The following is a 114,349-nucleotide window of genomic DNA, read 5'->3' as shown; positions in this document are numbered from 1 at the left end:
TTATGCTGCCATCGGCTGGCACCCAGTTGATGCCATTGACATGACAGAGGAAGATTTGGCTTGGATTAAAGAGCTTTCTGCTCATGAAAAAGTGGTAGCGATAGGAGAAATGGGCCTGGATTATCATTGGGATAAATCTCCTAAAGATGTTCAAAAAGAAGTATTCAGAAAACAAATTGCCTTGGCGAAAGAGGTCGATCTTCCTATTATTATTCACAACCGTGATGCGACAGAGGATGTTGTTGCCATTTTGAAAGAGGAAGGCGCAGACGAAGTCGGCGGCATCATGCATTGCTTTACGGGCAGTATCGAAGTTGCAAGAGAATGTATGAAGATGAATTTTTATTTGTCATTTGGCGGTCCTGTCACCTTCAAAAATGCGAAGAAACCGAAGGAAGTTGTAAAGGAAATTCCGAATGATAGGCTGCTGATTGAAACTGACTGTCCGTTTCTTACACCAACTCCTTTTCGAGGGAAAAGAAATGAGCCAAGCTATGTAAAATATGTGGCGGAGCAGATTGCTGAATTAAGAGGAACAACCTTTGAAGAAATTGCATCAATCACGACTGAAAATGCAAAAAGACTTTTCCGTATAAACTGACAAAAAACGCTAGCAGGTTTTGTAAGAGCTTGTCCGTTCCGGCGTTTTTCCATAAAAGTTCTACATGCTTTCTTCTCCTCATAGGATAGGTTTGTCGACAAGTCTTTCTTCCGTTTCTCGGTGTGTTTCAGGATAATGAAGAAGACACTGAGCTTTTAGGAGAAGGAGAAGGGAGGGTTGACAGCCTTTTAGATACTCTATATAATCTCTCCGAGGAGAAGGAGGCGTTTTTCATCACACAAAAAATGAAAAAGCTGTTTTCCGTAAAGCTTAGCAAAAGCAAAGTCATTCTGGTTGCTGCTTGTTTGCTGCTGGCGGGAAGCGGGACTGCGTACGCAGCTCATGAGCTGACGAAACAATCAGTCTCAGTTTCTATCAACGGCAAAAAGAAAAATATACGCACACATGCAAAAACAGTCGGTGATCTTTTAGAAACACTCGATATAAAGACAAGAGACGAAGATAAGATCACACCTGCTAAAAAGACACAGATAACAGCAGATATGAATGTTGTGTATGAGGCTGCAAAACCTGTGAAGCTTACTTTAAACGGGGAAGAAAAGACATTATGGTCAACAGCAAAAACGGTCGGTGCATTACTGGACGAACAAGATGTTGATGTGAAAGAACACGATCAAATTGATCCTGCAATAGATACAGAAGTTTCGAAAGACATGAAAATTAACATAGAACCTGCGTTCCAAGTCACTGTGAACGATGCGGGGAAAGAAAAGAAGATCTGGACGACTTCGACTACGGTCGCTGACTTTTTAAAACAGCAAAAGATGAACATAAAAGACGAAGATAAAATCAAGCCTGCGTTAGACGAAAAGCTAACGAAAGGAAAGGCTGATATTACAATAACTCGTATCGAAAAGGTCACCGATGTAGTTGAAGAGAAAATAGCGTTTGATGTGAAAAAACAAGAAGACGCATCTCTTGAAAAAGGGCAAGAAAAGGTCGTTCAAAAAGGAAAAGAAGGCAAGCTCAAAAAACATTATGAAGTCGTAAAGGAAAACGGCGAAGAAGTTTCCAGAGAGCTTGTAAAAGAAGAAACAGCCGAGCAAAGCAAAGATAAAGTGGTTGCGATCGGCACGAAGCAAAGCAGTCCGAAGATTGAAAAGGTCAGTGCTTCTGGCGATTCAACACCAGTTGTGTCTCGGAGCAATGAATCAACCGGCAAAGTCATGACAGTATCATCTACGGCTTATACTGCAAGCTGCAGCGGATGTTCAGGACATACGGCTACAGGTGTTAATCTGAAAAATAATCCTAATGCAAAAGTCATCGCAGTAGATCCAAATGTCATTCCGCTAGGCTCAAAAGTCCACGTTGAAGGATATGGATACGCTGTTGCTGCTGATACGGGCTCAGCGATTAAAGGGAATAAAATAGATGTCTTTTTCCCTGAGAAATCATCGGCTTACCGATGGGGAAATAAAACAGTTAAAATTAAAATCTTGAATTAATATATGCTTATCTATACAGAGGGTTTTGCGCCCTCTGTTTTTTTCGTTATAATAGACGAAGTGTATTTTCTGCTTATTAGACGCTCGAAATATGAAAAAGTTTCATCAATATACAAAAGTTTTTATTTTGTCTTGGAGGAAATAATGAAAATTAAAGAGATCATTGTGGTCGAGGGGCGTGACGATACGGCCCGCATCAAATTGGCTGTTGATGCAGACACAATTGAAACAAATGGTTCAGCCATCGGTGATCATGTGATTGAACAAATCCGTTTGGCTCAGGAAACCAGAGGAGTCATTATCTTAACGGATCCGGATTTCCCGGGAGAAAAAATACGAAAAACCATTTCCGAGGCTGTACCTGGCTGTAAGCATGCATTTTTGCCAAAGCATCTTGCGAAACCTAAGAACAAACGGGGAATTGGCGTAGAACACGCATCGATTGAAAGCATCAGGGCATGTTTAGAAAACGTGCACGAAGAAATGGAAGCACAGCCGAGTGAAATTTCTGCTGAAGACCTGATTCACGCCGGGCTGATTGGCGGATCTGAAGCAAAGCGCCGCCGTGAACGTCTTGGTGATTTGCTGAAAATCGGATATACAAATGGCAAACAGCTTCAAAAACGGCTGCAAATGTTTCAAATTAAAAAAAGTGATTTTATGAGTGCGCTCGATACCGTCATGCGGGAGGAACAGAATGAATAAAGATATTGCGACACCGAATAGAACGAAAGAGATACTGAAGAAATACGGTTTTTCTTTTAAAAAGAGTTTGGGACAGAATTTCTTAATCGATACGAACATTTTAGACAGAATTGTCGACCACGCCGAAGTGACAGAGAAAACCGGTGTCATTGAAATCGGCCCGGGAATCGGGGCTTTGACTGAACAGCTTGCCAAGCGGGCGAAAAAGGTCGTGGCATTTGAAATTGATCAGCGTTTATTGCCGATCCTTAAAGACACGCTCTCCCCTTATGACAATGTCACTGTCATTCATCAAGATGTGCTTAAGGCTGACGTCAAATCGGTCATTGAAGAGCAATTTAAGGACTGTGATGAGGTGATGGTTGTAGCCAACCTTCCTTATTATGTGACAACGCCGATTATCATGAAGCTGCTTGAAGAAAACCTTCCGCTGAAGGGGATTGTCGTTATGCTGCAAAAGGAAGTGGCCGAACGTATGGCAGCTGATCCTTCATCTAAGGAATACGGTTCACTTTCTATTGCTGTGCAATTTTATACAGAGGCCAAAACGGTGATGATCGTTCCGAAAACGGTATTTGTTCCTCAGCCTAATGTAGATTCTGCAGTCATTCGGCTGATTCGCCGTGACGGCCCGGCAGTGGATGTAGAAAACGAAGCCTTTTTCTTTCAGTTAATTAAGGCGAGTTTTGCTCAGCGCCGTAAAACATTGCTTAATAACTTAGTGAACAATCTGCCTGATGGAAAAGCAAAAAAACCAACGATCGAGCAAGTGCTGGAAGAAACGAATATTGACGGCAAGCGCCGAGGTGAATCCTTGTCTATTGAGGAGTTCGCTGCGCTGTCTAACGGATTGTACAAAGCCCTTTTTTAAAAGGGCTTTTTGTTTTCGCACCACATGGACTGCCGCTACATAGGCTAGAAAAGGACCTTAAAATTCAATGATAAGAAAAACTTGCACTCAGCGAAAAAAGGCGCTTTTCTCAAGGCTCTTTCTTTCATGATGAGGCTTAGTCTATGTGTGGAGTGAGGAACGTGCAATTTCAAATAGGGGATATGGTAGCCAGAAAATCCTATCAAATGGATGTTTTGTTTCGCATTATAGGGATAGAGCAAACAAGTACAGGGAATTCAATCGCCATTTTGCATGGTGACGAAGTCAGGCTGATTGCTGATGCGTATTTTTCTGATTTGGTGGCCGTGCAAAAAGATGAGCAGCTGATGCGAAAAAAGAAAGATGAAAGCAGAATGAATGAATCACTTGAGTTGCTCCGTCAGGATTATAAACTGCTGAGAGAGAAACAGGAGTACTATGCAACAAGCCAGTATCAGCATCAGGAGCACTATTTTCATATGCCGGGCAAGGTGCTTCATATGGATGGTGATGAGGCGTATTTAAAAAAATGCCTGAGTGTCTATAAAAAAATCGGTGTGCCGGTTTACGGCATTCATTGCCACGAAAAGAAAATGTCTGCTTCTATAGAAGAATTGCTCGACAAATATCGACCTGACATCTTGGTGATTACCGGGCATGATGCATACTCCAAGCAAAAGGGCGGCATTGATGATTTGAGCGCATACAGACATTCAAAACACTTTGTCGAAACAGTTCATAAAGCCCGAAAAAAAATCCCTCACTTAGATCAGCTTGTTATTTTTGCGGGGGCTTGCCAATCCCACTTTGAATCACTAATAAGAGCGGGGGCGAATTTCGCGAGTTCTCCTTCAAGAGTAAACATTCACGCTCTTGATCCTGTATATATCGTAGCGAAAATCAGCTTTACGCCTTTTATGGAACGAATCAATGTATGGGAAGTGCTTCGGAATACACTGACAAGAGAGAAAGGACTTGGAGGCATTGAAACAAGAGGAGTACTGAGGGTCGGAATGCCTTATAAGTCCAATTAACCCCGGATAGATGATTTATTCGGGGTTTTTATTTTGCATAATGATACATAATTTACCGAAACTTGCGGAAAATATTTGAGGAATCATAGAATTTTGTCAAAATAATTTTGTTGACAACGTCTTATTAACGTTGATATAATTTAAATTTTATTTGACAAAAATGGGCTCGTGTTGTACAATAAATGTAGTGAGGTGGATGCAATGGCGAAGACGTTGTCCGATATTAAAAGGTCGCTTGATGGAAATTTAGGTAAAAGGCTGACGTTAAAAGCAAACGGTGGCCGCCGAAAAACGATTGAGCGCTCGGGCATTTTAGCTGAGACGTACCCTGCTGTTTTTGTGATACAACTAGATCAAGACGAGAACTCGTTTGAAAGAGTTTCATACAGTTATGCTGATATTTTGACTGAGACTGTTGAGCTGACATTTAATGATGACGCGGCAAGTTCAGTAGCATTTTAACGGGCAGTGAACTTTTTGTTTACTGCTTTTTGTTTTGCCTTTTTTTGGTTTCCATTAATTCTCTCGATATTTTCACTGTCATTAAACAAAAGATAAAAACGGTCACATTTTATCGTGACGTGCACGAATCGTTATCATCTCTAAAAAAAGGGGTTGTTTCGTTTGGGCAGACGTCGTGGAGTTATGTCAGATGAGTTTAAATATGAGCTGGCTAAGGACCTTGGTTTTTACGACACTGTAAAAAATGAAGGTTGGGGCGGCATTCGTGCCCGCGATGCCGGTAACATGGTAAAACGGGCAATTGAAATCGCCGAACAGCAAATGGCTCAGAACCAGAATAACCGATAAGGAATGTGACCCGGGGGACGTATGGTTCCCCGGTTTTTGATTTTGGATGTAAATACATAATAGCTCCAATATGGATATGTTCATCCCGTACTTCAAATGTGATACAATGTTCATACTTATGTTTAGATGGAGAAGTAGGTGAAAGCTATGCGTATTTTAGAAAAAGCGCCAGCCAAGATCAATCTGTCACTCGACGTTACCCGAAAACGCCCGGATGGTTATCATGAAGTCGAAATGATTATGACGACAATTGATTTAGCGGATCGGATTGAATTGACGGAGCTGGCAGAAGATGTAGTGAGGGTTTCATCCCACAACCGCTTTGTGCCCGATGATCAAAGAAACTTAGCTTATCAGGCTGCCAAGCTCGTCAAAGACAGATACAACGTGAAAAAGGGAGTTTCCATTATGATCACTAAGGTGATCCCGGTGGCTGCAGGCCTTGCTGGCGGAAGCAGTGATGCGGCGGCAACACTCAGAGGACTGAACAGACTGTGGAATTTAAATCTTTCTGCAGAAACGCTGGCGGAGCTGGGCGCGGAAATTGGCTCAGACGTCTCGTTTTGCGTCTATGGCGGAACTGCGCTTGCCACCGGACGCGGTGAAAAGATTAAACACATCAGCCCGCCTCCGCATTGCTGGGTCATTTTGGCGAAGCCGACAATCGGCGTTTCCACGGCCGAGGTCTACAGACAGCTGAAGCTTGATGAGGTGGAACACCCGGATGTAAACGGTATGATTGACGCGATTGAGGAAAAGAGCTTTCAAAAGATGTGCAGCCGTTTAGGCAATGTGCTTGAGTCTGTAACGCTTGATATGCATCCTGAAGTTGCGATGATCAAAAACCAGATGAAACGCTTTGGTGCAGATGCTGTGTTAATGAGCGGAAGCGGCCCGACTGTGTTTGGACTGGTTCAGTATGAGTCTAAGGTACAGAGGATTTATAACGGGTTAAGAGGCTTCTGCGATCAGGTATATGCGGTGAGAATGATCGGCGAACAGAACGCTCTTGATTAAATCCGTATGTTAAGTTATATTGATCTTAAAATATTCGGATTTTGGGGGTAAGTTCATGAAGTTTCGTCGCAGCGGCAGATTGGTGGACTTAACAAATTATTTGTTAACCCATCCGCACGAGTTAATACCGTTAACCTTTTTTTCTGAGCGGTATGAATCTGCAAAATCATCGATCAGTGAAGATTTAACAATTATAAAGCAAACCTTTGAGCAGCAGGGGATTGGTACCTTGCTTACTGTTCCCGGTGCAGCCGGAGGTGTCAAATATATTCCGAAGATGAAGCAGGCTGAAGCTGAAGAGTTCGTTCAGACACTTGGACGGTCATTGGCAAATCCTGAGCGTATCCTTCCGGGCGGTTATGTGTATTTAACGGATATCTTAGGAAAGCCATCTGTTCTCTCCAAGGTTGGAAAGCTGTTTGCTTCTGTATTTGCGGACCGCGAAATTGACGTTGTTATGACCGTTGCCACGAAAGGCATCCCTCTTGCGTATGCAGCTGCAAGTTATCTGAATGTGCCTGTCGTCATTGTGCGCAAGGATAACAAGGTAACGGAGGGCTCCACGGTGAGCATTAATTACGTGTCAGGCTCCTCAAACCGCATTCAAACGATGTCACTTGCAAAAAGAAGCATGAAAACGGGTTCAAACGTACTCATTATTGATGACTTTATGAAAGCAGGCGGCACAATTAATGGTATGATTAACCTGTTGGATGAGTTTAATGCGAATGTCGCGGGGATCGGCGTCTTGGTCGAAGCCGAAGGAGTAGATGAACGTCTTGTTGATGAATATATGTCACTTCTAACTCTTTCAACGATCAACATGAAAGATAAGTCCATTGAAATTCAGAATGGCAATTTTCTGCGTTTTTTTAAAGACAATCTTTTGAAGAATGGAGAGACAGAATCATGACAAAAGCAGTCCACACAAAACATGCCCCAGCGGCAATTGGACCTTACTCACAAGGGATCATCGTCAATAATATGTTTTACAGCTCAGGCCAAATTCCTTTGACGCCTTCAGGCGAGATGGTAAACGGTGATATTAAGGAGCAGACGCATCAAGTATTCAGCAACTTAAAAGCGGTGTTGGAAGAAGCGGGTGCTTCTTTTGAAACAGTTGTAAAGGCAACTGTATTTATCGCGGACATGGAACAGTTTGCGGAAGTGAACGAAGTGTACGGACAATATTTTGACACGCACAAACCGGCGAGATCTTGCGTTGAAGTTGCGAGACTTCCAAAGGATGCATTAGTCGAAATTGAAGTTATTGCGTTAGTAAAATAATAAGAAAAGTGATTCTGGGTAAACTCGGAATCACTTTTTTATTTACCTTATGTCCGAAATAAAAGCGTTATGACCTAATTGTGTATGTATATCCTATTTTTTCAAAAAATATTTTAAAAAACAGCAGGAATTCAGAAAAAATCGTGGAATTGATACACTAATGCTTTTATATAGGGAAAAGGTGGTGAACTACTGTGGAAGTTACTGACGTAAGATTACGCCGCGTGAATACCGATGGTCGCATGAGAGCGATTGCATCCATCACGCTGGATCACGAATTTGTTGTTCATGATATTCGTGTGATTGATGGAAACAATGGTCTTTTCGTTGCGATGCCGAGTAAACGCACCCCTGATGGAGAGTTCCGCGATATTGCTCATCCTATTAATTCAAGCACGCGAGGAAAGATTCAAGATGCCGTGTTAAATGAGTATCATCGTCTGGGTGACACTGAAGCATTAGAATTCGAAGAAGCTGGAGCTTCTTAAAAAATAACCAAAAAGCAAGGACTGCTGATAGGGCTGAGACAAGCCTTTTTCCGGCAGTCCTTTTTTAATTCTGATTTTTCAAACTAAAATGCACCCATAGAAAATTCTTGCACTTCATGAAGTCTCCTTGAAATCAACTGATATTTAGGATATATTTTTCTATGGATAAAAGGGATATTGGAGGCCATTAAATGGATAAGCGGTTTGCAGTTGTTTTAGCGGCTGGACAAGGAACAAGAATGAAATCAAAGCTTTACAAAGTCCTTCATCCAGTTTGCGGTAAGCCTATGGTAGAGCACGTCGTAGACGAAGCCTTAAAGTTATCTTTAACGAAGCTTGTCACGATTGTCGGACATGGTGCGGAAGAAGTGAAAAAGCAGCTTGGTGATAAAAGCGAGTATGCGCTTCAAGCAGAACAGCTTGGCACTGCTCATGCTGTAAAACAGGCACAGCCATTTCTTGCTGACGAAAAAGGTGTAACGATTGTCATTTGCGGAGATACGCCGCTTTTAACAGCGGAGACAATGGAAGCGATGCTGAAAGAACATACACAAAAAGAAGCAAAAGCTACGATCTTGACTGCAGTTGCAGAAGATCCGACTGGATACGGCCGAATCATTCGCGGTGAGAGCGGAGCGGTTCAAAAAATCGTGGAGCACAAGGACGCTTCAGAGGAAGAACGTCTTGTGACTGAAATCAATACTGGAACGTATTGTTTTGATAATGAAGCTCTATTCCGGGCCATTGACCAAGTATCGAACGATAATGTTCAAGGCGAGTATTATTTGCCGGATGTGATAGAGATCCTCAAAAATGAAGGCGAAACTGTTGCCGCTTACCAGACTGGTAACTTCCAAGAAACGCTCGGAGTTAATGATAGAGTTGCTCTTTCTCAGGCTGAATTGTTTATGAAAGAGCGGATTAATAAACGGCATATGCAAAATGGCGTTACGCTGATTGACCCGATGAATACGTATATTTCTCCTGAAGCTGTCATCGGAAGCGATACTGTGATTTATCCTGGAACTGTGATTAAAGGTGAGGTGCAAATCGGAGAAGATACGATTATCGGCCCTCATACTGAGATTATGAATAGTTCAATTGGCAGCCGTACTGTGATTAAACAATCGGTAGTCAATAACAGTAAAGTGGGGAATGATGTAAACATAGGACCTTTTGCTCACATCAGGCCTGATTCTGTCATCGGGAATGAAGTGAAGATCGGGAATTTTGTTGAAATCAAAAAGACGCAATTCGGAGACCGAAGCAAGGCTTCTCATTTAAGCTATGTCGGGGATGCTGAAGTAGGCACAGACGTCAACTTGGGCTGCGGTTCAATTACTGTCAATTATGATGGAAAGAATAAATATTTGACGAAAATTGAAGACGGCGCATTTATCGGCTGCAACTCCAATTTGGTTGCCCCTGTCACAGTCGGAGAAGGCGCTTATGTAGCGGCAGGCTCAACTGTTACGGAAGATGTACCTGGAAAAGCACTTGCTATTGCCAGAGCGAGACAAGTAAATAAAGACGATTATGTGAAAAATATTCATAAAAAATAATCCTAAATTCGGAGGTTTATCCATGTCTAATCAATACGGAGATAAGAATTTAAAGATTTTTTCTTTGAATTCTAATCCAGAGCTTGCAAAAGAAATCGCAGATATAGTTGGAGTTCAATTAGGGAAGTGTTCTGTCACAAGATTTAGTGACGGGGAAGTCCAAATTAATATCGAAGAAAGTATTCGCGGATGTGACTGTTACATCATCCAGTCTACAAGTGACCCCGTTAACGAGCATATTATGGAACTGTTGATTATGGTAGATGCGTTGAAACGCGCTTCTGCAAAAACCATTAACATTGTTATTCCTTATTACGGTTATGCGCGTCAAGACAGAAAAGCTAGATCCCGTGAGCCAATCACAGCAAAGCTTTTCGCAAACCTGCTTGAAACTGCCGGTGCGACTCGTGTCATTGCGCTTGATCTGCATGCACCGCAAATTCAAGGATTCTTTGATATACCGATTGACCACTTAATGGGTGTTCCGATTTTAGGAGAATATTTTGAAGGCAAAAACCTTGAAGATATCGTCATTGTTTCACCAGACCACGGCGGTGTGACACGTGCCCGCAAACTGGCTGACAGACTAAAAGCGCCGATTGCGATCATTGATAAGCGCCGTCCGAGACCGAATGTGGCAGAAGTCATGAATATTGTAGGTAATATCGAAGGGAAGACCGCTATCCTTATCGATGATATCATTGATACTGCCGGCACCATTACACTTGCAGCTAATGCGCTCGTTGAAAACGGAGCAAAAGAAGTTTATGCATGCTGTACACATCCGGTACTATCAGGACCTGCTGTTGAACGGATTAATAACTCAACAATTAAAGAGCTTGTTGTGACAAACAGCATCAAGCTTCCTGAAGAAAAGAAAATTGAACGGTTTAAGCAGCTTTCAGTCGGACCGCTTCTGGCTGAAGCGATTATTCGCGTTCATGAGCAGCAATCTGTCAGCTACCTTTTCAGCTAAACCGATTTTGAAAGGTTTAAACCTTTATCGTTATGGGTATTGTTTCTAATAGGACAATAAAACGATAATAGGATGGTGCTGAATATGGCAACGTTAACGGCAAAAGAAAGAACAGGTTTCACCCGTTCGTCTCTTCGGGATATCCGTACTTCAGGACATGTTCCAGGTATCATTTATGGAAAAGACACGGCAAACAAACCGGTATCCTTAGACAGTGTGGAACTTATCAAAACACTGAGGGATGAAGGCAAGAATACAGTCATTACACTCGACGTCAACGGAGAGAAGCACGCTGTCATGGTAACAGAGCTGCAAACGGACCCGCTGAAAAATGAGGTCACTCATGCTGACTTCCAAGTAGTCAATATGAGTGAAGAAATTGAAGTGGAAGTGCCGATTCATCTGACCGGAGAAGCAATTGGAGTGAAAAATGGAGGCGTATTGCAACAGCCGCTTTACGCTCTTACCGTGAAGGCGAAGCCAAAAGCAATTCCGCAATCGATCGAGGCAGACATTTCTGGTCTTGATGTAAATGATGTACTCACGATTGAGGACTTGCCTGCCGGCGGTGACTACTCCTATAATCACGAATCAGATGAAGTTGTGGCTTCTATTCTTCCTCCGCAGCAGCAGGATGCTGCAGAAACAGACGCTGAGGAAACTGCCGATGCTCAGCCTGAAGGTGAAAACGAAGATCAATAATAGCTTAAGGCGTAACCCTCCCGCGGTTACGTCTTTTGTGCTAGAATGAGAAGAATTATAGCCCGTGTTAGAGCGGGAGCTTATGTGACTAAGGGAGGATTTGCCATGCTTGTAATTGCTGGCCTCGGAAACCCGGGAAAGAACTATGAAAATACAAGGCATAATGTCGGATTTATGGCAATAGACCAGCTTTCGAAGGAATGGAACATTGAGCTGAACCAGAGCAAATTTAACGGATTATACGGAACCGGATTTGTTTCCGGCAAAAAGGTTCTACTTGTTAAACCGCTTACATATATGAATTTATCAGGAGAATGTTTGCGGCCTTTAATGGATTATTATGATGTAGACAACGAAGATTTAAAAGTCATTTACGATGACCTTGATCTTCCGACTGGCAAGATCCGTCTAAGAACGAAAGGCAGTGCCGGCGGGCATAATGGCATCAAATCACTGATCCAGCATCTCGGAACGCCTGAGTTTGATCGCATCCGCATCGGAATCGGGCGGCCAGTGAACGGGATGAAGGTGGTTGATTATGTTTTAGGCGCTTTTACAAAGGATGAAACACCAGCAATTGATGAAGCGATTGGAAAGTCCGTTAAGGCTTGTGAGGCTTCTCTCAGCAAACCATTTTTAGAGGTTATGAACGAATTCAACGCGAAGGTATAAAATACATAATCAAAGTCCATACTACACCAAAATGACTTTTTCATCAGGAGGGTCCCTTGTATGGCTTTGCATTATTATTGTCGTCATTGCGGAGTAAAAGTTGGAAGTCTGGAATCTTCCATGGTATCGACAAACTCACTTGGATTTGAGCACTTAACAAACGAGGAAAGAAACGATATGATTTCATATAAAGACAATGGAGATGTCCATGTTCTTACAATATGTGAAGATTGCCAAGAGGCGCTTGAACGAAATCCGCATTACCACGAACATCACACATTTATTCAATAAAAAGCTTTGGTGTAGACACTAGACCAAAGCGTTTTTCTGTTCTTACAGAAAACAGAGAGGAGGGGCCATATGGACAACATTCAAACCTTTATTAAAGAAAGCGATGACTTCAAATCCATCGTCAACGGTTTAAACGAGGGGCTGAAGGAACAACTGCTCGCGGGTCTTTCAGGTTCCGCGCGTTCTGTTTTTACTTCTGCTCTGGCTAATGAAACGAATAAGCCTATCTTTCTAATCACCCATAATTTATACCAAGCTCAGAAAGTAACGGATGATCTGACTTCACTTCTTGGAGATCGGTCTGTCCTTCTGTACCCCGTCAATGAACTCATATCATCAGAAATCGCGGTGGCTAGCCCTGAACTGCGGGCGCAGCGCTTAGATGTCATTAATAGATTAACAAACGGAGAAACGCCTATAGTTGTTGCTCCGGTGGCGGCTGTCAGAAGAATGCTGCCGCCGGTAGAGGTGTGGAAAAACAGCCAAATGCTCATTCAGGTGGGTCATGATATCGAACCGGATCAGCTGGCATCCCGACTGGTAGAGGTGGGATACGAGCGGTCTGATATGGTTTCTGCACCCGGTGAATTCAGTATTCGCGGCGGAATTATCGACATTTATCCGCTGACCTCTGAGCATCCGGTCAGAATCGAATTATTCGACACCGAGGTTGATTCCATCCGCAGCTTTAACTCCGACGATCAGCGGTCAATTGAAACCTTGACCTCCATCAGTATCGGTCCGGCAAAGGAACTGATTATCAGAGCTGAAGAAAAAGCACGTGCAATAGAGAAGATGGATAAAGGCCTTGCCGACAGCTTGAAAAAATTAAAGCTCGACAAGCAAAAAGAAATCCTGCATATGAATATTTCTCATGATAAAGAGCGTTTATCTGAAGGCCAGACAGATCAAGAACTGGTGAAGTACCTTTCATATTTTTATGAAAAACCTGCTAGTTTGCTAGATTATACACCTGATAACACGCTTCTTATTTTGGACGAAGTCAGCCGGATTCATGAAATGGAAGAGCAGCTTCAAAAGGAAGAAGCGGAGTTTGTCACAAATCTGCTGGAGGAAGGGAAGATTTTGCATGACATCAGTCTGTCATTCAGCTTCCAAAAAATAGCTGCTGAACAAAGACGGCCTTTGCTGTACTATTCTTTGTTTTTACGCCATGTTCAGCATACGAGCCCGCAAAATATCGTAAATGTATCCAGCAGACAAATGCAGAGCTTCCACGGGCAAATGAATGTTCTTGCCGGTGAAATGGAGCGGTTTAAAAAATCAAACTTCACCGTTGTGTTTTTGGGAGCAAATAAGGAACGTACACAAAGACTGTCTTCTGTTTTGGCCGATTATGAAATCGAAGCGGCGATGACTGACAGCAAAAAGGCGCTTGTTCAGGGACAGGTTTATATCATGGAAGGCGAGCTTCAATCAGGATTTGAGCTGCCGTTAATGAAGCTTGCTGTCATTACTGAAGAAGAATTGTTTAAAAACCGCGTGAAAAAGAAACCTCGAAAACAGAAGCTTACGAATGCAGAGCGCATCAAGAGCTATTCCGAGCTTCAAATTGGTGATTATGTCGTTCATATTAATCACGGGATCGGAAAGTATTTAGGGATCGAAACCCTTGAGATCAATGGAATTCATAAAGACTATTTAAACATTCACTATCAGGGAAGCGACAAGCTTTATGTGCCGGTTGAACAAATTGACCAGGTACAGAAGTATGTCGGATCAGAAGGAAAAGAACCGAAGCTGTATAAGTTAGGCGGCAGCGAATGGAAGCGGGTTAAGAAAAAAGTAGAAACATCCGTTCAAGACATCGCTGATGACTTAATTAAACTGTATGCCGAAAGGGAAGCGAGCAAGGGCTACGCATTTTCTCCTGATCATGAAATGCAGCGTGAATTTGAATCGGCGTTCCCTTATCAAGAGACAGAAGATCAGCTCCGCTCTATTCACGAAATCAAAAAAGACATGGAAAGAGAGCGGCCGATGGATCGACTGCTTTGCGGAGACGTAGGCTACGGGAAAACAGAGGTTGCCATCCGGGCGGCGTTTAAAGCAATCGCTGATGGAAAACAGGTCGCACTGCTTGTCCCGACAACCATTTTGGCTCAGCAGCACTATGAGACCATTACAGAGCGCTTTCAGGACTACCCGATGAATATCGGCCTGCTTAGCCGATTCAGAACAAGAAAAGAAGCAAACGAAACGATCAAAGGATTGAAAAACGGAACGGTTGATATCGTCATTGGGACACACCGACTGTTATCAAAAGATGTTGTTTATAAAGACTTAGGGCTGCTCATCATTGATGAGGAGCAGCGTTTTGGTGTCACCCATAAAGAAAAGATCAAACAGATTAAAGCCAATGTGGATGTATTAACATTAACAGCAACGCCGATTCCGCGTACGCTGCATATGTCTATGCTTGGCGTAAGGGATCTCTCGGTGATCGAGACGCCGCCGGAAAACCGCTTCCCTGTACAGACATATGTTGTGGAATACAATGGTGCCCTTGTCAGAGAGGCGATTGAGCGCGAGCTTGCGCGCGGTGGCCAAGTCTATTTCTTATACAACAGGGTAGAGGATATCGAACGGAAAGCAGATGAGATTTCAATGCTTGTCCCTGACGCGAAGGTTGCGTATGCCCACGGGAAAATGACAGAAAATGAATTAGAAGCTGTCATGCTGAGTTTCCTGGAAGGGGAATCAGACGTTCTCGTCAGCACAACAATCATTGAAACGGGTGTAGATATTCCAAACGTGAATACGCTGATCGTGTTTGACGCCGACAAGATGGGTCTTTCCCAGCTTTATCAGCTGCGTGGACGTGTCGGCCGTTCTAACCGTGTAGCGTATGCGTATTTCACGTATCGCCGGGATAAAGTGCTTACTGAAGTAGCTGAAAAAAGACTGCAGGCGATTAAAGAATTTACGGAGCTGGGATCTGGTTTTAAAATCGCCATGCGCGACTTAACGATTCGCGGAGCCGGAAACCTCCTTGGCGCTCAGCAGCACGGCTTTATCGATTCGGTCGGATTTGACCTCTATTCGCAAATGCTAAAAGAGGCCATAGAAGAGCGGAAAGGCGATACAGCGAAAACGGAGCATTTTGAAACAGAAATTGATCTTGAGCTTGATGCGTACATTCCGGAAACTTACATTCAAGACGGCAAACAGAAAATTGATATGTATAAACGCTTCAGATCTGTGGCTTCAATTGAAGAGAAAAATGAACTTCAAGATGAGATGATTGACAGGTTTGGAAATTATCCAAAAGAAGTTGAATACTTGTTTACCGTAGCTGAAATGAAGGTTTATGCGAAAAATGAACGGGTCGAATTGATTAAGCAAGATAAAGATGCAGTCAGGCTGACCATTTCTGAAGAGGCTAGTGCTGATATTGACGGCCAGAAACTGTTTGAGCTTGGCAACAAATACGGCAGACAAATCGGACTGGGAATGGAAGGAAAAAAACTCAAAATTTCCGTTCAAACGAAAGGCAAGACTGCGGATGAATGGCTCGAAACCGTGCTGGGCATGCTGAAGGGCCTTAAAGATGTGAAAAAACAAACCATTTCATCAACGTAAATTTTGTTACTCTCTGGTGTATATTACATTTGATGTGACGGATACTAATTTCAAGCGAGGCGGAAGGTACATAAAGTAACTGCTTTAGGTCTTTCCCACATTGTATAACCATCAAATGAAAGAGAGGCACCAGAGATGAAAGCAACCGGTATCGTACGTCGTATTGATGACTTAGGACGGGTCGTGATTCCTAAAGAAATTCGCAGAACGCTGAGAATCAGGGAAGGCGATCCGCTTGAGATTTTTGTAGATCGTGACGGAGAAGTCATTTTGAAAAAATACTCTCCGATAAGTGAGCTTGGAGACTTTGCAAAGGAGTATGCAGACGCGCTTTATGACAGTCTTGGCCATTCAGTGCTTATCTGTGACCGTGATGTCTACATTGCCGTCTCCGGAAGTTCCAAAAAAGACTACTTAAACAAGCCGATCAGCGAAATGCTGGAAAAAACAATGGATCAGAGAAGTTCCGTGCTTGAGAGCGATGCAAAATCCGTGCAGCTTGTGAATGGAATTGATGAAGATATGAGTTCTTATACTGTCGGCCCAATTGTGGCGAATGGCGACCCAATAGGTGCTGTCGTGATTTTTTCAAAGGATCAGACGATGGGCGAAGTAGAGCATAAAGCCGTTGAAACAGCAGCTGGGTTTTTGGCTCGTCAAATGGAACAGTAGGTCTTATTACAATTATCAAAATAGGTATAGAAAGAACAGCTCTCCTTGGGACGCTGTTCTTTTTTGTGCAGGCTGAAAAAGGATTCCAAGGGTTGGGATATGGTATAATAACCTCGTTTTTATTTGTACCAAGGTCATTGCGAACTCTGCATGGCCCCTGACGTTGGGAAGGAGCTTTTGGATGGATGATTCAATACGCGTCAAACGGCATTGGATGTGGCAGGGGGCTTTTGTTTTAATTCTGGCAGGCGTTATTTCAAAAATATTAAGCGCCGTTTACAGAGTCCCATTTCAAAACATTGTCGGCGATGTTGGATTTTATATATATCAGCAGGTATACCCTTTTCTTGGTATTGCCGTCATGCTTTCAACATCAGGATTTCCGGTGATTATTTCTAAACTTATGAATGATTATAGTGAAAAAAACCATAACACCATAATGAAAATTTCAGCGCTGGTTTTATCGGTAATAGGTGTTTTTTTATTTCTGTGTTTATATATGGGAGCTGTTCCGATCGCTCTGTTTATGGGTGATTCGCATCTCGCCCAGTTAATTCAAGTAACAGCATATGCGTTTCTTCTGTTTCCATTTGTCGCGCTGCTCAGAGGCGTTTTTCAAGGGAGGCACAATATGCTGCCATCCGCTTTATCGCAAATCATGGAACAGTTTTTGCGGGTAGCGGTGCTTTTAGGGTTATCTTTTTGGCTCATCAAAAAGGGTGCCTCGCTTTATACTGCGGGAGCGGCAGCTGCTTCTGGTTCTCTTGCCGGAAGTTTGATTGCGCTTATCATCCTTGTCTTTTTTTGGTTCAAAACGAAAAAGCCTGAAAAAGCGGAAATAGAAAAAGAAAGTCACATTACAACAAATCAATTAATTAAGAAACTGCTTTTATATTCGGTAACGATCTGTGTCAGCAGCCTGCTGCTTTTGTTTATTCAGCTTGTCGATGCGCTGAATTTATATTCTTTGCTGTCTGGCGGTGAGGTGAGTGAAGAAGCAAAGCGGCTGAAAGGAATTTATGACCGGGGGCAGCCTCTTTTGCAGCTCGGTTCTGTTTTCGCAATGAGCATCGGGACCTCACTCGTACCGTTGATTTCAAAGGCGGTAAAGGACAATCAAGTGCTGGTGATGAAACAAAGAGTGACGTCTTCCTTAAAGCTGTGTCTTGCGATTGGCGTTGCGGCGTCTGCTGGTCTCATCTGCATCCTCAAGCCGGTCAACATTATGCTGTTTCAAAATAGTGAAGGAACAGCTGCGTTACAGATATTTAGCTGCTCCATTTTGTTTGCGTCCTTGGCGGTCACGGCTGCTGCTGTCTTACAGGGAACGGGAAACACGGTATTTCCTGCAATAGCGGTAGGCGCAGGCGTGGCTGTGAAATGGGTGTTAAATACCTTTTTGGTTCCGCGTTATGGAATTGAAGGGGCTTCATTTGCGACAGCGGCTACCTTTGCGGCTGTCGCCGGCCTTAATTTATATCGCCTGCGGCAAAAAGAATGGCTGGACAAGCTGAGAGGCGTTATGCTTCCGATTATTGGGTCCGCTTTATTGATGTCAGCTGTCTTGCTTGCTTATTTACGCCTTTGGTCTTTTCTGTTTGATGCGGAAGGAAGAGGATATGCGGCGGTTGAAAGTGTTTCTGCTGTCGCCATTGGAGGCGCGGTGTTTATTTATTGTATGATGAAATTGGGAATATTTACGGATGAAGAGCTCAACAGTGTGCCTTTTGGCAGCAAGTTAAGCAAACTCACACGAAGGAGAGAACAAAATGGCAGGTAACATTACAGTCGTCGGGCTTGGCGCCGGAGACATGGACCAGTTGACAATTGGCATACATAAGCTGCTGACAAAGGCGGACACTCTGTTTGTCAGAACAAAAGACCATCCTTTAATTCAGGAGCTAGAAAGCGAAACGAAGAACATTCGTTATTTTGATGATATATATGAGAAGCACGACCAGTTTGATGCGGTATACGAAGAAATTGCTGACATTCTCTTTGGAGAAGCGAAGCATCAGGACGTTGTTTATGCGGTTCCGGGGCATCCATTTGTAGCAGAAAAAACAGTACAGCTGCTGACGGAGCGGCAGGAAGAAAAAAACATTCAGGTGAAAGTCGCGGGAGGACAAAGTTTTCTTGATGCTACTTTTAATGCCTTGCAAATTGATCCCATTGAAGGCTTTCAATTTGTGGATGCCGGCACATTGAGCGCGGATGAGCTTGAGCTCAGACATCACCTGATCATTTGTCAGGTTTACGACCAAATGACTGCATCCGAAGTGAAGCTGACATTAATGGAGAAGCTGCCGGATGATTATGAAGTTGTGATTGTAACGGCCGCCGGAAGCCGCGATGAGGATATTCGGAGAGTGCCTTTATTTGAATTGGACCGTAATGTCGCCATGAATAACTTAACAAGTGTTTATATTCCGCCGATTAAAGAAGAGAAGCTGCTGTACCGGGAGTTCTCCGCGTTTCGGCGCATCATCAGAGAGCTTCGCGGGCCTAACGGCTGTCCGTGGGATAAAAAGCAGACTCATCAGTCATTAAAACAATACATGATTGAAGAGTGTTATGAACTTCTCGAAGCAATTGACGAAGAAGACACAGACCATATGATCGAAGAGCTTGGCGACGTTTTGCTTCAGGTCCTGCTTCACGCGCAAATCGGTGAAGATGAAGGTTATTTCACAATAGATGATGTGATTAAAGGGATCAGTGAAAAAATGGTCCGAAGACATCCCCATGTGTTTAAAGATGTTAAGGTTCAGGATGAAAACGATGTTTTGGCAAATTGGGAAGATATTAAAAAAGCCGAAAAACATACATCTGAAGAATCCTTGTTAGACAACGTCCCGAAAACCCTTCCTGCTCTTTCTAAAGCTGCTAAACTTCAGAAAAAAGCGGCAAAAGTCGGTTTTGACTGGGAAGATGTGAGTGATATTTGGGAAAAGGTGAATGAGGAGATGGAGGAATTTTCTTCGGAGGTTTCTGAAGACCCTCATGAACACAATCTCAAGGCCGAATTTGGCGACGTTCTCTTCGCCTTGGTAAATGTAGCCCGCTTCTACAAAATAGAACCGGAGGAAGCATTGGCGATGACAAACGATAAATTCCGGAGACGTTTCTCTTATATTGAGCAAACAGCGAAGGAAAAGGGAATCGAGCTGGCTAATATGTCTCTTGAGGACATGGACAACCTGTGGAATGAAGCAAAAGAAACTGAGAGGAGATCATAATATGAGATTAGATAAATTTTTAAAAGTATCACGGCTGATTAAACGACGTACACTAGCGAAGGAAGTAGCTGATCAAGGCAGAATCTCCATTAACGGAAATCAGGCTAAAGCAAGCTCAGACGTAAAACCTGGAGATGAATTAACGGTCCGCTTCGGCCAAAAGCTTGTAACGGTACAAGTGAATGAGCTCAAAGACACGACGAAAAAAGAAGAAGCCGCAAATATGTATACGGTGCTAAAGGAAGAAAAACTCGGCGAATAGGCTTGTTCTAAAAGAATCCCCCGCCTCATACAATGCAGTAATAATGCTAAAAGTATCGAGGATATGGGGGCTGAATAGATGAATTCATATTATGAACAAAAAGGTTCTTCTTCTGTTCCGGAACAGCACGATGTGACAATGAAAGGCCGGAAACATTTAGATATTTCTGGGGTTAAGCAAGTTGAAAGCTTTGATAACGAAGAATTCCTGCTGGAAACAGTGATGGGAATGCTCTCAGTCAGAGGCGAAAACCTTCAAATGAAAAATCTTGATGTAGAAAAAGGGATTGTTTCGATCAAAGGCAGGGTATTTGATTTAGTGTATTTAGACGAGCAACAAGGGGATAAAGCTAAAGGGTTTTTTAGCAAGTTGTTTAAATGACGCTGACGACACAATTCTATACAATGCTGGCGATGTCCGGTATGGGCCTCTGGCTTGGCGCGTCGCTTGATACGTACAGGCTCTTTGTCATTCGTGCCAGAACAGCCAGGTGGCTTTTATTTATTCATGATATTCTTTTCTGGATTTTGCAGGGGCTGCTCTTCTTTTATGTCTTGCTTCATGTAAATGAGGGAGAATTCAGGCTGTACATTTTTTTGGCGGTTCTGCTGGGCGTTGCGACGTATCAAAGCCTTTGCAAACGAATCTATATAAAAATACTGAAATTCGTCATTTATCTTGTTGTTTCTGTTTATCAATTCTTAAAAAAGCTCATTCAGCACGTGTTATTTCGTCCTATTGTGTGGACATGCGGAGTCATCATCTGGCTGGTCACGTTTCTTTTTCAGAGAACATACCGCCTGATCGGTTTTCTCATGTTATGTCTTTATAAAATAGTCATGGTTCTGTGTTTTCCGATCCGCTTTATCGTGAAACAATGTATGAAACTTCTTCCTGAAAAACTGCGTCTAACTTTCAGACGATATTTTCAAAAAGGTGCAGGATTTCTAAAAAAGAAGAAGAAACTATTGGTAACCATAAGAACGACCATTACACGTTTTTTGAAGAGATGAAAGGAGGACCGTCTGATTTGAATTTTTCCAGGGAACGAACGATAACTGAAATACAAAACGACTATAAAGAAAAAGTAGAGCGGCAAAATCAGCTGAAGAAAAGAAGAAGAAAAGGGCTGTACAGACGGTTGACTGTATTCGGCGCCCTCGTATTTCTGACGGCAATTGTACTGGCAAGCTCTGTATGGAGCCAAACATCTTCCCTTAGCGCAAAAGAAGAAAAGAAAGAACAGCTTGAAAAAGAACTGAAGAATTTAAAGACAAAGCAAACGGATTTAAAAGAAGAAATATCCAAATTAAAAGATGAAGATTACGTCACAGAGCTTGCCAGAAGAGACTTATTCATGTCTGGAGACGGTGAAATAATCTTTAATGTGGAGAAGAAGAACAAGTAGCCTTGTTGACACTTAAATTTTTATTTAGGTATAATTAAGCAAACGATCTTTTTATAAGCCTAAGGAGGAGCACTTTTTTTATGTCGATTGAAGTGGGCAGCAAGTTGCAAGGGAAAATTACAGGTATTACAAATTTTGGAGCATTTGTTGAATTGCCTGGAGGCTCAACCGGTCTCGTTCATATCAGTGAGGTAGCCGATAATTATGTTAAAGACATTAATGATCACTTAAAAGTCGGCGACCAAGTTGAAGTGAAAGTCATCAACGTTGAAAAAGACGGGAAAATTGGTTTATCTATTAAAAAAGCTAAAGACCGTCCGCAAGCCAGACCTAGAAATGATTTCCGTCCGAAAGAATCTTTTGAACAGAAAATGAACAAGTTTTTAAAAGATAGCGAAGATCGCTTGTCATCTTTAAAACGCAATACGGAATCAAAACGTGGAGGGCGCGGAGCAAGAAGAGGATAACTTGCTGCTTTCTATAAATAAATGAAGCATCCGTTCGTCCCAACGGATGCTTTTTTTATATGCTCTCTCAAGGTAAGAGTCAGAAAATTATAACATTAAAGTTTCTGTTGACGAAAAGGATAAACCTTTGTATTATATAACTTGTGCTTAGAAGCACAAAACAATATGGCGGTGTAGCTCAGCTGGCTAGAGCGTACGGTTCATACCCGTGAGGTCGGGGGTTCGATCCCCTCCGCCGCTACCATATTTGTTAGGCCCGTTGGTCAAGCGGTTAAGACACCGCCCTTTCACGGCGGTAACACGGGTTCGAATCCCGTACGGGTCATACTGAAAAATCGGTTTCTGTTACAGAAACCGATTTTTTTCATTTTTAGACATCTTTCTGGAAATTCTCCGCATAAACGAATTTCAGGGCAGAAACCGTCGAAGACTTCTTTGGTATACTTACCTTCTTTTGACAAAATCCTATCTGTGCTTTCGCTATAATGACAGGCAACGAATATAACAGGTGGGAGATGAGTGAAATGGAAAAAGCAGAAAGAAGAGTGAACGGGCCAATGGCGGGACAAGCTTTTGAAAAACTCCAATCGTTTTTTAACAGGGGAGCGAAGCTGGTGACTCATCATTTGCATTCACTGTTTTTCTATAAAGGATTCATTTATGTCGTCATCGGGTTTTTGCTTGGACGAGCTTTCATATTATCCGAGGTCCTTCCTTTCGCCCTTCCTTTCTTTGGGGCAATGCTTCTGATCAGAAGAGACAAGGCGCTGTATGCAGTGCTGGCTGTGCTTGCAGGTGCAATGACAATTTCTCCGAAGCACTCATTACTCATATTAGCGGCGTTGCTTGCATTCTTCGTGTTTTCTAAAGTAGCATCCTTCATCACAGATGATCGTGTGAAAGCCCTTCCGATTGTCGTGTTCTTCTCCATGGCGGCGGCAAGAGCGGGTTTTGTTTACGCTCAGAATGGCGCGTTTACAACCTATGATTATGTGATGGCTGTTGTAGAAGCGGGGCTGTCCTTTATTTTAACGCTGATTTTCCTCCAAAGCCTTCCGATTTTCACAGTGAAGAAAGTAAAACAATCCTTAAAAATAGAAGAAATCATTTGTTTTATGATTCTGATTGCTTCGGTGCTGACTGGACTTGCAGGCTTGTCCTATCAAGGGATGCAGGCAGAACATATCCTGGCCCGTTATGTTGTATTAAGCTTTTCCTTCATCGGCGGTGCAAGCATCGGCTGTACAGTGGGTGTCGTGACAGGCCTGATTCTCGGCTTAGCCAATATCGGAAATCTCTATCAAATGAGTCTGCTCGCTTTTTCGGGTTTATTAGGCGGTTTGCTGAAAGAAGGAAAAAAAGCGGGTGCGGCAATCGGGCTGATTATCGGATCGCTTCTTATTTCTTTATATGGAGAAGGCTCTGCCAGTCTGATGACAACGCTCTATGAGTCATTGATAGCAGTCGGCCTGTTTCTGCTTACGCCTCAGTCCATCACAAGAAAAGTGGCGAGATATATTCCGGGTACTGTGGAACATCTTCAGGAGCAGCAGCAATACGCGAGAAAAATCAGAGATGTCACTGCTCAAAAGGTGGATCAGTTCTCCAATGTATTTCATGCATTGTCAGAAAGCTTTGCAACCTTTTATCAAGCGTCTGACGAACAAACAGATGACAGCGAAGTCGATCTGTTTTTAAGTAAAATTACGGAGCATTCCTGTCAAACGTGCTACAAGAAAAACAGGTGCTGGGTTCAGAACTTTGATAAAACATATGATTTAATGAAACAAGTTATGCTTGAAACAGAGGAAAAAGAGTATGCTTCAAACCGAAGGCTGAAAAAGGAGTTTCACCAGTACTGCTCTAAATCACGTCAGGTTGAAGAGTTGATAGAGGATGAACTTGCCTATCATCATGCGCATTTAACCCTTAAGAAAAAAGTGCAGGACAGCAGGCGGCTTGTGGCTGAACAGCTCTTGGGTGTTTCAGAGGTCATGGCAGACTTTTCTCGGGAAATAAAAAGGGAGAGGGAACAGCACTTTATCCAAGAAGAACAAATTATTGAGGCTCTTCAGCATTTTGGAATAGAGATTCAGCAGGTGGAAATTTACAGCCTTGAACAGGGGAACATTGATATTGAAATGACAATCCCATTCAGCGGGCATGGAGAAAGTGAAAAAATCATAGCGCCTATGCTTTCTGACATTTTGGAAGAGCAAGTTCTCGTGAAAGCCGAGCAGCATTCGCCGCATCCAAATGGATACAGCCATGTCGCGTTTGGATCAACAAAATCGTACAGAGTGTCTACGGGTGCGGCTCATGCAGCGAAGGGCGGCGGCCTTGTCTCCGGCGACAGCTACAGCATGATGGAGCTGGGCGCAAGAAAATATGCAGCTGCTATCAGCGACGGCATGGGCAATGGCGCGAGGGCTCACTTTGAAAGCAATGAAACGATTAAACTTCTTGAAAAGATCCTTGAATCAGGAATTGATGAAAAAATAGCAATCAAAACGATCAACAGCATACTGTCTCTGCGGACAACGGATGAAATATATTCCACGCTCGATCTTTCTATTATCGACCTTCAGGATGCGAGCTGTAAGTTTTTAAAGGTTGGATCAACACCGAGCTTTATCAAACGGGGTGAGCAGGTGATGAAAGTCCAAGCGAGCAATCTGCCAATCGGCATTATTAACGAATTCGACGTTGAGGTTGTGAGTGAGCAGCTGAAGGCGGGAGACCTCCTGATCATGATGAGTGACGGTATTTTCGAAGGCCCTAAACACGTGGAAAATCATGATTTATGGATGAAGCGCAAAATGAAAGGGTTAAAAACAGATGATCCGCAGGAAATTGCTGACTTACTCATGGAGGAAGTGATTCGCACAAGATCAGGCCAAATTGATGATGATATGACGGTTGTTGTCGTCCGAATTGATCACAACACACCAAAGTGGGCGTCTATTCCCGTTCCGGCCATCTTTCAAAGCAAACAAGAAATTTCATAACGCTTCCGTATAAATCAATTTTCTTCTGGCGAAGATGAAACTATATGAATCTGAGAATCATCGTATTCTCCAGGAGGAATGAATGTGAACAACGGACGTTTAAATCAAATTCTGCTGATAACGGATGGCTGCTCAAATCATGGTGAAGACCCGCTTGCTATGGCTGCTTTTGCTAAAGAGCAAGGGATTACAGTAAATGTCATAGGTATAATGGAAGAAAACAAAATTGACCACGAGGCTATGAAAGAAGTCGAAGGGATTGCGCTTGCTGGAGGCGGCGTGCATCAGGTCGTCTACGCATCACAGCTTTCGCAAACGGTTCAGATGGTAACAAAAAAAGCAATGACGCAAACCCTGCAAGGGGTGGTAAATCAAGAACTGAAGCAAATCCTGGGAAAGAATGTGGAAATGGAGGAGCTTTCTCCGGAAAAACGCGGCGAAGTCATGGAAGTGGTAGATGAACTGGGAGAAACGGTGCATCTTCAGGTTTTGGTTCTCGTTGATACAAGCGCGAGTATGGCGCCAAAGCTGCCTACAGTGAAAGAAGCACTGATTGACTTGTCCGTTAGTCTTAATTCCCGAATAGGGAATAATGAATTTGCGATGTGTATATTTCCCGGGAAAAAACAAGAGGTCGAGCTTGTGCTAAATTGGACACCGAAGCTGCAGTCTCTTTCCACACTCTTTGCGAAGCTATCGACAGGCGGCATCACGCCGACAGGTCCGGCGATTCGTGAAGCGACACAGCAATTCGAAAAAATCCGCTCAAGAAGGAGCATGCTGGCAGATGATGAACGACACTTTGACGAGTTTGGCATGTAGCCTCAAGCCGGGAACGAGAGTAAAGGGTAAGTGGAATGGAAATACTTACACACTGCGTAAACAGCTTGGAAAAGGGGCCAATGGAATTGTGTATTTGGCAGAAGCATCAGATGGACATGTTGCCTTAAAGGTAAGTGATGACAGCCTGTCTATTACTTCTGAAGTGAATGTCTTAAAATCTTTTTCTAAGGCCCAGTCCGTAACGATGGGGCCTTCTTTTTTTGACACTGATGATGCCTTTATTCCCAGTGCTAATACAAAGGTTTCATTTTATGCAATGGAATACATAAAAGGCCCGTTGCTTTTACAATTCGTCAGTGACAAAGGAGCAGAATGGATTCCGGTCTTGATGATTCAGCTGTTAACCAGCTTATCCGTGCTTCATCAGCAAGGGTGGATATTCGGCGACCTTAAGCCGGATAATCTGATTGTCACCGGTCCGCCAGCCAGAATCCGCTGCATAGATGTAGGCGGAACAACCAAGGAGGGCCGAGCGATAAAAGAGTATACCGAGTTTTACGACAGAGGATATTGGGGGTATGGGACAAGAAAAGCAGAGCCCTCTTACGACTTGTTTGCGGTTGCTATGATTATGATCAACTGTGTACATAAAAAGGAATTCAAAAAAACAAGCCAGCCAAAGGAACAACTGCGATCTTTAATCGAAGGCAGTCCGGTGTTGCAAAAGTATAAAAAAGTGCTTATTTCTGCTTTAAATGGCCATTATGATTCCGCTGACGAGATGAAAAGAGAGATGCTCGCAGCAGGGCAAAAGGCAGCGCAAAGAAAACAGGCCGGAAAAACGCCAACTTCGGCGCAACCTATCTCAAGACAAAGACAGCAAAAAATGCGCCAGGGAAAAGTAACACAGACGAGATATGCACCTAAAAAGAAGGGCGCTAAGTCCGGAGGGTTATTCGAAACCGCTCTTATCGTAATCAGTGTTTTGGCGCTTTATTTCGCTTACATTATCTTTTTCCTTATTTGACAGCCGCAATCTGCAATACCCATGCTTCTTCTTTGCTTGGAAGGATTGAAAGTGATAGGATATGAATATCTTTAAAATACCTGCTCATTGTGAGGAGGACATTGTGAACAGTGTCAAAGATTTTTTTATCAAACACAATCTTACGTTAAAAGGGGCGACAATTATTGTAGGCGTTTCCGGCGGTCCGGATTCGATGGCTCTCCTTCACGCGCTTCATGCGTTATACGGCCGTTCAGCCAATGTGATTGCGGCTCACGTAGACCACCGGTTCAGAGGGGCACAATCTGAGGAAGACATGCGTTTTGTCCAAGCATATTGTGAGGCTGAACAGATCAAATGTGAAACGGCTCAAATCAATGTAACTGCGTATGCTGAGAAAAACGGTCTCAACAAGCAGGCAGCTGCCCGTGATTGCCGATATCAGTTTTTTAAGGAAGTGATGTCCAAGCATCAAGCGGATTATCTTGCACTTGCTCATCATGGAGATGATCAGGTTGAAACAATGCTTATGAGACTGGCCAAAGGCACACTCGGAGCTGGACTTGCCGGCATGCAGCCGCTAAGACGGTTTGAAACGGGACAGATGATCAGACCATTTCTAGCCATTACAAAAGAAGAGATTCTTCATTATTGCCATGAAAACGCTTTGAGCTACCGGACGGACGAAAGCAACGCCAAAGATGATTACACTAGAAACAGATTCAGAAAAGCAGTGCTCCCTTTTTTGAAACAGGAATCACCGGATGTGCATAAAAGGTTTCAGAAAGTAAGCGAAGCACTGACTGAAGATGAGCAATTCTTACAGTCATTAACGAAAGAAGAAATGAATAAAGTAATCACAAGCCAGTCTAAAATATCAGTTGAAATCAATTCCTCTCAATTGCTTGCCCTCCCGATGCCTTTACAAAGAAGAGGAGTTCAACTAATATTAAACTATCTTTATGAAAACGTTCCATCATCCTTTTCCGCTCATCATATTCAGCAGTTTTTGGATTGGGTGGATAAGGGCGGTCCTTCAGGAGTACTGGACTTTCCGAAAGGACTGAAGGTGGTCAAATCATATCAGACATGTTTGTTTACATTTGAACAATGGCAGTGCAAAAATGTTCCCTTTGAATATCAAATAAGCGGAGCTGCCGATGAGACGGCAGTGCTCCCAAACGGATTTCTGATAGAGGCAAAGCGTAACGCGGAATCTCTTGAAGGTCATGGGAATTCTGTTTTTATTACAAGTCAAGATAAGGTGAGATTTCCCTTGACGATCCGGACAAGAAAAGCCGGCGATCGGATAAAACTAAAAGGGATGAACGGCTCGAAAAAGGTAAAGGATATATTTATTGATAAGAAATTGCCTCTGCAAGAAAGAGACAACTGGCCGGTTGTGACGGATGCAAGCGGTGAAATTATCTGGATACCGGGCTTGAAAAAATCCATTTTTGAAGATCTTGTGATTCCAAACAGTGACCGCATTGTATTACAATATAGACAGCATGAAAAGTGTAGGGGGCAAGCATAATCATGATGAAACATGATATTGAAACAGTTCTGATCTCAGAGGAAGAGATACAAGAGAAAGTAAAAGAGTTAGGTGCAGACTTAACAAGCGAGTATCAAGATAAATTTCCGTTGGCAATCGGTGTGTTAAAAGGAGCTCTTCCTTTTATGGCGGATCTTATCAAGCATATTGATACATATTTGGAAATGGATTTCATGGATGTATCAAGCTACGGAAAATCTACGGTTTCATCTGGAGAAGTAAAAATCATTAAAGATTTGGATACATCTGTAGAGGGCCGGGACATCTTAATTATTGAAGATATCATCGACAGTGGGTTAACCTTAAGTTATCTAGTAGAGCTCTTCCGATACCGTAAAGCAAAATCAATTAAGATTGTTACCCTTTTGGATAAACCAAGCGGAAGAAAAGCGGACATTAAAGCAGACTTCGTCGGCTTTAAAGTTCCTGACGCGTTTGTAGTGGGTTACGGACTTGATTATGCTGAGCGCTATCGCAATCTGCCTTATATCGGAGTGTTAAAACCGGCAGTTTATGAAAGCTGATCGGCAGCCTGCTTCCGAGATGGTTATTGGTTGTATTGGAATGATTTTCTATGGTACTATTGAACATAGTTGTGCTTACTGTGGGAGGAGGTAAGGAATGAATCGGGTCTTCCGTAATACCATTTTTTATTTACTTATTTTATTAGTAGTAATCGGGGTTGTGAGCTACTTCCAGACCTCAAATCCGAAAACAGAAAATATGTCGTACAGCACGTTCATCAAAAACCTGGATGACGGGAAAGTTGATAGCGTGTCGGTTCAGCCTGTCAGAGGTGTTTATGAGGTAAAAGGACAGCTGAAAAATTACGACAAGGATCAATACTTTTTGACTCATGTTCCTGAAGGTAAGGGAGCAGACCAGATCTTTAATGCTATAAAAAAGACAGATGTAAAGGTTGATCCCGCTCAAGAAACAAGCGGATGGGTGACGTTCCTGACGACCATCATCCCATTTGTCATTATCTTTATTCTGTTCTTCTTCCTGCTCAATCAAGCTCAAGGCGGCGGCAGCCGTGTCATGAACTTTGGTAAGAGTAAGGCGAAGCTATATACAGAGGAAAAGAAACGCGTCAAATTTAAAGACGTTGCAGGGGCAGACGAGGAGAAACAAGAACTTGTGGAAGTTGTTGAATTTCTGAAAGATCCCCGCAAGTTTGCCGAGCTTGGCGCAAGAATCCCTAAAGGTGTGCTTTTAGTTGGACCTCCGGGTACCGGTAAAACACTTCTTGCAAGAGCATCAGCCGGTGAAGCCGGTGTACCATTCTTCAGCATCAGCGGATCTGATTTCGTTGAAATGTTTGTAGGTGTCGGTGCTTCCCGTGTGCGTGACTTGTTCGAAAACGCGAAAAAGAATGCGCCTTGTTTGATCTTCATTGATGAAATTGACGCAGTCGGACGCCAGCGTGGAGCGGGTCTCGGCGGCGGACACGATGAACGTGAACAGACGCTCAACCAATTGCTTGTTGAAATGGACGGATTCAGTGCCAATGAAGGAATTATCATCATTGCCGCAACGAACCGTGCGGACATCTTGGACCCAGCCTTACTTCGTCCGGGACGTTTTGACCGTCAAATCACAGTGGACCGCCCAGATGTAATTGGACGTGAAGCTGTATTGAAAGTCCATGCGAGAAATAAACCGCTGGATGAAACGGTAAATCTGAAATCGATTGCCATGAGAACACCTGGTTTCTCAGGCGCTGACTTAGAAAACCTATTGAATGAAGCTGCTCTTGTGGCGGCTCGTCAAAACAAGAAAAAAATCGATGCTCGCGACATTGATGAAGCTACGGACCGTGTTATTGCCGGACCAGCTAAGAAAAGCCGCGTCATCTCCAAGAAAGAACGCAATATCGTGGCATATCACGAAGGCGGACACACCGTTATCGGACTCGTTTTAGATGAGGCTGATATGGTTCATAAAGTAACGATTGTTCCTCGGGGTCAGGCTGGCGGTTATGCAGTTATGCTTCCAAGAGAAGACCGTTACTTCCAGACAAAGCCGGAGCTGCTTGATAAAATTGTCGGTCTCTTGGGCGGGCGTGTTGCTGAAGAAATTATCTTTGGCGAAGTCAGCACAGGAGCGCACAATGACTTCCAGCGTGCGACAAATATTGCAAGACGAATGGTTACAGAATTCGGTATGTCAGAAAAACTGGGACCGCTGCAATTTGGACAGTCTCAGGGTGGCCAGGTATTCTTAGGCCGTGATTTCAACAACGAACAAAACTACAGTGATCAAATTGCCTACGAAATTGATCAGGAAATTCAGCGCATTATCAAAGAGTGTTACGAGCGTGCGAAAACAATCCTGACAGAAAATCGTGACAAGCTTGAATTGATTGCTCAGACGCTTCTGGAAGTTGAAACACTGGATGCTGAACAAATCAAACATCTTGTCGATCACGGAACATTGCCTGAGCGTAAGTTCTCTGATGATGAGAAGAACGATGATGTCAAAGTAAACATTCTGTCAAAAACAGAAGAAGAAAAGAAAGACGATACGAAAGAGTAACGCTTTCTGATAAAAACTGCCGGCTGACGCTGGCAGTTTTTTTATGTGAATCCCGCCTCTGTTGCCGCCTTTTCAATCATCCAATTATGGTATCGATTTGTTTACAAATGAGCCGCCGATCGTGTATGGTATTGTAGAATGTTTGTAAAAGTAATGATAGAGAAACTATTCAAAAGTGGTGATAGAGGTTGTTACTTGTTATTGATGTGGGGAACACCAATACTGTACTTGGTGTATATCATGAGGGTGAATTAGAATATCACTGGCGTATAGAAACAAGCAGGCATAAAACAGAAGATGAGTTTGGGATGATTCTGCGCTCTTTATTTGATCATTCAGGTCTCATGTTTGAACAAATAGAAGGCATTATTATTTCTTCAGTTGTGCCGCCAATCATGTTTGCGTTAGAGAGAATGTGCACAAAATACTTTCATATCGAACCGCAAATTGTCGGTCCTGGTATGAAAACCGGTTTAAATATAAAGTACGACAATCCGAAAGAAGTAGGCGCTGACAGAATCGTAAATGCTGTTGCGGCCATTCACTTGTACGGCAATCCTTTGATTGTTGTTGATTTCGGTACAGCCACAACGTACTGTTATATCGATGAAAACAAACAATATATGGGCGGAGCGATTGCGCCTGGAATTACAATTTCGACTGAGGCGCTGTACTCGCGTGCGGCGAAGCTTCCGCGTATTGAAATCGCCCGGCCTGACAATATTATCGGAAAAAGCACTGTAAGCGCGATGCAATCAGGGATTTTATTTGGCTATGTCGGCCAAGTGGAAGGAATCGTAAAACGAATGAAATGGCAGGCAAAACAAGAACCGAAAGTCATTGCGACAGGCGGTCTTGCGCCATTAATCGCAAACGAATCAGATTGTATAGACATCGTTGATCCATTCTTAACCCTAAAAGGGCTGGAATTGATTTATGAACGAAACCGCGTGGGAAGTGTATAGGAGGTTTTGCAATGGATTATTTAGTAAAAGCGCTGGCGTATGACGGAAAAGTTCGGGCATATGCTGCAAAAACGACTGATATGGTGAATGAAGGACAGAGACGGCATGATACATGGCCGACAGCATCCGCTGCACTGGGCCGTACAATGACAGCTTCACTAATGCTTGGTTCTATGCTGAAAGGTGATGATAAGCTGACAGTGAAAGTGGAAGGCGGCGGGCCAATCGGCGCGATTGTTGCTGATGCGAATGCTAAAGGGGAAGTCAGGGCATATGTCTCAAACCCGCATGTTCATTTTGACTTGAATGAACACGGCAAGCTGGATGTCAGACGAGCTGTTGGAACAGATGGAACATTAAGTGTTGTAAAAGATTTAGGCCTGCGCGAGTTCTTCACAGGGCAAGTAGAAATCGTTTCCGGAGAACTGGGGGAAGATTTTACGTACTATCTTGTATCATCGGAGCAGGTTCCTTCTTCTGTAGGTGTCGGCGTGCTTGTTAACCCAGACAACACCATTTTGGCGGCAGGAGGTTTCATTCTTCAGCTCCTTCCGGGAACAGATGATGAAACCATTACAAAAATTGAACAGCGTTTATCTGTAGTAGAACCTATTTCTAAACTGATTCAAAAAGGGCTTGCACCGGAAGAAATTTTGGAAGAAGTCTTAGGAGAAAAGCCTGAGATTTTGGAAACCATGCCTGTTAAATTCCATTGCCCTTGTTCAAAAGAGCGTTTTGAAACAGCCGTTTTAGGACTAGGCAAAAAAGAAATTCAAGATATGATAGAAGAAGATGGACAAGCCGAAGCAGTATGCCATTTTTGTAATGAAAAGTACTTATTTACAAAAGAAGAGCTGGAAGAGCTTCGAGACCAAACGACCCGCTAAGCTCTTTAGCGGGTTTTTTGAATTTAAGAAAAGGGGCTGACAGTAAATTTGAAATCAAGAACAATCTGGACAATCATTTGGGGCGCGCTGCTGGTATGCTGTATCGCAGTGGCATATACACTGACGAAATCTCAAGCCAGTGCTTCCCCGTCCGACGAGTCCATTGCTACTATTGGAGGCAAAAGCGTCACAAGAGAAGAATGGCTGAAGGAAATGGAAGATGAATACGGAAAATCAACACTTGAAGATATGATCAATGTCCGAGTGGTAGAGCAGCTTGCCAAAAAGAACAATCTCAAAGTATCTAAAAGCGAAATTGATCGGGAATTTCTGCTGATTAAGGCGGTGAATAATTCATTTTACGAAGACGAGCATACAACTGAAAAAGAGTGGAAAGACCAAATTCGCTATAATATTCTTCTTGAGGAATTATTAACAAAGGATATTGATATTTCAAAGACAGAAATGAAATCATTTTATAATCAAAATAAAGAACTGTATCAGTTTGATAATTCGTATCGTATTCGGCATATTGTTGTAAAGGATGAAGAGGAAGCCAGACAAGTTTTAAAAGAGCTTGAAGGCGGCTCGAGCTTTGAAGCTGTTGCGGCGGAACGGTCCACAGACAGGCATACGTCACCGTACGGGGGAGATTTAGGGTTTGTCACCGAGGCATCAGACAACATTCCGTCATCATACATTGAAGAAGCAAAGACACTAAAACAAGATGAATGGTCAAACGAACCGATAAAGGTAAACAACGGCTATGCGATTATTCAACTGAAAGAAAAGTTAAATGCGAGAACGTTCTCATATGATGAAGTGAAGAATCAGATTAAACGCCAGATCGCAATGGATCAGTTAGGTGATAAAGCAACTGTAAAATCGCTTTGGAAAGAAGCTGACGTGTCTTGGTTCTATGGGGAAAAAAGTACTAAATGATTGACAAAAAATTTTGAAATTGATAGATTATATACATAATACCAATACAAATAGTCGGAAATTGAGGTGTCGAGAATGGTACGTGTAGCAAACTCCATTACTGAATTAATTGGGAACACGCCAATCGTTAAATTAAATCGCCTTGTTGATGAAAACAGTGCGGATGTATATTTGAAGCTTGAATACATGAACCCTGGAAGCAGTGTAAAAGACCGTATCGGTTTAGCGATGATTGAAGCCGCTGAAAAAGAAGGGAAATTAAAAGCTGGCGATACAATCATTGAACCGACAAGCGGAAATACAGGAATCGGGCTGGCAATGGTTGCTGCTGCTAAAGGTTTAAAAGCGATTTTGGTTATGCCTGACACAATGAGCATGGAGCGCCGCAACCTTCTTCGCGCATATGGTGCTGAGCTTGTGCTGACTCCGGGTGCGGAAGGCATGAAAGGCGCCATTAAGAAAGCGGAGGAGCTTGCTGAAAAACACGGATACTTCGTGCCGCAGCAGTTTAACAATCCATCGAACCCTGAAATCCATCGCCAAACAACAGGTAAAGAAATCGTTGAGCAATTCGGTGATGACCAGCTTGATGCATTTGTAGCCGGAATCGGAACAGGCGGAACGATTACAGGAGCGGGTGAAGTCCTGAAGGAAGCATATCCTTCCGTCAAAATCTACGCTGTTGAACCGTCAGATTCCCCAGTGCTTTCAGGAGGAAAACCAGGCCCTCACAAAATTCAGGGAATCGGAGCTGGCTTTGTGCCCGACATCTTAAACACTGAAGTATACGATGAAATTTTCCCTGTGAAGAATGAAGAAGCATTTGAATATGCACGCAGAGCTGCACGTGAAGAAGGAATTCTCGGAGGCATCTCATCAGGTGCGGCCATTTATGCTGCTATTGAAGTAGCGAAAAAACTCGGAAAGGGCAAAAAAGTATTAGCTATCATTCCGAGTAACGGCGAACGTTATTTGAGTACGCCGCTGTATCAATTCGATTAAAAAGCTCGAAAAAACTCCCGGTGCCCGGGAGTTTTTTTATTTGTGCATCAAATATGCCGTGTCCGCGACGAATCTTATCCTTGGAAGAGAAATTCACTTTTTTCACTCATGATATTGCTTTACAATAAAAAAAGCAGAAAAAGAAAACAGAGGAATGATATAAATGGCACAACGCAGACCGGCAGGCAAAAAAGTACCTTTTCAAAAAGATTCATTCTTGCAACAATATGAGAAACTTTCACAATCCAGAAAACAGCACGTGCTTCTTGAAAGTGCAAGAGGCGGCAGATACAGTATAGCCGGTCTTGATCCAATTGCGGCTGTCAAGGGAAAAGACGGAATTACAACCATTAAGCATGGGGATGAGACACTGTTTAAAGAGGGTGACCCATTACGCGCCTTCCACAGTTGGTTTAAAACGCTGGAAACAGAAACGGATGAAGAATTGCCTGATTTTCAAGGGGGAGCAATCGGCTTTCTTAGCTATGATTACGCACGCTACATTGAAAATTTTAAAATGCTCTCATTAGATGACCTGGAGACACCTGATATCTATTTTCTTGTCTTTGATGATATCGCCGTCTATGACCATGAAGAACAGGCTCTTTGGCTGGTCACTCATGTGAATGATGAGAACGAATCAGCGGACGAAAAGCTGTCCCAGCTCGAACATATGTGGCTGACTGAGCTTCCCGGTGAGCCGTTACAAGAGATGACATATACAGCTGACGGTTCCTTTGCAGCGCCTTTTACTGAAGAAGGCTTTTCTCAGGCTGTAGAGAAAATCAAGCAATACATTGCCAGCGGAGATGTTTTTCAAGTCAATCTATCGATCAGGCAGTCGCAGCCGCTGTCTGCTCACCCGTATGAGATCTACAAAAAGCTGAGAGAAGTGAATCCTTCTCCATATATGGCATATTTAGAAACACCAGATTTCCAAATTATTTGCGGATCTCCTGAACTTCTTGTCAGCAAAAAGGGCAAACTGTTAGAGACAAGACCGATCGCTGGCACTCGTTCCAGAGGGAAAACGGATGAGGAAGACGAAGCGCTCGCAAATGAATTAATCCATAATGAAAAAGAACGCGCTGAGCATGTCATGCTGGTTGATCTAGAACGAAATGATCTGGGCAGAGTTTCCCGTTACGGATCAGTGCGGGTTAATGAATTCATGGCAATTGAAAAATACTCCCACGTCATGCACATTGTGTCTAATGTCCAAGGTGAACTGCAGGATGGATACGACGCTGTAGATATTATTCATGCTGTATTTCCTGGAGGAACGATTACAGGTGCTCCTAAAGTAAGGACAATGGAAATTATAGAAGAACTTGAGCCGACACGCCGTGGGCTTTATACTGGATCTATAGGGTGGTTTGGGTATAATCAGGATCTTCAGTTTAATATCGTGATCCGAACCATTTATGCAGCCGGAGGGCAGGCGTTTATGCAATCCGGAGCAGGAGTTGTGATTGATTCTGTTCCTAAGCATGAATACAGAGAATCATTCAAAAAAGCTTTTGCGATGCAAAAGGCGTTAGAGCTGAGCGAAGCAGAGACAAAAATTAGATGAGGTGAGCGGAGAAATGATTTTAATGATTGATAACTATGATTCTTTCACGTACAACTTAGTGCAGTATTTGGGCGAGCTTGGAGAAGAGCTGATTGTAAAACGCAATGACGATATCACAATAGAGCAAATTGAAGAGCTGTCACCGGATTTCTTAATGATTTCACCCGGACCGTGCAGTCCTGATGAAGCTGGAATCAGCCTTGAAGCAATTAAATACTTCGCAGGCAAAATTCCCGTTTTTGGCGTGTGTCTCGGACATCAGTCTATCGCACAGGTGTTTGGCGGAGATGTGGTCAGAGCAGAGCGGCTGATGCACGGAAAAACCTCAGAAATCGAGCATGACGGCAAGACGATCTTTAAAGGTTTGCAAAACCCGCTTGTGGCGACACGATACCACTCACTGATCGTAAAACCTGAGACGCTGCCAAGCTGTTTCACAGTAACCGCACAAACGAAAGAAGGAGAAATCATGGCTATTCGGCACAATGACCTTCCGATAGAAGGCGTTCAATTTCATCCAGAGTCTATTATGACTTCCTTTGGAAAAGAAATGCTCAGAAATTTTATTGAAACGTACCGCAAGGAAGTCATTGCGTGATGATATATGTAAACGGCCGATTTATAGAGGAGAAAGATGCAGTTCTTTCTCCTTTTGACCATGGTTTTTTATATGGGATCGGTGTTTTTGAGACCTTCAGGCTTTATGAAGGCCGGCCGTTCCTGCTTGATTGGCATATAGAACGGCTTGAACGCGCACTTAAGGATCTGCAAATCGAATACACTGTGACAAAACAAGAGATGATTGAAATGCTGGACAAGCTGCTCGGGCTGAATGATATCAAAGACGGCAATGCCCGCGTCAGGCTGAACATATCAGCCGGCATCAGTGATAAAGGCTTCGCTGCTCAAACTTACGATAACCCGACTGTTTTATGTTTTGTTAATCAGTTAAAACCAGAAAGTCTTCCTTTGCAAAAGGAAGGAAAGGTTTTATCGGTACGGAGAAACACACCGGAGGGGCCGTTCCGGTTAAAATCACATCACTATTTAAATAATATGTATGCGAAACGGGAGATCGGAAATGATCCGCGGTTTGAAGGGATCTTTTTAACGGAGGGTTGCGCTGTAGCAGAGGGCATCATTTCGAATGTTTTCTGGAGAAAAGGCAGCTCTATCTATACACCATCACTTGATACCGGAATTCTTGACGGTGTCACGAGACGTTTTGTCATGGAGAACGCAAAGAAAATAGGGATGGATGTCAAAACAGGCCGCTACCAGCTTGAAGCCCTTTTGACGGCAGATGAAGCATGGATGACCAACTCGGTTCTTGAGATCATTCCGTTTTCTAAAATAGAAGAAGTGAACTATCCGGGCCAAAACGGAGAAATAACTTCCGCTTTACAAACGCTATACCACCAAGAAATAAAGAACATGAATTCATGACAGGGAGGAAGAGAATGGCGCGGCAAACGATAGACCAAACACAAGTAATCCATACCAAACCCAGCGCATTATCATATCGAGAAAAGACGCTGGTGATGGGTATTTTAAACGTAACGCCTGACTCTTTCTCGGATGGCGGAAAATATGACAGCCTGGACAATGCCCTGTTGCATGCGAAAGAGATGATTGATGACGGTGCGCATATCATTGATATCGGAGGCGAATCGACAAGACCCGGCGCCGAATATGTGTCCGAGGACGAAGAAATGTCCAGAGTGATTCCTGTGATTGAGCGGATTACAAAAGAGCTCGCAGTGCCGATCTCTGTAGATACGTACAAGGCCTCTGTCGCAGATGAAGCTGTTAAAGCCGGCGCTTCAATCATCAATGATATTTGGGGAGCGAAGTACGATCCGAAAATGGCTTCTGTCGCAGCTGAACACAATGTTCCGATCGTTCTCATGCATAACCGCAAAGAGAGAAACTACAACGACTTAATACCGGATATGCTGTCGGACTTAATGGAAAGTGTAAAGATTGCTGTTGAAGCAGGTGTAGAGGAAAAGAACATTATCCTCGATCCCGGTATTGGTTTTGCGAAGGACTATCACGATAATCTGGCAGTCATGAACAAACTCGAAGTTTTCAGCGGACTTGGCTATCCGGTTCTTCTTGCAACCTCCCGAAAAAGGTTTATCGGCCGTGTCCTGGATCTTCCGCCTGAGGAGCGGGCTGAGGGCACAGGCGCAACCGTGTGTCTAGGCATTCAAAAAGGCTGTGACATTGTGAGAGTCCATGATGTAAAACAAATAGCCAGAATGGCGAAAATGATGGATGCAATGCTGAACAAGGGAGGGATGCATCATGGATAAAGTCTACGTAGAAGGCATGGAGTTTTACGGCTATCACGGTGTGTTAAAAGAGGAGAACAAGCTCGGACAGCGTTTTAAAGTCGATTTAACCGCAGAATTAGATTTAAGCAAAGCGGGACAAACAGACGACCTTGAGCAAACCATTAACTATGCCGAGCTTTACCACGTATGTAAAGATATCGTCGAAGGTGAGCCTGTGAAACTAGTGGAAACACTGGCAGAACGTATTGCGGACACTGTCCTGAAGAAATTTCATCAGGTGCAGCAATGTACTGTAAAAGTGATTAAGCCAGATCCGCCAATTCCCGGCCACTATAAATCAGTAGCAATAGAAATCACGAGAAAAAAATCATGAACAATACAGCTTATATAGCACTTGGATCTAATATTGGAGATAGAGAAACGTATTTACGGCGAGCGGTGGCGATGCTGCATCAACATGAGGCAGTGACAGTCACAAAAGTGTCTTCTATTTACGAAACAGACCCAGTCGGATACGAAGCTCAAGATGAATTTTTAAATATGGCAGTTGAAATCGAGACGTCGCTGAATCCGTTTCAGCTCCTGGAGCTCACGCAGCATATAGAAAATGAATTGGGCAGGACGAGAGAAGTCAGATGGGGGCCGCGGACGGCAGACCTTGACATTTTACTGTTTAATCGTGAAAATATTGAAACAGAGCAACTAATTGTTCCGCATCCGAGAATGTATGAGCGTTTATTTGTCCTCGCGCCGCTTGCGGAAATATGCACGCGGGTTGAAAAAGAGGCAAAAAGCGCGGAAACCGACCAAGAAGGTGTAAGAGTATGGAAGCAGAAATCTGGGGTAGACGAATTCGTGCATTCAGAAAGCTGAAAGGTTATACTCAAGAAGGATTTGCGAAAGCGTTAGGTATATCAGTTTCTATTCTCGGCGAAATTGAACGCGGAAACCGATTGCCGTCAGCTGCCATCATTCAAAGTGCAGCAGATGTTTTAAATATAAGCGCGGACGAATTAGCGCCGCCAGAAAATAATAACAAATGAAAGGAGGGGAAAAATGTTTAAAATCGGTGATATTCAATTAAAAAACCGGGTTGTGCTGGCCCCTATGGCCGGTGTCTGCAACTCAGCATTCAGATTGACTGTAAAGGAATTCGGAGCCGGATTGGTCTGCGCTGAAATGATCAGTGACAAAGCGATCCTTTACAACAATGCCAAAACAATGGGTATGCTTTACATTGATGAACGTGAAAAACCGCTCAGCCTTCAAATCTTCGGAGGAAAAAAGGAAACCCTTGTGGAAGCGGCGAAGTTTGTAGACCAGAACACAACTGCTGATATCATTGATATTAACATGGGATGCCCAGTACCAAAGATTACAAAATGTGATGCGGGAGCAAAATGGCTTCTCGATCCCGATAAGATTTATGAAATGGTTTCTGCAGTAGTGGATGCCGTCGATAAACCAGTCACAGTGAAAATGAGAATGGGCTGGGATGAAGACCACATTTTCGCGGTGAAAAACGCACAGGCTGTCGAGCGTGCGGGCGGAAAAGCAGTTGCACTTCACGGCCGTACAAGAGTGCAGATGTACGAAGGAACTGCAAACTGGGATATTATCAAAGAAGTAAAACAATCTGTATCGATTCCGGTTATCGGGAACGGCGATGTCAAGACGCCGCAGGATGCTAAGCGTATGCTTGATGAAACAGGAGTAGACGGGGTCATGATCGGCCGTGCCGCGTTAGGCAATCCGTGGATGATTTACCGTACGGTTCAATACCTTGAAACAGGTGAATTAAAAGAAGAGCCGCAAGTACGTGAAAAAATGGCGGTATGCAAACTGCATCTTGACCGCCTGATTAACTTAAAAGGTGAAAATGTAGCGGTAAGAGAAATGAGAAAACACGCTGCATGGTATCTGAAAGGCATAAGAGGCAATGCGGAGGTTCGTAATGGAATCAATCATTGCGAGACAAGAGAAGAGCTTGTACAGCTTTTAGATGCATTTACTGTTGAAGTTGAGGCAAAAGAGCTTCAAGACGCAAAAGTAGGATAACACTCACCTCTATTTGCTGCTCACTGCCAGTTTTACGCTGGCAGTTTTTCTGCTTTTTTCATGAAACAATATCTGTAATGGAGTGATAACAATGAGTCAAGAAGAGCATAATCATGAAGAATTGAACGACCAGCTGCAAGTCAGACGCGACAAAATGAATCAGATGAGAGAAAACGGTATAGATCCATTCGGCGCACGTTTTGAAAGAACTCATCAATCTGAGCAAATTATTGCGGCATATCAAAATCTAACGAAAGAAGAGTTAGAGGAAAAAGCGATTGAAGTGACAATCGCAGGCCGTATGATGACAAAACGCGGCAAAGGAAAAGCCGGCTTCGCGCACCTTCAGGATTTAGAAGGTCAAATTCAAATCTACGTAAGAAAAGACAGTGTTGGTGACGACCAATATGAAATCTTCAAATCTTCCGACCTTGGCGACCTTATCGGCGTAACCGGAAAAGTGTTCAAAACAAATGTAGGCGAACTGTCTGTAAAAGCAACATCATTTGATTTGCTGACAAAAGCGCTTCGTCCGCTGCCGGATAAATACCATGGTTTAAAAGACGTTGAGCAGCGCTACCGTCAACGCTACTTGGATCTTATCGTAAATCCAGACAGCAAACATACGTTCATTACACGCAGCAAGATCATTCAAGCGATGAGAAGATACCTTGATGATCATGGATACTTAGAAGTAGAAACACCAACTATGCACAGCATTCCAGGGGGAGCCTCCGCGCGTCCGTTCATTACCCATCATAATGCTTTAGATATTCCGCTCTACATGCGTATTGCGATTGAACTGCATCTGAAACGCTTGATTGTCGGCGGTTTAGAAAAAGTATATGAAATCGGCCGTGTTTTCCGTAATGAAGGCGTCTCTACACGCCATAATCCTGAATTTACAATGATTGAATTATATGAAGCGTATGCTGACTATAAAGATATCATGAGTTTAACTGAAAACCTTGTCGCTCATATCGCACAAGAGGTGCTTGGCACGACGACAATCCAATACGGGGAAGAGCAAATCGAACTGAAACCTGAGTGGAAAAGAATCCATATGGTTGACGCAGTCAAAGAAGCGACAGGCGTTGACTTCTGGGAAGATGTAACTGTTGAGCAAGCCCGTGAATATGCAAAAGAGCATAGTGTAGAGATTAAAGACTCTATGACAGTGGGCCATATTATAAACGAATTCTTCGAACAAAAAATCGAGGAAACGCTTATCCAGCCAACGTTTATTTATGGACATCCAGTAGAAATTTCTCCTCTTGCTAAGAAAAATCCAGAGGATCCGCGCTTCACAGACCGTTTTGAACTGTTTATCGTAGGCCGTGAGCACGCAAATGCATTCACAGAGCTAAATGATCCTATTGATCAAAGAGAACGCTTTGAAGCCCAATTAAAAGAACGAGAAGAGGGTAATGATGAAGCTCATTTAATGGATGAAGACTTCGTTGAAGCCCTGGAGTATGGCATGCCGCCAACAGGAGGCTTAGGCATCGGGATCGATCGCCTGGTCATGCTGCTTACGAATGCTCCTTCGATCCGAGATGTACTGTTATTCCCGCAAATGAGACAGCGCTAATTTAAAAGAGCGTCAACCTTTCTAATAGAAGGATGACGCTCTTTTATAATTCCTTAGGTTTTTCTTCAAAAAACTATTGCACTATTATTTACAAGGTGGTATATTATTATTCGTTGCCGCTAAACAAGGCGATGACAAAAAAATAACTTCAAAAAAAGTTATTGACTTCAATGAGTCAACGAGTTATAATAATAAAGTCGCTTAAACGAAGTGACAAAATGATCTTTGAAAACTAAACAAGACAAAACGTACCTGTTAATTCAAGTTTTAATATAAAATCGCACAGTAATGTGCGTAGTCAGTCAAACTACTTTATCGGAGAGTTTGATCCTGGCTCAGGACGAACGCTGGCGGCGTGCCTAATACATGCAAGTCGAGCGGACAGATGGGAGCTTGCTCCCTGATGTTAGCGGCGGACGGGTGAGTAACACGTGGGTAACCTGCCTGTAAGACTGGGATAACTCCGGGAAACCGGGGCTAATACCGGATGCTTGTTTGAACCGCATGGTTCAAACATAAAAGGTGGCTTCGGCTACCACTTACAGATGGACCCGCGGCGCATTAGCTAGTTGGTGAGGTAACGGCTCACCAAGGCAACGATGCGTAGCCGACCTGAGAGGGTGATCGGCCACACTGGGACTGAGACACGGCCCAGACTCCTACGGGAGGCAGCAGTAGGGAATCTTCCGCAATGGACGAAAGTCTGACGGAGCAACGCCGCGTGAGTGATGAAGGTTTTCGGATCGTAAAGCTCTGTTGTTAGGGAAGAACAAGTACCGTTCGAATAGGGCGGTACCTTGACGGTACCTAACCAGAAAGCCACGGCTAACTACGTGCCAGCAGCCGCGGTAATACGTAGGTGGCAAGCGTTGTCCGGAATTATTGGGCGTAAAGGGCTCGCAGGCGGTTCCTTAAGTCTGATGTGAAAGCCCCCGGCTCAACCGGGGAGGGTCATTGGAAACTGGGGAACTTGAGTGCAGAAGAGGAGAGTGGAATTCCACGTGTAGCGGTGAAATGCGTAGAGATGTGGAGGAACACCAGTGGCGAAGGCGACTCTCTGGTCTGTAACTGACGCTGAGGAGCGAAAGCGTGGGGAGCGAACAGGATTAGATACCCTGGTAGTCCACGCCGTAAACGATGAGTGCTAAGTGTTAGGGGGTTTCCGCCCCTTAGTGCTGCAGCTAACGCATTAAGCACTCCGCCTGGGGAGTACGGTCGCAAGACTGAAACTCAAAGGAATTGACGGGGGCCCGCACAAGCGGTGGAGCATGTGGTTTAATTCGAAGCAACGCGAAGAACCTTACCAGGTCTTGACATCCTCTGACAATCCTAGAGATAGGACGTCCCCTTCGGGGGCAGAGTGACAGGTGGTGCATGGTTGTCGTCAGCTCGTGTCGTGAGATGTTGGGTTAAGTCCCGCAACGAGCGCAACCCTTGATCTTAGTTGCCAGCATTCAGTTGGGCACTCTAAGGTGACTGCCGGTGACAAACCGGAGGAAGGTGGGGATGACGTCAAATCATCATGCCCCTTATGACCTGGGCTACACACGTGCTACAATGGACAGAACAAAGGGCAGCGAAACCGCGAGGTTAAGCCAATCCCACAAATCTGTTCTCAGTTCGGATCGCAGTCTGCAACTCGACTGCGTGAAGCTGGAATCGCTAGTAATCGCGGATCAGCATGCCGCGGTGAATACGTTCCCGGGCCTTGTACACACCGCCCGTCACACCACGAGAGTTTGTAACACCCGAAGTCGGTGAGGTAACCTTTATGGAGCCAGCCGCCGAAGGTGGGACAGATGATTGGGGTGAAGTCGTAACAAGGTAGCCGTATCGGAAGGTGCGGCTGGATCACCTCCTTTCTAAGGATATTTACGGAATATAAGACCTTGGGTCTTATAAACAGAACGTTCCCTGTCTTGTTTAGTTTTGAAGGATCATTCCTTCGAAACGTGTTCTTTGAAAACTAGATAACAGTAGACATCACATTCAATTAGTAACACAAGATATCACATAGTGATTCTTTTTAACGGTTAAGTTAGAAAGGGCGCACGGTGGATGCCTTGGCACTAGGAGCCGATGAAGGACGGGACGAACACCGATATGCTTCGGGGAGCTGTAAGCAAGCTTTGATCCGGAGATTTCCGAATGGGGAAACCCACCACTCGTAATGGAGTGGTATCCATATCTGAATTCATAGGATATGAGAAGGCAGACCCGGGGAACTGAAACATCTAAGTACCCGGAGGAAGAGAAAGCAAATGCGATTCCCTGAGTAGCGGCGAGCGAAACGGGATTAGCCCAAACCAAGAGGCTTGCCTCTTGGGGTTGTAGGACACTCTATACGGAGTTACAAAGGAACGAGGTAGATGAAGAGGTCTGGAAAGGCCCGCCATAGGAGGTAACAGCCCTGTAGTCAAAACTTCGTTCTCTCCAGAGTGGATCCTGAGTACGGCGGAACACGTGAAATTCCGTCGGAATCCGGGAGGACCATCTCCCAAGGCTAAATACTCCCTAGTGACCGATAGTGAACCAGTACCGTGAGGGAAAGGTGAAAAGCACCCCGGAAGGGGAGTGAAAGAGATCCTGAAACCGTGTGCCTACAAGTAGTCAGAGCCCGTTAACGGGTGATGGCGTGCCTTTTGTAGAATGAACCGGCGAGTTACGATCCCGTGCAAGGTTAAGCAGAAGATGCGGAGCCGCAGCGAAAGCGAGTCTGAATAGGGCGCATGAGTACGTGGTCGTAGACCCGAAACCAGGTGATCTACCCATGTCCAGGGTGAAGTTCAGGTAACACTGAATGGAGGCCCGAACCCACGCACGTTGAAAAGTGCGGGGATGAGGTGTGGGTAGGGGTGAAATGCCAATCGAACCTGGAGATAGCTGGTTCTCTCCGAAATAGCTTTAGGGCTAGCCTCAAGGTAAGAGTCTTGGAGGTAGAGCACTGATTGGACTAGGGGCCCCTACCGGGTTACCGAATTCAGTCAAACTCCGAATGCCAATGACTTATCCTTGGGAGTCAGACTGCGAGTGATAAGATCCGTAGTCGAAAGGGAAACAGCCCAGACCGCCAGCTAAGGTCCCAAAGTATACGTTAAGTGGAAAAGGATGTGGAGTTGCTTAGACAACCAGGATGTTGGCTTAGAAGCAGCCACCATTTAAAGAGTGCGTAATAGCTCACTGGTCGAGTGACTCTGCGCCGAAAATGTACCGGGGCTAAACGTATCACCGAAGCTGCGGACTGTTCTTCGAACAGTGGTAGGAGAGCGTTCTAAGGGCTGTGAAGCCAGACCGGAAGGACTGGTGGAGCGCTTAGAAGTGAGAATGCCGGTATGAGTAGCGAAAGAGGGGTGAGAATCCCCTCCACCGAATGCCTAAGGTTTCCTGAGGAAGGCTCGTCCGCTCAGGGTTAGTCGGGACCTAAGCCGAGGCCGAAAGGCGTAGGCGATGGACAACAGGTTGATATTCCTGTACCACCTCCTCACCATTTGAGCAATGGGGGGACGCAGGAGGATAGGGTAAGCGCGGTATTGGATATCCGCGTCCAAGCAGTTAGGCTGGGAAATAGGCAAATCCGTTTCCCATAAGGCTGAGCTGTGATGGCGAGCGAAATATAGTAGCGAAGTTCCTGATTCCACACTGCCAAGAAAAGCCTCTAGCGAGGTGAGAGGTGCCCGTACCGCAAACCGACACAGGTAGGCGAGGAGAGAATCCTAAGGTGATCGAGAGAACTCTCGTTAAGGAACTCGGCAAAATGACCCCGTAACTTCGGGAGAAGGGGTGCTCTGTTAGGGTGCAAGCCCGAGAGAGCCGCAGTGAATAGGCCCAGGCGACTGTTTAGCAAAAACACAGGTCTCTGCGAAGCCGTAAGGCGAAGTATAGGGGCTGACGCCTGCCCGGTGCTGGAAGGTTAAGAGGAGCGCTTAGCGTAAGCGAAGGTGCGAATTGAAGCCCCAGTAAACGGCGGCCGTAACTATAACGGTCCTAAGGTAGCGAAATTCCTTGTCGGGTAAGTTCCGACCCGCACGAAAGGCGCAACGATCTGGGCACTGTCTCAACGAGAGACTCGGTGAAATTATAGTACCTGTGAAGATGCAGGTTACCCGCGACAGGACGGAAAGACCCCGTGGAGCTTTACTGCAGCCTGATATTGAATGTTGGTACAGCTTGTACAGGATAGGTAGGAGCCTTGGAAACCGGAGCGCCAGCTTCGGTGGAGGCATCGGTGGGATACTACCCTGGCTGTATTGACCTTCTAACCCGCCGCCCTTATCGGGCGGGGAGACAGTGTCAGGTGGGCAGTTTGACTGGGGCGGTCGCCTCCTAAAAGGTAACGGAGGCGCCCAAAGGTTCCCTCAGAATGGTTGGAAATCATTCGCAGAGTGTAAAGGCACAAGGGAGCTTGACTGCGAGACCTACAAGTCGAGCAGGGACGAAAGTCGGGCTTAGTGATCCGGTGGTTCCGCATGGAAGGGCCATCGCTCAACGGATAAAAGCTACCCCGGGGATAACAGGCTTATCTCCCCCAAGAGTCCACATCGACGGGGAGGTTTGGCACCTCGATGTCGGCTCATCGCATCCTGGGGCTGTAGTCGGTCCCAAGGGTTGGGCTGTTCGCCCATTAAAGCGGTACGCGAGCTGGGTTCAGAACGTCGTGAGACAGTTCGGTCCCTATCCGTCGCGGGCGCAGGAAATTTGAGAGGAGCTGTCCTTAGTACGAGAGGACCGGGATGGACGCACCGCTGGTGTACCAGTTGTTCTGCCAAGGGCATCGCTGGGTAGCTATGTGCGGACGGGATAAGTGCTGAAAGCATCTAAGCATGAAGCCCCCCTCAAGATGAGATTTCCCATTCCGCAAGGAAGTAAGATCCCTGAAAGATGATCAGGTTGATAGGTCTGAGGTGGAAGTGTGGCGACACATGGAGCTGACAGATACTAATCGATCGAGGACTTAACCTAATTTCTAATGATGTCACACCTGTTATCTAGTTTTGAGAGAACACTCTCAATTGTTTGGTGGCGATAGCGAAGAGGTCACACCCGTTCCCATGCCGAACACGGAAGTTAAGCTCTTCAGCGCCGATGGTAGTCGGGGGTTTCCCCCTGTGAGAGTAGGACGCCGCCAAGCAATTGCACGTTAGTGCAATTATGGAGGATTAGCTCAGCTGGGAGAGCATCTGCCTTACAAGCAGAGGGTCGGCGGTTCGAGCCCGTCATCCTCCACCATTTGCCGGTGTAGCTCAATTGGTAGAGCAACTGACTTGTAATCAGTAGGTTGGGGGTTCAAGTCCTCTTGCCGGCACCACTTTTATATGATATAATATTCAAGTCTCTTGTAAGAAGAGCCATTAGCTCAGTTGGTAGAGCATCTGACTTTTAATCAGAGGGTCGAAGGTTCGAGTCCTTCATGGCTCACCATTTTTAAGCGGGTGTGGCGGAATTGGCAGACGCGCTAGACTTAGGATCTAGTGTCTTTATGACGTGGGGGTTCAAGTCCCTTCACCCGCATTATATAGGATGACATTTATAAAAACTGGACATCCTGTCTGCGGAAGTAGTTCAGTGGTAGAACACCACCTTGCCAAGGTGGGGGTCGCGGGTTCGAATCCCGTCTTCCGCTCCAACTATACCATCCACGCCGGGGTGGTGGAATTGGCAGACACACAGGACTTAAAATCCTGCGGTAGGTGACTACCGTGCCGGTTCAAGTCCGGCCCTCGGCATTATAATTTGCGCCCGTAGCTCAATTGGATAGAGCGTTTGACTACGGATCAAAAGGTTAGGGGTTCGACTCCTCTCGGGCGCGCCATATATTTTATCAATATGGGAAATCGGGAAGTAGCTCAGCTTGGTAGAGCACATGGTTTGGGACCATGGGGTCGCAGGTTCGAATCCTGTCTTCCCGACCATTTTTACGGGGCCTTAGCTCAGCTGGGAGAGCGCCTGCTTTGCACGCAGGAGGTCAGCGGTTCGATCCCGCTAGGCTCCACCAAAAAAGATTTAAAAAATGTTGTTGACTTTGAAAAAGCGACGTTGTATACTAATAAAGTTGAACAAAGCGATAAACAAAATGATCTTTGAAAACTAAACAAGACAAAACGTACCTGTTAATTCAAGTTTTAATATAAAATCGCACAGTAATGTGCGTAGTCAGTCAAACTACTTTATCGGAGAGTTTGATCCTGGCTCAGGACGAACGCTGGCGGCGTGCCTAATACATGCAAGTCGAGCGGACAGATGGGAGCTTGCTCCCTGATGTTAGCGGCGGACGGGTGAGTAACACGTGGGTAACCTGCCTGTAAGACTGGGATAACTCCGGGAAACCGGGGCTAATACCGGATGCTTGTTTGAACCGCATGGTTCAAACATAAAAGGTGGCTTCGGCTACCACTTACAGATGGACCCGCGGCGCATTAGCTAGTTGGTGAGGTAACGGCTCACCAAGGCAACGATGCGTAGCCGACCTGAGAGGGTGATCGGCCACACTGGGACTGAGACACGGCCCAGACTCCTACGGGAGGCAGCAGTAGGGAATCTTCCGCAATGGACGAAAGTCTGACGGAGCAACGCCGCGTGAGTGATGAAGGTTTTCGGATCGTAAAGCTCTGTTGTTAGGGAAGAACAAGTACCGTTCGAATAGGGCGGTACCTTGACGGTACCTAACCAGAAAGCCACGGCTAACTACGTGCCAGCAGCCGCGGTAATACGTAGGTGGCAAGCGTTGTCCGGAATTATTGGGCGTAAAGGGCTCGCAGGCGGTTCCTTAAGTCTGATGTGAAAGCCCCCGGCTCAACCGGGGAGGGTCATTGGAAACTGGGGAACTTGAGTGCAGAAGAGGAGAGTGGAATTCCACGTGTAGCGGTGAAATGCGTAGAGATGTGGAGGAACACCAGTGGCGAAGGCGACTCTCTGGTCTGTAACTGACGCTGAGGAGCGAAAGCGTGGGGAGCGAACAGGATTAGATACCCTGGTAGTCCACGCCGTAAACGATGAGTGCTAAGTGTTAGGGGGTTTCCGCCCCTTAGTGCTGCAGCTAACGCATTAAGCACTCCGCCTGGGGAGTACGGTCGCAAGACTGAAACTCAAAGGAATTGACGGGGGCCCGCACAAGCGGTGGAGCATGTGGTTTAATTCGAAGCAACGCGAAGAACCTTACCAGGTCTTGACATCCTCTGACAATCCTAGAGATAGGACGTCCCCTTCGGGGGCAGAGTGACAGGTGGTGCATGGTTGTCGTCAGCTCGTGTCGTGAGATGTTGGGTTAAGTCCCGCAACGAGCGCAACCCTTGATCTTAGTTGCCAGCATTCAGTTGGGCACTCTAAGGTGACTGCCGGTGACAAACCGGAGGAAGGTGGGGATGACGTCAAATCATCATGCCCCTTATGACCTGGGCTACACACGTGCTACAATGGACAGAACAAAGGGCAGCGAAACCGCGAGGTTAAGCCAATCCCACAAATCTGTTCTCAGTTCGGATCGCAGTCTGCAACTCGACTGCGTGAAGCTGGAATCGCTAGTAATCGCGGATCAGCATGCCGCGGTGAATACGTTCCCGGGCCTTGTACACACCGCCCGTCACACCACGAGAGTTTGTAACACCCGAAGTCGGTGAGGTAACCTTTATGGAGCCAGCCGCCGAAGGTGGGACAGATGATTGGGGTGAAGTCGTAACAAGGTAGCCGTATCGGAAGGTGCGGCTGGATCACCTCCTTTCTAAGGATATTTACGGAATATAAGACCTTGGGTCTTATAAACAGAACGTTCCCTGTCTTGTTTAGTTTTGAAGGATCATTCCTTCGAAACGTGTTCTTTGAAAACTAGATAACAGTAGACATCACATTCAATTAGTAACACAAGATATCACATAGTGATTCTTTTTAACGGTTAAGTTAGAAAGGGCGCACGGTGGATGCCTTGGCACTAGGAGCCGATGAAGGACGGGACGAACACCGATATGCTTCGGGGAGCTGTAAGCAAGCTTTGATCCGGAGATTTCCGAATGGGGAAACCCACCACTCGTAATGGAGTGGTATCCATATCTGAATTCATAGGATATGAGAAGGCAGACCCGGGGAACTGAAACATCTAAGTACCCGGAGGAAGAGAAAGCAAATGCGATTCCCTGAGTAGCGGCGAGCGAAACGGGATTAGCCCAAACCAAGAGGCTTGCCTCTTGGGGTTGTAGGACACTCTATACGGAGTTACAAAGGAACGAGGTAGATGAAGAGGTCTGGAAAGGCCCGCCATAGGAGGTAACAGCCCTGTAGTCAAAACTTCGTTCTCTCCAGAGTGGATCCTGAGTACGGCGGAACACGTGAAATTCCGTCGGAATCCGGGAGGACCATCTCCCAAGGCTAAATACTCCCTAGTGACCGATAGTGAACCAGTACCGTGAGGGAAAGGTGAAAAGCACCCCGGAAGGGGAGTGAAAGAGATCCTGAAACCGTGTGCCTACAAGTAGTCAGAGCCCGTTAACGGGTGATGGCGTGCCTTTTGTAGAATGAACCGGCGAGTTACGATCCCGTGCAAGGTTAAGCAGAAGATGCGGAGCCGCAGCGAAAGCGAGTCTGAATAGGGCGCATGAGTACGTGGTCGTAGACCCGAAACCAGGTGATCTACCCATGTCCAGGGTGAAGTTCAGGTAACACTGAATGGAGGCCCGAACCCACGCACGTTGAAAAGTGCGGGGATGAGGTGTGGGTAGGGGTGAAATGCCAATCGAACCTGGAGATAGCTGGTTCTCTCCGAAATAGCTTTAGGGCTAGCCTCAAGGTAAGAGTCTTGGAGGTAGAGCACTGATTGGACTAGGGGCCCCTACCGGGTTACCGAATTCAGTCAAACTCCGAATGCCAATGACTTATCCTTGGGAGTCAGACTGCGAGTGATAAGATCCGTAGTCGAAAGGGAAACAGCCCAGACCGCCAGCTAAGGTCCCAAAGTATACGTTAAGTGGAAAAGGATGTGGAGTTGCTTAGACAACCAGGATGTTGGCTTAGAAGCAGCCACCATTTAAAGAGTGCGTAATAGCTCACTGGTCGAGTGACTCTGCGCCGAAAATGTACCGGGGCTAAACGTATCACCGAAGCTGCGGACTGTTCTTCGAACAGTGGTAGGAGAGCGTTCTAAGGGCTGTGAAGCCAGACCGGAAGGACTGGTGGAGCGCTTAGAAGTGAGAATGCCGGTATGAGTAGCGAAAGAGGGGTGAGAATCCCCTCCACCGAATGCCTAAGGTTTCCTGAGGAAGGCTCGTCCGCTCAGGGTTAGTCGGGACCTAAGCCGAGGCCGAAAGGCGTAGGCGATGGACAACAGGTTGATATTCCTGTACCACCTCCTCACCATTTGAGCAATGGGGGGACGCAGGAGGATAGGGTAAGCGCGGTATTGGATATCCGCGTCCAAGCAGTTAGGCTGGGAAATAGGCAAATCCGTTTCCCATAAGGCTGAGCTGTGATGGCGAGCGAAATATAGTAGCGAAGTTCCTGATTCCACACTGCCAAGAAAAGCCTCTAGCGAGGTGAGAGGTGCCCGTACCGCAAACCGACACAGGTAGGCGAGGAGAGAATCCTAAGGTGATCGAGAGAACTCTCGTTAAGGAACTCGGCAAAATGACCCCGTAACTTCGGGAGAAGGGGTGCTCTGTTAGGGTGCAAGCCCGAGAGAGCCGCAGTGAATAGGCCCAGGCGACTGTTTAGCAAAAACACAGGTCTCTGCGAAGCCGTAAGGCGAAGTATAGGGGCTGACGCCTGCCCGGTGCTGGAAGGTTAAGAGGAGCGCTTAGCGTAAGCGAAGGTGCGAATTGAAGCCCCAGTAAACGGCGGCCGTAACTATAACGGTCCTAAGGTAGCGAAATTCCTTGTCGGGTAAGTTCCGACCCGCACGAAAGGCGCAACGATCTGGGCACTGTCTCAACGAGAGACTCGGTGAAATTATAGTACCTGTGAAGATGCAGGTTACCCGCGACAGGACGGAAAGACCCCGTGGAGCTTTACTGCAGCCTGATATTGAATGTTGGTACAGCTTGTACAGGATAGGTAGGAGCCTTGGAAACCGGAGCGCCAGCTTCGGTGGAGGCATCGGTGGGATACTACCCTGGCTGTATTGACCTTCTAACCCGCCGCCCTTATCGGGCGGGGAGACAGTGTCAGGTGGGCAGTTTGACTGGGGCGGTCGCCTCCTAAAAGGTAACGGAGGCGCCCAAAGGTTCCCTCAGAATGGTTGGAAATCATTCGCAGAGTGTAAAGGCACAAGGGAGCTTGACTGCGAGACCTACAAGTCGAGCAGGGACGAAAGTCGGGCTTAGTGATCCGGTGGTTCCGCATGGAAGGGCCATCGCTCAACGGATAAAAGCTACCCCGGGGATAACAGGCTTATCTCCCCCAAGAGTCCACATCGACGGGGAGGTTTGGCACCTCGATGTCGGCTCATCGCATCCTGGGGCTGTAGTCGGTCCCAAGGGTTGGGCTGTTCGCCCATTAAAGCGGTACGCGAGCTGGGTTCAGAACGTCGTGAGACAGTTCGGTCCCTATCCGTCGCGGGCGCAGGAAATTTGAGAGGAGCTGTCCTTAGTACGAGAGGACCGGGATGGACGCACCGCTGGTGTACCAGTTGTTCTGCCAAGGGCATCGCTGGGTAGCTATGTGCGGACGGGATAAGTGCTGAAAGCATCTAAGCATGAAGCCCCCCTCAAGATGAGATTTCCCATTCCGCAAGGAAGTAAGATCCCTGAAAGATGATCAGGTTGATAGGTCTGAGGTGGAAGTGTGGCGACACATGGAGCTGACAGATACTAATCGATCGAGGACTTAACCTAATTTCTAATGATGTCACACCTGTTATCTAGTTTTGAGAGAACACTCTCAATTGTTTGGTGGCGATAGCGAAGAGGTCACACCCGTTCCCATGCCGAACACGGAAGTTAAGCTCTTCAGCGCCGATGGTAGTCGGGGGTTTCCCCCTGTGAGAGTAGGACGCCGCCAAGCAATTAACAAAAGGGCAGCTCATATGAGCTGCCCTTTTTTGCATTCTGCTTATTGGTATCATAAAATTTCATTTAGTTATATAATATAATAACTTCACAGAGAAATTTTAAGTGAATAATCAGGTTTTATGGATTTAGAAAATGGAAATACTTAAGATAGAGCGAGAAAGTTGAAAATTCTCGAAAAACACCTTATAGTAAGATTAAAGTCAAATATAGTCAAAGTCAATAAAGGAGGGGGTTGAGTGGGACATAATATTTCTGACATCATTGAACAGTACTTGAAACAAGTGTTAGATCAAAATGGCAAGGAAATTCTAGAAATTAAACGTAGTGAAATTGCAGATAAATTTCAATGTGTTCCTTCCCAAATAAATTATGTCATCAACACCAGATTTACAAGCGAGAGAGGATATATTGTTGAGAGCAAACGCGGGGGCGGCGGTTACATCAGAATCATTAAAATTAAAATGAATAATGAAGTTGTCCTAATCAATAATATTATTTCTCAAATTAATACCCATTTGTCTCAAGCAGCCTCTGATGACATTATTTTAAGGCTATTAGAAGACAAGGTGATCTCTGAAAGAGAAGCAAAAATGATGGTCAGCGTGATGGATCGCTCAGTACTGTACATTGATTTGCCTGAACGTGATGAATTAAGAGCGAGAATGATGAAAGCTATGCTGACCGCTTTAAAATTAAAATAAGCGGGTGAAAAGATTGATTTGTCAAGAGTGCAATGAGAGACCAGCCACTTTTCACTTTACAAAGGTTGTTAACGGAGAGAAAAAAGAGGTTCACATCTGCGAACAATGTGCAAAAGAACATAGCGATTCATATGGTATAAGTGCAAGTCATGGTTTCTCTATTCATAATTTACTATCAGGTTTACTGAACATGGATTCTTCATTTCAGAATGCTGGAACTCAAATGTTCAGCCATTCCGAGCAAATATCTGCTTGTCCGAAGTGCGGAATGACATTTCAGCAATTTAGAAAAACCGGCCGATTTGGCTGTGCCGAATGTTATAAAACATTTCATAGCAACATTACACCGATCTTACGCAAAGTTCACAGCGGAAACACTGTGCATGGCGGGAAAATACCGAAACGTATAGGCGGCAACCTGCATGTCAGACGACAGATCGAAATGCTGAAAAAAGAATTAGAAGCTTTAATACAACAAGAAGAATTTGAAAATGCAGCCCATGTGAGAGATCAAATTCGTTCATTAGAACAGTCACTCAAAAGTACAGATAGTGAGGAGGAACAGGGGTAATGTCGCTAAAGCATTTTATTCAGGACGCATTAAGCAGTTGGATGAAGCAGAAAGGCCCTGAAAGTGACATTGTACTCAGCAGCCGCATACGTTTAGCTAGGAACTTTGAAAATATTCGGTTCCCTACGCGATATTCCAATGAAGAAGCCTCATCCATCTTACAACAGTTTGAAGAACAGTTTTCAGAACAAGAAATTCCCGGTGTCGGCAAATTCCTTTTGATCAGAATGAACGACGCACAGCCTTTAGAAAAACGGGTGCTTGTTGAAAAGCATCTCATCAGCCCTAATTTGACAGAGTCTCCTTTTGGCGGCTGTTTGCTTTCTGAAAATGAGGAAGTAAGCGTCATGTTGAATGAGGAGGACCACATAAGAATTCAGTGTCTTTTCCCAGGATTTCAGCTTCCGCAAGCAATGAAAGCCGCAAACCAAGTTGATGACTGGATTGAGGAAAAGGTTGATTATGCATTTAGTGAGCAAAGGGGTTACTTAACCAGCTGTCCTACAAATGTAGGTACGGGCTTAAGGGCTTCAGTCATGATGCATCTTCCGGCACTGGTTTTAACTAGGCAAATAAATCGAATTATACCGGCTATTAATCAATTAGGCTTAGTTGTTAGAGGAATTTATGGGGAAGGCAGCGAAGCAGTAGGAAATATCTTTCAAATTTCAAATCAAATCACGCTTGGAAAGTCGGAGCAGGATATTGTCGATGACCTTAACAGCGTAGCTGCCCAACTGATTGAACAGGAACGATCTGCCCGAGAAGCGCTTTACCAAACCTCTAAGATTGAGCTTGAGGATCGTGTGTATCGATCCTATGGAGTCTTGTCCAATTGCCGAATGATAGAATCGAAAGAAACTGCAAAGTGTCTTTCAGATGTTCGGTTGGGTATAGACCTAGGCATTATAAAAGGACTTTCAAGCAATATACTTAATGAACTGATGATTTTAACACAGCCGGGATTTTTACAGCAGTACTCGGGAGGCGCTTTGCGTCCGAACGAAAGAGATATACGAAGAGCGGCTCTTATCAGAGAACGGCTTCACTTAGAAATGAATGGGAATAGACAGGAGGATGAATCGATATGATGTTTGGAAGATTTACAGAACGAGCTCAAAAGGTACTGGCGCTTGCACAGGAAGAAGCACTTCGTTTAGGTCATAATAATATCGGCACTGAGCATATTTTATTAGGACTGGTGCGAGAAGGAGAGGGTATCGCTGCTAAAGCACTTCAAGCGCTTGGACTTGGTTCAGATAAAATCCAAAAAGAAGTTGAGAGCTTAATTGGGCGCGGACAGGAAATGTCTCAAACGATTCATTATACTCCGAGAGCTAAAAAAGTCATTGAGCTATCAATGGATGAGGCCAGAAAACTCGGCCATTCTTATGTGGGAACAGAGCATATTCTTCTTGGACTTATTCGCGAAGGTGAAGGTGTGGCTGCGAGAGTGCTTAACAATCTCGGAGTCAGCTTAAATAAAGCAAGACAGCAAGTGCTTCAGCTTCTTGGAAGTAATGAAACAGGTTCATCAGCGGCTGGAACAAACAGCAATGCGAATACGCCTACACTAGATAGCCTGGCAAGAGATTTAACAGCGATTGCGAAGGAAGACAGCCTTGATCCGGTTATCGGCAGAAGCAAAGAAATTCAGCGTGTCATTGAAGTGCTGAGCCGCAGAACGAAAAACAATCCTGTTCTGATTGGGGAACCGGGCGTAGGGAAAACAGCTATCGCAGAAGGTCTTGCACAGCAAATTATCAATAATGAAGTTCCCGAAATTTTACGGGATAAACGCGTTATGACATTAGACATGGGAACAGTGGTTGCCGGTACAAAATATCGCGGTGAATTTGAGGATCGTTTGAAGAAAGTTATGGATGAAATCCGTCAGGCAGGAAACATCATTCTATTCATTGATGAGCTCCATACACTAATCGGAGCGGGCGGAGCAGAAGGTGCCATTGATGCATCCAACATTTTGAAACCTTCACTTGCTCGCGGAGAACTTCAGTGCATTGGTGCGACAACTCTTGATGAGTACCGTAAATATATTGAAAAAGATGCAGCTCTGGAACGCCGTTTTCAGCCAATCCAGGTTGATCAGCCGTCTGTAGACGAAAGCATTCAAATCCTAAAAGGCTTGCGTGACCGATATGAAGCCCACCACCGCGTTTCTATCACTGACGAAGCCATTGAGGCTGCGGTTAAGCTTTCTGACCGATATATCTCTGACCGTTTCCTTCCGGATAAAGCTATTGACTTGATCGATGAAGCGGGTTCAAAGGTCAGATTGCGTTCCTTTACAACGCCTCCTAATTTAAAAGAGCTTGAACAGAAACTTGATGAAGTTCGTAAAGAGAAGGATGCTGCGGTGCAAAGCCAAGAGTTTGAAAAAGCGGCTTCCTTACGTGATACGGAACAGCGTTTGCGTGAACAAGTGGAAGATACGAAAAAATCATGGAAAGAGAAGCAGGGACAGGAAAACTCAGAGGTTTCTGTGGATGATATTGCGATGGTTGTATCCAGCTGGACTGGGGTGCCTGTATCAAAAATCGCTCAAACTGAAACTGATAAGCTTCTTAATATGGAGAGCATTCTTCATTCCCGTGTCATCGGCCAAGATGAAGCTGTTGTAGCCGTTGCTAAAGCGGTCAGACGTGCAAGAGCAGGGCTAAAAGACCCTAAACGCCCAATCGGCTCATTCATTTTCTTAGGCCCTACAGGTGTAGGTAAAACGGAGCTTGCACGGGCACTTGCTGAGTCTATCTTCGGTGATGAAGAAGCCATGATCAGAATTGATATGTCTGAATACATGGAAAAACACTCGACTTCTAGACTTGTAGGTTCACCTCCAGGGTATGTGGGATACGATGAGGGCGGCCAATTAACAGAGAAGGTAAGAAGAAAACCATACTCTGTTGTGCTTCTTGATGAGATTGAGAAAGCGCACCCTGACGTCTTCAATATCCTCCTTCAAGTACTTGAGGACGGACGATTGACGGATTCTAAAGGCCGTACAGTTGATTTCCGCAACACGATTCTGATCATGACGTCAAACGTCGGAGCAAGTGAGCTGAAACGCAACAAATATGTCGGCTTCAACGTTCAGGATGAGACGCAAAATCATAAAGACATGAAGGATAAAGTGATGGGTGAGCTGAAACGTGCGTTCAGACCGGAATTCATCAACCGTATTGATGAAATTATCGTCTTCCATTCACTCGAGAAAAAACATCTGGCTGAAATCGTGTCATTGATGTCTGATCAATTAACGAAACGTCTTAAAGAACAGGACCTTTCTATTGAATTGACGGAAGCTGCGAAAGCAAAAGTCGCGGAAGAGGGCGTAGATCTTGAATACGGTGCCCGCCCGCTCAGAAGAGCCATTCAAAAACATGTGGAGGACCGATTATCTGAAGAGCTGCTCAGAGGTAACATTCATAAAGGACACCATATCGTTCTTGATGTAGAAGATGGCGAATTTGTCGTAAAAACGACAGCTAAAACGAATTAATATAGAAGACGAAAATGAGGCATACAGCATGTAAGTGTATGCCTCAATTTCGTATCAAGAAATAGAACAAGGGAGAGGTCTTACACTATTTATGGCTAAAACAAAATCCAAATTCATCTGCCAATCCTGCGGCTACGAGTCTCCAAAATGGATGGGGAAATGTCCGGGCTGCGGTGCTTGGAATACAATGGTGGAAGAAATGATTAAAAAAGCACCGGCCAATCGGAGAGCAGCTTTTTCTCATTCTGTTCAAACCGTACAGAAACCTTCCCCCATAACATCAATCGAAACATCAGAAGAACCCCGGGTTAAAACACAGCTCGGCGAGTTTAACAGAGTGCTCGGCGGCGGTGTGGTGAAGGGCTCACTTGTTTTAATTGGCGGGGACCCCGGCATCGGAAAATCGACCTTATTACTGCAAGTATCCGCTCAGTTATCTGGTTCAACACGTCATGTTCTGTACATTTCAGGAGAAGAATCGGTAAAACAAACGAAATTAAGAGCAGACCGTCTGGGCATAAATAATCCCTCACTGCATGTTTTATCCGAAACCGATATGGAGTATATTTCGTCTGCTATAGAAGAGATGAATCCAGCGTTTGTGGTTGTTGACTCTATTCAAACGGTCTATCAAAGCGATATTACATCGGCTCCCGGCAGTGTGTCACAGGTAAGAGAATGTACAGCCGAGCTGATGAAAATTGCAAAGACAAAAGGTATTCCGATATTTATTGTAGGTCACGTAACAAAAGAAGGATCCATCGCGGGGCCGAGACTTCTGGAGCATATGGTTGACACTGTTTTATACTTTGAAGGAGAGCGTCACCATACTTTCCGAATCTTACGGGCTGTAAAAAACCGCTTTGGTTCTACAAACGAAATGGGTATTTTTGAAATGCGGGAAGAAGGGCTTACTGAGGTACTGAATCCTTCGGAAATCTTCTTAGAAGAGCGTTCGGCGGGATCGGCGGGGTCGAGCATAACGGCTTCTATGGAAGGTACAAGGCCGATTCTTGTTGAAATTCAGGCGCTCATCTCGCCAACAAGCTTTGGCAATCCGCGGCGCATGGCAACAGGGATAGATCATAACAGGGTGTCACTGTTAATGGCTGTGTTAGAAAAAAGAGTAGGGCTGCTGCTGCAAAATCAGGATGCATATTTGAAGGTAGCGGGCGGCGTCAAACTTGATGAACCTGCGATTGATCTTGCTATAGCGGTCAGTATCGCATCAAGCTTTAGAGACACACCTCCAAATCCTGCAGATTGCTTTATAGGAGAAGTGGGGTTAACCGGAGAAGTCCGCCGGGTATCAAGAATTGAACAGCGTGTAAAAGAAGCGGCAAAGCTTGGTTTTAAACGCATGATCATACCTGCGGCAAATCTGGATGGATGGACGAAACCAAAAGGGATTGAGGTCATCGGAGTAGCAAATGTTGCAGAGGCACTTCGTACTTCATTAGGAGGATAATAGATGGAAAAAGAGAAAAAAGGGGCGAAACATGAGTTAGACCTGTCTTCTATTTTGCAGTTTGTTGCTCCTGGAACACCGCTCAGAGCGGGGATAGAAAATGTACTGAGAGCAAATACAGGCGGTCTGATTGTTGTTGGATATAATGATAAAGTAAAAGAAGTGGTGGATGGCGGTTTCCACATTAACACTGCTTTTTCTCCGGCGCATTTATATGAACTGGCTAAAATGGATGGTGCGATTATTTTAAGTGATTCTGGTCAAAAAATCCTATATGCCAATACACAATTGATGCCTGAAGCCACAATTTCTTCGTCAGAAACAGGAATGCGGCACCGCACCGCCGAAAGAGTAGCTAAGCAAACCGGCTGTCTCGTTATCGCAATTTCTGAGAGAAGAAATGTCATAACGTTATATCAGGAAAGTATGAAGTATACACTTAAAGACATAGGATTTATTTTAACAAAAGCGAACCAAGCCATTCAAACTCTAGAAAAATATAAAACAATTCTGGACAAAACGATTAATGCACTAAACGCATTAGAGTTTGAGGAACTCGTTACATTCAGCGATGTTCTGTCTGTGATGCACCGTTATGAAATGGTGCTGCGAATCAAAAATGAAATCAACATGTATATCAGGGAACTGGGAACAGAAGGTCATTTGATTAAGCTGCAGGTCATCGAACTGATTACTGATATGGAAGAAGAGGCTGCTTTATTTATTAAGGATTATGTGAAAGAAAAGATTAAAGATCCATTTGTCCTTTTAAAAGAGCTGCAGGATATGTCCAGCTACGATTTGCTTGATGATTCCATTGTTTATAAGCTGCTTGGTTATCCGGCTTCTACAAATCTTGATGACTATGTTCTGCCTAGAGGATACAGGCTGCTAAATAAGATTCCGCGCCTTCCGATGCCGATTGTGGAGAATGTGGTGGAGGCATTTGGCGTACTGCCGAGAATTATTGAGGCCAGCGCAGAAGAATTAGATGAAGTAGAGGGTATCGGTGAAGTACGAGCCCAAAAAATCAAAAAGGGCTTAAAACGCCTTCAAGAGAAGCATTATTTAGACAGACAGCTATGATTTTCGGTTAAAACCATATCTTTACGGGTATATTATTGTTGGTTTTTGTTTATTCTGATATTCGTAGGTTGCGTAAAATCTTGTGAAATATAATAATTTTCTTTAAAGGAGGTGGGGGTATGTTAAAACGAATAGTTCAGGCGTTCTTCATTATCTTCGGCGGCGTTGTTGGTATATTTTTAATACCTGAATTGTTTGTACTGTTAAGTTTACAGGACATACCTTTAATAACAAACGCATATACGTCTGCGGCAATAGGTGCAATTATCTTTTTTCTCATCAGTATATGGGGTACAGATTACGTTGTGAACTGGGTTAAGTGGATAGAGGATTCATTATTAAAAGCGCCGGTTCCAGATTTGTTATTTGGAAGTCTTGGCTTAGTATTTGGACTTATAATTGCTTATCTTATCGTAAACGTTATTCCTTTAGACAATATACCTTACCGCATACTCAGCACAATCATCCCTGTGTTTTTAGCTTTCTTTCTCGGTTATCTTGGCTTTCAGGTGGGCTTTAAGAAAAAGGATGAATTGATCAGCCTATTCTCCATTTCCGCCAGAATGCAAAAGAAAAAAGGAACAGCTGATGAAGAGCACGAGGTCCAAGACAAAAAGCTGAAAATCCTGGACACAAGTGTTATTATTGATGGGAGAATTGCAGATATTTGTCAGACTGGTTTTTTAGAGGGAATTATCGTGATTCCGCAGTTTGTCCTTGAGGAATTGCAGCATATCGCTGACTCCTCAGATGTGTTAAAACGCAACAGAGGGCGCCGCGGTCTTGATATCCTGAACCGCATTCAAAAAGAATTAGATATTAAAGTTGAAATTTATGAAGGTGACTTTGAAGATATCCAGGAGGTTGACAGCAAGCTGGTCAAACTCGCTAAACTGACATCCGGAGTCGTTGTGACGAATGATTTTAATTTAAATAAAGTGTGCGAGCTCCAGAAGGTAGCAGTGTTAAACATTAATGACCTTGCCAACGCGGTCAAGCCTGTTGTGCTTCCGGGTGAGGAAATGAATGTTCAGGTCATTAAAGACGGCAAAGAGCATAATCAGGGAGTCGCTTACTTGGATGACGGCACTATGATTGTCGTTGAAGAAGGACGGAATTATATCGGCAAACACATTGATGTTCTCGTCACAAGCGTGCTGCAGACAGCAGCGGGACGAATGATTTTTGCCAAGCCTAAGCTGTTGGAGAAGGCGCTGTAAAGGGAGAAAGAACAATGAATTATGATGTGGTAATTCTTGCGGCCGGACAGGGGAAACGGATGAAGGCAGGGAGAAATAAACTGTTTATCGAGCTGAAAGGAGACCCGGTTATCATTCACACTTTACGGGTGTTTGACAGCCATCGTCCGTGTGGCAGAATCATTTTGGTGATTAACGAGCGCGAACGGGACGACTTTAAGCAATTGCTGAACCAATATCCGTTTCAAACCGCTATCGAGTTTGTAGCAGGCGGAGATGAACGCCAGCACAGTGTTTATAAAGGGCTCAAAGCCGTTAAACAAGAAAAGATTGTCCTCGTTCACGACGGCGCTCGTCCTTTTATAAAGCATGACCAGATTGATGAACTGATTGCTGAAGCGGAGCAGACCGGAGCGGCCATCCTGGCTGTTCCGGTAAAAGATACGATTAAACGCGTTCAAGATTTAGAAGTCAGTGAGACGATTGAACGTTCAAGCTTGTGGGCTGTCCAAACGCCACAAGCTTTTCGTCTTTCTTTATTGATGGAGGCTCACGCTGAGGCAGAGCGCAGAGGGTTTTTAGGAACGGATGACGCCAGTCTCGTCGAACAGCTGGAGGGCTGTTCGGTTCGTGTTGTAGAAGGTAACTATACAAATATTAAGCTGACGACTCCTGATGATTTAACGTCAGCTGAAGCTATCATGGAAGCAGAAAGTGGGAATAATCATGTTTAGAATCGGACAAGGTTTTGATGTGCACCAATTAGTAGAGGGCCGGCCTCTTATTATCGGCGGAGTTGAAATCCCGTATGAAAAAGGATTGCTCGGACATTCTGACGCGGATGTATTATTGCACACCGTTGCTGACGCATGTCTCGGAGCTGTCGGGGAGGGCGACATCGGCAAGCATTTCCCTGATACAGATCCGGAGTTCAAGGATGCTGATTCGTTTAAATTACTTCAGCATGTCTGGGGGATTGTGAAACAGAAAGGGTATGTACTTGGAAATATTGACTGTACGATCATTGCACAGATGCCGAAGATGGCGCCGTACATAGAAGACATGAGAAAAAGAATCGCTGAAGGGCTTGAGGCAGAGGTTTCCCAAGTGAATGTTAAAGCGACCACGACCGAAAAGCTTGGATTTACAGGAAGAGCGGAAGGAATAGCGGCTCAAGCCACAGTACTGATACAAAAAGGCTAACTTGTTTTGATGCCCGGTCTATTTGGTGGTAGAATAGATGCATACATTTAGCCTGAGGCCATACATGAGATGAAAGGAAGTATTTGAAATGGGAAACGAAGTACGCGTCCGTTATGCACCGAGTCCAACAGGACATTTGCATATTGGAAATGCCAGAACGGCGCTTTTTAATTATTTATTTGCCCGCAACCAAGGCGGCAAGTTTATTATTCGTGTTGAGGACACTGATAAAAAACGCAACATTGAGGGCGGAGAACAAAGCCAGCTCAACTATTTAAAATGGCTTGGCATCGACTGGGATGAGAGTGTGGATGTCGGCGGAGAGTACGGCCCATACCGTCAGTCCGAGCGTAACGATATCTATAAGGTTTACTATGAAGAGCTGCTTGAAAAAGGGCTTGCTTATAAATGTTTCTGTACGGAAGAAGAACTTGAAAAAGAACGTGAAGAGCAGATTGCCCGCGGAGAGATGCCGCGTTATTCCGGAAAGCACAGAGATCTGACTCAGGAAGAACAGGAAAAATTCCTTGCAGAGGGCAGAAAGCCGAGTATTCGTTTCCGTGTCCCTGAAGGAAAAATCATTGCGTTTAATGATATTGTAAAAGGTGAAATTTCTTTCGAATCTGATGGCATCGGCGACTTTGTTATTGTGAAAAAAGACGGAACGCCGACTTATAACTTTGCAGTAGCTGTGGATGACTATCTAATGAAAATGACGCACGTGCTGCGCGGTGAGGACCATATTTCGAATACACCAAAACAGATCATGATCTTTCAAGCGTTCGGCTGGGATATTCCTCAGTTCGGCCACATGACGTTGATTGTAAATGAAAGCCGTAAAAAGCTCAGCAAACGTGATGAATCGATTATTCAATTCATTGAGCAATATAAAGAGCTTGGCTACTTGCCGGAGGCGCTGTTCAACTTTATCGGCCTGCTGGGCTGGTCGCCGGTGGGAGAAGAAGAGCTTTTCACAAAAGAAGAGTTTATTGAAATTTTTGATGTAAATCGTTTATCTAAATCACCAGCTCTGTTTGATATGCATAAGCTAAAATGGGTCAACAACCAATATGTGAAAAAATTGGATCTTGATCAGGTTGTTGAGCTTACGCTTCCGCATCTTCAAAAAGCCGGCAAAGTTGGCAATGAACTATCTCCTGAAGAACAAGAATGGGTTCGCAAACTGATTTCTCTATATCATGAGCAATTGAGCTACGGTGCGGAAATTGTTGAGCTGACTGATTTGTTCTTTACGGATGAGATCGAGTATAATCAAGAAGCAAAAGCTGTTCTAGAAGAAGAACAGGTGCCTGAAGTACTCAGCACATTCGCTGCGAAGCTTGAAGAGCTGGAGGAGTTCACTCCGGACCAGATCAAAGCTTCTATCAAAGCAGTGCAGAAAGAAACAGGTCATAAAGGGAAAAAACTGTTTATGCCGATCCGTGTTGCTGTAACAGGCCAAACTCACGGTCCTGAGCTTCCGCAATCAATTGAACTGATCGGAAAAGAATCTGCAATTCAGCGGTTGAAAAATATCTAAATAGATGATTGTTGACAGGGAAGAGTATAAAGCTTTAGACCAATACAGAAAGGATCTTCATTGGCTGAGAGAGATCCAGGAGTCGGGTTTTAGAAGTGCGCCCTTAAGACCTTTGAAGAACGTTTTTCGAAACCAGTATTCAAAGGCGGCCGCCGCCGTTACAGGCTGAAGTTGGGAGAGCAGGAGTCTGCTTTTCAAACAGAGTGGAACCGCGCGGTCAAAGCGTCTCTGTCATGTTTACATGCAGAGGCGCTTTTTTTATTGGGTCTAGAGGAAATAGATAGATGATAGCGGGTAGAATGGGGGGAAGCATGTGTTTTTTAAAATGCTCAAAGAAGACATTGATACGGTGTTCGATCAAGATCCTGCAGCACGAAGTTATTTTGAAGTGATTTTAACTTATTCCGGTTTACATGCTATATGGGCGCATCGGATTGCACATGCTTTATATAAACGAAAATTTTATTTCCTTGCACGCCTTATATCTCAGGTGAGCCGATTTTTTACAGGAATTGAAATCCACCCAGGGGCTACGATCGGAAGAAGATTTTTCATAGACCATGGGATGGGGGTTGTCATTGGGGAGACATGTGAAATCGGCAATAACGTAACCGTTTTTCAGGGGGTTACCCTCGGAGGAACGGGGAAAGAAAGGGGAAAAAGGCATCCGACAATTAAAGATGACGCATTGATAGCGACAGGTGCTAAAGTGCTCGGTTCAATAACTGTCGGTGAAGGCTCTAAAATAGGGGCTGGTTCAGTTGTGCTGCACGATGTTCCGGACTACTCTACAGTTGTCGGCATCCCGGGAAGGGTTGTCGTGCAAAACGGCAAGAAAATCAAACGGGATTTAAACCATCAGGATTTACCCGATCCGGTTGCTGACCGGTTTAAGTCTTTGGAACAGCAGATTTTAGAGCTGAAGACGGAACTTGAAGACAGAAAAGAAAGGATTAATCAAAAATGACAATCACTCTTTATAATACATTGACTAGACAGAAGGAAACGTTCGTTCCTCTTGAAGAGGGAAAAGTAAAAATGTACGTGTGCGGACCGACGGTTTACAATTATATTCATATTGGAAATGCCCGTCCGGCCATCGTTTATGACACGGTTCGAAACTATTTGGAGTATAAAGGCTACGATGTCCAATATGTCTCTAACTTCACAGATGTAGATGATAAATTAATTAAAGCGGCAAATGAACTTGGTGAAGATGTTCCGACCATTTCTGAGCGTTTTATTAAGGCATACTTTGAAGATGTGGGCGCTCTTGGCTGCAGAAAAGCGGACCTTCATCCGCGCGTCATGGAAAACATGGACGCGATTATTGATTTCATAGATCAGCTGGTGAAAAAGGGCTATGCTTATGAATCTGAAGGAGATGTTTATTTCAAAACAAGAGCATTTGAGGGATACGGAAAGCTCTCGCAGCAATCGATTGATGAATTGAGATCTGGCGCGCGCATCCGAGTTGGCGAGAAAAAAGAAGATGCTCTTGATTTCGCTCTGTGGAAAGCGGCTAAAGAAGGAGAAATCTCTTGGGATAGCCCTTGGGGGAAAGGACGTCCGGGCTGGCACATTGAATGCTCTGCGATGGTGAAAAAGTACTTAGGTGATCAAATTGATATCCATGCAGGCGGCCAGGATTTAACATTCCCTCACCATGAAAATGAAATTGCTCAATCAGAAGCGCTGACTGGCAAAACATTTGCGAAATACTGGCTTCATAACGGCTATATCAATATCGATAATGAAAAAATGTCAAAATCACTCGGCAACTTTGTGCTTGTGCATGACATTATTAAACAGCATGATCCGCAGCTGCTCAGATTCTTTATGCTGTCTGTTCACTATCGTCACCCAATTAACTATTCAGAAGAGCTTCTGGAGAACACAAAGAGCGCGTTTAACCGGTTGAAAACAGCGTACAGCAACCTTCAGCACCGTTTAAACAGCAGCACGAATTTAACAGAAGATGATGATAAATGGCTTGCAAAGATTGAAGAACATCGAACAGCATTTGAAGAAGCAATGGATGATGATTTTAATACAGCGAATGCCATTTCTGTTTTATTCGATTTGGCGAAGAATGCGAACTATTATCTTCAGGAAGATCATACGGCAGATCACGTTATTAAAGCGTTTATTGACATGTTTGACCGAATTGTTTCTGTCCTCGGTTTCTCACTGGGTGAGCAGGAGCTTCTGGATCAAGAGATTGAAGATTTGATTGAAAAAAGAAATGAAGCGCGCCGCAATCGTGATTTTGCTCTGTCTGATCAGATCCGCGACCAGCTGAAAAGCATGAATATCATTCTTGAAGATACGGCTCAAGGCACTCGCTGGAAACGGGGAGAATAACGGATGCTTGATTTTGAAACGATAAAAGATTCAAAGCAGCTTAACGGCCTTGCGCTTGCTTATATAGGTGATGCCATTTTTGAAGTTTATGTGAGGCATCACCTACTTAAGCAGGGATTTACCAAACCAAATGATCTTCACAAGAAATCAAGCCGGATCGTATCGGCAAAGTCACAGGCTGAGATCCTTTTCTTTCTGCGGAATCAATCCTTTTTCACGGAAGAAGAGGAAGCGGTGCTGAAAAGAGGCAGAAATGCCAAGTCGGGAACGATACCTAAAAATACAGATGTTCAGACGTACCGCTATAGTACAGCATTTGAAGCACTGCTGGGCTATCTTTTTCTTGAGAAAAAAGAAGAAAGACTGAATCAGCTTGTTGCTGAAGCTATACAATTCGGAACGGTCAGGGAGGAAAACAAATGAGTCAGCAACATGATTACGTCATAGGAAAAAATGCAGTGATCGAGACGTTAAAATCAGATCGCAAGCTGTATAAGCTGTGGATGGCGGAAAACACCGTAAAGGGACAAGCACAGCAGGTGATTGAGCTCGCGAAAAAGCAGGGCATTACCATTCAATACGTCCCTAGAAAAAAACTCGACCAAATGGTGACGGGGCAGCACCAAGGTGTAGTGGCGCAGGTCGCAGCGTATGAGTACGCGGAACTGGACGACTTATATAAAGCGGCAGAGGAAAGAAATGAACAGCCTTTCTTTCTCATTCTGGACGAGCTTGAGGACCCTCATAATCTCGGTTCAATTATGAGAACAGCTGATGCAGTCGGCGCCCATGGCATTGTCATTCCAAAACGCAGAGCTGTCGGTCTGACAACTACAGTGGCAAAGGCTTCAACAGGCGCAATTGAGCATATTCAAGTCGCAAAGGTCACCAATTTGGCGCGAACGCTAGAGGAAATGAAAGAGCGGGGAATCTGGGTTGTCGGAACGGATGCATCCGCGCGGGAGGATTACCGCACAATGGACGGCAGCATGCCTTTGGCTCTCGTCATCGGAAGTGAAGGAAAAGGAATGGGACGCCTGATTAAAGAAAAATGTGATTTTCTTATTAAACTCCCGATGGCAGGTAAAGTTACTTCACTCAATGCATCTGTAGCGGCGGGGCTTTTGATGTATGAAGTCTACCGGAAGCGAAACCCTCTGGGAGAATAATGATCAATGGATATCCTGTTAGTAGACGGATACAACATGATTGGAGCCTGGCCGCAGCTGAAGGATTTAAAAGCGAATAGTTTTGAAGAGGCGAGAGACGTACTGATTCAGAAAATGGCGGAATATCAATCGTATACAGGAAACAGGGTTATTGTCGTATTTGACGCGCATCTTGTGAAGGGAATTGAGAAAAAACAGACTAACCACAGAGTTGAAGTGATTTTCACAAAAGAAAATGAGACTGCGGATGAGCGGATAGAAAAGCTGGCACAGGATTTGAATAACATTGCGACTCAAATTCATGTTGCGACCTCTGACTACACTGAGCAGTGGGCGATTTTCGGACAAGGGGCATTGCGAAAATCGGCCCGGGAGCTCTTGAGAGAGGTAGAAGCGATAGAAAGGCGAATCGAAAGGCGGGTAAGAAAGATCACTTCCGAAAAGCCAGCGGGTAAAATTGCTTTATCGGAAGAGGTTTTGAAAACGTTTGAAAAATGGCGGAGGGGCGACTTAGATTAAGTTGACGCTTTTTTGTCCAGTAATGTATAATATTTCTATCTACGTGCGCCGGGGGGATCGGAGTGAATCTACAGAACAACAAGGGAAAATTCAACAAAGAGCAGTTTTGCCAGTTGGAGGACGAGCAGGTCATTGAAAAGGTTCATGTTGGGGACAGTGATGCGTTAGATTACTTGATTACGAAGTACCGAAACTTTGTTCGTGCAAAAGCAAGATCCTATTTTTTAATAGGTGCGGACAGAGAAGATATTGTTCAGGAAGGAATGATAGGCCTCTATAAGTCTATTCGTGACTTCAAAGAGGACAAGCTTACCTCTTTCAAAGCTTTCGCAGAATTATGTATTACCCGCCAAATTATTACCGCAATAAAGACAGCTACTCGCCAGAAACACATTCCTTTGAATTCCTACGTCTCATTAGATAAACCGATTTTTGATGAAGAATCAGACCGAACGCTGCTTGATGTCATTTCGGGAGCGAAAACGTTAAACCCAGAAGAAATGATTATCAATCAGGAAGAATTTGATGATATTGAAATGAAAATGGGAGAACTTTTAAGTGATTTAGAGAGAAAAGTACTTGTATTATATCTAGACGGAAGAAGCTATCAAGAGATTTCAGATGAGCTGAACCGCCATGTGAAATCGATCGATAACGCCCTTCAGCGAGTCAAACGCAAGCTGGAGAAGTACCTGGAAATTCGCGAGATCAGTTTGTAATAGGGATTTATGGTATATTGACAGTATTTTTCTGACTATGATATGTTACTTAAGATAAGAACTAATGTCTATTTAGAAAAAGGTGTAATGACATGAGAAAAAAGATTACGTTAGCATGCAAAACATGCGGAAACCGTAACTATACGACAATGAAGAGCTCTGCATCAGCGGCTGAGCGATTAGAAGTAAAGAAATACTGCAGTACTTGCAATTCACATACAGCTCATCTTGAAACAAAATAGTGTTTGCGCTTTTAAATTGTGGAGGTCTTTTACATGCGTATTATGAGATTCTTTAAAGATGTTGGGAAAGAAATGAAAAAGGTAAGCTGGCCTAAAGGAAAAGAGTTAACTCGCTATACCATCACGGTTATTTCAACAGTTATCTTTTTTATTATCTTTTTTGCCCTCCTTGACACAGGAATTTCTCAATTAATTCGTTTAATAGTTGAATAATGATCAGCAATACGTGCTATAATAGATCATAATATCACTTGCCAAAACCCGTTCAGCGGGTTTTTTATTGTGGGTTAAAAATGAAAGTTATCATAGGCTTACCGCCTATTTTTTGCATGAAGCGTTATGGTAGTACACTAAAACCAAATGCGGGGAGGGAAGGACTGGACAGTCCTGAAGAGAATGGAAAAGAATTGGTATGTTGTTCACACGTACTCTGGTTATGAGAACAAAGTAAAAGCCAACCTGGAAAAACGTGTTGAATCAATGGGGATGCAGGATAAGATTTTTCGTGTAGTCGTACCTGAAGAAGAAGAGACAGATATCAAAAACGGCAAGAAAAAAGTCGTTAAAAAGAAAGTATTCCCTGGTTACGTCCTTGTTGAAATCGTCATGACGGATGATTCTTGGTATGTTGTCCGCAATACACCAGGTGTTACTGGATTCGTAGGTTCTGCCGGCTCTGGTTCAAAACCGACGGCGCTTCTTCCTGGCGAAGCAGAAACCATTCTGAAGAGAATGGGTATGGACGAACGCAAAACTGACATTGACTTTGAATTAAAAGAGACAGTGAAAGTGATAGACGGACCTTTTGCCAACTTTACGGGATCAATTGAAGAGATTGACTACGATAAAAGCAAGGTTAAAGTTTTCGTTAATATGTTCGGCCGTGAAACGCCGGTTGAGCTGGAATTTACCCAGATCGACAAATTGTAATGTGAAAAAACTTGAAATTGCTATATATAAATGATAATATAGCAAAGGTACGTCTTGGACTTATCCAAGGCAGCTAGCTTGATATTTCATCATTCATATAAAGAATGAAACCTTGAGTGGGAGGGTTTACCCTATTACCACATCACGGACTTAAGGAGGTGTGTCTCGTGGCTAAAAAAGTAGTAAAAGTTGTAAAATTGCAAATTCCTGCTGGAAAAGCTAACCCAGCGCCGCCAGTTGGACCTGCACTAGGTCAAGCCGGTGTTAATATCATGGGATTCTGTAAGGAGTTTAACGCTCGTACAGCTGACCAAGCTGGTTTAATCATTCCTGTTGAAATTTCGGTTTACGAAGACCGTTCATTTACATTTATTACAAAAACTCCACCTGCTGCAGTATTGCTTAAAAAAGCAGCTGGAATTGAGTCTGGTTCTGGTGAACCAAACCGTAATAAAGTGGCAACCGTTAAGCGCGATAAAGTACGCGAAATCGCTGAAACGAAAATGCCTGACTTAAACGCAGCAGACGTTGAAGCGGCAATGCGCATGGTTGAAGGTACTGCACGCAGTATGGGTATTGTAATCGAGGATTAATTTGTTTCTTGTCGGGTTGCGAGTTTTCACAAGTTCGCAACCCTTATTCGTGGGAGGTTATTCCGCTATAACCACATAAGGAGGAAATTTTAAAATGGCTAAAAAAGGTAAAAAGTACGCAGAAGCTGCTAAGCTTGTAGATCGTGCGAAAGCTTACGATGTTTCTGAAGCAGTAGCTCTCGTTAAAAAAACAAACACAGCTAAATTCGACGCTACAGTTGAAGTTGCATTCCGTCTAGGGGTTGACCCTCGTAAAAACGACCAGCAAATCCGCGGAGCAGTTGTGCTTCCAAACGGAACTGGTAAAACTCAGCGCGTTCTCGTTTTCGCAAAAGGCGAAAAAGCGAAAGAAGCTGAAGCTGCTGGTGCAGATTACGTTGGAGATACTGACTACATCAACAAAATTCAACAAGGCTGGTTCGATTTCGATGTAATCGTAGCTACACCTGACATGATGGGTGAAGTTGGTAAAATCGGTCGTGTACTTGGACCAAAAGGTTTAATGCCAAACCCTAAAACTGGTACAGTTACTTTCGAAGTTGAAAAAGCAATCGGCGAAATCAAAGCTGGTAAAGTTGAATACCGCGTTGATAAAGCTGGAAACATCCATGTTCCTATCGGTAAAGTTTCTTTCGAGGATGAAAAACTTGTTGAGAACTTCACAACAATGTATGATACAATCCTGAAAGCAAAACCTGCTGCAGCAAAAGGTGTTTACGTGAAAAACGTTGCTGTAACTTCTACTATGGGACCTGGTGTCAAAGTAGACGCTTCAACTTTCAACGTAAAATAATATTGACATGAATTCAACATTCTGATATGATTCAAAATGTTGTAAAATATAATATATCATTTATACCGTAGACAGTAGGGGCTTAACAGCTTAATATTCCTACCGAGGTGTATATTATCACAGCTATTACGTTACGTATGCTTGTATATACAGCCTCCATGTCTCATGGAGGCTTTTTATATGGAATCCGTTTCTCAGTCGTGATCACCTGACGGTATAAGTGTTACACAAGAATCTACAGGAGGTGTAACCATGAGCAGCGCAATTGAAACAAAAAAAGTTGTTGTTGAAGAAATTGCTTCTAAATTAAAAGAAAGCAAATCAACGATCATCGTTGATTACCGCGGACTTAACGTTTCTGAAGTAACAGAACTTCGTAAACAGCTTCGTGAAGCTAACGTTGAGTTCAAAGTTTACAAAAACACAATGACTCGCCGTGCGGTTGAACAAGCTGAACTTGATGGTTTGAATGATGTCTTAACTGGACCGAATGCAATTGCATTCAGTACTGAGGATGTTGTCGCTCCAGCTAAAGTTCTAAACGAGTTTGCTAAACAGCATGAAGCTCTTGAAATCAAAGCTGGCGTTATCGAAGGTAAAGTTTCTACTGTTGAAGAAGTGAAAGCTCTTGCTGAACTTCCATCACGCGAAGGCTTGCTTTCTATGTTGCTTAGCGTACTTCAAGCTCCAGTTCGCAACCTTGCTCTTGCTGCAAAAGCTGTGGCAGATCAAAAGGAAGAACAAGGCGCTTAATCTAATCAGTTTTTAAAAATCAAAACAAATGGAGGAATTACAAATGGCTTTAAATATCGAAGAAATCATTGCTTCCGTTAAAGAAGCAACTGTACTTGAATTGAACGACCTAGTAAAAGCAATCGAAGAAGAATTTGGCGTAACTGCTGCTGCTCCTGTAGCTGTAGCTGGCGGAGCTGCTGCAGGCGGAGCTGCTGAAGAGCAAAGCGAATTCGACCTTATCCTTGCTGGTGCAGGTTCTCAAAAAATCAAAGTTATCAAAGTTGTACGTGAAATCACTGGTCTTGGCTTGAAAGAAGCTAAAGAACTTGTTGACAACACTCCAAAACCACTTAAAGAAGGTATTGCTAAAGAAGAAGCTGAAGAGCTTAAAGCTAAACTTGAAGAAGTTGGCGCTTCTGTAGAAGTTAAGTAATCTTCACTTGCCTGTAGGGGAAGCTCGCTTTTATGAGGCGGGCTTTTTCTTTGCCATTCTTTAAGTTATGAAAAAAAGGAGGTTCTAATAATGAGTGAGCACTATTATTCAGAAAAACCTTCAGTAAAAAGCAACAAACAAACATGGTCTTTTAGGCTTCGAAACAAGGAGTTTACGTTTACCAGCGACAGCGGTGTTTTTTCTAAAAAGGAAGTCGATTTTGGCTCGCGCCTGCTGGTCGAATCTTTTGAAGAGCCTGAAGTTGAGGGCGGCTTTCTAGATGCAGGCTGCGGCTATGGCCCGATTGGATTATCGCTGGCCAGCGACTTTAAAGACCGGACCATCCACATGATTGATGTTAATGAAAGAGCCGTAGAGTTATCAAATGAAAATGCAGAACGAAACGGAATAACAAATGTTGAGATTTACCAAAGCGATTTGTTTTCAAACGTTGACTCTGCTCAAACATTTGCTTCTATTCTTACAAATCCCCCAATCCGAGCCGGAAAAAAAGTTGTCCATGCTATCTTTGAGAAAAGCGCTGAACACTTAAAAGCTTCAGGTGAATTGTGGATCGTCATACAGAAAAAACAAGGTGCGCCTTCTGCCATTGAAAAGCTTGAGGAACTGTTCGAAGAAGTTTCTGTCGTTCAAAAAAAGAAAGGCTATTATATCATAAAAGCAAAAAAAGTTTGACTCGGTATTTTGGCTATGTTAATATTATAAAATGCCAATGTATATATTTAGATTGATATGATGAAATGTCAATATCTATGTATAAATTATACAAGTATGGAAATGCTAATAAAATCGGTATTTGTTTTTGGATGTGGTTTTCTTAATTAGAAACCCTTTTTTCTTTTGTCTTGTAAAAGTGTTTTCTTTCTTTGGAAGAAATGCTTATTACACATATAATACGCATGATTTGAGGGGTGAATCAGTTGACAGGTCAACTAGTTCAGTATGGACGACACCGCCAGCGCAGAAGCTATGCTCGCATTAGCGAAGTGTTAGAATTACCAAATCTCATTGAAATTCAAACCTCTTCTTATCAGTGGTTTCTTGATGAGGGTCTTAGAGAGATGTTTCAAGACATATCGCCAATTGAGGATTTCACTGGTAACCTCTCTCTTGAGTTCATTGATTACAGTTTAGGGGAGCCTAAATATCCTGTAGAGGAATCAAAAGAACGTGATGTGACTTACTCAGCTCCGCTAAGAGTGAAGGTTCGTTTAATTAACAAAGAAACTGGAGAGGTAAAAGACCAAGATGTCTTCATGGGTGATTTCCCTATTATGACAGATACAGGTACTTTTATCATAAACGGTGCGGAACGCGTTATCGTTTCCCAGCTTGTTCGGTCTCCAAGTGTATATTTCAGTGGTAAAGTAGACAAAAACGGTAAAAAAGGTTTTACCGCAACTGTCATTCCAAACCGTGGCGCATGGTTAGAATACGAAACTGATGCGAAAGATGTTGTTTATGTACGCATTGATCGCACACGTAAGTTGCCGGTTACGGTTCTTTTGCGTGCTCTCGGCTTCGGCTCCGATCAAGAGATTCTTGATCTTGTAGGAGAAAACGAATACCTGCGAAATACGCTTGATAAAGATAACACAGAAAACAGCGATAAAGCGCTGCTCGAAATCTACGAGCGCCTCCGTCCTGGAGAGCCGCCTACAGTGGAAAATGCGAAAAGCTTGCTTGATTCTCGTTTCTTTGATCCGAAACGATACGATCTTGCCAATGTAGGACGCTATAAAATTAATAAAAAGCTTCATATTAAAAATCGCCTCTTTAATCAGAGACTTGCTGAAACGCTTGTTGATCCTGAAACAGGAGAAATCCTGGCTGAAAAAGGTCAGATTCTTGATAGAAGAACTCTTGATAAAGTACTGCCATACTTAGAAAACGGAATCGGTTTCAGAAAGCTGTATCCGAACGGCGGTGTTGTTGAGGACGAAGTAACGCTTCAATCCATTAAGATCTTTGCTCCTACTGATCAAGAAGGAGAACAGGTTATTAATGTCATCGGCAATGCTTACGTTGAAGAAGAGATTAAAAACATTACACCTGCTGATATTATTTCTTCTATCAGCTACTTCTTCAACTTGCTGCACGGAGTAGGCGACACAGATGATATTGACCATCTTGGAAACCGCCGTTTACGTTCTGTAGGTGAACTTCTCCAGAACCAATTCCGTATCGGTTTAAGCCGTATGGAGCGTGTGGTTCGTGAGAGAATGTCAATTCAAGATACGAATACAATTACACCTCAGCAGCTGATCAATATTCGTCCTGTTATTGCGTCCATTAAAGAGTTCTTTGGAAGCTCTCAGCTTTCTCAATTCATGGACCAGACGAACCCGCTTGCTGAATTAACACATAAGCGCCGTCTGTCGGCTCTTGGACCGGGCGGATTGACACGTGAGCGTGCCGGAATGGAAGTGCGTGACGTTCACTACTCCCACTATGGCCGTATGTGTCCGATTGAAACGCCAGAGGGACCGAACATCGGTTTGATCAACTCACTATCATCATATGCAAAAGTAAACCGTTTTGGCTTTATTGAAACGCCATATCGCCGCGTTGATCCTGAAACAGGAAAAGTGACGCCGAGAATCGATTACTTAACTGCTGATGAAGAAGATAACTACGTTGTTGCTCAGGCAAATGCACGACTCGATGACGAAGGTGCGTTTGTGGATGACAGCATTGTAGCCCGTTTCCGCGGAGAGAACACCGTTGTTCCTAGAAACCGTGTTGATTACATGGATGTATCGCCTAAGCAGGTAGTATCTGCTGCGACAGCATGTATCCCGTTCTTAGAAAACGATGACTCGAACCGTGCCCTAATGGGAGCGAACATGCAGCGTCAGGCTGTGCCTTTGATGCAGCCGGAAGCGCCATTTGTAGGAACTGGTATGGAATACGTATCAGGTAAAGACTCTGGTGCCGCTGTGATTTGTAAACACCCTGGTATCGTTGAACGTGTAGAAGCGAAAAACGTTTGGGTTCGCCGCTATGAAGAAGTAGACGGTCAAAAAGTAAAAGGAAACCTGGATAAATACAGCTTGCTGAAATTTGTCCGCTCTAACCAAGGTACTTGCTACAACCAGCGTCCGATCGTAAGTGTCGGCGATGAAGTGGTAAAAGGAGAAATCCTTGCTGACGGTCCTTCTATGGAGCTTGGTGAACTTGCACTTGGCCGTAACGTAATGGTCGGCTTCATGACATGGGATGGCTACAACTATGAGGATGCCATCATCATGAGTGAACGTCTTGTGAAAGATGATGTTTATACATCTATTCACATTGAAGAATATGAATCAGAAGCACGTGATACTAAACTCGGGCCTGAAGAAATCACCCGTGATATTCCGAACGTCGGTGAAGATGCGCTTCGCAATCTTGATGACCGCGGAATTATCCGTATCGGGGCAGAAGTAAAAGACGGAGATCTTCTTGTTGGTAAAGTAACGCCTAAGGGTGTAACAGAACTTACTGCAGAAGAACGCCTTCTTCATGCCATCTTTGGTGAAAAAGCCCGCGAGGTTCGTGATACTTCTCTTCGTGTGCCTCACGGCGGCGGAGGAATTATTCACGATGTTAAAGTCTTCAACCGTGAGGACGGAGACGAACTTCCTCCAGGTGTAAACCAGTTAGTACGCGTATATATCGTTCAGAAACGTAAAATTTCTGAAGGGGATAAAATGGCCGGTCGTCACGGTAACAAAGGTGTTATTTCTAAGATTCTTCCTGAAGAGGATATGCCTTATCTTCCTGACGGCACACCAATTGATATCATGCTTAACCCGCTGGGCGTACCATCACGTATGAACATCGGGCAGGTATTAGAGCTTCACATGGGTATGGCCGCTCGTTACCTCGGCATCCACATTGCGTCACCGGTATTTGACGGAGCGCGTGAAGAGGATGTTTGGGAAACACTTGAAGAAGCCGGAATGTCTCGTGACGCTAAAACCGTTCTTTACGACGGACGTACCGGAGAGCCGTTTGATAACCGTGTATCTGTCGGTATCATGTACATGATTAAACTGGCTCACATGGTTGACGATAAACTTCATGCACGCTCTACAGGTCCTTACTCACTTGTTACGCAGCAGCCTCTTGGCGGTAAAGCTCAATTTGGCGGACAGCGTTTTGGTGAGATGGAGGTTTGGGCACTTGAAGCTTACGGTGCAGCTTACACTCTTCAAGAGATTCTGACTGTTAAGTCTGATGACGTGGTTGGACGTGTGAAAACATACGAAGCCATCGTTAAAGGCGACAACGTTCCTGAACCTGGTGTTCCGGAATCATTCAAAGTATTAATTAAAGAACTTCAAAGTTTAGGTATGGATGTGAAAATCCTTTCTAGCGATGAAGAAGAAATAGAAATGAGAGATTTAGAAGACGAAGAAGATGCAAAACAAGCTGACGGCCTGGCGTTATCAGGTGATGAAGAGCCGGAAGAAACAGCATCTGCAGACGTTGAACGCGATGTAGTAACAAAAGAATAATCTCTAGTTATAAAGGCAAGTGACATCGGTTAATCCGAAGATAAAAAGGGAGGTAGGCCCCTTGCTAGATGTGAACAATTTTGAGTATATGAACATCGGTCTTGCTTCACCGGATAAAATCCGTTCATGGTCTTTTGGTGAAGTGAAAAAGCCTGAAACGATAAACTATCGTACGTTAAAACCTGAAAAGGACGGTCTATTCTGCGAACGCATTTTCGGACCGACTAAGGACTGGGAATGTCATTGCGGGAAGTACAAGCGAGTTCGTTATAAAGGCGTAGTTTGTGACCGCTGCGGAGTTGAAGTAACACGGGCTAAAGTCCGTCGTGAGAGAATGGGGCACATTGAACTGGCTGCCCCAGTTTCCCACATTTGGTATTTCAAAGGTATCCCAAGTCGTATGGGTCTAGTGTTAGATATGTCGCCTCGTGCACTGGAAGAAGTTATTTACTTTGCTTCTTACGTTGTAACTGATCCGGCAAACACACCGCTTGAAAAGAAACAGCTTCTATCAGAAAAGGAATACCGTGCGTATCTTGATAAGTACGGTAATAAGTTCCAAGCATCTATGGGTGCGGAAGCGATTCATAAACTTCTTCAAGATATCGATCTTGTAAAAGAAGTTGATATGTTAAAAGAAGAGCTGAAAACATCTCAAGGACAGCGTCGTACTCGTGCGATCAAACGCCTTGAAGTTTTGGAAGCCTTCCGTAACTCAGGAAACAAGCCTTCTTGGATGATCCTTGATGTGCTTCCTGTTATTCCTCCTGAGCTCAGACCGATGGTTCAGCTTGATGGCGGACGTTTTGCGACTTCTGATTTGAACGACCTTTATCGTCGTGTCATCAACCGTAACAATCGTTTGAAACGCCTTTTAGACCTTGGTGCGCCTAGCATTATCGTTCAAAACGAAAAGCGTATGCTTCAAGAGGCTGTCGATGCTTTAATTGACAACGGCCGTCGCGGACGCCCTGTAACAGGTCCTGGTAACAGACCATTAAAATCTCTTTCTCACATGCTGAAAGGGAAGCAAGGCCGTTTCCGTCAAAACCTTCTTGGTAAACGTGTCGATTACTCCGGACGTTCTGTAATCGTCGTTGGTCCTCATCTGAAAATGTACCAATGCGGATTACCGAAGGAAATGGCGCTCGAACTTTTCAAACCTTTCGTTATGAAAGAGCTTGTTGAAAAGGGTCTTGCTCACAACATTAAGAGTGCGAAACGTAAAATTGAGCGCGTACAGCCTGAAGTATGGGATGTACTAGAATCAGTTATCAAGGAGCACCCGGTCCTTCTGAACCGTGCCCCTACGCTTCACAGATTAGGTATCCAAGCGTTTGAACCGACACTTGTTGAAGGACGCGCAATCCGTCTTCACCCGCTCGTATGTACAGCTTATAACGCTGACTTTGACGGTGACCAAATGGCGGTTCACGTACCATTATCTGCAGAAGCTCAAGCTGAAGCACGCATCTTGATGCTTGCCGCTCAAAACATCTTGAACCCTAAAGATGGTAAACCAGTTGTAACACCGTCTCAGGATATGGTACTGGGTAACTATTACCTGACTCTGGAGCGTGCTGGTGCTGTTGGTGAAGGTATGGTCTTCAAGAATACGGATGAAGCGCTTCTTGCTTATCAAAACGGATATGTTCACCTTCATACGAGAGTGGCTGTTGCAGCGAACTCCCTTAAGAACGTGACATTTACCGAAGAACAGCGCTCAAAATTGTTAATTACAACTGTCGGTAAATTGGTCTTCAATGAAATTCTTCCAGAATCATTCCCTTACATGAATGAACCAACGAAGAGCAACATTGAAGAGAAAACACCAGACCGTTTCTTCTTAGAAAAAGGTGCCGATGTAAAAGCTGCCATCGCACAGCAGCCAATCAATGCACCGTTTAAAAAAGGTATTCTGGGTAAAATCATCGCGGAAATCTTTAAACGATTCCACATTACGGAAACGTCTAAAATGCTTGACCGCATGAAAAACCTAGGTTTCAGATATTCAACAAAAGCTGGTATTACAGTTGGGGTTTCTGATATCGTCGTTCTCGATGATAAACAAGAAATTCTTGAAGAAGCACAGGGCAAAGTTGATAACGTTATGAAGCAGTTCCGCCGCGGTCTGATCACTGAAGAAGAACGCTATGAGAGAGTTATCTCTATCTGGAGTTCTGCAAAAGACGTTATCCAAGGCAAACTGATGAAATCACTTGATGAGCTCAACCCGATCTACATGATGAGTGACTCTGGTGCCCGTGGTAACGCGTCTAACTTTACTCAGCTTGCCGGAATGCGCGGTCTGATGGCCAACCCGGCTGGACGTATCATTGAGTTACCGATCAAATCTAGTTTCCGTGAAGGTCTGACAGTATTGGAGTACTTTATCTCCACTCACGGTGCGCGTAAAGGTCTTGCCGATACCGCCCTTAAAACTGCTGACTCAGGTTACCTTACACGCCGTCTTGTTGACGTTGCACAGGATGTTATCATCCGTGAAACTGATTGCGGAACTGACCGTGGCATCCTTGCTCAACCGCTTAGAGAAGGCACTGAAATCATTGAGCGCTTAGAAGAACGCTTAATCGGCCGTTTTGCAAGAAAACAAGTGAAACACCCTGAAACAGGTGAAGTGCTTGTAAACGAAAACGAACTGATCGATGAAGATAAAGCGATTGAAATCGTTGAAGCCGGCATTGAAGAAGTGTGGATCCGTTCTGCCTTCACATGTAATACGCCTCATGGTGTATGTAAACGATGCTATGGCCGAAACCTTGCGACTGGTACCGATGTAGAAGTCGGAGAAGCAGTTGGAATCATCGCTGCCCAATCAATCGGTGAGCCTGGTACACAGTTAACAATGCGTACATTCCATACAGGCGGGGTTGCAGGAGACGATATCACACAGGGTCTTCCGCGTATCCAAGAGCTTTTCGAAGCGCGTAATCCAAAAGGTCAGGCAACAATTACCGAAATCGACGGTACAGTCGTTGAAATCAATGAAGTTCGCGACAAACAGCAGGAAATTGTGGTTCAAGGCGCAGTTGAAACACGCTCTTATACGGCACCATATAACTCCCGCTTAAAAGTAGCGGAAGGAGATAAAATTACTCGAGGCCAAGTGCTGACAGAAGGTTCAATCGATCCGAAGGAACTTCTTAAAGTGACTGACCTGACTACTGTTCAAGAGTATCTTCTTCATGAGGTTCAAAAGGTTTACCGTATGCAGGGTGTTGAAATCGGCGATAAACACGTAGAAGTAATGGTTCGCCAAATGCTTCGCAAAGTACGTGTGATTGATGCCGGTGAGACTGATGTGCTTCCTGGCTCATTACTTGATATTCACCAATTTACTGAAGCGAACAAAAAGGTATTGCTGGAAGGCAAACGTCCTGCTACAGGCCGTCCTGTCTTACTCGGTATTACCAAAGCTTCTCTTGAAACTGATTCATTCTTATCTGCTGCTTCCTTCCAGGAAACAACACGTGTCCTTACAGACGCAGCGATCAAAGGTAAGCGTGACGAACTTCTCGGCCTGAAAGAGAATGTTATCATCGGTAAGCTTGTTCCGGCTGGTACTGGAATGATGAAATACCGAAAAGTAAAACCTGTTTCAAATGTTCAGCCGACTGAGGACATGGTTCCGGTTGAATAACTGATATCATGCTGCTGAGAGACTGCAAAACAGTCTTTCAGCAGTCATATTTAAATAAAAAAATCACTCTATGAGAAGATAGAAACTAAAAAATGTCATACCTTGTTGACATTCGTCTCCTAGAATGATAATATAACCAAGGTGCTCGAAATAAACCTGTTACTTTGGAGGATATGTTTATGTCTTATGATAAAGTATCACAGGCCAAATCAATTATTATTGGTACGAAGCAAACAGTGAAAGCTCTAAAACGAGGTTCAGTAAAGGAAGTAGTCGTTGCAAAAGACGCGGATCCTATTCTTACGTCAAGTGTGATAACACTTGCGAAAGATAATGGGATTGCTGTCTCGATGGTTGAATCCATGAAAAAGCTCGGCAAAGCCTGCGGAATTGAAGTAGGAGCAGCAGCTGTTGCCATTATGTTATAACGTACTTTTTGTTTTTGCGTGAGATTTATTCTCGTGTAAAGACATTGTTTTTTGCCTATTGATGAACCACCTGGGTATGTGGGTTATAAAACGTAATGAAGGGAGGAACAAAACATGCCTACAATTAATCAGCTAATTCGCAAAGGACGCGTGAGTAAAGTAGAAAACTCAAAGTCTCCTGCACTTAACAAAGGATACAACAGCTTTAAAAAAGAGCACACTAATGTATCTTCTCCACAAAAACGCGGGGTATGTACTCGTGTTGGTACAATGACACCGAAAAAACCGAACTCAGCACTTCGTAAATATGCTCGTGTTCGTTTGACTAACGGAATTGAGGTTACTGCTTACATTCCTGGTATCGGTCACAACCTGCAAGAGCACAGTGTTGTACTTATCCGCGGCGGACGTGTAAAAGACTTACCAGGGGTACGTTACCACATCGTTCGTGGGGCGCTTGACACTGCTGGAGTTGAAAACCGTGCGCAAGGCCGTTCTAAATACGGTACTAAACGTCCTAAAGCAAAATAATAAACGTATAAACGTATAATTGATGAAGGGAGGATATTCAGATGCCACGTAAAGGTCCTGTAGCAAAAAGAGACGTTTTACCTGATCCGATTTACAACTCTAAGCTTGTATCTCGTCTAATCAACAAAATGATGATCGACGGTAAAAAAGGTAAGTCTCAAACAATCCTATACAAGTCATTCGATATCATTAAAGAACGTACTGGCAATGATGCAATGGAGGTTTTCGAACAAGCATTGAAAAACATCATGCCTGTACTTGAAGTAAAAGCACGCCGTGTAGGTGGTGCGAACTACCAAGTTCCTGTAGAAGTTCGTCCTGAACGTCGTACTACTCTTGGACTTCGCTGGTTAGTTAACTATGCTCGTCTTCGCGGAGAAAAAACGATGGAAGAGCGTTTAGCTAACGAAATCCTTGACGCAGCTAACAACACTGGAGCTGCTGTTAAGAAACGTGAAGATACTCATAAGATGGCTGAAGCAAACAAAGCATTTGCTCACTATCGTTGGTAGGATTTATATACTAAAAAACACAATTTCCCAATAAGGAAGGAGAAATTACCCAATGGCAAGAGAGTTCTCCTTAGACAAAACTCGTAATATCGGGATCATGGCTCACATTGATGCCGGTAAAACGACTACTACAGAACGTATCTTGTTCTATACTGGTCGTATCCACAAAATTGGTGAAACTCATGAAGGAGCTTCACAAATGGACTGGATGGAGCAGGAACAAGAACGTGGTATCACAATCACTTCCGCTGCGACAACTGCACAGTGGAAAGGATACCGCGTAAACATCATCGATACTCCAGGACACGTAGACTTCACAGTTGAAGTTGAACGTTCTCTTCGTGTACTTGATGGTGCTGTTGCTGTACTTGACGCACAGTCTGGCGTTGAGCCTCAAACAGAAACTGTTTGGCGTCAAGCAACAACTTACGGAGTACCGCGTATCGTTTTCGTCAACAAAATGGACAAAATCGGTGCAGACTTCCTTTACTCTGTAGGAACTTTAAGAGATCGTCTTCAAGCTAACGCGCATGCAATTCAATTGCCGATCGGTGCTGAAGACAACTTCGAAGGTATCATTGACCTAGTAGAAAACGTTGCGTATTTCTACGAAGATGATCTTGGAACTCGTTCTGATGCTAAAGAAATCCCTGAAGAGTACAAAGAGCAAGCTGAAGAGCTTCGCAACAGCCTCATTGAAGCTGTATGTGAGCTTGATGAAGAGCTTATGGACAAATACCTTGAGGGTGAAGAGATCACTATTGACGAGTTAAAAGCAGGTATCCGTAAAGGTACTTTAAATGTTGAATTCTACCCAGTTCTTGTGGGTTCTGCCTTCAAAAACAAAGGTGTTCAATTAGTACTTGATGCTGTTCTTGACTACCTTCCTGCACCAACAGACGTTGCTGCAATCAAAGGTATACGTCCTGATACAAATGAAGAGATTGAGCGTCATTCTTCTGATGACGAGCCATTCTCTGCATTAGCATTTAAAGTTATGACTGACCCTTACGTTGGTAAGCTGACGTTCTTCCGTGTGTACTCTGGAACACTTGATTCTGGTTCATACGTGAAAAACTCAACTAAAGGCAAACGTGAGCGTGTTGGACGTATCCTTCAAATGCACGCCAACAGCCGTGAAGAAATCTCTACTGTATATGCAGGAGATATCGCAGCTGCTGTAGGTCTAAAAGATACTTCTACTGGAGATACTCTATGTGATGAAAAGGATCTAGTTATCCTTGAATCAATGGAATTCCCAGAACCAGTTATCGACGTTGCAATTGAGCCTAAATCAAAAGCTGACCAAGATAAAATGGGTATCGCTTTAGCAAAACTTGCTGAAGAGGATCCAACATTCCGTACTCAAACAAACCCGGAAACTGGTCAGACAATCATCTCTGGTATGGGTGAGCTTCACCTTGATATCATTGTTGATCGTATGAAGCGTGAATTCAAAGTAGAAGCTAACGTTGGTGCTCCTCAAGTTGCGTACCGTGAAACATTCCGTTCCGGTGCAAAAGTTGAAGGTAAATTCGTACGTCAGTCTGGTGGACGCGGTCAGTTCGGTCACGTTTGGATTGAATTCGAACCAAACGAAGAAGGCGCTGGCTTTGAATTCGAAAATGCGATTGTCGGTGGGGTTGTTCCTCGTGAATACATCCCAGCTGTTCAAGCAGGTCTAGAAGATTCACTTGAAAATGGTGTATTAGCTGGATTCCCGCTTATCGACATTAAAGCAAAACTTTTTGATGGATCTTACCATGATGTTGACTCAAACGAAATGGCATTTAAAGTTGCTGCTTCTATGGCATTGAAAAATGCAGTCAGCAAATGTAACCCAGTTCTTCTTGAACCAATCATGAAAGTAGAAGTGGTTATTCCTGAAGAATACATGGGAGACATCATGGGTGATGTTACTTCTCGTCGCGGACGCGTAGAAGGTATGGAAGCTCGCGGTAACGCGCAAGTTGTTCGTGCGATGGTTCCTCTTGCTGAAATGTTCGGTTACGCTACTGCCCTTCGTTCTAACACGCAAGGTCGCGGTACGTTCACTATGCACATGGATCACTACGAAGAAGTGCCGAAGAGCATTGCTGAAGAAATTATCAAAAAAAATAAAGGCGAATAATTGATTTTGCCTCTTAACTCAAGTATAACTACTATTGTAAGATGAGGAAGTGAAAGCTTTCTTTCACTTCCTATCACTCTATACATTACTAATTAAAAGCTCTTAAGGAGGATTTTAGAATGGCTAAAGAAAAATTCGACCGTTCCAAATCACATGCCAATATCGGTACAATTGGACACGTTGACCATGGTAAAACAACTTTAACTGCTGCTATCACAACAGTACTTCATAAGAAATCTGGTAAAGGTACAGCTATGGCGTACGATCAAATCGATGGTGCACCAGAAGAACGTGAGCGCGGTATCACAATCTCTACTGCACACGTTGAGTATGAAACTGAAACTCGTCACTATGCACACGTTGACTGCCCAGGACACGCTGACTATGTTAAAAACATGATCACTGGTGCTGCGCAAATGGACGGAGCTATCCTAGTAGTATCTGCTGCTGATGGCCCAATGCCACAAACTCGTGAGCACATCCTTCTTTCTAAAAACGTTGGTGTACCATACATCGTTGTATTCTTAAACAAATGCGACATGGTAGACGACGAAGAGCTTCTTGAACTAGTTGAAATGGAAGTTCGCGATCTTCTTAGCGAATACGACTTCCCTGGTGATGATGTACCAGTTATCAAAGGTTCTGCTCTTAAAGCTCTTGAAGGAGATGCTGAGTACGAAGCTAAAATCTTCGAACTTATGGATGCAGTTGATGAGTACATCCCAACTCCAGAACGTGACACTGAAAAACCATTCATGATGCCAGTTGAGGACGTATTCTCAATCACTGGTCGTGGTACAGTTGCTACTGGACGTGTTGAGCGTGGACAAGTTAAAGTCGGTGACGAAGTTGAAATCATCGGTCTTCAAGAAGAAAACAGCAAAACAACTGTTACTGGTGTTGAAATGTTCCGTAAGCTTCTTGATTACGCTGAAGCTGGAGACAACATTGGAGCCCTTCTTCGCGGTGTAGCTCGTGAAGATATCCAACGTGGTCAAGTACTTGCTAAACCAGGTACAATCACTCCACACAGCAAATTCAAAGCTGAAGTTTACGTTCTTTCTAAAGAAGAGGGTGGACGTCATACTCCATTCTTCTCTAACTACCGTCCTCAGTTCTACTTCCGTACAACTGACGTAACTGGTATCATCCATCTTCCAGAAGGCGTAGAAATGGTTATGCCTGGAGACAACACTGAAATGAACGTTGAGCTTATCTCTACAATCGCTATCGAAGAAGGAACTCGTTTCTCTATTCGTGAAGGCGGACGTACTGTTGGTTCAGGCGTTGTTTCTACAATCACTGAGTAATAGTATATTGAAAACGAGACCCTTTGGGTCTCGTTTTTTTGTGTACTTTTTTGTTTGCTTGTATAATAAGGTTTATCTTATTTGAGGAGCTATGGGTTATGAGTGAAAACACATCAATTTCTTTCATGAAAAAACTGAGGATCGAAAATACGAAGCAAATGCTCATGATCAATGGAAATGATATAGCGAACCCATTGCTGCTTTTTTTACATGGTGGACCCGGAGCATCGCAAATCGGATTTATCAGGAGCTATCAAAAGGAACTGGAACAGCACTTTACAGTTGTAAATTGGGATCAAAGGGGTTCAGGTCTTTCCTATACTAAACAGATTCCGCAGAGTTCAATGACAATCAGTCAAATCATTAAAGACACTATTCAAGTTACTGAATGGCTCTTAAATTACTTTTCAAAAACAAAAGTGTACCTTGCAGGACATTCTTGGGGTTCGCTGCTGGCTCTTCATGTACTGCAAGAAAGGCCGGATCTTTTTCACGCTTATTATGGAATCAGTCAGGTCACTAATACTCAGATGGAAGAAAAAACGGCCTATGATTCTCTGCGCAAGACAAATCGCTTTCTTTCAGTTGCCTTAGGCTTACTTGGCCCTCCACCTTGGAACAAGAAAATTCAGCACTTCATCTTTCGAGTCTGTATTGAACTGAGCAGGGGAGGATTCACTCATCATCGCCGGCACATTCTTACAGTATTGTGTCAGTTGCTTGCTGGAAATGAGTATGGAATAAAAAACATCTCTCGTTTCATCAGAGGACAGCTTTTCAGCGCAAAGTATTTAACTGATGATTTATTTCGTTTTGATGCATTTAAATCAGTTTCTTCTATTAAAGTACCGAGCTTTTTTATTTCGGGGAGACATGATTTGATCGTTCCTGCTGAAACATCGAAACAGTATTATCTGTTTGTGGATGCTCCTGAAAAGCGCTGGCATTATTTTAAAAACTCCGCCCACACGCCGCATATCGAGGAGCCTTCATTATTTGCCAATACTCTGAGTAAACACGCAGTGTACCACTTATGATAGAACAAAATTCCCTTATTCACTCGCTTCTTGATAAATAAGAAAAACACCTGTATAATACTAAAAGTGTGCAAATCATGCATATTCTAAATAAGTCTTGCAACATACGTCTATTTTCTGTATAATGGTGTATGTTGGTCTTTGACTGCGATGAAGTGAGAGGTTGCTGACACACCCGGCCGCTTTGCCATGGCAAGGTGTTCAGGTTTTTCTCACGGAGAACTGTCTAACGTGAAGTAGGCGAAAAGGAGGGAAAATAATGGCAAAACAAAAAATTCGTATTCGTTTGAAAGCATATGATCATAGAATCCTTGATCAATCTGCAGAGAAGATTGTTGAAACGGCAAAACGTTCTGGTGCCAGCGTATCTGGTCCGATTCCGTTGCCAACTGAAAAATCAGTTTACACAATCCTTCGTGCGGTGCACAAATACAAAGATTCTCGTGAGCAATTTGAAATGCGTACACATAAACGTTTAATCGACATTGTGAACCCAACACCACAAACTGTTGATGCGCTCATGCGATTAGACTTACCATCTGGTGTCGATATCGAAATTAAACTTTAATTCTAAAATATAGAATGATCTTAATAGGAGGTGTGACGAATGACCAAAGGAATCTTAGGAAGAAAAATTGGTATGACGCAAGTATTCGCAGAAAACGGTGATCTTATTCCGGTAACTGTTATTGAAGCTGCTCCGAACGTTGTTCTCCAAAAGAAAACAGCTGAAAACGACGGCTACGAAGCAATCCAGCTTGGTTTTGACGACAAGCGCGAAAAGCTTTCTAACAAACCTGAACAAGGACACGTTGCTAAAGCGGAAACTGCTCCTAAGCGCTTCGTAAAAGAATTACGCGGAGTGGAAATGGATGCGTATGAAGTTGGTCAGGAAGTCAAGGTTGAAATTTTCTCTGCTGGAGAAATTGTAGATGTAACAGGAGTATCTAAAGGTAAAGGTTTCCAAGGTGCGATCAAGCGCCACGGACAATCTCGCGGACCTATGTCTCACGGTTCACGCTACCACCGTCGTCCTGGTTCAATGGGACCTGTAGATCCTAACCGTGTATTCAAAGGTAAATTATTACCTGGACGTATGGGCGGAGAGCAGATCACTGTTCAAAACCTTGAAGTCGTAAAAGTTGATGCGGAACGCAATCTTCTTTTGATCAAAGGTAACGTACCTGGTGCGAGAAAATCTTTAATCACTGTTAAAAGTGCTGTTAAATCTAAATAACTCTCTTAGGAAAGGAGGAAATTGATCATGCCAAAAGTAGCATTATACAACCAAAACGGTTCTACTGCTGGTGACATCGAATTAAACGCTTCTGTATTTGGAATTGAGCCAAATGAAAGTGTTGTATTCGACGCTATTCTTATGCAAAGAGCTTCCTTACGTCAAGGATCTCACAAAGTAAAAAATCGTTCTGAAGTACGCGGCGGAGGTCGTAAACCATGGCGTCAAAAAGGTACTGGACGTGCCCGTCAAGGTTCTATCCGTTCACCGCAATGGCGCGGAGGTGGTGTCGTATTCGGCCCAACACCACGCAGCTATTCTTATAAATTACCTAAAAAAGTTCGCCGCTTGGCAATCAAATCAGTATTGTCTTCTAAAGTAAACGACAACAACATCATCGTACTTGAAGATCTTACTCTTGATACGGCTAAAACAAAAGAAATGGCAGCTATCCTTAAAGGATTATCTGTTGAGAAAAAAGCTTTAATCGTAACTGCAGATGCTAACGAAGCAGTAGCTTTATCTGCTCGCAACATTCCTGGAGTTACTGTAGTTGAAGCTAACGGAATCAACGTTTTAGACGTTGTCAACCACGAGAAGCTTCTGATTACAAAAGCAGCGGTTGAAAAAGTAGAGGAGGTGCTTGCATAATGAAAGATCCTCGTGATGTTCTAAAGCGCCCCGTCATTACTGAACGTTCTGCTGATTTAATGGCTGAAAAGAAATATACTTTTGAAGTTGATGTAAGAGCTAACAAAACAGAAGTGAAAGACGCGGTTGAAAGCATCTTTGGAGTGAAAGTTGACAAAGTCAACATCATGAACTACAAAGGTAAATCAAAACGTGTTGGACGCTACACTGGTATGACTAGCCGTCGCAGAAAAGCGATCGTAAAACTTACTGCAGACAGCAAAGAAATCGAAATTTTTGAAGCTTAATTATCTGTAAAAAGAAGGAGGGAAATTCAAAATGGCGATTAAAAAGTATAAACCGACCTCTAATGGACGTCGTGGCATGACAACTTCAGATTTTGCTGAAATCACGACTGACAAGCCGGAAAAATCCTTGCTTGCTCCCCTTCACAAAAAAGGCGGACGTAACAACCAAGGTAAATTGACTGTACGTCACCAAGGTGGCGGACATAAACGCCAATACCGTGTTATCGACTTCAAACGCGATAAAGATGGTATACCTGGACGCGTTGCTACAGTTGAATACGATCCAAACCGTTCAGCTAACATCGCTCTAATCAACTATGCAGACGGAGAAAAACGTTACATTCTTGCTCCAAAAGGAATTCAAGTGGGTACTGAAATCATGTCAGGTCCAGAAGCTGACATCAAAGTAGGTAATGCACTTCCACTTATCAACATCCCTGTTGGTACAGTTGTGCATAACATTGAATTAAAACCTGGCAAAGGCGGACAGCTTGTACGTTCAGCTGGTACATCTGCTCAGGTTCTTGGTAAAGAAGGTAAATACGTTCTTGTACGTCTTAACTCTGGAGAAGTTCGCATGATTCTTTCTGCTTGCCGTGCTTCTATCGGTCAAGTAGGTAACGAACAGCACGAACTTATCAACATTGGTAAAGCTGGACGTTCTCGCTGGAAAGGCATCCGTCCAACAGTTCGTGGTTCTGTAATGAACCCTAACGATCACCCACACGGTGGTGGTGAAGGACGTGCGCCAATCGGACGTAAATCACCAATGTCTCCATGGGGCAAACCAACTCTTGGATTCAAGACACGTAAGAAAAAGAACAAATCTGATAAATTTATCGTACGTCGTCGCAAAAATAAATAACGGGGTTGTCTACGGTTCACTTCGGACCGTAGTGCAATCACGAAGGGAGGTTCCAAAATGGCTCGCAGCTTGAAAAAAGGACCATTTGTCGATGGACACTTGATGACAAAAATCGAGAAATTAAATGAAACAGACAAGAAACAAGTCGTAAAAACTTGGTCTCGTCGTTCTACTATTTTCCCACAGTTTATTGGTCACACAATCGCAGTCTATGACGGACGTAAACACGTGCCTGTATTCATCTCTGAAGATATGGTAGGGCATAAGTTGGGTGAATTCGCTCCAACTCGTACGTACAAAGGTCATGCTAGTGATGACAAAAAAACAAGACGCTAAGAGAGGAGGCTTTTAAATGCAAGCTAAAGCTGTTGCAAGAACAGTCCGTATTGCTCCTCGTAAAGCACGTCTAGTAATGGACCTGATTCGAGGCAAGCAAGTAGGTGAAGCAGTGTCAATCTTGAACCTAACACCGAGAGCTGCTTCTCCAATTATCGAGAAAGTATTAAAATCCGCTATTGCAAATGCTGAGCATAACTATGAAATGGACGCTAACAACCTGGTTATTTCTCAAGCATTCGTTGACGAAGGCCCTACGTTAAAAAGATTCCGCCCACGTGCTATGGGACGTGCGAGCCAAATCAACAAACGTACGAGCCACATTACAATCGTTGTATCAGAAAAGAAGGAGGGATAAGTAGTGGGTCAAAAGGTAAATCCAGTCGGTCTTCGTATCGGAGTCATTCGTGATTGGGAATCTAAGTGGTACGCTGGTAAAGATTACGCTGACTTCCTGCACGAAGATTTAAGAATTCGTGAATACATTAGCAAACGACTTTCTGACGCTTCTGTTTCTAAAGTTGAAATCGAACGCGCAGCAAATCGTGTTAACATTACGATCCACACAGCTAAGCCTGGTATGGTTATCGGTAAAGGCGGTTCTGAAGTTGAAGCACTTCGTAAAGCCCTTAACAGCCTTACTGGCAAGCGTGTACACATTAACATTCTTGAAATCAAAAGAGCAGATCTTGATGCACAGCTAGTTGCTGACAACATCGCTCGTCAATTAGAAAACCGTGTATCTTTCCGCCGTGCGCAGAAACAACAAATCCAACGCACAATGCGTGCTGGAGCACAAGGTGTGAAAACAATGGTTTCTGGTCGTCTTGGCGGTGCAGATATCGCTCGTTCTGAATACTACAGTGAAGGAACTGTTCCATTGCACACATTACGTGCGGACATTGACTATGCAACATCTGAAGCTGACACTACTTACGGTAAGCTTGGTGTAAAAGTCTGGATCTATCGTGGAGAGGTTCTTCCTACTAAGAAGAAAACTGAGGAAGGAGGAAAATAATATGTTATTACCTAAACGCGTTAAATATCGCAGAGAGCATCGCGGAAAAATGCGTGGCCGTGCGAAAGGCGGTACTGAAGTACATTTCGGTGAGTTCGGTATCCAAGCTCTAGAAGCTTCTTGGATCACTAACCGTCAAATCGAAGCTGCCCGTATTGCGATGACTCGTTACATGAAACGTGGCGGTAAAGTTTGGATCAAAATTTTCCCTTCTAAACCTTACACTGCTAAACCACTTGAGGTACGTATGGGATCCGGTAAAGGGGCTCCAGAAGGTTGGGTAGCTGTTGTAAAACCGGGCAAAGTTTTATTTGAAATTTCTGGTGTGTCTGAAGAGGTTGCTCGTGAAGCACTTCGTCTTGCATCTCACAAATTGCCAATTAAAACGAAGTTCGTAAAACGTGAAGAAATTGGTGGTGAATCAAATGAAAGCTAATGAAATTCGTGACCTTACCACTGCTGAAATTGAACAAAAAGTAAAGTCTCTTAAAGAAGAACTTTTCAATCTTCGCTTTCAATTAGCGACAGGACAACTTGAAAATACTGCTCGCATTCGTGAAGTGCGCAAAGCTATCGCGCGCATGAAAACTGTGATTCGTGAAAGAGAAATTGCTGCTAATAAATAATCACTGAGGGGAGGTCGTGAGCATGAGCGAACGTAACCAACGCAAAGTTTACCAAGGCCGTGTTGTTTCTGACAAAATGGATAAAACCATCACTGTTGTTGTTGAAACATACAAGAAACATTCACTTTACGGTAAACGCGTAAAATACTCAAAGAAATTCAAAGCACATGATGAAAATAATCAAGCGAAAATCGGTGACATCGTAAAGATCATGGAAACTCGTCCATTGTCTGCAACTAAGCGTTTCCGTCTAGTTGAAGTTGTCGAAGAAGCTGTTATTATCTAATAAAGTTCGGAATTCTTTTTTCCGAAGGGAGGTAACAAATAATGATTCAACAAGAGACTCGTTTAAAAGTAGCTGACAACTCTGGCGCACGTGAAGTACTTACTATTAAAGTTCTTGGTGGTTCTGGTCGTAAAACAGCTAACATTGGTGATGTAATTGTTTGCACGGTTAAACAAGCAACACCAGGAGGCGTTGTCAAAAAAGGTGAAGTCGTAAAAGCTGTTATCGTTCGCACTAAAAGCGGAGCGCGCAGAAGTGACGGTTCATACATCAGCTTCGATGAGAATGCATGTGTTATCATCCGTGACGACAAGAGCCCGCGTGGAACTCGTATCTTCGGACCAGTTGCTCGTGAATTGCGTGAAAACAACTTTATGAAAATTGTTTCTCTAGCTCCAGAAGTTATCTAATGAAATAAATGCCTTATTCAAGGAGGTGCGATCAGGATGCATGTAAAAAAAGGCGATAAAGTTATGGTTATCTCTGGTAAAGATAAAGGTAAACAAGGAACAATCCTTGCTGCTTTCCCTAAAAAGGACCGCGTTTTAGTTGAAGGTGTTAACATGGTAAAGAAACACTCTAAACCAACTCAAGCTAACCCTCAAGGCGGTATTTCTAATCAAGAGGCGCCAATTCATGTATCAAACGTTATGCCGCTCGATCCTAAAACAGGTGAAGTGACTCGCGTAGGATACAAAGTGGAAGATGGCAAAAAAGTTCGTGTAGCAAAAAAATCTGGGCAAGTTCTAGATAAATAGTATTAAAGGAAGGGAGGTCTATCTCATGAACCGCCTTAAAGAAAAGTACAATAAAGAAATTGCACCTGCTTTAATGACTAAGTTCAACTATGACTCAGTTATGCAAGTGCCTAAAATTGAAAAAATCGTAATCAACATGGGTGTTGGTGACGCTGTTCAAAACGCAAAAGCAATCGACAGTGCTGTTGAAGAATTAACGTTTATCGCAGGTCAAAAACCTGTCGTTACTCGTGCGAAGAAATCAATTGCTGGATTCCGTCTTCGTGAAGGAATGCCTATCGGTGCGAAAGTAACTCTTCGCGGAGAGCGCATGTATGATTTCCTTGATAAACTTATTTCTGTATCTTTACCGCGTGTACGTGACTTCCGCGGGGTTTCTAAAAAATCTTTCGACGGTCGCGGTAACTACACACTTGGTATCAAAGAACAGTTAATCTTCCCTGAAATTGACTACGATAAAGTAACAAAGGTTCGCGGAATGGACATCGTTATTGTAACGACTGCTAATTCTGATGAAGAGGCTCGTGAGCTATTAACTCAAGTAGGTATGCCGTTCCAGAAATAATCAATGAAAGGGAGGCGAAATCGTGGCTAAGAAGTCAATGATTGCGAAACAACAACGTACACCAAAGTTTAAAGTACAAGAGTACACTCGCTGTGAACGCTGCGGACGTCCGCATTCAGTCATTCGTAAATTTAAACTTTGCCGTATTTGTTTCCGTGAGCTTGCATATAAAGGACAAATTCCTGGCGTGAAAAAAGCCAGCTGGTAATCCCCAAGAAAGGGAAGGAGGTAATTATATAATGGTTATGACAGATCCAATTGCAGATATGCTGACTCGTATTCGTAATGCAAACATGGTACGTCATGAGAAGCTTGAAATTCCTGCTTCTAAATTGAAAAGAGAAATTGCTGAAATTTTAAAGCGTGAAGGTTTCATTCGTGACGTTGAGTTCGTAGAAGACAGTAAACAAGGTATCATCCGCGTTTTCTTGAAATACGGACAAAATAACGAGCGCGTAATCACTGGTCTTAAAAGAATCAGCAAACCTGGTTTGCGTGTTTATGCTAAATCTAATGAAGTACCGCGTGTACTTAACGGTCTAGGAATCGCAATTCTTTCTACATCACATGGCGTTTTAACGGACAAAGAAGCCCGTGCAAAACAAGCTGGTGGAGAAGTATTAGCATACGTTTGGTAAAAAGTTTAACATGAATGGAGGTGTTTGGTATGTCTCGTGTAGGTAAGAAGCTACTTGAGATTCCTTCTGATGTTACAGTAACGTTAAACGATAACAATACTGTAGCTGTGAAAGGACCAAAAGGAGAATTAACTCGTACGTTTCACCCTGATATGGAGATTAAAATAGAGGACAATGTGCTTACAGTCGCTCGTCCTTCTGATCAAAAAGAGCACCGTGCCCTGCATGGTACGACTCGCAGTCTGCTTGGCAACATGGTGGAAGGCGTATCTAAAGGATTTGAAAGAGGTTTGGAATTAGTCGGTGTCGGTTACCGTGCGTCTAAATCCGGAAATAAACTTGTTTTAAACGTTGGATACTCTCACCCTGTTGAGATCGTCCCTGAAGAAGGCATCGATATCGAAGTTCCTTCTCAAACTAAAGTAGTCGTTAAAGGTACAGACAAAGAACGTGTAGGAGCTATTGCTGCTAACATTCGCGCTGTCCGTTCTCCAGAGCCTTACAAAGGTAAAGGAATCCGCTACGAAGGTGAAGTTGTTCGCCGTAAAGAAGGTAAATCTGCTAAGTAAGATCGCTTAAAGTGAAGAAAGGAGTGACCTAGATGATTACGAAAACTAGCAAAAATGCTGCTCGTCTTAAAAGACACGCTCGTGTTCGCGCTAAACTTTCTGGTACTGCTGAAAGACCGCGTCTTAACGTTTTCCGTTCAAACAAGCACATTTACGCTCAAATCATCGATGATGTAAATGGTGTAACACTTGCTAGTGCATCTACTCTCGATAAAGACTTGAACGTTGAAAGCACTGGAGATACTTCAGCTGCTGCTAAAGTTGGAGAATTAGTTGCAAAACGCGCTGCTGAAAAAGGCGTTTCTGACGTAGTATTTGACCGTGGCGGATACTTATACCATGGACGTGTAAAAGCTTTGGCTGATGCCGCTCGTGAAGCTGGACTTAAATTTTAATAAAAGAAGGAGGGACACATGATTATGCGTCGTATTGACCCAAGCAAATTAGAGTTAGAAGAACGCTTAGTTACGGTTAACCGCGTAGCGAAAGTTGTTAAAGGTGGTCGTCGTTTCCGCTTCGCAGCTCTAGTCGTTGTCGGTGACAAAAACGGACACGTAGGATTCGGTACTGGTAAAGCACAAGAAGTACCAGAAGCGATCCGCAAAGCTGTTGAAGATGCGAAAAAGAATTTAATTGAAGTACCAATGGTTGGAACTACAATTCCACATGAAATCATCGGACGTTTCGGTGCAGGTAACATCTTGTTAAAACCTGCTTCTGAAGGTACTGGAGTTATCGCTGGAGGCCCTGTACGTGCGGTACTTGAGCTTGCTGGTGTAGCTGACATCCTTTCTAAGTCTTTAGGTTCTAACACACCGATCAACATGATTCGTGCAACACTTCAAGGCTTAAGTGAACTTAAGCGTGCTGAAGAGGTTGCGAAGCTTCGTGGAAAATCTGTAGAAGAACTGTTAGGATAAGGAGGGAATATTAATGGCTAAATTAGAAATTACCCTCAAACGAAGTGTAATCGGTCGCCCGGAAGATCAACGCGTTACTGTGAGAACACTTGGTTTAAAGAAAACAAACCAAACTGTTGTTCATGAAGACAACGCTGCGATTCGTGGTATGATTAATAAAGTATCTCATTTAGTTTCTGTTAAAGAACAATAAAAATAATTGATCGGATAAGGAGGTGTCCTAATGAAACTTCATGAATTAAAACCTTCAGAAGGTTCACGCAAAACGCGTAATCGCGTAGGTCGTGGTATTGGTTCTGGCAACGGTAAAACAGCTGGTAAAGGTCACAAAGGTCAAAACGCTCGTTCTGGCGGCGGTGTACGCCCAGGGTTCGAGGGGGGACAAATGCCTTTATTCCAACGTCTTCCTAAACGCGGTTTTACTAACATTAACCGTAAGGAATACGCTGTAGTCAACCTAGACAAATTGAACGGTTTTGCAGAAGGAACGGAAGTCACTCCTGAACTTCTTCTTGAGACTGGTGTTATAAGCAAACTTAATGCAGGAGTAAAGATTCTTGGCAACGGTAAATTAGAGAAAAAATTAACTGTAAAAGCCAATAAATTCTCTGCTTCTGCGAAAGAAGCTGTTGAAGCTGCTGGCGGTACAGCTGAGGTGATCTAACTTGTTTAAAACAATCTCCAACTTTATGCGTGTGAGTGATATCCGGAATAAAATCATATTCACTTTACTCATGCTTATCGTCTTTCGCATAGGTGCGTTTATTCCTGTGCCGTATGTTAACGCTGATGTGTTACAGGCACAGTCTCAAATGGGAGTATTTGATCTTCTTAATACATTTGGCGGCGGTGCGCTTTACCAATTCTCTATTTTCGCAATGGGGATTACTCCTTACATCACAGCTTCAATCATCATCCAGCTGCTTCAGATGGATGTTGTGCCGAAGTTTACTGAGTGGTCTAAGCAGGGTGAAGTCGGCCGCCGTAAATTGGCTCAGTTCACAAGATACTTTACGATTGTCCTTGGATTTATCCAAGCGTTGGGTATGTCATACGGATTTAACAATTTGGCTAACGGATTGCTGATTGAAAAATCCGGCGTATCCACATATCTGATCATCGCTTTAGTACTCACTGGCGGAACTGCCTTTTTAATGTGGCTTGGAGAACAAATCACATCTCATGGAGTAGGCAACGGAATATCGATCATTATCTTCGCGGGGATTGTGTCTAGTATTCCGAAAACGGTTGGACAAATATATGAGACTCAATTTGTCGGCAGCAACGATCAGCTGTTTATTCATATTGTGAAAGTCGCTCTTCTTGTGATTGCGATTTTAGCAGTTATTGTTGGAGTTATTTTCATTCAGCAAGCTGTACGGAAAATTGCGATTCAATATGCTAAAGGCACAGGTCGTTCACCTGCTGGCGGAGGTCAGTCTACTCACCTTCCATTGAAAGTGAATCCTGCCGGTGTTATTCCAGTAATCTTTGCGGTTGCGTTTTTAATAACACCGCGTACGATCGCGTCATTCTTTGGAACAAACGATGTGACAAAGTGGATTCAAGCCAACTTTGACAATACACATCCGGTGGGGATGACTATATATGTTGCGTTAATTATTGCCTTTACGTACTTTTATGCTTTTGTCCAGGTTAATCCTGAACAAATGGCTGATAACCTTAAAAAACAGGGTGGCTATATCCCGGGGGTTCGTCCAGGGAAAATGACTCAAGATAGAATTACGAGCATTTTGTATCGACTTACGTTTGTGGGTGCTTTATTCTTAGCCGTGATTTCCATTCTTCCTATCTTTTTCATTCAATTCGCTGGATTGCCTCAAAGTGCACAAATTGGCGGAACATCTTTGTTAATTGTTGTCGGGGTAGCCTTGGAGACAATGAAACAACTAGAAAGCCAGTTGGTGAAACGAAACTACCGTGGATTTATGAAAAACTAGAGGAAATGGATTTATCCATTCCCTCTTAATTAAGAGAGGACGGGGGAAATCCGAATGAACTTAGTCTTAATGGGGCTTCCTGGTGCCGGTAAAGGTACACAGGGCGAACGAATTGTTGAGGATTATGGAATACCTCACATCTCAACAGGAGATATGTTCCGTGCTGCTATGAAAGAGGAAACATCACTCGGACTCGAAGCAAAATCTTATATTGATAAGGGAGAGCTCGTACCTGATGAAGTCACAATTGGAATTGTCAAAGAAAGACTTGGCAAAGATGATTGTGAAAGAGGTTTTCTTCTGGACGGATTTCCGCGAACAGTCGCTCAAGCCGAAGCTCTTGAAGAAATTCTTGAAGAATACGGCAAGCCGATTGATTATGTCATTAACATTAAAGTTGATAAAGATTCTTTAATGGAACGTCTGACTGGACGCAGAATTTGCAGTGTTTGCGGCACAACCTATCATTTAGTCTTTAATCCGCCGAAAACGCCGGGTGTTTGTGATAAAGACGGAGGCGAACTCTATCAACGGGCAGATGATAATGAGGAAACAGTCTCTAAACGGCTTGAGGTAAACATGAAGCAGACTCAGCCTTTACTCGATTTCTATTCTGAGAAAGGTTATCTTGTAAACGTGAATGGCCAGCAGGACATTCAAGATGTTTATGCAGATGTGAAGGATCTTCTTGGAGGATTAAAAAAATGATTATCTGTAAAACCCCACGTGAACTTGGTATCATGCGGGAAGCAGGGCGAATCGTGGCTTTGACTCATGAAGAGTTAAAAAAGCACATTAAACCAGGAATCTCGACAAAAGAATTGGATCAAATTGCCGAACGTTTTATTAAGAAGCAGGGTGCAATCCCATCTTTTAAGGGGTATAATGGGTTTCGCGGGAGCATTTGCGTATCAGTGAATGAAGAGCTCGTTCACGGCATTCCTGGCAGCAGGGTGCTGCGTGACGGTGACATCATCAGTATTGATATCGGTGCTAAATTAAATGGTTATCATGGTGACTCTGCATGGACATATCCGGTAGGAAACATCAGTGATGATGATAAAAAACTTCTGGAAGTGACAGAGGAATCTTTATATAAAGGCTTGCAGGAAGCAAAACCAGGTGAACGTTTGTCGAATATTTCCCACGCAATACAAACGTATGTCGAAAATGAGCAGTTTTCAGTTGTTAGGGAGTATGTCGGACATGGTGTTGGTCAAGACTTGCATGAGGACCCGCAAATTCCTCATTACGGTCCGCCCAACAAAGGACCACGGCTTAAACCTGGCATGGTTCTCGCTATTGAACCTATGGTGAACGCTGGCAGCCGCTATGTGAAAACTTTGGCTGATAACTGGACGGTTGTAACGGTAGATGGGAAAAAGTGTGCTCATTTTGAACATACAATTGCGATTACGGAAACGGGTTTTGATATACTGACAAAAGTCTAGATGATGACATCATTCCGAAGGCAGATGTTTTTCCGGCTTGATAGGGCAGAAGGTTCGGTTTAACATTGGCAGGAGCGAATTCATCTTGCCGTTGTCGGTGGAATTGTAATCATCATGTACTAATAGCAGACGGAGAAAAGCGTACATTTCATTCTCCTAAGAAATAGAATATCAATCATTTAACCCTTTATGATTGCGTATCTCCGGAAGTTCAGAACAGTATAAACGAAACAGGGCGTGTGACAAACGGAAAACTGAGATTTTCTCTTTTGAAATTTGTCAGAAAGCAAGTTACTGATTTGAAGAAGGGAGAACACTTGAATGGCGAAAGACGATGTAATTGAAGTGGAAGGTACGATAGTCGAAACATTGCCAAACGCGATGTTCAAAGTTGAACTCGAAAATGGACACACTGTTTTGGCTCACGTATCTGGTAAAATCCGCATGCACTTCATTCGCATTTTACCTGGAGACAAAGTTACGGTAGAATTATCTCCATATGACTTAACTCGTGGCAGGATTACGTACCGTTACAAATAAAGCACTCCGGAAACTGAAGGAGGTTGGAAACACATGAAAGTGAGACCATCAGTTAAACCAATCTGCGAAAAATGTAAAGTTATTCGCAGAAAAGGAAAAGTAATGGTGATCTGTGAAAATCCAAAGCATAAACAAAAACAAGGATAATTTATAAGGAGGTGCCCAGAGAATGGCTCGTATTGCTGGTGTAGATATCCCACGTGACAAACGTGTTGTTATTTCTTTAACATATGTCTTCGGAATTGGCCGCACAACGGCTCAGCAAGTCTTGAAAGAGGCTGGTGTTTCAGAAGATACTCGTGTGCGTGATCTTACTGAAGAAGAACTTGGTAAAATCCGTGATGTTATTGACAAACTGAAAGTAGAAGGTGACCTTCGCCGTGAAGTTTCTCTTAACATTAAGCGTCTGATCGAAATCGGAAGCTACCGCGGAATCCGTCATCGCAGAGGTTTGCCTGTTCGCGGACAAAACTCTAAAAACAATGCGCGTACTCGTAAAGGTCCGCGTCGTACTGTAGCTAACAAGAAAAAATAAGTAAGGGAGGTACCTAAACAATGGCTGCTGCTCGTAAATCTAACACGCGTAAACGTCGCGTGAAAAAGAATATTGAGTCTGGAATTGCTCATATTCGTTCAACTTTCAATAACACGATCGTTACGATCACTGACACTCATGGTAATGCTCTTTCTTGGTCTAGTGCCGGAGCTCTAGGATTCAGAGGTTCTCGTAAATCTACTCCTTTTGCTGCACAAATGGCTGCAGAAACAGCTGCTAAAGGTTCAATCGAACATGGACTTAAAACTCTTGAGGTTACTGTAAAAGGCCCTGGTTCAGGTCGTGAAGCTGCTATCCGTGCGCTTCAAGCTGCTGGATTAGAAGTCACTGCTATCAGAGACGTAACTCCTGTTCCTCATAACGGATGCCGTCCACCAAAACGTCGCCGCGTGTAATTTGTTTGTATAGATTTTGTGTCCCTGTCAATAATGGGTTATGATACAGTTATTTATTAAACGAATGCACCGACTCGTTGCCTGAGCACATACGGGACTAAACAATGGGGAATTTCGGATGGAATCTCATATGATTCTATTCGAGGTTTCGACGTTTTGAAGGAGGGTTTTAAGTAATGATCGAGATTGAAAAACCAAAAATCGAAACGGTTGAAATCAGCGACGATGCCAAATTTGGTAAGTTTGTCGTAGAGCCACTTGAGCGTGGATATGGTACAACTCTGGGTAACTCCTTACGTCGTATCCTCTTATCCTCACTCCCTGGTGCCGCTGTAACATCAATCCAGATAGATGGTGTACTGCACGAATTCTCGACAATTGAAGGCGTTGTGGAAGATGTTACAACGATTATCTTAAACATTAAAAAGCTTGCATTGAAAATCTACTCTGATGAAGAGAAGACGCTAGAAATTGATGTACAGGGTGATGGAACTGTAACAGCAGCTGATATTACACACGACAGTGATGTAGAGATCTTAAATCCTGATCTTCATATCGCGACTCTTGGTGAGAATGCGAGTTTCCGAGTTCGCCTTACTGCTCAAAGAGGACGTGGGTATACGCCTGCTGACGCAAACAAAAGAGACGATCAGCCTATCGGCGTGATTCCGATCGATTCAATCTATACGCCAGTTTCTCGTGTATCTTATCAAGTAGAGAACACTCGTGTAGGCCAGGTTGCAAACTATGACAAACTTACACTTGATGTTTGGACTGATGGAAGCACTGGACCTAAAGAAGCGATTGCGCTTGGTTCAAAGATTTTAACTGAACACCTTAATATATTCGTTGGTTTAACTGACGAAGCTCAGCATGCTGAAATCATGGTTGAAAAAGAAGAAGATCAAAAAGAGAAAGTTCTTGAAATGACGATTGAAGAATTGGATCTTTCTGTTCGTTCTTACAACTGCTTAAAGCGTGCGGGTATCAACACGGTTCAAGAGCTTGCGAACAAGACGGAAGAAGATATGATGAAAGTTCGTAATCTAGGACGTAAATCACTTGAAGAAGTGAAAGCGAAACTAGAAGAACTTGGACTCGGACTTCGCAAAGACGATTGACTAGTTTCCCTTGTGAACTAGGATTTTCGTGTGTTTATAATTCAGAAAAAGCATTCCAATAAAGGAGGGGACATCACATGTCATACAGAAAACTAGGACGTACGAGTGCACAGCGTAAGGCTATGCTTCGTGATCTTACAACTGATTTGATCATCAACGAAAGAATCGAAACAACTGAAACACGTGCGAAAGAACTTCGCTCTGTAGTTGAAAAAATGATCACGCTTGGCAAACGCGGTGATCTTCACGCTCGCCGTCAAGCTGCTGCATACATCCGCAACGAGGTTGCTAACGAAGAAAATAACCAAGATGCACTTCAAAAATTATTCTCTGACATTGCAACTCGTTACGAGGAGCGCCAAGGTGGATACACACGTATTATGAAGCTTGGTCCTCGCCGTGGTGACGGAGCACCAATGGCAATTATCGAATTGGTTTAATCACATATTTTTGTGTATCTAAAGAAGGGCGGGACAGTTTCTAACTGGATCTATGCCCTTTTTTTAGATACTGCAACTTTTTCAATAGAGAGACAAGCAGAGTATGAGCTGAGAGGAGGCCGGTTGTCCGTGAATCAAAATCAGTTGATATCGGTAGAGGATATCGTTTTTCGATATCGGAAAGACGCAGAAAGACGAGCACTAGATGGCGTCTCCCTGCAGGTGTATGAGGGTGAATGGCTTGCAATTGTAGGTCATAACGGTTCAGGGAAATCAACACTGGCCCGGGCATTGAATGGTTTAATCCTTCCTGAATCAGGCGACATAAAGGTTGCTGGAATTCAACTGACAGAAAAGTCAGTGTGGGAAGTGCGTAAGAAGATTGGAATGGTCTTTCAAAATCCGGATAACCAATTTGTCGGAACGACAGTTCGCGATGATGTGGCTTTTGGTTTAGAAAACAATGGTGTACCGCGGGAAGAAATGATTGAGAGAGTAGATTGGGCTGTCAAACAGGTCAACATGCAGGATTTTCTTGATCAAGAGCCGCACCATCTCTCCGGAGGCCAAAAGCAGAGAGTTGCGATAGCAGGGATTATTGCCGCACGTCCTGATATTATTATCTTAGATGAAGCAACATCCATGCTTGACCCGATCGGGCGAGAAGAAGTGCTTGAAACGGTAAGACATTTAAAAGAGCAAGGCATGGCAACTGTCATCTCGATTACACATGATCTGAATGAGGCAGCAAAAGCTGACAGAATCATTGTCATGAATGGCGGTAAGAAATATGCCGAGGGTACGCCTGAAGAAATTTTTAAATTGAATAAGGAACTTGTGCGAATCGGGCTTGATTTACCCTTCTCATTCCAGCTCAGCCAGCTCTTAAGAGAAAATGGACTGGCTTTGGAAGAAAATCATTTGACTCAGGAAGGGCTGGTGAACGAGCTATGGACATTACAATCAAAGATGTAGAGCATCGCTATCAGATAAAGACGCCGTTTGAGCGCCTTGCCCTGTATGATATCAATGCATCGATTAAGGAAGGCAGCTATGTGGCCGTAATAGGGCATACAGGCTCCGGTAAATCCACTCTTCTTCAGCACCTGAATGGTCTCCTGAAGCCTACAAAGGGGCATATTTCATTAGGCAGTACCGTTATACAGGCAGGAAAAAAGAATAAAGAGCTTAAATCCCTCCGAAAAAAAGTCGGAATCGTTTTCCAATTCCCCGAACATCAATTATTCGAAGAAACAGTTCTCAAAGATATTTCATTTGGACCGATGAACTTTGGTGTGAAAAAGGAAGACGCTGAACAAAAAGCGAGAGAGATGCTGAAGCTTGTAGGTTTATCTGAAGAGCTTCTGGACAGATCACCTTTTGAATTAAGCGGAGGACAAATGCGCAGGGTTGCAATTGCCGGGGTGCTTGCAATGGATCCTGAAGTGCTTGTTCTCGATGAGCCGACAGCAGGGCTGGATCCAAGAGGGCGAAAAGAGATCATGGACATGTTTTATGAGCTCCACCAACGGGGAAACCTGACGACAATTCTTGTCACCCACAGCATGGAAGATGCGGCTGCCTATGCTGATGAAATGATCGTGATGCATAAAGGAACTATCCAGGCATCAGGCAGTCCGCGAGACCTGTTCTCAAAAGGGGAAGAAATGGCCGGCTGGGGGCTGGATATTCCGGAAACGATTAAATTCCAAAGACAGCTGGAAGCCGCACTTGGTGTCAAATTTAAAGAACCTCTGCTCACAATAGAAGATGCCGCTGCTGAAATCCGTGCTCTTTTTCAGGGGGGAAAAACCTTATGATGGACAGCATGATTATCGGCAAGTATGTGCCGGGTTCATCGCTTGTGCACCGGCTTGATCCAAGAACAAAATTGGTTACGATCTTTTTGTTTGTCTGTATCGTTTTCCTGGCCAATAATGTGCAGACATATGCGGTGGTTGGTTTATTTACAGCAGGCGTTGTTTCCTTAACAAGAGTTCCTTTTTCCTTTTTGATGAAAGGGCTAAAGCCGATCATTTGGATTGTTCTTTTTACGTTCCTGCTTCATATTATCATGACACATGAAGGGCCGATCATTTTTGAACTTGGCTTTTTCAAGATCTATGAGGGCGGTTTGGTACAAGGGATCTTCATTTCCCTTAGGTTCGTCTATCTGATTTTAATGACAACTCTATTAACGCTGACAACAACACCTATTGAGATTACCGATGGGATGGAACAGCTGCTCAACCCATTTAAAAAATTGAAGCTTCCTGTTCATGAGCTGGCTCTTATGATGTCGATCTCTTTACGGTTTATCCCAACCTTGATGGAGGAGACAGATAAGATTATGAAGGCTCAGATGGCGAGAGGCGTTGATTTTACAAGCGGACCGCTTAAAGACAGAGTGAAGGCAATTGTGCCGCTGCTAGTCCCACTCTTTGTCAGTGCGTTTAAGCGTGCTGAAGAGCTTGCGGTTGCAATGGAAGCAAGAGGCTATCAAGGCGGAGAGGGCCGCACTAAATACAGAAAGCTTGTATGGACGGCAAAGGATACTTCTGTCATCGTCAGCTTGTTCATATTGGCTGCTCTGTTATTTTTCTTAAGGGCTTAGAGGTGCTTTATGAGACTGAAATGCACGATTTCTTATGACGGACATTTGTTTAAAGGATATCAAGTACAGCCGGGTAAAAGAACGGTTCAGGATGAGCTGGAGAAGGCGCTGGCTGTCCTGCATAAGTCAAAAGACAGAATCCCGGTCGTTTCCTCTGGAAGGACGGACAGCGGGGTTCATGCAGCCGGACAGGTGATTCATTTTGATACACCGCTCTCTATTCCAGCTGAGAAATGGCCATATGCTTTAAATGCACTGCTTCCGGATGATATTGCAGTCAAAACGGCAGAAATTGCGGATGATGGGTTCCATGCACGATTTAGCGCAGTTAAAAAGGAATATCGCTACTTTGTATACACGGAGAAACACCCGGACGTATTTAAACGGCATTACGCTTACCATTTTTCATATCGCCTCAATGTGCAGAACATGAGAGAAGCGGCAAAGCATCTTTTAGGAACACATGATTTTACAAGCTTTTGTGCGGCTAAAACGGAAGTGCAGGACAAAGTGAGAACGATTTACGAACTCGATTGGACTGAGACTGATGACGGCCTGCAAATGCGGATCACAGGCAGCGGTTTCCTATATAATATGGTCAGAATTATTGCGGGTACTTTGCTGGATGCAGGTATTGGAAAAATTTCTCCTGATGATGTGAAATCCATGCTGGAAGCGAAGGACCGCGAAGCAGCAGGGCGCACAGCACCGGGACACGGACTGTACTTATGGAACGTTTACTATGACAACTAAACCAGGTGTATAATATTTTCTTGACAGAGTCTGCATAAAGTTATAAGATATCATATGGTATGTATTTCAACCCCACGATAAGCCCCGGAACTTATTGTGTTGTGAAATAGAACGTAATCGAAGTTTATTGAAAATGACAGATCATTTAGGAGGGAAATTCAATGCGTACAACACCTATGGCTAACGCAAGTACTATTGAACGCAAGTGGTTAGTTGTTGATGCTGCTGGCAAGACTTTAGGTCGTCTTTCTTCAGAAGTTGCAGCTATCCTTCGCGGAAAACACAAACCAACTTACACACCACACGTTGATACTGGAGATCATGTGATCATCATCAACGCTGAAAAAATCGAGTTAACTGGTAAAAAGTTAACTGACAAAATCTACTACCGTCACACTCAACATCCAGGCGGATTAAAATCAAGAACTGCTCTTGAAATGCGTACAAACTACCCTGAGAAAATGCTTGAGCTTGCTATCAAAGGCATGCTTCCAAAAGGTTCTCTAGGTCGTCAAATGTTCAAAAAATTGAACGTATACCGTGGTTCTGAGCATCCACATGAAGCACAAAAACCTGAAGTTTACGAACTTCGCGGTTAATTAAAAAGGAGGTTACCAATTTGGCACAGGTTCAATATTACGGTACTGGCCGTCGTAAAAGCTCTGTAGCGCGTGTGCGCTTAGTTCCAGGAGAAGGTCGTATCGTCGTTAATAATCGTGAAATCAGCGAGCACATCCCATCTCCAGCTCTAATCGAAGATATCAAACAACCATTAACTTTGACTGAAACAGCTGGAACTTATGATGTTTTAGTAAACGTACATGGAGGCGGCTTATCTGGTCAAGCTGGAGCAATCCGTCATGGTATCGCTCGTGCTTTGCTTGAAGCAGATCCAGAATACCGTGCAACACTTAAACGTGCAGGTCTTCTGACTCGTGACGCTCGTATGAAAGAACGTAAAAAATACGGTCTTAAAGGCGCTCGTCGTGCACCTCAGTTCTCAAAACGTTAATTTTACGTTTCACAAAGCTCTCAACCATGGGTTGGGGGCTTTTTTTATTTTCTTTTAAGAATTAAAGCAGAAGCGATTAAACAGGCATCCTTTTTTTGCTTTATAAAACGATCGTCTTTAAATGCCGGTCTTTCTCACAAGGTTTCGAATAGTTTAACCTCAGCTCCAGCACAAAATATGTCACCTTTCAATTCAATGCTTCAATGATCTATCTTGAGCCCCTGTTAATTCAAGCGCGTGCTATTCTATGACTGGTGTATCTGCATCTTGATAAATAGAGCGCATCTGCGTGCTCCATTCAAACGTCCTTTGCAAATGGCATACGCATTTATTCGCTAAAATGGTTTGTTATCACAAATTGAAGGATTTTCAACTCGTTTTTGGAAACACGGAACCGTTCAAATACCAATTCGCATCGCAGAAAGAAACGTCTAGTGCTGAAGTGAGTCTTACATAAGTGTTCAAATGCCATAGGGTAATGAAAAGCGTAATGCCGGCATCAAGTGCTTTGTCATTAATTTGATTTGAAAAAGTGATATTATAATCACTAGCAATAAAATCACATATCTCCTTTGTTAATTTATTGCGGTTTTATGAATTTTTTTCCGAATATGCAAAGGGAAAGCGGTATCAATCTAGAAATATTTGTTATACTCTAAACATTAAAGTAAGGAGAACGATTCATGAATGCGTTAGTAGATCATAATAGCAAAGCCTGGGATCAAAAAGTAGAGACAGGCAATGAATGGACTGTTGCTGTAGAGCGGCATGTCATTGAACAAGCGAAAAAAGGGAATTGGGATATAAGGTTAACACCTATTAAAAATGTGCCAAAGGATTGGTTTCCTCCTGTAAAAGGCTTGAAGGTGCTTTGTTTGGCTTCAGGAGGCGGACAGCAGGCCCCGGTTTTAGCGGCAGCCGGAGCGGATGTCACCGTCTTAGATAACTCAGAACAGCAGCTTGGACAGGACAGAATGGTTGCTGATCGCGACGGCTTGACCATACGCACCGTGAAAGGAAGTATGGATGATCTCAGTCAATTTGAAGATGAATCATTTGATTTCATCGTACATCCAGTTGCCAATGTTTTTGTTGAAGATATCCTGCCGGTTTGGAAAGAAGCGCACCGCGTGCTGAAAAGAAATGGCGTTTTAATTTCAGGATTTGTTAATCCAGTTGTTTTTCTGTTTGACATTGAATTAGAAGAGCAGGGCGTTTTAAAAGTAAAGCACTCTATTCCATACGCCGACTCAGAAGATCTTCCAAAACATAAGGTGAAAAAGCTGATTGAAAATAATGAAGCTCTGGAATTCGGGCATTCCTTAGAAGACCAAATTAAGGGACAGCTCGATGCCGGTTTTATTGTCACTGGTTTTTATGAAGATAAAGGCGGTTTTGTATTGGATCAATACATTAATACATATTCTGCAACAAGAAGCATTAAAGTATGAAGGCAGCAACCTATTAGAGGGAGCTGCCTTTTATTATTGTGCTGCCTCTGCTCTCATGAACGAACATAAGTTCCTACCTCCGCAGAAAGCTGCTTTTTTTACACTCTTTTTAATATGTTCAAGTTATCGACACCTTCATTTGGGCGAATTTCCAACCGAATTTGGGCATGGTTTCACCTCCCAAACCTCAAAATAACCGGTAAAAGGAGAGTGAATTTGTATGGCAGAGGTACTGTCTTTTATGGATGTGAAACGCCAAAAGGATTTTGAATTAGAAAAAAACTTGCTCAAAGAACTCTCACTTAGACAAATCATTCAGTCTGTAAAGGCATGTCTTACTCCATTATTTCCATTTTTGCAGGATGAAAGGGACGTTATTAGTGAAGGCTGTATTGATTTTGCGATAGAAGCTTATTTGTTAGGCGGGCGTTTCGGGGTTTTCGGGTATTATGGAGAATCTATGCAAAGTGTTAGTGCCCGCTCTGCAAGGGAAGAAGAAGAGCTTCGTATGGAGTTTTTTGAATACCTTTATCATTGGACACATGAGCAATACGCAACGTTTGATAAAAACACAGTTTATGAAGCTGCACGAAAATTCATCAAAGACTGGTGGACAGAAGGGTTTGTCCAAAGAGAAAAACAATGTAAGCTTCGCATGCGTTAATCATATTTCCCGACCCTGTCCCATACTTATGTAATAACGGACAAGCGGGAGGGGAAGGGATGAGGAAAAAGCTTAAATGGCTCAGTTTTATGCTAGGCTTCATCGTATTACTGTTTCTATTCAAGTATCAATTCAGCAATAACGATTCTTGGAATCCGTGGAGTCTGCCTTTGAGCGGAAAAATTATTTATCTTGATCCAGGTCATGGCGGGCCTGATGGAGGGGCAGTGGGCGGCAAGCTGTTAGAGAAGGATATAACCCTGGAAGTGGCTTTCAGAGTCAGGGATTATCTTCAGGAACAAGGGGCCTTAGTGATTATGACTAGAGAAAGTGACACCGATCTAGCTCCTGAAGGGACAAGAGGCTATAGTAAACGAAAAGCGGAAGACTTAAGACAGCGAGTAAACTTAATTAACAATTCAGAGGCTGAGCTCTACCTTAGCATTCATCTTAATGCGATCCCGTCACAAAAATGGAGCGGAGCCCAAAGCTTTTATTACGGAAAATACGAGGAAAACGAGAAAATTGCAAAATACATTCAGGATGAGTTGAGAACAAACCTGGAGAATACAACCCGAAAAGCAAAGAGAATTCATGGTATTTACTTAATGCAAAACGTCACAAAACCAGGTGCGCTTGTGGAAGTCGGTTTTTTATCCAATCCTGGAGAAGCAAAGATGCTGGGGAAACCGAAATATCAGGACAAAGTGGCATCTTCCATATATAAAGGAATATTGAGATACTTTACAGAAAAAGGCGACCCTCCGGAGTAAAGGAGGGTTTTCTCATGGTTCTAAGCAAAAGACACCTGCTGTTTATGTATGATATAATAATGTTTGTAAACGAATACACAAAAGGGTGAGGTTCGATGATAAGAGAAGATGAAGTAAGAAAACTAGTCGGTGAAATGCGCGAACCTTTTCTTCAAAGACCTCTGGGAGAATTGGATGCCGTTAAGGAAGTAAAAATAAAGCCTGAAAAACGGCATGTCAGTGTAAAAGTGGCTCTTGCAAAAACCGGAACAGCAGAACAAATGCAGGTTCAGCAAGAAATCGTAAATGTCTTAAAAGGGGCAGGCGCTGAGACGGTAGGCCTTCGATTTGAAGAGCTGCCTGAAGAAACAGTTGCGAAATTTCGGGCGCCGTCAACAGAGAACAAAACATTGTTAAATATGGATAACCCGCCGGTTTTCCTTGCTGTAGCGAGCGGAAAAGGCGGAGTAGGCAAATCAACTGTGTCAGTGAACCTTGCTATTTCTCTGGCTCGGCTTGGGAAAAAGGTCGGTTTAATTGACGCGGATATCTACGGCTTTAGTGTGCCGGATATGATGGGCATTACAGTGCGTCCAACAATTGAAGGAGACAAACTGCTTCCTGTTGAACGCTTCGGTGTAAAGGTCATGTCGATGGGTTTCTTCGTTGAAGAAAATGCTCCTGTCGTCTGGAGAGGGCCAATGCTGGGCAAGATGCTCAACAACTTTTTCCACGAAGTAGAATGGGGAGAAGTAGACTATATCGTTCTCGATCTTCCGCCTGGAACAGGGGACGTCGCACTTGATGTACATACGATGCTTCCGAGCAGTAAAGAAATTATCGTATCAACGCCGCACCCGACTGCAGCCTTTGTTGCGGCCAGAGCGGGGTCTATGGCTATTAAAACAGATCATGAGGTCGTTGGCGTCATAGAGAACATGGCTTATTATGAAAGTGCAAAGACCGGGGAAAGAGAATATGTCTTTGGCAAAGGCGGCGGAGATAAACTTGCTGAGGAGCTTAAAGTGCCTTTGCTCGGCAGAATACCGTTAAAACAGCCTGATTGGGATAAAGACCAATTTGCTCCGTCTGTTTATGACGAAAGCCATTCAATCGGTGAAATATATCATGACATTGCAAAAAAAGTCGTTGAAAAAATGGAAGTGCAAATATAAAAAGGCGAACCGGGATTTTTTGATCCCGGCTTCCCTTTACTCACCTTCTTTAGCGGTTTCTGCTGCTGCTTTTTTCAGTTCATCTTCGAACTGTTTTTTGTAAAGCGGACTAGAAAGTGTTTCGGTAATTACTTGTTCTAAATAACTGCGGAATTCTTGGCTTTTTGCCAGTTCGCTGTATTTTTTATTCATTCCCGGGTCCTGCATAACACTCATCAGCATTTTCTGGTAATCCGGATCCTTCATCAGCTTTTTAATTACTTTTTCATGCTCTGTTTGAAGGGTTTTAGCAAAGCTTTCCGCAAATTCAGTGTCTTCAAAGATGTTTTTCCAAAAATCCGCACCTTTTTTAGAGGTGAGTGTTTTTTCTATTGTTCCTTTAATGGCATCCTGATCAATCACCAGTGCTTCATTCATCGCATCATCGTTTAATAATTCCTTAATTGCTTTCTTTCCATCATCTGTTTTTAATATATCAACAACCATTTTTTTGGTCTGATCATAATCCATATCCGCTGCTTGGTCTTTTGGAGCGCAAGCTGTTACAGATAATATCAAAAAACAGCCCATCAATAGCGTTTTGGCTTTTGACATGCTTAAGCTCCTTTCACATACTTATCTTACTTTTAATATGATTCATCCGGTTGGAATTATACATAACAAAATATCGCGATCTGCGATTTTTGAGGGGTTGAATAAAGAAATGAAAAGCCGTGGCTTAGTTCGTTTTTTCTTTTCTATTTTAGCTGTCGGAGCGGTTGTCACAAGTGTTGTGGGTTTTGCTTTAAAATGGGGGGGATATAAGGAGCTGTTTCTGAATTTTGAAGCAGGCCAGATTTTCTCTGTTTTATTTTGGTTTATCGGTGTCGGCATGATTTTTAGTGTCATCAGTCAAATGGGTTTTTTCGTGTTTTTAACAGTTCACCGGTTTGCACTCGAAATATTAAGATCTTCATCATTATGGAATTTATTGCAGCTGTTTTTCATCCTGTTTGTCGCTTTTGATTTAATGTACGTGCGGTTTTTATTTTTCGGAGATAGAGGAGAGTCAATGGCTGGCTATGCGTGGCTGCCGTTATTTTTATTGATCTTCGGTTTGCTTACCGCGTTTTTAAAACAAAAGCAGTCCTCAAAGAAAACGTTTGTGTCATCATTATTTTTAATGGTTGTGATCACTGCATTGGAATGGTTTCCTGCGCTCAGAGTAAATGATGAGGACTGGCTTTACTTAATGCTCTTTCCGTTAATGGCGTGTAATGCTTTTCAATTGCTGATGCTGCCGAAGTTTGCAGAGAAATAATTTATTTTACTTCGGCGGATTTTGCATCTGTGTTTGCAATGAGATCTCCCACGTTGACATTTTTTAAACCTTTTTCTCTCATATGATGGATAATCTCAGGCAGGGCCTCTTCTGTTTGTTTAGCTGAGTCTGAGGCGTGTAAAAGAATAATGTCTCCTCCTGAAACTTGACGGTTTACATTATCGACGATTTTTTCAACGCCTGGATTCGTCCAGTCATGGGAGTTCACACTATAGTGAACGACTGTATAGTTATACTGCTTTGCGATTGATAGGACATTTTTATTGAACTGACCGGTAGGAGGTCTTAGGAGCCGTATGTCTTTGATTCCTAATTTTTCAAAGGCAGTCCGCGCACGGTTAATGTCCTTTTTTATTTCACTATCCTCTAGATTGGCATAGTTTTTATAAGCATAACCCATACTTCCTATTTGATGGCCGTCCTTTACAATGCGAGCCACCGTGTCCGGGTGGCGCTCGGCCCAAGAAGCGGAAAGAAAAAACGTCGCGTTTTTGATGCCGTTGGTTTTCAGGGTATTAAGAATAGGCTCGGCTTTCTCATCGCCCCAGCTGATATCAAAGGTAAGAGCAATGTCTTTTGAATCTGTTTCTCCTTTATAAATGGCTTTCGGTCCGCTGTCAGTCGAAAACACAGGGAGCGGGACAGCTCTTTGGATATAAAAAAAGCTGGCTGCAGCAAATGCGGCGATAAGTATAATGATAAATTGTTTAACGCGTTTTATGTGCCACACATAGAAGTGATTCACTGATGATGCCTCCTTATCTTGTCCATCTTTCTTGTGTTACATCTTATGTGCCTGGCCAAACGAATATAACTGATAAAAAGTCTCTTTAAAACAGATTAAATTAGTTATTGACCATTTGATAATATCCGTGTTATATTATTATTCGTCGCTGATGAACAGCTGACAACAAATAAAAGCTTCATTAACCTTTTAAAAAGGTGTTGACTTAAAAGAAGCTGGATGTTATAGTAATAAAGCTGCTTCGTTAAGCGGCATAAATGATCTTTGAAAACTAAACAAGACAAAACGTACCTGTTAATTCAAGTTTTAATATAAATCGCACAGCGATGTGCGTAGTCAGTCAAACTACTTTATCGGAGAGTTTGATCCTGGCTCAGGACGAACGCTGGCGGCGTGCCTAATACATGCAAGTCGAGCGGACAGATGGGAGCTTGCTCCCTGATGTTAGCGGCGGACGGGTGAGTAACACGTGGGTAACCTGCCTGTAAGACTGGGATAACTCCGGGAAACCGGGGCTAATACCGGATGCTTGTTTGAACCGCATGGTTCAAACATAAAAGGTGGCTTCGGCTACCACTTACAGATGGACCCGCGGCGCATTAGCTAGTTGGTGAGGTAATGGCTCACCAAGGCAACGATGCGTAGCCGACCTGAGAGGGTGATCGGCCACACTGGGACTGAGACACGGCCCAGACTCCTACGGGAGGCAGCAGTAGGGAATCTTCCGCAATGGACGAAAGTCTGACGGAGCAACGCCGCGTGAGTGATGAAGGTTTTCGGATCGTAAAGCTCTGTTGTTAGGGAAGAACAAGTACCGTTCGAATAGGGCGGTACCTTGACGGTACCTAACCAGAAAGCCACGGCTAACTACGTGCCAGCAGCCGCGGTAATACGTAGGTGGCAAGCGTTGTCCGGAATTATTGGGCGTAAAGGGCTCGCAGGCGGTTCCTTAAGTCTGATGTGAAAGCCCCCGGCTCAACCGGGGAGGGTCATTGGAAACTGGGGAACTTGAGTGCAGAAGAGGAGAGTGGAATTCCACGTGTAGCGGTGAAATGCGTAGAGATGTGGAGGAACACCAGTGGCGAAGGCGACTCTCTGGTCTGTAACTGACGCTGAGGAGCGAAAGCGTGGGGAGCGAACAGGATTAGATACCCTGGTAGTCCACGCCGTAAACGATGAGTGCTAAGTGTTAGGGGGTTTCCGCCCCTTAGTGCTGCAGCTAACGCATTAAGCACTCCGCCTGGGGAGTACGGTCGCAAGACTGAAACTCAAAGGAATTGACGGGGGCCCGCACAAGCGGTGGAGCATGTGGTTTAATTCGAAGCAACGCGAAGAACCTTACCAGGTCTTGACATCCTCTGACAATCCTAGAGATAGGACGTCCCCTTC

General features: G+C 43.8%; 118 protein-coding genes, 11 tRNA genes, 7 rRNA genes, 2 pseudogenes and 2 other annotated features (2 of these 140 cut by a window edge). Of the genes and pseudogenes, 136 read left to right on the top strand and 2 right to left on the bottom strand.

Features of this window, described 5'->3' with window-relative positions:
- From DIC78_RS09965 to salA, 134 genes and pseudogenes are all read left to right on the top strand, one after another.
- Window positions 1–601: the 3' portion of a TatD family hydrolase gene (locus DIC78_RS09965; RefSeq protein WP_127696178.1), read on the top strand. The gene continues 167 nt to the left of window position 1, outside the view; 601 of the gene's 768 nt are visible here — the last part of the coding sequence; the start codon falls outside the window, past its left edge; its stop codon occupies window positions 599–601.
- Between the two features lie 245 nt (window positions 602–846).
- Entirely contained in the window at window positions 847–2,070 is a 1,224-nt protein-coding gene (locus DIC78_RS09960; RefSeq protein WP_223203920.1) for a G5 and 3D domain-containing protein, read from the top strand.
- Window positions 2,071–2,214: 144 nt separating this feature from the next.
- Window positions 2,215–2,775 carry a ribonuclease M5 gene (gene rnmV / locus DIC78_RS09955; RefSeq protein WP_044153503.1) on the top strand — a complete coding sequence of 187 codons (561 nt, stop codon included), beginning with the start codon at window positions 2,215–2,217 and terminating at the stop codon, window positions 2,773–2,775.
- On the top strand, window positions 2,768–3,646 hold the full coding sequence (rsmA, locus tag DIC78_RS09950; RefSeq protein ID WP_095714729.1) for a 16S rRNA (adenine(1518)-N(6)/adenine(1519)-N(6))-dimethyltransferase RsmA: 879 nt from the start codon (window positions 2,768–2,770) through the stop codon (window positions 3,644–3,646). Before rnmV ends, rsmA begins: the two co-directional genes overlap by 8 nt.
- Window positions 3,647–3,807: 161 nt before the next feature.
- Window positions 3,808–4,680 carry a sporulation-specific protease PrtG gene (gene prtG, locus DIC78_RS09945; RefSeq protein WP_024123615.1) on the top strand — a complete coding sequence of 291 codons (873 nt, stop codon included), beginning with the start codon at window positions 3,808–3,810 and terminating at the stop codon, window positions 4,678–4,680.
- Window positions 4,681–4,881: 201 nt separating this feature from the next.
- The gene (veg, locus tag DIC78_RS09940) at window positions 4,882–5,142 is read left to right on the top strand and encodes a biofilm formation stimulator Veg (RefSeq protein WP_024123616.1); all 261 of its coding nucleotides are present in this window, start codon (window positions 4,882–4,884) and stop codon (window positions 5,140–5,142) included.
- A gap of 162 nt (window positions 5,143–5,304) precedes the next feature.
- Window positions 5,305–5,490, top strand: coding sequence for a small, acid-soluble spore protein, alpha/beta type (locus tag DIC78_RS09935; RefSeq protein WP_010332697.1), 186 nt, complete (start codon window positions 5,305–5,307; stop codon window positions 5,488–5,490).
- 147 nt (window positions 5,491–5,637) lie between these two features.
- Complete coding sequence (ispE, locus tag DIC78_RS09930; protein WP_024123617.1) at window positions 5,638–6,507, top strand: 4-(cytidine 5'-diphospho)-2-C-methyl-D-erythritol kinase; 870 nt, start codon at window positions 5,638–5,640, stop codon at window positions 6,505–6,507.
- A 55-nt stretch (window positions 6,508–6,562) separates the two neighbouring features.
- A complete protein-coding gene (gene purR, locus DIC78_RS09925) occupies window positions 6,563–7,420 on the top strand; it encodes a pur operon repressor (protein ID WP_106021675.1) in 858 nt (285 codons plus the stop codon).
- Window positions 7,417–7,794: a 2-iminobutanoate/2-iminopropanoate deaminase gene (gene ridA, locus DIC78_RS09920; RefSeq protein WP_003226738.1), complete on the top strand. Its 378-nt coding sequence runs from the start codon at window positions 7,417–7,419 to the stop codon at window positions 7,792–7,794. The genes purR and ridA overlap by 4 nt, the downstream gene beginning before the upstream one ends.
- A gap of 194 nt (window positions 7,795–7,988) precedes the next feature.
- Entirely contained in the window at window positions 7,989–8,282 is a 294-nt protein-coding gene (gene spoVG, locus DIC78_RS09915; RefSeq protein WP_003218346.1) for a septation regulator SpoVG, read from the top strand.
- 191 nt (window positions 8,283–8,473) lie between these two features.
- Window positions 8,474–9,844, top strand: coding sequence for a bifunctional UDP-N-acetylglucosamine diphosphorylase/glucosamine-1-phosphate N-acetyltransferase GlmU (gene glmU, locus DIC78_RS09910; RefSeq protein ID WP_024123619.1), 1,371 nt, complete (start codon window positions 8,474–8,476; stop codon window positions 9,842–9,844).
- Between the two features lie 22 nt (window positions 9,845–9,866).
- The gene (locus DIC78_RS09905; RefSeq protein WP_003218353.1) at window positions 9,867–10,820 is read left to right on the top strand and encodes a ribose-phosphate diphosphokinase; all 954 of its coding nucleotides are present in this window, start codon (window positions 9,867–9,869) and stop codon (window positions 10,818–10,820) included.
- A gap of 84 nt (window positions 10,821–10,904) precedes the next feature.
- Window positions 10,905–11,522 (top strand): 50S ribosomal protein L25/general stress protein Ctc, encoded by a 618-nt coding sequence (locus DIC78_RS09900; protein ID WP_024123620.1) that lies wholly within the window; start codon window positions 10,905–10,907, stop codon window positions 11,520–11,522.
- Window positions 11,523–11,627: 105 nt separating this feature from the next.
- Window positions 11,628–12,194 carry an aminoacyl-tRNA hydrolase gene (gene pth / locus DIC78_RS09895; protein WP_044153493.1) on the top strand — a complete coding sequence of 189 codons (567 nt, stop codon included), beginning with the start codon at window positions 11,628–11,630 and terminating at the stop codon, window positions 12,192–12,194.
- 60 nt (window positions 12,195–12,254) lie between these two features.
- Complete coding sequence (locus DIC78_RS09890; protein WP_024123622.1) at window positions 12,255–12,485, top strand: anti-sigma-F factor Fin; 231 nt, start codon at window positions 12,255–12,257, stop codon at window positions 12,483–12,485.
- A 69-nt stretch (window positions 12,486–12,554) separates the two neighbouring features.
- Window positions 12,555–16,088 (top strand): transcription-repair coupling factor, encoded by a 3,534-nt coding sequence (mfd, locus tag DIC78_RS09885; protein ID WP_095714733.1) that lies wholly within the window; start codon window positions 12,555–12,557, stop codon window positions 16,086–16,088.
- 135 nt (window positions 16,089–16,223) lie between these two features.
- Window positions 16,224–16,760 (top strand): stage V sporulation protein T, encoded by a 537-nt coding sequence (gene spoVT / locus DIC78_RS09880; protein WP_024123624.1) that lies wholly within the window; start codon window positions 16,224–16,226, stop codon window positions 16,758–16,760.
- A gap of 181 nt (window positions 16,761–16,941) precedes the next feature.
- A complete protein-coding gene (locus DIC78_RS09875; RefSeq protein ID WP_106021678.1) occupies window positions 16,942–18,540 on the top strand; it encodes a putative polysaccharide biosynthesis protein in 1,599 nt (532 codons plus the stop codon).
- On the top strand, window positions 18,530–19,999 hold the full coding sequence (gene yabN, locus DIC78_RS09870) for a bifunctional methyltransferase/pyrophosphohydrolase YabN (RefSeq protein ID WP_106021679.1): 1,470 nt from the start codon (window positions 18,530–18,532) through the stop codon (window positions 19,997–19,999). Before DIC78_RS09875 ends, yabN begins: the two co-directional genes overlap by 11 nt.
- 1 nt (window position 20,000) lies before the next feature.
- A complete protein-coding gene (locus DIC78_RS09865) occupies window positions 20,001–20,261 on the top strand; it encodes an RNA-binding S4 domain-containing protein (protein ID WP_024123627.1) in 261 nt (86 codons plus the stop codon).
- A gap of 78 nt (window positions 20,262–20,339) precedes the next feature.
- Window positions 20,340–20,642 (top strand): sporulation protein YabP, encoded by a 303-nt coding sequence (gene yabP / locus DIC78_RS09860; RefSeq protein ID WP_024123628.1) that lies wholly within the window; start codon window positions 20,340–20,342, stop codon window positions 20,640–20,642.
- Complete coding sequence (gene yabQ / locus DIC78_RS09855; protein WP_024123629.1) at window positions 20,639–21,274, top strand: spore cortex biosynthesis protein YabQ; 636 nt, start codon at window positions 20,639–20,641, stop codon at window positions 21,272–21,274. Before yabP ends, yabQ begins: the two co-directional genes overlap by 4 nt.
- A gap of 17 nt (window positions 21,275–21,291) precedes the next feature.
- Window positions 21,292–21,669: a cell division protein DivIC gene (divIC, locus tag DIC78_RS09850; RefSeq protein WP_010332711.1), complete on the top strand. Its 378-nt coding sequence runs from the start codon at window positions 21,292–21,294 to the stop codon at window positions 21,667–21,669.
- Between the two features lie 80 nt (window positions 21,670–21,749).
- Window positions 21,750–22,136, top strand: coding sequence for a S1 domain-containing RNA-binding protein (locus DIC78_RS09845; RefSeq protein WP_003218379.1), 387 nt, complete (start codon window positions 21,750–21,752; stop codon window positions 22,134–22,136).
- A 167-nt stretch (window positions 22,137–22,303) separates the two neighbouring features.
- Window positions 22,304–22,380 (top strand) — tRNA-Met (locus DIC78_RS09840).
- Window positions 22,381–22,389: 9 nt separating this feature from the next.
- A tRNA-Glu gene (locus DIC78_RS09835) sits at window positions 22,390–22,461 on the top strand.
- Window positions 22,462–22,660: 199 nt separating this feature from the next.
- Window positions 22,661–25,144 (top strand): stage II sporulation protein E, encoded by a 2,484-nt coding sequence (gene spoIIE / locus DIC78_RS09830; RefSeq protein ID WP_127696176.1) that lies wholly within the window; start codon window positions 22,661–22,663, stop codon window positions 25,142–25,144.
- A gap of 84 nt (window positions 25,145–25,228) precedes the next feature.
- Window positions 25,229–25,966: a vWA domain-containing protein gene (locus DIC78_RS09825; RefSeq protein WP_024123631.1), complete on the top strand. Its 738-nt coding sequence runs from the start codon at window positions 25,229–25,231 to the stop codon at window positions 25,964–25,966.
- Window positions 25,932–26,954: a protein kinase domain-containing protein gene (locus tag DIC78_RS09820; protein WP_106021680.1), complete on the top strand. Its 1,023-nt coding sequence runs from the start codon at window positions 25,932–25,934 to the stop codon at window positions 26,952–26,954. The genes DIC78_RS09825 and DIC78_RS09820 overlap by 35 nt, the downstream gene beginning before the upstream one ends.
- A gap of 103 nt (window positions 26,955–27,057) precedes the next feature.
- Window positions 27,058–28,470 (top strand): tRNA lysidine(34) synthetase TilS, encoded by a 1,413-nt coding sequence (tilS, locus tag DIC78_RS09815; RefSeq protein WP_127696174.1) that lies wholly within the window; start codon window positions 27,058–27,060, stop codon window positions 28,468–28,470.
- Window positions 28,471–28,472: 2 nt separating this feature from the next.
- Window positions 28,473–29,015 carry a hypoxanthine phosphoribosyltransferase gene (hpt, locus tag DIC78_RS09810; RefSeq protein WP_038954341.1) on the top strand — a complete coding sequence of 181 codons (543 nt, stop codon included), beginning with the start codon at window positions 28,473–28,475 and terminating at the stop codon, window positions 29,013–29,015.
- 97 nt (window positions 29,016–29,112) lie between these two features.
- Window positions 29,113–31,029 carry an ATP-dependent zinc metalloprotease FtsH gene (gene ftsH, locus DIC78_RS09805; RefSeq protein ID WP_024123634.1) on the top strand — a complete coding sequence of 639 codons (1,917 nt, stop codon included), beginning with the start codon at window positions 29,113–29,115 and terminating at the stop codon, window positions 31,027–31,029.
- A gap of 188 nt (window positions 31,030–31,217) precedes the next feature.
- Entirely contained in the window at window positions 31,218–31,994 is a 777-nt protein-coding gene (locus tag DIC78_RS09800; RefSeq protein ID WP_024123635.1) for a type III pantothenate kinase, read from the top strand.
- 11 nt (window positions 31,995–32,005) lie between these two features.
- Window positions 32,006–32,881, top strand: a complete 876-nt coding sequence (gene hslO / locus DIC78_RS09795) for a redox-regulated molecular chaperone HslO (protein ID WP_024123636.1) — start codon at window positions 32,006–32,008, stop codon at window positions 32,879–32,881.
- Between the two features lie 48 nt (window positions 32,882–32,929).
- Entirely contained in the window at window positions 32,930–33,823 is an 894-nt protein-coding gene (locus DIC78_RS09790) for a peptidyl-prolyl cis-trans isomerase (protein ID WP_127696172.1), read from the top strand.
- A 75-nt stretch (window positions 33,824–33,898) separates the two neighbouring features.
- A complete protein-coding gene (gene cysK, locus DIC78_RS09785) occupies window positions 33,899–34,825 on the top strand; it encodes a cysteine synthase A (protein ID WP_024123638.1) in 927 nt (308 codons plus the stop codon).
- Window positions 34,826–34,988: 163 nt separating this feature from the next.
- Window positions 34,989–36,398 carry an anthranilate synthase component I family protein gene (locus DIC78_RS09780; RefSeq protein WP_127696170.1) on the top strand — a complete coding sequence of 470 codons (1,410 nt, stop codon included), beginning with the start codon at window positions 34,989–34,991 and terminating at the stop codon, window positions 36,396–36,398.
- Between the two features lie 13 nt (window positions 36,399–36,411).
- Complete coding sequence (pabA, locus tag DIC78_RS09775) at window positions 36,412–36,996, top strand: aminodeoxychorismate/anthranilate synthase component II (RefSeq protein WP_024123640.1); 585 nt, start codon at window positions 36,412–36,414, stop codon at window positions 36,994–36,996.
- Entirely contained in the window at window positions 36,996–37,844 is an 849-nt protein-coding gene (gene pabC, locus DIC78_RS09770) for an aminodeoxychorismate lyase (RefSeq protein WP_127696925.1), read from the top strand. Before pabA ends, pabC begins: the two co-directional genes overlap by 1 nt.
- 14 nt (window positions 37,845–37,858) lie before the next feature.
- Window positions 37,859–38,716 (top strand): dihydropteroate synthase, encoded by an 858-nt coding sequence (folP, locus tag DIC78_RS09765; RefSeq protein WP_101860936.1) that lies wholly within the window; start codon window positions 37,859–37,861, stop codon window positions 38,714–38,716.
- On the top strand, window positions 38,709–39,071 hold the full coding sequence (gene folB / locus DIC78_RS09760) for a dihydroneopterin aldolase (RefSeq protein WP_101865159.1): 363 nt from the start codon (window positions 38,709–38,711) through the stop codon (window positions 39,069–39,071). Before folP ends, folB begins: the two co-directional genes overlap by 8 nt.
- Window positions 39,068–39,571 carry a 2-amino-4-hydroxy-6-hydroxymethyldihydropteridine diphosphokinase gene (gene folK, locus DIC78_RS09755; protein WP_024123644.1) on the top strand — a complete coding sequence of 168 codons (504 nt, stop codon included), beginning with the start codon at window positions 39,068–39,070 and terminating at the stop codon, window positions 39,569–39,571. The genes folB and folK overlap by 4 nt, the downstream gene beginning before the upstream one ends.
- Entirely contained in the window at window positions 39,523–39,741 is a 219-nt protein-coding gene (locus tag DIC78_RS09750; RefSeq protein WP_024123645.1) for a helix-turn-helix domain-containing protein, read from the top strand. The genes folK and DIC78_RS09750 overlap by 49 nt, the downstream gene beginning before the upstream one ends.
- A gap of 13 nt (window positions 39,742–39,754) precedes the next feature.
- Entirely contained in the window at window positions 39,755–40,756 is a 1,002-nt protein-coding gene (gene dusB, locus DIC78_RS09745) for a tRNA dihydrouridine synthase DusB (protein ID WP_024123646.1), read from the top strand.
- Between the two features lie 91 nt (window positions 40,757–40,847).
- Complete coding sequence (gene lysS / locus DIC78_RS09740; protein ID WP_127696168.1) at window positions 40,848–42,347, top strand: lysine--tRNA ligase; 1,500 nt, start codon at window positions 40,848–40,850, stop codon at window positions 42,345–42,347.
- Window positions 42,348–42,659: 312 nt separating this feature from the next.
- A 16S ribosomal RNA gene (locus DIC78_RS09735) occupies window positions 42,660–44,209 on the top strand.
- Between the two features lie 169 nt (window positions 44,210–44,378).
- Window positions 44,379–47,306: ribosomal RNA gene (locus tag DIC78_RS09730) — 23S ribosomal RNA — on the top strand.
- Window positions 47,307–47,359: 53 nt separating this feature from the next.
- A 5S ribosomal RNA gene (gene rrf / locus DIC78_RS09725) occupies window positions 47,360–47,475 on the top strand.
- A gap of 22 nt (window positions 47,476–47,497) precedes the next feature.
- A tRNA-Val gene (locus tag DIC78_RS09720) sits at window positions 47,498–47,573 on the top strand.
- 3 nt (window positions 47,574–47,576) lie between these two features.
- Window positions 47,577–47,652, top strand: a tRNA-Thr gene (locus DIC78_RS09715).
- Window positions 47,653–47,689: 37 nt separating this feature from the next.
- Window positions 47,690–47,765 (top strand) — tRNA-Lys (locus DIC78_RS09710).
- A gap of 7 nt (window positions 47,766–47,772) precedes the next feature.
- Window positions 47,773–47,855 (top strand) — tRNA-Leu (locus DIC78_RS09705).
- 40 nt (window positions 47,856–47,895) lie between these two features.
- A tRNA-Gly gene (locus DIC78_RS09700) sits at window positions 47,896–47,970 on the top strand.
- 14 nt (window positions 47,971–47,984) lie between these two features.
- Window positions 47,985–48,070: transfer RNA gene (locus DIC78_RS09695), tRNA-Leu, on the top strand.
- Between the two features lie 9 nt (window positions 48,071–48,079).
- Window positions 48,080–48,156, top strand: a tRNA-Arg gene (locus DIC78_RS09690).
- Window positions 48,157–48,179: 23 nt separating this feature from the next.
- Window positions 48,180–48,256, top strand: a tRNA-Pro gene (locus tag DIC78_RS09685).
- 7 nt (window positions 48,257–48,263) lie between these two features.
- Window positions 48,264–48,339, top strand: a tRNA-Ala gene (locus tag DIC78_RS09680).
- Between the two features lie 172 nt (window positions 48,340–48,511).
- Window positions 48,512–50,061 (top strand): 16S ribosomal RNA (locus tag DIC78_RS09675).
- A gap of 169 nt (window positions 50,062–50,230) precedes the next feature.
- Window positions 50,231–53,158 (top strand): 23S ribosomal RNA (locus tag DIC78_RS09670).
- A 53-nt stretch (window positions 53,159–53,211) separates the two neighbouring features.
- Window positions 53,212–53,327 (top strand): 5S ribosomal RNA (gene rrf, locus DIC78_RS09665).
- Together the 16S, 23S and 5S rRNA genes with 9 tRNA genes alongside form the textbook arrangement of a ribosomal RNA operon.
- A gap of 244 nt (window positions 53,328–53,571) precedes the next feature.
- Window positions 53,572–54,036 carry a transcriptional regulator CtsR gene (ctsR, locus tag DIC78_RS09660; protein ID WP_010332747.1) on the top strand — a complete coding sequence of 155 codons (465 nt, stop codon included), beginning with the start codon at window positions 53,572–53,574 and terminating at the stop codon, window positions 54,034–54,036.
- Window positions 54,037–54,049: 13 nt separating this feature from the next.
- Window positions 54,050–54,607, top strand: coding sequence for a protein-arginine kinase activator protein McsA (locus DIC78_RS09655; RefSeq protein ID WP_095714843.1), 558 nt, complete (start codon window positions 54,050–54,052; stop codon window positions 54,605–54,607).
- Window positions 54,607–55,698 carry a protein-arginine kinase McsB gene (locus DIC78_RS09650; RefSeq protein WP_059291687.1) on the top strand — a complete coding sequence of 364 codons (1,092 nt, stop codon included), beginning with the start codon at window positions 54,607–54,609 and terminating at the stop codon, window positions 55,696–55,698. The genes DIC78_RS09655 and DIC78_RS09650 overlap by 1 nt, the downstream gene beginning before the upstream one ends.
- Complete coding sequence (clpC, locus tag DIC78_RS09645; RefSeq protein WP_010332750.1) at window positions 55,695–58,127, top strand: ATP-dependent protease ATP-binding subunit ClpC; 2,433 nt, start codon at window positions 55,695–55,697, stop codon at window positions 58,125–58,127. Before DIC78_RS09650 ends, clpC begins: the two co-directional genes overlap by 4 nt.
- Before the next feature lie 91 nt (window positions 58,128–58,218).
- Window positions 58,219–59,595, top strand: coding sequence for a DNA repair protein RadA (gene radA, locus DIC78_RS09640; protein WP_044153447.1), 1,377 nt, complete (start codon window positions 58,219–58,221; stop codon window positions 59,593–59,595).
- Window positions 59,596–59,598: 3 nt separating this feature from the next.
- Window positions 59,599–60,681 (top strand): DNA integrity scanning diadenylate cyclase DisA, encoded by a 1,083-nt coding sequence (gene disA / locus DIC78_RS09635; RefSeq protein WP_003242042.1) that lies wholly within the window; start codon window positions 59,599–59,601, stop codon window positions 60,679–60,681.
- A 119-nt stretch (window positions 60,682–60,800) separates the two neighbouring features.
- Complete coding sequence (locus tag DIC78_RS09630; RefSeq protein WP_059291688.1) at window positions 60,801–61,901, top strand: PIN/TRAM domain-containing protein; 1,101 nt, start codon at window positions 60,801–60,803, stop codon at window positions 61,899–61,901.
- 14 nt (window positions 61,902–61,915) lie between these two features.
- Window positions 61,916–62,614, top strand: coding sequence for a 2-C-methyl-D-erythritol 4-phosphate cytidylyltransferase (ispD, locus tag DIC78_RS09625; RefSeq protein WP_127696166.1), 699 nt, complete (start codon window positions 61,916–61,918; stop codon window positions 62,612–62,614).
- A complete protein-coding gene (gene ispF / locus DIC78_RS09620) occupies window positions 62,607–63,083 on the top strand; it encodes a 2-C-methyl-D-erythritol 2,4-cyclodiphosphate synthase (RefSeq protein ID WP_099043918.1) in 477 nt (158 codons plus the stop codon). Before ispD ends, ispF begins: the two co-directional genes overlap by 8 nt.
- A gap of 88 nt (window positions 63,084–63,171) precedes the next feature.
- Window positions 63,172–64,623, top strand: a complete 1,452-nt coding sequence (gene gltX, locus DIC78_RS09615) for a glutamate--tRNA ligase (protein ID WP_044153440.1) — start codon at window positions 63,172–63,174, stop codon at window positions 64,621–64,623.
- A gap of 2 nt (window positions 64,624–64,625) precedes the next feature.
- Window positions 64,626–64,856: a binding site (T-box leader), on the top strand.
- Window positions 64,857–64,936: 80 nt separating this feature from the next.
- Window positions 64,937–65,590 carry a serine O-acetyltransferase gene (cysE, locus tag DIC78_RS09610; RefSeq protein ID WP_059336716.1) on the top strand — a complete coding sequence of 218 codons (654 nt, stop codon included), beginning with the start codon at window positions 64,937–64,939 and terminating at the stop codon, window positions 65,588–65,590.
- Window positions 65,587–66,987 (top strand): cysteine--tRNA ligase, encoded by a 1,401-nt coding sequence (cysS, locus tag DIC78_RS09605; protein ID WP_127696164.1) that lies wholly within the window; start codon window positions 65,587–65,589, stop codon window positions 66,985–66,987. Before cysE ends, cysS begins: the two co-directional genes overlap by 4 nt.
- 3 nt (window positions 66,988–66,990) lie before the next feature.
- Window positions 66,991–67,423, top strand: a pseudogene (locus tag DIC78_RS09600) (mini-ribonuclease 3).
- Window positions 67,407–68,156, top strand: a complete 750-nt coding sequence (gene rlmB, locus DIC78_RS09595; RefSeq protein WP_127696162.1) for a 23S rRNA (guanosine(2251)-2'-O)-methyltransferase RlmB — start codon at window positions 67,407–67,409, stop codon at window positions 68,154–68,156. Before DIC78_RS09600 ends, rlmB begins: the two are co-directional and overlap by 17 nt.
- Before the next feature lie 6 nt (window positions 68,157–68,162).
- Window positions 68,163–68,675, top strand: a complete 513-nt coding sequence (gene rae1, locus DIC78_RS09590) for a ribosome-dependent mRNA decay endonuclease Rae1/YacP (protein ID WP_044153431.1) — start codon at window positions 68,163–68,165, stop codon at window positions 68,673–68,675.
- Between the two features lie 62 nt (window positions 68,676–68,737).
- Window positions 68,738–69,394: an RNA polymerase sporulation sigma factor SigH gene (gene sigH, locus DIC78_RS09585; RefSeq protein ID WP_003225758.1), complete on the top strand. Its 657-nt coding sequence runs from the start codon at window positions 68,738–68,740 to the stop codon at window positions 69,392–69,394.
- 92 nt (window positions 69,395–69,486) lie between these two features.
- Complete coding sequence (gene rpmG / locus DIC78_RS09580; protein ID WP_003156421.1) at window positions 69,487–69,636, top strand: 50S ribosomal protein L33; 150 nt, start codon at window positions 69,487–69,489, stop codon at window positions 69,634–69,636.
- 33 nt (window positions 69,637–69,669) lie between these two features.
- Complete coding sequence (gene secE, locus DIC78_RS09575; protein WP_010327716.1) at window positions 69,670–69,849, top strand: preprotein translocase subunit SecE; 180 nt, start codon at window positions 69,670–69,672, stop codon at window positions 69,847–69,849.
- A 183-nt stretch (window positions 69,850–70,032) separates the two neighbouring features.
- Window positions 70,033–70,566: a transcription termination/antitermination protein NusG gene (gene nusG, locus DIC78_RS09570; RefSeq protein ID WP_010332761.1), complete on the top strand. Its 534-nt coding sequence runs from the start codon at window positions 70,033–70,035 to the stop codon at window positions 70,564–70,566.
- Window positions 70,567–70,733: 167 nt separating this feature from the next.
- Window positions 70,734–71,159, top strand: a complete 426-nt coding sequence (gene rplK / locus DIC78_RS09565) for a 50S ribosomal protein L11 (RefSeq protein WP_003156430.1) — start codon at window positions 70,734–70,736, stop codon at window positions 71,157–71,159.
- A gap of 94 nt (window positions 71,160–71,253) precedes the next feature.
- The gene (rplA, locus tag DIC78_RS09560) at window positions 71,254–71,952 is read left to right on the top strand and encodes a 50S ribosomal protein L1 (protein WP_003225765.1); all 699 of its coding nucleotides are present in this window, start codon (window positions 71,254–71,256) and stop codon (window positions 71,950–71,952) included.
- A 47-nt stretch (window positions 71,953–71,999) separates the two neighbouring features.
- Window positions 72,000–72,140, top strand: a sequence feature (ribosomal protein L10 leader region).
- A gap of 64 nt (window positions 72,141–72,204) precedes the next feature.
- Window positions 72,205–72,705 carry a 50S ribosomal protein L10 gene (gene rplJ / locus DIC78_RS09555; protein ID WP_044153425.1) on the top strand — a complete coding sequence of 167 codons (501 nt, stop codon included), beginning with the start codon at window positions 72,205–72,207 and terminating at the stop codon, window positions 72,703–72,705.
- 43 nt (window positions 72,706–72,748) lie between these two features.
- Entirely contained in the window at window positions 72,749–73,120 is a 372-nt protein-coding gene (rplL, locus tag DIC78_RS09550; RefSeq protein ID WP_003156436.1) for a 50S ribosomal protein L7/L12, read from the top strand.
- 90 nt (window positions 73,121–73,210) lie between these two features.
- On the top strand, window positions 73,211–73,816 hold the full coding sequence (locus tag DIC78_RS09545; protein WP_127696160.1) for a class I SAM-dependent methyltransferase: 606 nt from the start codon (window positions 73,211–73,213) through the stop codon (window positions 73,814–73,816).
- Window positions 73,817–74,061: 245 nt separating this feature from the next.
- A complete protein-coding gene (rpoB, locus tag DIC78_RS09540) occupies window positions 74,062–77,643 on the top strand; it encodes a DNA-directed RNA polymerase subunit beta (protein ID WP_044153423.1) in 3,582 nt (1,193 codons plus the stop codon).
- A 61-nt stretch (window positions 77,644–77,704) separates the two neighbouring features.
- Entirely contained in the window at window positions 77,705–81,304 is a 3,600-nt protein-coding gene (gene rpoC / locus DIC78_RS09535; protein WP_044153421.1) for a DNA-directed RNA polymerase subunit beta', read from the top strand.
- 179 nt (window positions 81,305–81,483) lie between these two features.
- Window positions 81,484–81,732: a 50S ribosomal protein L7ae-like protein gene (locus tag DIC78_RS09530; protein ID WP_059291694.1), complete on the top strand. Its 249-nt coding sequence runs from the start codon at window positions 81,484–81,486 to the stop codon at window positions 81,730–81,732.
- Between the two features lie 114 nt (window positions 81,733–81,846).
- Window positions 81,847–82,263, top strand: a complete 417-nt coding sequence (gene rpsL, locus DIC78_RS09525; RefSeq protein ID WP_003156445.1) for a 30S ribosomal protein S12 — start codon at window positions 81,847–81,849, stop codon at window positions 82,261–82,263.
- Between the two features lie 41 nt (window positions 82,264–82,304).
- Window positions 82,305–82,775: a 30S ribosomal protein S7 gene (gene rpsG, locus DIC78_RS09520; protein WP_003225784.1), complete on the top strand. Its 471-nt coding sequence runs from the start codon at window positions 82,305–82,307 to the stop codon at window positions 82,773–82,775.
- A 52-nt stretch (window positions 82,776–82,827) separates the two neighbouring features.
- A complete protein-coding gene (gene fusA / locus DIC78_RS09515; protein ID WP_095714790.1) occupies window positions 82,828–84,906 on the top strand; it encodes an elongation factor G in 2,079 nt (692 codons plus the stop codon).
- 119 nt (window positions 84,907–85,025) lie between these two features.
- The gene (gene tuf, locus DIC78_RS09510; protein ID WP_010332768.1) at window positions 85,026–86,216 is read left to right on the top strand and encodes an elongation factor Tu; all 1,191 of its coding nucleotides are present in this window, start codon (window positions 85,026–85,028) and stop codon (window positions 86,214–86,216) included.
- A gap of 98 nt (window positions 86,217–86,314) precedes the next feature.
- A complete protein-coding gene (locus DIC78_RS09505) occupies window positions 86,315–87,253 on the top strand; it encodes an alpha/beta fold hydrolase (protein WP_127696924.1) in 939 nt (312 codons plus the stop codon).
- Window positions 87,254–87,512: 259 nt separating this feature from the next.
- Complete coding sequence (gene rpsJ, locus DIC78_RS09500) at window positions 87,513–87,821, top strand: 30S ribosomal protein S10 (RefSeq protein WP_003156464.1); 309 nt, start codon at window positions 87,513–87,515, stop codon at window positions 87,819–87,821.
- A 39-nt stretch (window positions 87,822–87,860) separates the two neighbouring features.
- The gene (gene rplC / locus DIC78_RS09495; RefSeq protein WP_059291697.1) at window positions 87,861–88,490 is read left to right on the top strand and encodes a 50S ribosomal protein L3; all 630 of its coding nucleotides are present in this window, start codon (window positions 87,861–87,863) and stop codon (window positions 88,488–88,490) included.
- A gap of 27 nt (window positions 88,491–88,517) precedes the next feature.
- Entirely contained in the window at window positions 88,518–89,141 is a 624-nt protein-coding gene (gene rplD / locus DIC78_RS09490) for a 50S ribosomal protein L4 (protein WP_003242004.1), read from the top strand.
- Complete coding sequence (gene rplW, locus DIC78_RS09485; protein ID WP_003225793.1) at window positions 89,141–89,428, top strand: 50S ribosomal protein L23; 288 nt, start codon at window positions 89,141–89,143, stop codon at window positions 89,426–89,428. Before rplD ends, rplW begins: the two co-directional genes overlap by 1 nt.
- A gap of 31 nt (window positions 89,429–89,459) precedes the next feature.
- A complete protein-coding gene (gene rplB / locus DIC78_RS09480; protein ID WP_003225795.1) occupies window positions 89,460–90,293 on the top strand; it encodes a 50S ribosomal protein L2 in 834 nt (277 codons plus the stop codon).
- Between the two features lie 57 nt (window positions 90,294–90,350).
- On the top strand, window positions 90,351–90,629 hold the full coding sequence (gene rpsS / locus DIC78_RS09475) for a 30S ribosomal protein S19 (RefSeq protein WP_003156472.1): 279 nt from the start codon (window positions 90,351–90,353) through the stop codon (window positions 90,627–90,629).
- 16 nt (window positions 90,630–90,645) lie between these two features.
- Entirely contained in the window at window positions 90,646–90,987 is a 342-nt protein-coding gene (gene rplV / locus DIC78_RS09470) for a 50S ribosomal protein L22 (protein ID WP_003156475.1), read from the top strand.
- A gap of 3 nt (window positions 90,988–90,990) precedes the next feature.
- The gene (gene rpsC, locus DIC78_RS09465) at window positions 90,991–91,647 is read left to right on the top strand and encodes a 30S ribosomal protein S3 (protein WP_010332773.1); all 657 of its coding nucleotides are present in this window, start codon (window positions 90,991–90,993) and stop codon (window positions 91,645–91,647) included.
- Window position 91,648: 1 nt separating this feature from the next.
- Entirely contained in the window at window positions 91,649–92,083 is a 435-nt protein-coding gene (gene rplP, locus DIC78_RS09460; protein ID WP_003225801.1) for a 50S ribosomal protein L16, read from the top strand.
- A complete protein-coding gene (gene rpmC, locus DIC78_RS09455; RefSeq protein ID WP_003156482.1) occupies window positions 92,073–92,273 on the top strand; it encodes a 50S ribosomal protein L29 in 201 nt (66 codons plus the stop codon). The genes rplP and rpmC overlap by 11 nt, the downstream gene beginning before the upstream one ends.
- 22 nt (window positions 92,274–92,295) lie before the next feature.
- Window positions 92,296–92,559 carry a 30S ribosomal protein S17 gene (rpsQ, locus tag DIC78_RS09450; protein ID WP_003178345.1) on the top strand — a complete coding sequence of 88 codons (264 nt, stop codon included), beginning with the start codon at window positions 92,296–92,298 and terminating at the stop codon, window positions 92,557–92,559.
- A gap of 41 nt (window positions 92,560–92,600) precedes the next feature.
- Window positions 92,601–92,969 (top strand): 50S ribosomal protein L14, encoded by a 369-nt coding sequence (gene rplN, locus DIC78_RS09445; protein ID WP_003225805.1) that lies wholly within the window; start codon window positions 92,601–92,603, stop codon window positions 92,967–92,969.
- 36 nt (window positions 92,970–93,005) lie between these two features.
- The gene (rplX, locus tag DIC78_RS09440; protein WP_003156486.1) at window positions 93,006–93,317 is read left to right on the top strand and encodes a 50S ribosomal protein L24; all 312 of its coding nucleotides are present in this window, start codon (window positions 93,006–93,008) and stop codon (window positions 93,315–93,317) included.
- A 25-nt stretch (window positions 93,318–93,342) separates the two neighbouring features.
- Window positions 93,343–93,882: a 50S ribosomal protein L5 gene (gene rplE / locus DIC78_RS09435; RefSeq protein WP_044153413.1), complete on the top strand. Its 540-nt coding sequence runs from the start codon at window positions 93,343–93,345 to the stop codon at window positions 93,880–93,882.
- Between the two features lie 22 nt (window positions 93,883–93,904).
- Window positions 93,905–94,090, top strand: a complete 186-nt coding sequence (rpsN, locus tag DIC78_RS09430; RefSeq protein ID WP_003156488.1) for a 30S ribosomal protein S14 — start codon at window positions 93,905–93,907, stop codon at window positions 94,088–94,090.
- A gap of 31 nt (window positions 94,091–94,121) precedes the next feature.
- Entirely contained in the window at window positions 94,122–94,520 is a 399-nt protein-coding gene (gene rpsH, locus DIC78_RS09425; protein WP_010332776.1) for a 30S ribosomal protein S8, read from the top strand.
- Between the two features lie 29 nt (window positions 94,521–94,549).
- Window positions 94,550–95,089: a 50S ribosomal protein L6 gene (gene rplF / locus DIC78_RS09420; RefSeq protein ID WP_010332777.1), complete on the top strand. Its 540-nt coding sequence runs from the start codon at window positions 94,550–94,552 to the stop codon at window positions 95,087–95,089.
- A 32-nt stretch (window positions 95,090–95,121) separates the two neighbouring features.
- Window positions 95,122–95,484 carry a 50S ribosomal protein L18 gene (gene rplR / locus DIC78_RS09415; RefSeq protein WP_044153410.1) on the top strand — a complete coding sequence of 121 codons (363 nt, stop codon included), beginning with the start codon at window positions 95,122–95,124 and terminating at the stop codon, window positions 95,482–95,484.
- A 24-nt stretch (window positions 95,485–95,508) separates the two neighbouring features.
- Window positions 95,509–96,009, top strand: a complete 501-nt coding sequence (rpsE, locus tag DIC78_RS09410) for a 30S ribosomal protein S5 (RefSeq protein ID WP_003156493.1) — start codon at window positions 95,509–95,511, stop codon at window positions 96,007–96,009.
- Between the two features lie 13 nt (window positions 96,010–96,022).
- Window positions 96,023–96,202, top strand: a complete 180-nt coding sequence (gene rpmD / locus DIC78_RS09405) for a 50S ribosomal protein L30 (RefSeq protein ID WP_003156497.1) — start codon at window positions 96,023–96,025, stop codon at window positions 96,200–96,202.
- A gap of 30 nt (window positions 96,203–96,232) precedes the next feature.
- On the top strand, window positions 96,233–96,673 hold the full coding sequence (rplO, locus tag DIC78_RS09400) for a 50S ribosomal protein L15 (protein ID WP_003225819.1): 441 nt from the start codon (window positions 96,233–96,235) through the stop codon (window positions 96,671–96,673).
- A gap of 1 nt (window position 96,674) precedes the next feature.
- Entirely contained in the window at window positions 96,675–97,970 is a 1,296-nt protein-coding gene (gene secY, locus DIC78_RS09395) for a preprotein translocase subunit SecY (protein WP_044153408.1), read from the top strand.
- A gap of 54 nt (window positions 97,971–98,024) precedes the next feature.
- On the top strand, window positions 98,025–98,678 hold the full coding sequence (locus DIC78_RS09390; protein WP_010332780.1) for an adenylate kinase: 654 nt from the start codon (window positions 98,025–98,027) through the stop codon (window positions 98,676–98,678).
- Window positions 98,675–99,421: a type I methionyl aminopeptidase gene (gene map, locus DIC78_RS09385; RefSeq protein ID WP_044153406.1), complete on the top strand. Its 747-nt coding sequence runs from the start codon at window positions 98,675–98,677 to the stop codon at window positions 99,419–99,421. Before DIC78_RS09390 ends, map begins: the two co-directional genes overlap by 4 nt.
- A 107-nt stretch (window positions 99,422–99,528) precedes the next feature.
- Window positions 99,529–99,765: pseudogene (locus tag DIC78_RS21815) on the top strand (KOW domain-containing RNA-binding protein); the annotation flags it as partial.
- Window positions 99,743–99,961 (top strand): translation initiation factor IF-1, encoded by a 219-nt coding sequence (infA, locus tag DIC78_RS09375; protein WP_003156508.1) that lies wholly within the window; start codon window positions 99,743–99,745, stop codon window positions 99,959–99,961. The pseudogene DIC78_RS21815 and the gene infA, both read left to right, overlap by 23 nt.
- Before the next feature lie 33 nt (window positions 99,962–99,994).
- A complete protein-coding gene (rpmJ, locus tag DIC78_RS09370) occupies window positions 99,995–100,108 on the top strand; it encodes a 50S ribosomal protein L36 (protein WP_003156543.1) in 114 nt (37 codons plus the stop codon).
- Between the two features lie 22 nt (window positions 100,109–100,130).
- Window positions 100,131–100,496, top strand: a complete 366-nt coding sequence (rpsM, locus tag DIC78_RS09365) for a 30S ribosomal protein S13 (RefSeq protein ID WP_003156545.1) — start codon at window positions 100,131–100,133, stop codon at window positions 100,494–100,496.
- A 20-nt stretch (window positions 100,497–100,516) separates the two neighbouring features.
- Complete coding sequence (gene rpsK, locus DIC78_RS09360; RefSeq protein WP_010332782.1) at window positions 100,517–100,912, top strand: 30S ribosomal protein S11; 396 nt, start codon at window positions 100,517–100,519, stop codon at window positions 100,910–100,912.
- A 176-nt stretch (window positions 100,913–101,088) separates the two neighbouring features.
- Window positions 101,089–102,033 (top strand): DNA-directed RNA polymerase subunit alpha, encoded by a 945-nt coding sequence (locus DIC78_RS09355; protein ID WP_010332783.1) that lies wholly within the window; start codon window positions 101,089–101,091, stop codon window positions 102,031–102,033.
- A gap of 77 nt (window positions 102,034–102,110) precedes the next feature.
- Entirely contained in the window at window positions 102,111–102,473 is a 363-nt protein-coding gene (gene rplQ, locus DIC78_RS09350) for a 50S ribosomal protein L17 (protein ID WP_003225836.1), read from the top strand.
- A 129-nt stretch (window positions 102,474–102,602) separates the two neighbouring features.
- Window positions 102,603–103,448 carry an energy-coupling factor ABC transporter ATP-binding protein gene (locus DIC78_RS09345; RefSeq protein WP_127696158.1) on the top strand — a complete coding sequence of 282 codons (846 nt, stop codon included), beginning with the start codon at window positions 102,603–102,605 and terminating at the stop codon, window positions 103,446–103,448.
- A complete protein-coding gene (locus DIC78_RS09340; protein WP_127696156.1) occupies window positions 103,424–104,293 on the top strand; it encodes an energy-coupling factor ABC transporter ATP-binding protein in 870 nt (289 codons plus the stop codon). Before DIC78_RS09345 ends, DIC78_RS09340 begins: the two co-directional genes overlap by 25 nt.
- Window positions 104,290–105,087, top strand: coding sequence for an energy-coupling factor transporter transmembrane component T family protein (locus tag DIC78_RS09335; RefSeq protein WP_127696154.1), 798 nt, complete (start codon window positions 104,290–104,292; stop codon window positions 105,085–105,087). Before DIC78_RS09340 ends, DIC78_RS09335 begins: the two co-directional genes overlap by 4 nt.
- Before the next feature lie 9 nt (window positions 105,088–105,096).
- Window positions 105,097–105,840, top strand: coding sequence for a tRNA pseudouridine(38-40) synthase TruA (truA, locus tag DIC78_RS09330; RefSeq protein ID WP_127696152.1), 744 nt, complete (start codon window positions 105,097–105,099; stop codon window positions 105,838–105,840).
- A gap of 161 nt (window positions 105,841–106,001) precedes the next feature.
- A complete protein-coding gene (rplM, locus tag DIC78_RS09325) occupies window positions 106,002–106,439 on the top strand; it encodes a 50S ribosomal protein L13 (RefSeq protein WP_003241966.1) in 438 nt (145 codons plus the stop codon).
- Between the two features lie 20 nt (window positions 106,440–106,459).
- Window positions 106,460–106,852 carry a 30S ribosomal protein S9 gene (rpsI, locus tag DIC78_RS09320; protein WP_003225846.1) on the top strand — a complete coding sequence of 131 codons (393 nt, stop codon included), beginning with the start codon at window positions 106,460–106,462 and terminating at the stop codon, window positions 106,850–106,852.
- 683 nt (window positions 106,853–107,535) lie between these two features.
- Window positions 107,536–108,303, top strand: a complete 768-nt coding sequence (locus DIC78_RS09315; protein ID WP_095714778.1) for a class I SAM-dependent methyltransferase — start codon at window positions 107,536–107,538, stop codon at window positions 108,301–108,303.
- Window positions 108,304–108,523: 220 nt separating this feature from the next.
- Window positions 108,524–108,967 carry a YbaK family protein gene (locus DIC78_RS09310; RefSeq protein ID WP_044153396.1) on the top strand — a complete coding sequence of 148 codons (444 nt, stop codon included), beginning with the start codon at window positions 108,524–108,526 and terminating at the stop codon, window positions 108,965–108,967.
- A 59-nt stretch (window positions 108,968–109,026) separates the two neighbouring features.
- Window positions 109,027–109,740 (top strand): N-acetylmuramoyl-L-alanine amidase CwlD, encoded by a 714-nt coding sequence (gene cwlD, locus DIC78_RS09305; RefSeq protein ID WP_044153395.1) that lies wholly within the window; start codon window positions 109,027–109,029, stop codon window positions 109,738–109,740.
- Between the two features lie 95 nt (window positions 109,741–109,835).
- Window positions 109,836–110,894 (top strand): iron-sulfur carrier protein/transcriptional regulator SalA, encoded by a 1,059-nt coding sequence (gene salA / locus DIC78_RS09300; RefSeq protein WP_127696151.1) that lies wholly within the window; start codon window positions 109,836–109,838, stop codon window positions 110,892–110,894.
- A 36-nt stretch (window positions 110,895–110,930) separates the two neighbouring features.
- On the opposite strand, the gene gerD is transcribed toward salA, so the two are convergent.
- Entirely contained in the window at window positions 110,931–111,488 is a 558-nt protein-coding gene (gerD, locus tag DIC78_RS09295) for a spore germination lipoprotein GerD (RefSeq protein ID WP_010332792.1), read from the bottom strand.
- A 109-nt stretch (window positions 111,489–111,597) separates the two neighbouring features.
- Here gerD and kbaA point away from each other — a divergent pair, with 109 nt between their 5' ends.
- A complete protein-coding gene (kbaA, locus tag DIC78_RS09290; protein ID WP_127696149.1) occupies window positions 111,598–112,194 on the top strand; it encodes a KinB-signaling pathway activation protein in 597 nt (198 codons plus the stop codon).
- A gap of 1 nt (window position 112,195) precedes the next feature.
- Here kbaA and pdaB read toward each other — a convergent pair whose 3' ends face one another.
- On the bottom strand, window positions 112,196–112,960 hold the full coding sequence (gene pdaB / locus DIC78_RS09285; RefSeq protein WP_101861377.1) for a polysaccharide deacetylase family sporulation protein PdaB: 765 nt from the start codon (window positions 112,958–112,960) through the stop codon (window positions 112,196–112,198).
- Between the two features lie 350 nt (window positions 112,961–113,310).
- Between pdaB and DIC78_RS09280 the strand changes: the two genes are divergently transcribed.
- Window positions 113,311–114,349: ribosomal RNA gene (locus tag DIC78_RS09280) — 16S ribosomal RNA — on the top strand (it continues 511 nt past the right edge of the window).

The organism is Bacillus halotolerans, assembly GCF_004006435.1.
GTDB classification, from domain to species: domain Bacteria; phylum Bacillota; class Bacilli; order Bacillales; family Bacillaceae; genus Bacillus; species Bacillus halotolerans.
This window is presented reverse-complemented; position numbering and strand designations above follow the sequence as displayed.

What these genes read in the sequence shown, in the direction of transcription:
- DIC78_RS09960 (WP_223203920.1), top strand. Translation starts at nt 847, where the DNA reads ATGAAAAAGCTGTTTTCCGTAAAGCTTAGCAAAAGCAAAGTCATTCTG.
- rnmV (WP_044153503.1), top strand. Translation starts at nt 2,215, where the DNA reads ATGAAAATTAAAGAGATCATTGTGGTCGAGGGGCGTGACGATACGGCC.
- rsmA (WP_095714729.1), top strand. Translation starts at nt 2,768, where the DNA reads ATGAATAAAGATATTGCGACACCGAATAGAACGAAAGAGATACTGAAG.
- veg (WP_024123616.1), top strand. Translation starts at nt 4,882, where the DNA reads ATGGCGAAGACGTTGTCCGATATTAAAAGGTCGCTTGATGGAAATTTA.
- ispE (WP_024123617.1), top strand. Translation starts at nt 5,638, where the DNA reads ATGCGTATTTTAGAAAAAGCGCCAGCCAAGATCAATCTGTCACTCGAC.
- purR (WP_106021675.1), top strand. Translation starts at nt 6,563, where the DNA reads ATGAAGTTTCGTCGCAGCGGCAGATTGGTGGACTTAACAAATTATTTG.
- ridA (WP_003226738.1), top strand. Translation starts at nt 7,417, where the DNA reads ATGACAAAAGCAGTCCACACAAAACATGCCCCAGCGGCAATTGGACCT.
- glmU (WP_024123619.1), top strand. Translation starts at nt 8,474, where the DNA reads ATGGATAAGCGGTTTGCAGTTGTTTTAGCGGCTGGACAAGGAACAAGA.
- DIC78_RS09905 (WP_003218353.1), top strand. Translation starts at nt 9,867, where the DNA reads ATGTCTAATCAATACGGAGATAAGAATTTAAAGATTTTTTCTTTGAAT.
- DIC78_RS09900 (WP_024123620.1), top strand. Translation starts at nt 10,905, where the DNA reads ATGGCAACGTTAACGGCAAAAGAAAGAACAGGTTTCACCCGTTCGTCT.
- pth (WP_044153493.1), top strand. Translation starts at nt 11,628, where the DNA reads ATGCTTGTAATTGCTGGCCTCGGAAACCCGGGAAAGAACTATGAAAAT.
- DIC78_RS09890 (WP_024123622.1), top strand. Translation starts at nt 12,255, where the DNA reads ATGGCTTTGCATTATTATTGTCGTCATTGCGGAGTAAAAGTTGGAAGT.
- mfd (WP_095714733.1), top strand. Translation starts at nt 12,555, where the DNA reads ATGGACAACATTCAAACCTTTATTAAAGAAAGCGATGACTTCAAATCC.
- spoVT (WP_024123624.1), top strand. Translation starts at nt 16,224, where the DNA reads ATGAAAGCAACCGGTATCGTACGTCGTATTGATGACTTAGGACGGGTC.
- DIC78_RS09875 (WP_106021678.1), top strand. Translation starts at nt 16,942, where the DNA reads ATGGATGATTCAATACGCGTCAAACGGCATTGGATGTGGCAGGGGGCT.
- yabN (WP_106021679.1), top strand. Translation starts at nt 18,530, where the DNA reads ATGGCAGGTAACATTACAGTCGTCGGGCTTGGCGCCGGAGACATGGAC.
- DIC78_RS09865 (WP_024123627.1), top strand. Translation starts at nt 20,001, where the DNA reads ATGAGATTAGATAAATTTTTAAAAGTATCACGGCTGATTAAACGACGT.
- yabP (WP_024123628.1), top strand. Translation starts at nt 20,340, where the DNA reads ATGAATTCATATTATGAACAAAAAGGTTCTTCTTCTGTTCCGGAACAG.
- yabQ (WP_024123629.1), top strand. Translation starts at nt 20,639, where the DNA reads ATGACGCTGACGACACAATTCTATACAATGCTGGCGATGTCCGGTATG.
- DIC78_RS09845 (WP_003218379.1), top strand. Translation starts at nt 21,750, where the DNA reads ATGTCGATTGAAGTGGGCAGCAAGTTGCAAGGGAAAATTACAGGTATT.
- spoIIE (WP_127696176.1), top strand. Translation starts at nt 22,661, where the DNA reads ATGGAAAAAGCAGAAAGAAGAGTGAACGGGCCAATGGCGGGACAAGCT.
- DIC78_RS09820 (WP_106021680.1), top strand. Translation starts at nt 25,932, where the DNA reads ATGATGAACGACACTTTGACGAGTTTGGCATGTAGCCTCAAGCCGGGA.
- hpt (WP_038954341.1), top strand. Translation starts at nt 28,473, where the DNA reads ATGATGAAACATGATATTGAAACAGTTCTGATCTCAGAGGAAGAGATA.
- ftsH (WP_024123634.1), top strand. Translation starts at nt 29,113, where the DNA reads ATGAATCGGGTCTTCCGTAATACCATTTTTTATTTACTTATTTTATTA.
- hslO (WP_024123636.1), top strand. Translation starts at nt 32,006, where the DNA reads ATGGATTATTTAGTAAAAGCGCTGGCGTATGACGGAAAAGTTCGGGCA.
- cysK (WP_024123638.1), top strand. Translation starts at nt 33,899, where the DNA reads ATGGTACGTGTAGCAAACTCCATTACTGAATTAATTGGGAACACGCCA.
- DIC78_RS09780 (WP_127696170.1), top strand. Translation starts at nt 34,989, where the DNA reads ATGGCACAACGCAGACCGGCAGGCAAAAAAGTACCTTTTCAAAAAGAT.
- pabA (WP_024123640.1), top strand. Translation starts at nt 36,412, where the DNA reads ATGATTTTAATGATTGATAACTATGATTCTTTCACGTACAACTTAGTG.
- pabC (WP_127696925.1), top strand. Translation starts at nt 36,996, where the DNA reads ATGATATATGTAAACGGCCGATTTATAGAGGAGAAAGATGCAGTTCTT.
- folP (WP_101860936.1), top strand. Translation starts at nt 37,859, where the DNA reads ATGGCGCGGCAAACGATAGACCAAACACAAGTAATCCATACCAAACCC.
- folB (WP_101865159.1), top strand. Translation starts at nt 38,709, where the DNA reads ATGGATAAAGTCTACGTAGAAGGCATGGAGTTTTACGGCTATCACGGT.
- folK (WP_024123644.1), top strand. Translation starts at nt 39,068, where the DNA reads ATGAACAATACAGCTTATATAGCACTTGGATCTAATATTGGAGATAGA.
- DIC78_RS09750 (WP_024123645.1), top strand. Translation starts at nt 39,523, where the DNA reads ATGGAAGCAGAAATCTGGGGTAGACGAATTCGTGCATTCAGAAAGCTG.
- dusB (WP_024123646.1), top strand. Translation starts at nt 39,755, where the DNA reads ATGTTTAAAATCGGTGATATTCAATTAAAAAACCGGGTTGTGCTGGCC.
- lysS (WP_127696168.1), top strand. Translation starts at nt 40,848, where the DNA reads ATGAGTCAAGAAGAGCATAATCATGAAGAATTGAACGACCAGCTGCAA.
- DIC78_RS09650 (WP_059291687.1), top strand. Translation starts at nt 54,607, where the DNA reads ATGTCGCTAAAGCATTTTATTCAGGACGCATTAAGCAGTTGGATGAAG.
- clpC (WP_010332750.1), top strand. Translation starts at nt 55,695, where the DNA reads ATGATGTTTGGAAGATTTACAGAACGAGCTCAAAAGGTACTGGCGCTT.
- radA (WP_044153447.1), top strand. Translation starts at nt 58,219, where the DNA reads ATGGCTAAAACAAAATCCAAATTCATCTGCCAATCCTGCGGCTACGAG.
- disA (WP_003242042.1), top strand. Translation starts at nt 59,599, where the DNA reads ATGGAAAAAGAGAAAAAAGGGGCGAAACATGAGTTAGACCTGTCTTCT.
- DIC78_RS09630 (WP_059291688.1), top strand. Translation starts at nt 60,801, where the DNA reads ATGTTAAAACGAATAGTTCAGGCGTTCTTCATTATCTTCGGCGGCGTT.
- ispD (WP_127696166.1), top strand. Translation starts at nt 61,916, where the DNA reads ATGAATTATGATGTGGTAATTCTTGCGGCCGGACAGGGGAAACGGATG.
- ispF (WP_099043918.1), top strand. Translation starts at nt 62,607, where the DNA reads ATGTTTAGAATCGGACAAGGTTTTGATGTGCACCAATTAGTAGAGGGC.
- gltX (WP_044153440.1), top strand. Translation starts at nt 63,172, where the DNA reads ATGGGAAACGAAGTACGCGTCCGTTATGCACCGAGTCCAACAGGACAT.
- cysS (WP_127696164.1), top strand. Translation starts at nt 65,587, where the DNA reads ATGACAATCACTCTTTATAATACATTGACTAGACAGAAGGAAACGTTC.
- rlmB (WP_127696162.1), top strand. Translation starts at nt 67,407, where the DNA reads ATGAGTCAGCAACATGATTACGTCATAGGAAAAAATGCAGTGATCGAG.
- rae1 (WP_044153431.1), top strand. Translation starts at nt 68,163, where the DNA reads ATGGATATCCTGTTAGTAGACGGATACAACATGATTGGAGCCTGGCCG.
- rpmG (WP_003156421.1), top strand. Translation starts at nt 69,487, where the DNA reads ATGAGAAAAAAGATTACGTTAGCATGCAAAACATGCGGAAACCGTAAC.
- secE (WP_010327716.1), top strand. Translation starts at nt 69,670, where the DNA reads ATGCGTATTATGAGATTCTTTAAAGATGTTGGGAAAGAAATGAAAAAG.
- nusG (WP_010332761.1), top strand. Translation starts at nt 70,033, where the DNA reads ATGGAAAAGAATTGGTATGTTGTTCACACGTACTCTGGTTATGAGAAC.
- rplA (WP_003225765.1), top strand. Translation starts at nt 71,254, where the DNA reads ATGGCTAAAAAAGGTAAAAAGTACGCAGAAGCTGCTAAGCTTGTAGAT.
- rplJ (WP_044153425.1), top strand. Translation starts at nt 72,205, where the DNA reads ATGAGCAGCGCAATTGAAACAAAAAAAGTTGTTGTTGAAGAAATTGCT.
- rplL (WP_003156436.1), top strand. Translation starts at nt 72,749, where the DNA reads ATGGCTTTAAATATCGAAGAAATCATTGCTTCCGTTAAAGAAGCAACT.
- DIC78_RS09545 (WP_127696160.1), top strand. Translation starts at nt 73,211, where the DNA reads ATGAGTGAGCACTATTATTCAGAAAAACCTTCAGTAAAAAGCAACAAA.
- DIC78_RS09530 (WP_059291694.1), top strand. Translation starts at nt 81,484, where the DNA reads ATGTCTTATGATAAAGTATCACAGGCCAAATCAATTATTATTGGTACG.
- rpsL (WP_003156445.1), top strand. Translation starts at nt 81,847, where the DNA reads ATGCCTACAATTAATCAGCTAATTCGCAAAGGACGCGTGAGTAAAGTA.
- rpsG (WP_003225784.1), top strand. Translation starts at nt 82,305, where the DNA reads ATGCCACGTAAAGGTCCTGTAGCAAAAAGAGACGTTTTACCTGATCCG.
- fusA (WP_095714790.1), top strand. Translation starts at nt 82,828, where the DNA reads ATGGCAAGAGAGTTCTCCTTAGACAAAACTCGTAATATCGGGATCATG.
- tuf (WP_010332768.1), top strand. Translation starts at nt 85,026, where the DNA reads ATGGCTAAAGAAAAATTCGACCGTTCCAAATCACATGCCAATATCGGT.
- DIC78_RS09505 (WP_127696924.1), top strand. Translation starts at nt 86,315, where the DNA reads ATGAGTGAAAACACATCAATTTCTTTCATGAAAAAACTGAGGATCGAA.
- rpsJ (WP_003156464.1), top strand. Translation starts at nt 87,513, where the DNA reads ATGGCAAAACAAAAAATTCGTATTCGTTTGAAAGCATATGATCATAGA.
- rplC (WP_059291697.1), top strand. Translation starts at nt 87,861, where the DNA reads ATGACCAAAGGAATCTTAGGAAGAAAAATTGGTATGACGCAAGTATTC.
- rplD (WP_003242004.1), top strand. Translation starts at nt 88,518, where the DNA reads ATGCCAAAAGTAGCATTATACAACCAAAACGGTTCTACTGCTGGTGAC.
- rplW (WP_003225793.1), top strand. Translation starts at nt 89,141, where the DNA reads ATGAAAGATCCTCGTGATGTTCTAAAGCGCCCCGTCATTACTGAACGT.
- rplB (WP_003225795.1), top strand. Translation starts at nt 89,460, where the DNA reads ATGGCGATTAAAAAGTATAAACCGACCTCTAATGGACGTCGTGGCATG.
- rpsS (WP_003156472.1), top strand. Translation starts at nt 90,351, where the DNA reads ATGGCTCGCAGCTTGAAAAAAGGACCATTTGTCGATGGACACTTGATG.
- rplV (WP_003156475.1), top strand. Translation starts at nt 90,646, where the DNA reads ATGCAAGCTAAAGCTGTTGCAAGAACAGTCCGTATTGCTCCTCGTAAA.
- rplP (WP_003225801.1), top strand. Translation starts at nt 91,649, where the DNA reads ATGTTATTACCTAAACGCGTTAAATATCGCAGAGAGCATCGCGGAAAA.
- rpmC (WP_003156482.1), top strand. Translation starts at nt 92,073, where the DNA reads ATGAAAGCTAATGAAATTCGTGACCTTACCACTGCTGAAATTGAACAA.
- rpsQ (WP_003178345.1), top strand. Translation starts at nt 92,296, where the DNA reads ATGAGCGAACGTAACCAACGCAAAGTTTACCAAGGCCGTGTTGTTTCT.
- rplN (WP_003225805.1), top strand. Translation starts at nt 92,601, where the DNA reads ATGATTCAACAAGAGACTCGTTTAAAAGTAGCTGACAACTCTGGCGCA.
- rplX (WP_003156486.1), top strand. Translation starts at nt 93,006, where the DNA reads ATGCATGTAAAAAAAGGCGATAAAGTTATGGTTATCTCTGGTAAAGAT.
- rplE (WP_044153413.1), top strand. Translation starts at nt 93,343, where the DNA reads ATGAACCGCCTTAAAGAAAAGTACAATAAAGAAATTGCACCTGCTTTA.
- rpsH (WP_010332776.1), top strand. Translation starts at nt 94,122, where the DNA reads ATGGTTATGACAGATCCAATTGCAGATATGCTGACTCGTATTCGTAAT.
- rplF (WP_010332777.1), top strand. Translation starts at nt 94,550, where the DNA reads ATGTCTCGTGTAGGTAAGAAGCTACTTGAGATTCCTTCTGATGTTACA.
- rplR (WP_044153410.1), top strand. Translation starts at nt 95,122, where the DNA reads ATGATTACGAAAACTAGCAAAAATGCTGCTCGTCTTAAAAGACACGCT.
- rpsE (WP_003156493.1), top strand. Translation starts at nt 95,509, where the DNA reads ATGCGTCGTATTGACCCAAGCAAATTAGAGTTAGAAGAACGCTTAGTT.
- rpmD (WP_003156497.1), top strand. Translation starts at nt 96,023, where the DNA reads ATGGCTAAATTAGAAATTACCCTCAAACGAAGTGTAATCGGTCGCCCG.
- rplO (WP_003225819.1), top strand. Translation starts at nt 96,233, where the DNA reads ATGAAACTTCATGAATTAAAACCTTCAGAAGGTTCACGCAAAACGCGT.
- DIC78_RS09390 (WP_010332780.1), top strand. Translation starts at nt 98,025, where the DNA reads ATGAACTTAGTCTTAATGGGGCTTCCTGGTGCCGGTAAAGGTACACAG.
- map (WP_044153406.1), top strand. Translation starts at nt 98,675, where the DNA reads ATGATTATCTGTAAAACCCCACGTGAACTTGGTATCATGCGGGAAGCA.
- infA (WP_003156508.1), top strand. Translation starts at nt 99,743, where the DNA reads ATGGCGAAAGACGATGTAATTGAAGTGGAAGGTACGATAGTCGAAACA.
- rpmJ (WP_003156543.1), top strand. Translation starts at nt 99,995, where the DNA reads ATGAAAGTGAGACCATCAGTTAAACCAATCTGCGAAAAATGTAAAGTT.
- rpsM (WP_003156545.1), top strand. Translation starts at nt 100,131, where the DNA reads ATGGCTCGTATTGCTGGTGTAGATATCCCACGTGACAAACGTGTTGTT.
- rpsK (WP_010332782.1), top strand. Translation starts at nt 100,517, where the DNA reads ATGGCTGCTGCTCGTAAATCTAACACGCGTAAACGTCGCGTGAAAAAG.
- DIC78_RS09355 (WP_010332783.1), top strand. Translation starts at nt 101,089, where the DNA reads ATGATCGAGATTGAAAAACCAAAAATCGAAACGGTTGAAATCAGCGAC.
- rplQ (WP_003225836.1), top strand. Translation starts at nt 102,111, where the DNA reads ATGTCATACAGAAAACTAGGACGTACGAGTGCACAGCGTAAGGCTATG.
- DIC78_RS09340 (WP_127696156.1), top strand. Translation starts at nt 103,424, where the DNA reads ATGGACATTACAATCAAAGATGTAGAGCATCGCTATCAGATAAAGACG.
- DIC78_RS09335 (WP_127696154.1), top strand. Translation starts at nt 104,290, where the DNA reads ATGATGGACAGCATGATTATCGGCAAGTATGTGCCGGGTTCATCGCTT.
- truA (WP_127696152.1), top strand. Translation starts at nt 105,097, where the DNA reads ATGAGACTGAAATGCACGATTTCTTATGACGGACATTTGTTTAAAGGA.
- rplM (WP_003241966.1), top strand. Translation starts at nt 106,002, where the DNA reads ATGCGTACAACACCTATGGCTAACGCAAGTACTATTGAACGCAAGTGG.
- DIC78_RS09315 (WP_095714778.1), top strand. Translation starts at nt 107,536, where the DNA reads ATGAATGCGTTAGTAGATCATAATAGCAAAGCCTGGGATCAAAAAGTA.
- DIC78_RS09310 (WP_044153396.1), top strand. Translation starts at nt 108,524, where the DNA reads ATGGCAGAGGTACTGTCTTTTATGGATGTGAAACGCCAAAAGGATTTT.
- cwlD (WP_044153395.1), top strand. Translation starts at nt 109,027, where the DNA reads ATGAGGAAAAAGCTTAAATGGCTCAGTTTTATGCTAGGCTTCATCGTA.
- salA (WP_127696151.1), top strand. Translation starts at nt 109,836, where the DNA reads ATGATAAGAGAAGATGAAGTAAGAAAACTAGTCGGTGAAATGCGCGAA.
- gerD (WP_010332792.1), bottom strand. Translation starts at nt 111,488, where the DNA reads ATGTCAAAAGCCAAAACGCTATTGATGGGCTGTTTTTTGATATTATCT.
- kbaA (WP_127696149.1), top strand. Translation starts at nt 111,598, where the DNA reads ATGAAAAGCCGTGGCTTAGTTCGTTTTTTCTTTTCTATTTTAGCTGTC.